General features: G+C 70.1%; 107 protein-coding genes, 2 tRNA genes, 2 pseudogenes and 1 riboswitch (1 of these 112 cut by a window edge). Of the genes and pseudogenes, 68 read left to right on the top strand and 43 right to left on the bottom strand.

The genetic code is table 11. The features are described 5' to 3' along the window. The 4 genes from ABZ642_RS27375 to ABZ642_RS27390 form a co-directional block, all read left to right on the top strand. Window positions 1-325, top strand: partial view of a hypothetical protein gene (locus tag ABZ642_RS27375; protein WP_360489096.1) — the 3' end only. 1082 nt of this gene lie to the left of the window's left edge; the window shows 325 of its 1407 coding nt (coding positions 1083-1407); the start codon falls outside the window, past its left edge; the stop codon is at window positions 323-325. 46 nt (window positions 326-371) lie between these two features. After that, window positions 372-1181 carry a hypothetical protein gene (locus ABZ642_RS27380; RefSeq protein WP_360489097.1) on the top strand — a complete coding sequence of 270 codons (810 nt, stop codon included), beginning with the start codon at window positions 372-374 and terminating at the stop codon, window positions 1179-1181. 101 nt (window positions 1182-1282) lie between these two features. Then, entirely contained in the window at window positions 1283-1876 is a 594-nt protein-coding gene (locus tag ABZ642_RS27385) for a hypothetical protein (RefSeq protein ID WP_360489098.1), read from the top strand. Next, complete coding sequence (locus ABZ642_RS27390; RefSeq protein ID WP_360489099.1) at window positions 1876-2475, top strand: hypothetical protein; 600 nt, start codon at window positions 1876-1878, stop codon at window positions 2473-2475. Before ABZ642_RS27385 ends, ABZ642_RS27390 begins: the two co-directional genes overlap by 1 nt. On the opposite strand, the gene ABZ642_RS27395 is transcribed toward ABZ642_RS27390, so the two are convergent. From ABZ642_RS27395 to ABZ642_RS27405, 3 genes are all read right to left on the bottom strand, one after another. Then, window positions 2465-2962 (bottom strand): hypothetical protein, encoded by a 498-nt coding sequence (locus tag ABZ642_RS27395; RefSeq protein ID WP_360489100.1) that lies wholly within the window; start codon window positions 2960-2962, stop codon window positions 2465-2467. The two genes, ABZ642_RS27390 and ABZ642_RS27395, sit on opposite strands and share 11 nt — an antisense overlap. Window positions 2963-3049: 87 nt before the next feature. Beyond that, window positions 3050-3706: a hypothetical protein gene (locus tag ABZ642_RS27400; RefSeq protein WP_360489101.1), complete on the bottom strand. Its 657-nt coding sequence runs from the start codon at window positions 3704-3706 to the stop codon at window positions 3050-3052. Between the two features lie 38 nt (window positions 3707-3744). Beyond that, window positions 3745-3936: a hypothetical protein gene (locus ABZ642_RS27405; protein ID WP_360489102.1), complete on the bottom strand. Its 192-nt coding sequence runs from the start codon at window positions 3934-3936 to the stop codon at window positions 3745-3747. A 395-nt stretch (window positions 3937-4331) separates the two neighbouring features. Here ABZ642_RS27405 and ABZ642_RS27410 point away from each other — a divergent pair, with 395 nt between their 5' ends. The 10 genes from ABZ642_RS27410 (at window position 4332) to ABZ642_RS27455 (ending at window position 11535) form a co-directional block, all read left to right on the top strand. Beyond that, window positions 4332-5048, top strand: a complete 717-nt coding sequence (locus tag ABZ642_RS27410) for a hypothetical protein (RefSeq protein ID WP_360489103.1) — start codon at window positions 4332-4334, stop codon at window positions 5046-5048. Window positions 5049-5063: 15 nt separating this feature from the next. Continuing rightward, window positions 5064-5903 carry a hypothetical protein gene (locus ABZ642_RS27415; RefSeq protein WP_360489104.1) on the top strand — a complete coding sequence of 280 codons (840 nt, stop codon included), beginning with the start codon at window positions 5064-5066 and terminating at the stop codon, window positions 5901-5903. Continuing rightward, window positions 5900-7207 carry an ATPase, T2SS/T4P/T4SS family gene (locus ABZ642_RS27420; protein ID WP_360489105.1) on the top strand — a complete coding sequence of 436 codons (1308 nt, stop codon included), beginning with the start codon at window positions 5900-5902 and terminating at the stop codon, window positions 7205-7207. The genes ABZ642_RS27415 and ABZ642_RS27420 overlap by 4 nt, the downstream gene beginning before the upstream one ends. 6 nt (window positions 7208-7213) lie before the next feature. Beyond that, window positions 7214-8194 (top strand): type II secretion system F family protein, encoded by a 981-nt coding sequence (locus ABZ642_RS27425; protein ID WP_360489106.1) that lies wholly within the window; start codon window positions 7214-7216, stop codon window positions 8192-8194. After that, window positions 8191-9111, top strand: coding sequence for a type II secretion system F family protein (locus tag ABZ642_RS27430; protein ID WP_360489107.1), 921 nt, complete (start codon window positions 8191-8193; stop codon window positions 9109-9111). The genes ABZ642_RS27425 and ABZ642_RS27430 overlap by 4 nt, the downstream gene beginning before the upstream one ends. A 73-nt stretch (window positions 9112-9184) precedes the next feature. Further along, complete coding sequence (locus ABZ642_RS27435) at window positions 9185-9436, top strand: hypothetical protein (protein ID WP_351694538.1); 252 nt, start codon at window positions 9185-9187, stop codon at window positions 9434-9436. A 100-nt stretch (window positions 9437-9536) separates the two neighbouring features. Beyond that, entirely contained in the window at window positions 9537-9914 is a 378-nt protein-coding gene (locus ABZ642_RS27440) for a TadE family protein (RefSeq protein ID WP_360489198.1), read from the top strand. After that, a complete protein-coding gene (locus tag ABZ642_RS27445; protein ID WP_360489108.1) occupies window positions 9915-10331 on the top strand; it encodes a TadE/TadG family type IV pilus assembly protein in 417 nt (138 codons plus the stop codon). A gap of 2 nt (window positions 10332-10333) precedes the next feature. Then, the gene (locus ABZ642_RS27450) at window positions 10334-10795 is read left to right on the top strand and encodes a pilus assembly protein TadG-related protein (RefSeq protein ID WP_360489199.1); all 462 of its coding nucleotides are present in this window, start codon (window positions 10334-10336) and stop codon (window positions 10793-10795) included. Between the two features lie 389 nt (window positions 10796-11184). After that, a complete protein-coding gene (locus tag ABZ642_RS27455) occupies window positions 11185-11535 on the top strand; it encodes an SsgA family sporulation/cell division regulator (protein WP_360489109.1) in 351 nt (116 codons plus the stop codon). Here ABZ642_RS27455 and ABZ642_RS27460 read toward each other — a convergent pair. Together ABZ642_RS27460 and ABZ642_RS27465 are read right to left on the bottom strand one after the other, a co-directional pair. Further along, window positions 11525-12583 (bottom strand): hypothetical protein, encoded by a 1059-nt coding sequence (locus tag ABZ642_RS27460; protein WP_360489110.1) that lies wholly within the window; start codon window positions 12581-12583, stop codon window positions 11525-11527. The two genes, ABZ642_RS27455 and ABZ642_RS27460, sit on opposite strands and share 11 nt — an antisense overlap. After that, a complete protein-coding gene (locus tag ABZ642_RS27465) occupies window positions 12580-13230 on the bottom strand; it encodes a hypothetical protein (protein ID WP_360489111.1) in 651 nt (216 codons plus the stop codon). The genes ABZ642_RS27460 and ABZ642_RS27465 overlap by 4 nt, the downstream gene beginning before the upstream one ends. Window positions 13231-13531: 301 nt before the next feature. Here ABZ642_RS27465 and ABZ642_RS27470 point away from each other — a divergent pair, with 301 nt between their 5' ends. From ABZ642_RS27470 to ABZ642_RS27485, 4 genes are all read left to right on the top strand, one after another. Beyond that, window positions 13532-16519, top strand: coding sequence for a BTAD domain-containing putative transcriptional regulator (locus ABZ642_RS27470; protein ID WP_360489112.1), 2988 nt, complete (start codon window positions 13532-13534; stop codon window positions 16517-16519). A gap of 5 nt (window positions 16520-16524) precedes the next feature. After that, the gene (locus tag ABZ642_RS27475) at window positions 16525-17553 is read left to right on the top strand and encodes a prepilin peptidase (protein ID WP_360489200.1); all 1029 of its coding nucleotides are present in this window, start codon (window positions 16525-16527) and stop codon (window positions 17551-17553) included. A 72-nt stretch (window positions 17554-17625) separates the two neighbouring features. Continuing rightward, window positions 17626-18825 (top strand): cyclic dehypoxanthinyl futalosine synthase, encoded by a 1200-nt coding sequence (gene mqnC, locus ABZ642_RS27480; RefSeq protein WP_360489113.1) that lies wholly within the window; start codon window positions 17626-17628, stop codon window positions 18823-18825. A gap of 7 nt (window positions 18826-18832) precedes the next feature. Continuing rightward, window positions 18833-19285: a hypothetical protein gene (locus ABZ642_RS27485; RefSeq protein ID WP_360489114.1), complete on the top strand. Its 453-nt coding sequence runs from the start codon at window positions 18833-18835 to the stop codon at window positions 19283-19285. Window positions 19286-19372: 87 nt separating this feature from the next. Here the strand turns inward: ABZ642_RS27485 and ABZ642_RS27490 are convergent, their stop codons facing one another. Then, the gene (locus ABZ642_RS27490; protein ID WP_360489115.1) at window positions 19373-20440 is read right to left on the bottom strand and encodes a chitinase; all 1068 of its coding nucleotides are present in this window, start codon (window positions 20438-20440) and stop codon (window positions 19373-19375) included. A 306-nt stretch (window positions 20441-20746) separates the two neighbouring features. On the opposite strand from ABZ642_RS27490, the gene ABZ642_RS27495 reads away from it, so the two are divergent. The 4 genes from ABZ642_RS27495 to ABZ642_RS27510 are packed head-to-tail and all read left to right on the top strand — an operon-like array spanning window position 20747 to window position 25635. Continuing rightward, window positions 20747-21142: a hypothetical protein gene (locus ABZ642_RS27495; RefSeq protein ID WP_360489116.1), complete on the top strand. Its 396-nt coding sequence runs from the start codon at window positions 20747-20749 to the stop codon at window positions 21140-21142. A 22-nt stretch (window positions 21143-21164) separates the two neighbouring features. Further along, window positions 21165-23594: a glycosyltransferase gene (locus ABZ642_RS27500; protein WP_360489117.1), complete on the top strand. Its 2430-nt coding sequence runs from the start codon at window positions 21165-21167 to the stop codon at window positions 23592-23594. Further along, a complete protein-coding gene (locus ABZ642_RS27505; protein ID WP_360489118.1) occupies window positions 23594-24916 on the top strand; it encodes an acyltransferase in 1323 nt (440 codons plus the stop codon). The genes ABZ642_RS27500 and ABZ642_RS27505 overlap by 1 nt, the downstream gene beginning before the upstream one ends. A gap of 23 nt (window positions 24917-24939) precedes the next feature. Continuing rightward, a complete protein-coding gene (locus tag ABZ642_RS27510) occupies window positions 24940-25635 on the top strand; it encodes a demethylmenaquinone methyltransferase (RefSeq protein ID WP_360489119.1) in 696 nt (231 codons plus the stop codon). A gap of 36 nt (window positions 25636-25671) precedes the next feature. Here the strand turns inward: ABZ642_RS27510 and ABZ642_RS27515 are convergent, their stop codons facing one another. After that, window positions 25672-25980: a PASTA domain-containing protein gene (locus tag ABZ642_RS27515; protein WP_360489120.1), complete on the bottom strand. Its 309-nt coding sequence runs from the start codon at window positions 25978-25980 to the stop codon at window positions 25672-25674. A gap of 110 nt (window positions 25981-26090) precedes the next feature. Beyond that, window positions 26091-26615, bottom strand: a complete 525-nt coding sequence (locus ABZ642_RS27520) for a GNAT family N-acetyltransferase (RefSeq protein WP_360489121.1) — start codon at window positions 26613-26615, stop codon at window positions 26091-26093. Between the two features lie 98 nt (window positions 26616-26713). Between ABZ642_RS27520 and ABZ642_RS27525 the strand changes: the two genes are divergently transcribed. Next, window positions 26714-27997 (top strand): geranylgeranyl reductase family protein, encoded by a 1284-nt coding sequence (locus tag ABZ642_RS27525; protein WP_360489122.1) that lies wholly within the window; start codon window positions 26714-26716, stop codon window positions 27995-27997. Between the two features lie 40 nt (window positions 27998-28037). Here the strand turns inward: ABZ642_RS27525 and def are convergent, their stop codons facing one another. Then, on the bottom strand, window positions 28038-28664 hold the full coding sequence (def, locus tag ABZ642_RS27530) for a peptide deformylase (RefSeq protein ID WP_360489123.1): 627 nt from the start codon (window positions 28662-28664) through the stop codon (window positions 28038-28040). Between the two features lie 440 nt (window positions 28665-29104). Next, a complete protein-coding gene (locus tag ABZ642_RS27535; RefSeq protein WP_360489124.1) occupies window positions 29105-29911 on the bottom strand; it encodes a C40 family peptidase in 807 nt (268 codons plus the stop codon). A 754-nt stretch (window positions 29912-30665) separates the two neighbouring features. On the opposite strand from ABZ642_RS27535, the gene ABZ642_RS27540 reads away from it, so the two are divergent. The 14 genes from ABZ642_RS27540 to nuoN are packed head-to-tail and all read left to right on the top strand — an operon-like array spanning window position 30666 to window position 46608. Beyond that, a complete protein-coding gene (locus ABZ642_RS27540) occupies window positions 30666-31025 on the top strand; it encodes an NADH-quinone oxidoreductase subunit A (protein ID WP_086791863.1) in 360 nt (119 codons plus the stop codon). A gap of 14 nt (window positions 31026-31039) precedes the next feature. Continuing rightward, window positions 31040-31594 (top strand): NADH-quinone oxidoreductase subunit B family protein, encoded by a 555-nt coding sequence (locus ABZ642_RS27545; RefSeq protein WP_360489125.1) that lies wholly within the window; start codon window positions 31040-31042, stop codon window positions 31592-31594. Then, window positions 31591-32334: an NADH-quinone oxidoreductase subunit C gene (locus ABZ642_RS27550; protein WP_360489126.1), complete on the top strand. Its 744-nt coding sequence runs from the start codon at window positions 31591-31593 to the stop codon at window positions 32332-32334. Before ABZ642_RS27545 ends, ABZ642_RS27550 begins: the two co-directional genes overlap by 4 nt. Further along, a complete protein-coding gene (locus ABZ642_RS27555; RefSeq protein ID WP_360489127.1) occupies window positions 32331-33671 on the top strand; it encodes an NADH-quinone oxidoreductase subunit D in 1341 nt (446 codons plus the stop codon). The genes ABZ642_RS27550 and ABZ642_RS27555 overlap by 4 nt, the downstream gene beginning before the upstream one ends. Further along, complete coding sequence (gene nuoE, locus ABZ642_RS27560; RefSeq protein ID WP_360489128.1) at window positions 33668-34525, top strand: NADH-quinone oxidoreductase subunit NuoE; 858 nt, start codon at window positions 33668-33670, stop codon at window positions 34523-34525. Before ABZ642_RS27555 ends, nuoE begins: the two co-directional genes overlap by 4 nt. After that, window positions 34522-35871 carry an NADH-quinone oxidoreductase subunit NuoF gene (nuoF, locus tag ABZ642_RS27565; RefSeq protein WP_360489129.1) on the top strand — a complete coding sequence of 450 codons (1350 nt, stop codon included), beginning with the start codon at window positions 34522-34524 and terminating at the stop codon, window positions 35869-35871. The genes nuoE and nuoF overlap by 4 nt, the downstream gene beginning before the upstream one ends. After that, window positions 35868-38372: an NADH-quinone oxidoreductase subunit G gene (locus ABZ642_RS27570; protein ID WP_360489130.1), complete on the top strand. Its 2505-nt coding sequence runs from the start codon at window positions 35868-35870 to the stop codon at window positions 38370-38372. The genes nuoF and ABZ642_RS27570 overlap by 4 nt, the downstream gene beginning before the upstream one ends. After that, on the top strand, window positions 38369-39736 hold the full coding sequence (gene nuoH, locus ABZ642_RS27575) for an NADH-quinone oxidoreductase subunit NuoH (RefSeq protein WP_360489131.1): 1368 nt from the start codon (window positions 38369-38371) through the stop codon (window positions 39734-39736). Before ABZ642_RS27570 ends, nuoH begins: the two co-directional genes overlap by 4 nt. Further along, complete coding sequence (nuoI, locus tag ABZ642_RS27580; protein WP_360489132.1) at window positions 39729-40337, top strand: NADH-quinone oxidoreductase subunit NuoI; 609 nt, start codon at window positions 39729-39731, stop codon at window positions 40335-40337. The genes nuoH and nuoI overlap by 8 nt, the downstream gene beginning before the upstream one ends. Beyond that, the gene (locus ABZ642_RS27585; protein WP_360489201.1) at window positions 40337-41179 is read left to right on the top strand and encodes an NADH-quinone oxidoreductase subunit J; all 843 of its coding nucleotides are present in this window, start codon (window positions 40337-40339) and stop codon (window positions 41177-41179) included. The genes nuoI and ABZ642_RS27585 overlap by 1 nt, the downstream gene beginning before the upstream one ends. Then, window positions 41176-41475, top strand: a complete 300-nt coding sequence (gene nuoK, locus ABZ642_RS27590) for an NADH-quinone oxidoreductase subunit NuoK (protein WP_351318021.1) — start codon at window positions 41176-41178, stop codon at window positions 41473-41475. Before ABZ642_RS27585 ends, nuoK (ABZ642_RS27590) begins: the two co-directional genes overlap by 4 nt. Before the next feature lie 14 nt (window positions 41476-41489). Beyond that, window positions 41490-43385, top strand: a complete 1896-nt coding sequence (gene nuoL, locus ABZ642_RS27595) for an NADH-quinone oxidoreductase subunit L (protein ID WP_360489133.1) — start codon at window positions 41490-41492, stop codon at window positions 43383-43385. Window positions 43386-43390: 5 nt separating this feature from the next. Further along, window positions 43391-44962 carry an NADH-quinone oxidoreductase subunit M gene (locus ABZ642_RS27600; RefSeq protein ID WP_360489134.1) on the top strand — a complete coding sequence of 524 codons (1572 nt, stop codon included), beginning with the start codon at window positions 43391-43393 and terminating at the stop codon, window positions 44960-44962. Continuing rightward, the gene (gene nuoN, locus ABZ642_RS27605; protein WP_360489135.1) at window positions 44959-46608 is read left to right on the top strand and encodes an NADH-quinone oxidoreductase subunit NuoN; all 1650 of its coding nucleotides are present in this window, start codon (window positions 44959-44961) and stop codon (window positions 46606-46608) included. The genes ABZ642_RS27600 and nuoN overlap by 4 nt, the downstream gene beginning before the upstream one ends. A 123-nt stretch (window positions 46609-46731) precedes the next feature. On the opposite strand, the gene ABZ642_RS27610 is transcribed toward nuoN, so the two are convergent. Beyond that, window positions 46732-47253: a hypothetical protein gene (locus ABZ642_RS27610; RefSeq protein WP_360489136.1), complete on the bottom strand. Its 522-nt coding sequence runs from the start codon at window positions 47251-47253 to the stop codon at window positions 46732-46734. Between the two features lie 377 nt (window positions 47254-47630). Here ABZ642_RS27610 and recQ point away from each other — a divergent pair, with 377 nt between their 5' ends. Continuing rightward, window positions 47631-49637, top strand: coding sequence for a DNA helicase RecQ (recQ, locus tag ABZ642_RS27615; protein ID WP_360489137.1), 2007 nt, complete (start codon window positions 47631-47633; stop codon window positions 49635-49637). 30 nt (window positions 49638-49667) lie between these two features. Here the strand turns inward: recQ and ABZ642_RS27620 are convergent. The 4 genes and pseudogenes from ABZ642_RS27620 to fahA form a co-directional block, all read right to left on the bottom strand. Continuing rightward, window positions 49668-49847: pseudogene (locus ABZ642_RS27620) on the bottom strand (hypothetical protein); the annotation flags it as partial. Window positions 49848-49882: 35 nt separating this feature from the next. Further along, window positions 49883-50542, bottom strand: a complete 660-nt coding sequence (locus tag ABZ642_RS27625; protein ID WP_360489138.1) for a tetratricopeptide repeat protein — start codon at window positions 50540-50542, stop codon at window positions 49883-49885. A gap of 165 nt (window positions 50543-50707) precedes the next feature. After that, complete coding sequence (locus tag ABZ642_RS27630; protein WP_360489139.1) at window positions 50708-51646, bottom strand: M56 family metallopeptidase; 939 nt, start codon at window positions 51644-51646, stop codon at window positions 50708-50710. Between the two features lie 300 nt (window positions 51647-51946). Next, window positions 51947-53164, bottom strand: a complete 1218-nt coding sequence (gene fahA, locus ABZ642_RS27635; protein WP_360489202.1) for a fumarylacetoacetase — start codon at window positions 53162-53164, stop codon at window positions 51947-51949. A 275-nt stretch (window positions 53165-53439) separates the two neighbouring features. On the opposite strand from fahA, the gene ABZ642_RS27640 reads away from it, so the two are divergent. Further along, entirely contained in the window at window positions 53440-54684 is a 1245-nt protein-coding gene (locus tag ABZ642_RS27640) for an ATP-grasp domain-containing protein (RefSeq protein ID WP_360489140.1), read from the top strand. A gap of 26 nt (window positions 54685-54710) precedes the next feature. After that, window positions 54711-55907, top strand: a complete 1197-nt coding sequence (locus ABZ642_RS27645) for an FAD-dependent oxidoreductase (RefSeq protein ID WP_360489141.1) — start codon at window positions 54711-54713, stop codon at window positions 55905-55907. 157 nt (window positions 55908-56064) lie between these two features. Here the strand turns inward: ABZ642_RS27645 and ABZ642_RS27650 are convergent, their stop codons facing one another. Next, the gene (locus tag ABZ642_RS27650) at window positions 56065-56655 is read right to left on the bottom strand and encodes a hypothetical protein (RefSeq protein ID WP_360489142.1); all 591 of its coding nucleotides are present in this window, start codon (window positions 56653-56655) and stop codon (window positions 56065-56067) included. 145 nt (window positions 56656-56800) lie between these two features. Between ABZ642_RS27650 and ABZ642_RS27655 the strand changes: the two genes are divergently transcribed. Continuing rightward, the gene (locus ABZ642_RS27655) at window positions 56801-57607 is read left to right on the top strand and encodes an HAD family hydrolase (RefSeq protein WP_360489143.1); all 807 of its coding nucleotides are present in this window, start codon (window positions 56801-56803) and stop codon (window positions 57605-57607) included. Between the two features lie 9 nt (window positions 57608-57616). Here the strand turns inward: ABZ642_RS27655 and ABZ642_RS27660 are convergent, their stop codons facing one another. Continuing rightward, on the bottom strand, window positions 57617-58105 hold the full coding sequence (locus ABZ642_RS27660) for a transglycosylase SLT domain-containing protein (protein ID WP_360489144.1): 489 nt from the start codon (window positions 58103-58105) through the stop codon (window positions 57617-57619). A gap of 5 nt (window positions 58106-58110) precedes the next feature. Then, window positions 58111-58301: riboswitch (cyclic di-AMP (ydaO/yuaA leader) on the bottom strand. Between the two features lie 1587 nt (window positions 58302-59888). On the opposite strand from ABZ642_RS27660, the gene ABZ642_RS27665 reads away from it, so the two are divergent. The 5 genes from ABZ642_RS27665 to ABZ642_RS27685 all read left to right on the top strand — a co-directional run bounded on the left by ABZ642_RS27665 (window position 59889) and on the right by ABZ642_RS27685 (window position 65446). After that, window positions 59889-60896: a polyprenyl synthetase family protein gene (locus ABZ642_RS27665; protein ID WP_360489145.1), complete on the top strand. Its 1008-nt coding sequence runs from the start codon at window positions 59889-59891 to the stop codon at window positions 60894-60896. 167 nt (window positions 60897-61063) lie between these two features. Beyond that, entirely contained in the window at window positions 61064-62020 is a 957-nt protein-coding gene (locus ABZ642_RS27670) for a CHRD domain-containing protein (protein WP_360489146.1), read from the top strand. A 259-nt stretch (window positions 62021-62279) separates the two neighbouring features. Further along, window positions 62280-63518 carry a DUF2092 domain-containing protein gene (locus ABZ642_RS27675; RefSeq protein WP_360489147.1) on the top strand — a complete coding sequence of 413 codons (1239 nt, stop codon included), beginning with the start codon at window positions 62280-62282 and terminating at the stop codon, window positions 63516-63518. Between the two features lie 55 nt (window positions 63519-63573). Further along, window positions 63574-64566, top strand: a complete 993-nt coding sequence (locus tag ABZ642_RS27680) for an ABC transporter ATP-binding protein (protein ID WP_360489148.1) — start codon at window positions 63574-63576, stop codon at window positions 64564-64566. After that, window positions 64553-65446, top strand: a complete 894-nt coding sequence (locus tag ABZ642_RS27685; RefSeq protein WP_360489149.1) for an ABC transporter permease — start codon at window positions 64553-64555, stop codon at window positions 65444-65446. The genes ABZ642_RS27680 and ABZ642_RS27685 overlap by 14 nt, the downstream gene beginning before the upstream one ends. Here the strand turns inward: ABZ642_RS27685 and ABZ642_RS27690 are convergent. Then, a complete protein-coding gene (locus ABZ642_RS27690) occupies window positions 65436-66041 on the bottom strand; it encodes an NAD(P)H-dependent oxidoreductase (RefSeq protein WP_360489150.1) in 606 nt (201 codons plus the stop codon). The genes ABZ642_RS27685 and ABZ642_RS27690 overlap by 11 nt on opposite strands. 221 nt (window positions 66042-66262) lie before the next feature. Between ABZ642_RS27690 and ABZ642_RS27695 the strand changes: the two genes are divergently transcribed. Further along, on the top strand, window positions 66263-67687 hold the full coding sequence (locus ABZ642_RS27695) for a tetratricopeptide repeat protein (protein ID WP_360489151.1): 1425 nt from the start codon (window positions 66263-66265) through the stop codon (window positions 67685-67687). Between the two features lie 40 nt (window positions 67688-67727). Here the strand turns inward: ABZ642_RS27695 and ABZ642_RS27700 are convergent, their stop codons facing one another. The 3 genes from ABZ642_RS27700 to ABZ642_RS27710 form a co-directional block, all read right to left on the bottom strand. Next, a complete protein-coding gene (locus ABZ642_RS27700) occupies window positions 67728-68192 on the bottom strand; it encodes a VOC family protein (RefSeq protein WP_360489152.1) in 465 nt (154 codons plus the stop codon). Between the two features lie 31 nt (window positions 68193-68223). Then, window positions 68224-69189, bottom strand: coding sequence for an EamA family transporter RarD (gene rarD / locus ABZ642_RS27705; RefSeq protein WP_360489153.1), 966 nt, complete (start codon window positions 69187-69189; stop codon window positions 68224-68226). 202 nt (window positions 69190-69391) lie between these two features. After that, window positions 69392-70243, bottom strand: coding sequence for an SDR family oxidoreductase (locus ABZ642_RS27710; protein WP_360489154.1), 852 nt, complete (start codon window positions 70241-70243; stop codon window positions 69392-69394). 92 nt (window positions 70244-70335) lie between these two features. Between ABZ642_RS27710 and ABZ642_RS27715 the strand changes: the two genes are divergently transcribed. Beyond that, complete coding sequence (locus tag ABZ642_RS27715) at window positions 70336-70755, top strand: helix-turn-helix domain-containing protein (RefSeq protein ID WP_360489155.1); 420 nt, start codon at window positions 70336-70338, stop codon at window positions 70753-70755. Window positions 70756-70815: 60 nt separating this feature from the next. Here the strand turns inward: ABZ642_RS27715 and ABZ642_RS27720 are convergent, their stop codons facing one another. The 5 genes from ABZ642_RS27720 to ABZ642_RS27740 form a co-directional block, all read right to left on the bottom strand. Then, window positions 70816-71877, bottom strand: coding sequence for a 2-oxoacid:ferredoxin oxidoreductase subunit beta (locus ABZ642_RS27720; RefSeq protein WP_360489156.1), 1062 nt, complete (start codon window positions 71875-71877; stop codon window positions 70816-70818). Continuing rightward, complete coding sequence (locus tag ABZ642_RS27725; RefSeq protein WP_360489157.1) at window positions 71870-73798, bottom strand: 2-oxoacid:acceptor oxidoreductase subunit alpha; 1929 nt, start codon at window positions 73796-73798, stop codon at window positions 71870-71872. The genes ABZ642_RS27720 and ABZ642_RS27725 overlap by 8 nt, the downstream gene beginning before the upstream one ends. Window positions 73799-73998: 200 nt before the next feature. Next, window positions 73999-74706, bottom strand: coding sequence for a response regulator transcription factor (locus tag ABZ642_RS27730; RefSeq protein WP_352224379.1), 708 nt, complete (start codon window positions 74704-74706; stop codon window positions 73999-74001). A gap of 260 nt (window positions 74707-74966) precedes the next feature. Next, a complete protein-coding gene (locus tag ABZ642_RS27735) occupies window positions 74967-76346 on the bottom strand; it encodes a sensor domain-containing protein (protein WP_360489158.1) in 1380 nt (459 codons plus the stop codon). Between the two features lie 219 nt (window positions 76347-76565). Further along, complete coding sequence (locus ABZ642_RS27740; protein WP_360489159.1) at window positions 76566-77756, bottom strand: sensor domain-containing protein; 1191 nt, start codon at window positions 77754-77756, stop codon at window positions 76566-76568. Between the two features lie 240 nt (window positions 77757-77996). Between ABZ642_RS27740 and ABZ642_RS27745 the strand changes: the two genes are divergently transcribed. The 13 genes and pseudogenes from ABZ642_RS27745 to ABZ642_RS27805 all read left to right on the top strand — a co-directional run bounded on the left by ABZ642_RS27745 (window position 77997) and on the right by ABZ642_RS27805 (window position 90519). Beyond that, window positions 77997-78407, top strand: coding sequence for an NADH-quinone oxidoreductase subunit A (locus ABZ642_RS27745; protein WP_360489160.1), 411 nt, complete (start codon window positions 77997-77999; stop codon window positions 78405-78407). Then, on the top strand, window positions 78398-78994 hold the full coding sequence (locus ABZ642_RS27750) for an NADH-quinone oxidoreductase subunit B family protein (protein ID WP_360489161.1): 597 nt from the start codon (window positions 78398-78400) through the stop codon (window positions 78992-78994). The genes ABZ642_RS27745 and ABZ642_RS27750 overlap by 10 nt, the downstream gene beginning before the upstream one ends. Then, entirely contained in the window at window positions 78994-80730 is a 1737-nt protein-coding gene (locus tag ABZ642_RS27755; RefSeq protein ID WP_360489162.1) for an NADH-quinone oxidoreductase subunit C, read from the top strand. Before ABZ642_RS27750 ends, ABZ642_RS27755 begins: the two co-directional genes overlap by 1 nt. Continuing rightward, window positions 80727-81695: a complex I subunit 1 family protein gene (locus ABZ642_RS27760; protein WP_360489163.1), complete on the top strand. Its 969-nt coding sequence runs from the start codon at window positions 80727-80729 to the stop codon at window positions 81693-81695. Before ABZ642_RS27755 ends, ABZ642_RS27760 begins: the two co-directional genes overlap by 4 nt. 2 nt (window positions 81696-81697) lie before the next feature. Further along, window positions 81698-82249 carry an NADH-quinone oxidoreductase subunit I gene (locus tag ABZ642_RS27765; protein ID WP_360489164.1) on the top strand — a complete coding sequence of 184 codons (552 nt, stop codon included), beginning with the start codon at window positions 81698-81700 and terminating at the stop codon, window positions 82247-82249. Next, a complete protein-coding gene (locus tag ABZ642_RS27770) occupies window positions 82246-82887 on the top strand; it encodes an NADH-quinone oxidoreductase subunit J (protein WP_360489165.1) in 642 nt (213 codons plus the stop codon). Before ABZ642_RS27765 ends, ABZ642_RS27770 begins: the two co-directional genes overlap by 4 nt. Then, entirely contained in the window at window positions 82887-83264 is a 378-nt protein-coding gene (nuoK, locus tag ABZ642_RS27775) for an NADH-quinone oxidoreductase subunit NuoK (RefSeq protein WP_360489166.1), read from the top strand. Before ABZ642_RS27770 ends, nuoK (ABZ642_RS27775) begins: the two co-directional genes overlap by 1 nt. Next, window positions 83261-85255, top strand: coding sequence for an NADH-quinone oxidoreductase subunit L (locus ABZ642_RS27780; RefSeq protein ID WP_360489167.1), 1995 nt, complete (start codon window positions 83261-83263; stop codon window positions 85253-85255). Before nuoK (ABZ642_RS27775) ends, ABZ642_RS27780 begins: the two co-directional genes overlap by 4 nt. Window positions 85256-85261: 6 nt before the next feature. Next, a complete protein-coding gene (locus ABZ642_RS27785) occupies window positions 85262-86836 on the top strand; it encodes an NADH-quinone oxidoreductase subunit M (protein WP_360489168.1) in 1575 nt (524 codons plus the stop codon). Beyond that, window positions 86833-88356: an NADH-quinone oxidoreductase subunit N gene (locus ABZ642_RS27790; RefSeq protein ID WP_360489169.1), complete on the top strand. Its 1524-nt coding sequence runs from the start codon at window positions 86833-86835 to the stop codon at window positions 88354-88356. Before ABZ642_RS27785 ends, ABZ642_RS27790 begins: the two co-directional genes overlap by 4 nt. Window positions 88357-88583: 227 nt before the next feature. Beyond that, entirely contained in the window at window positions 88584-89447 is an 864-nt protein-coding gene (htpX, locus tag ABZ642_RS27795) for a zinc metalloprotease HtpX (RefSeq protein WP_360489170.1), read from the top strand. After that, complete coding sequence (locus ABZ642_RS27800) at window positions 89444-89836, top strand: YccF domain-containing protein (RefSeq protein WP_360489171.1); 393 nt, start codon at window positions 89444-89446, stop codon at window positions 89834-89836. The genes htpX and ABZ642_RS27800 overlap by 4 nt, the downstream gene beginning before the upstream one ends. Window positions 89837-89947: 111 nt before the next feature. Then, a pseudogene (locus tag ABZ642_RS27805) lies at window positions 89948-90519 on the top strand (SMI1/KNR4 family protein). 30 nt (window positions 90520-90549) lie between these two features. On the opposite strand, the gene ABZ642_RS27810 reads toward ABZ642_RS27805, so the two are convergent. Then, complete coding sequence (locus ABZ642_RS27810; RefSeq protein ID WP_360489172.1) at window positions 90550-91794, bottom strand: amino acid permease; 1245 nt, start codon at window positions 91792-91794, stop codon at window positions 90550-90552. A 188-nt stretch (window positions 91795-91982) separates the two neighbouring features. Between ABZ642_RS27810 and ABZ642_RS27815 the strand changes: the two genes are divergently transcribed. Next, on the top strand, window positions 91983-92249 hold the full coding sequence (locus ABZ642_RS27815) for a GlsB/YeaQ/YmgE family stress response membrane protein (RefSeq protein ID WP_360489173.1): 267 nt from the start codon (window positions 91983-91985) through the stop codon (window positions 92247-92249). A gap of 88 nt (window positions 92250-92337) precedes the next feature. Here ABZ642_RS27815 and ABZ642_RS27820 read toward each other — a convergent pair whose 3' ends face one another. Then, window positions 92338-92826 carry a YajQ family cyclic di-GMP-binding protein gene (locus ABZ642_RS27820; protein WP_360489174.1) on the bottom strand — a complete coding sequence of 163 codons (489 nt, stop codon included), beginning with the start codon at window positions 92824-92826 and terminating at the stop codon, window positions 92338-92340. 223 nt (window positions 92827-93049) lie between these two features. Between ABZ642_RS27820 and ABZ642_RS27825 the strand changes: the two genes are divergently transcribed. After that, window positions 93050-93131: transfer RNA gene (locus ABZ642_RS27825), tRNA-Tyr, on the top strand. A gap of 174 nt (window positions 93132-93305) precedes the next feature. On the opposite strand, the gene ABZ642_RS27830 is transcribed toward ABZ642_RS27825, so the two are convergent. From ABZ642_RS27830 to ABZ642_RS27870, 9 genes are all read right to left on the bottom strand, one after another. After that, entirely contained in the window at window positions 93306-94685 is a 1380-nt protein-coding gene (locus ABZ642_RS27830) for a tyrosine-type recombinase/integrase (RefSeq protein ID WP_360489175.1), read from the bottom strand. Between the two features lie 61 nt (window positions 94686-94746). Next, window positions 94747-94935: a helix-turn-helix domain-containing protein gene (locus ABZ642_RS27835; protein WP_360489176.1), complete on the bottom strand. Its 189-nt coding sequence runs from the start codon at window positions 94933-94935 to the stop codon at window positions 94747-94749. Between the two features lie 450 nt (window positions 94936-95385). Next, complete coding sequence (locus ABZ642_RS27840; protein WP_360489203.1) at window positions 95386-96861, bottom strand: ATP-binding protein; 1476 nt, start codon at window positions 96859-96861, stop codon at window positions 95386-95388. A gap of 2 nt (window positions 96862-96863) precedes the next feature. Continuing rightward, window positions 96864-97703, bottom strand: coding sequence for a bifunctional DNA primase/polymerase (locus tag ABZ642_RS27845; protein ID WP_360489177.1), 840 nt, complete (start codon window positions 97701-97703; stop codon window positions 96864-96866). Continuing rightward, window positions 97700-98434 (bottom strand): SAM-dependent methyltransferase, encoded by a 735-nt coding sequence (locus ABZ642_RS27850; protein WP_360489178.1) that lies wholly within the window; start codon window positions 98432-98434, stop codon window positions 97700-97702. Before ABZ642_RS27850 ends, ABZ642_RS27845 begins: the two co-directional genes overlap by 4 nt. Before the next feature lie 89 nt (window positions 98435-98523). Continuing rightward, a complete protein-coding gene (locus tag ABZ642_RS27855; protein ID WP_360489179.1) occupies window positions 98524-98787 on the bottom strand; it encodes a hypothetical protein in 264 nt (87 codons plus the stop codon). 15 nt (window positions 98788-98802) lie between these two features. Then, on the bottom strand, window positions 98803-99306 hold the full coding sequence (locus tag ABZ642_RS27860; RefSeq protein ID WP_360489180.1) for a hypothetical protein: 504 nt from the start codon (window positions 99304-99306) through the stop codon (window positions 98803-98805). Window positions 99307-99508: 202 nt separating this feature from the next. Beyond that, window positions 99509-101626, bottom strand: a complete 2118-nt coding sequence (locus tag ABZ642_RS27865; RefSeq protein ID WP_360489181.1) for an ATP-binding protein — start codon at window positions 101624-101626, stop codon at window positions 99509-99511. A gap of 104 nt (window positions 101627-101730) precedes the next feature. Then, window positions 101731-102048, bottom strand: a complete 318-nt coding sequence (locus tag ABZ642_RS27870) for a hypothetical protein (RefSeq protein WP_360489182.1) — start codon at window positions 102046-102048, stop codon at window positions 101731-101733. A gap of 75 nt (window positions 102049-102123) precedes the next feature. On the opposite strand from ABZ642_RS27870, the gene ABZ642_RS27875 reads away from it, so the two are divergent. Further along, the gene (locus ABZ642_RS27875) at window positions 102124-102360 is read left to right on the top strand and encodes a hypothetical protein (RefSeq protein WP_360489183.1); all 237 of its coding nucleotides are present in this window, start codon (window positions 102124-102126) and stop codon (window positions 102358-102360) included. Between the two features lie 90 nt (window positions 102361-102450). Here the strand turns inward: ABZ642_RS27875 and ABZ642_RS27880 are convergent, their stop codons facing one another. Continuing rightward, complete coding sequence (locus ABZ642_RS27880) at window positions 102451-103326, bottom strand: protein spdB (RefSeq protein WP_360489184.1); 876 nt, start codon at window positions 103324-103326, stop codon at window positions 102451-102453. Further along, window positions 103323-103592, bottom strand: coding sequence for a DUF6284 family protein (locus ABZ642_RS27885; RefSeq protein WP_360489185.1), 270 nt, complete (start codon window positions 103590-103592; stop codon window positions 103323-103325). The genes ABZ642_RS27880 and ABZ642_RS27885 overlap by 4 nt, the downstream gene beginning before the upstream one ends. Before the next feature lie 583 nt (window positions 103593-104175). Here ABZ642_RS27885 and ABZ642_RS27890 point away from each other — a divergent pair. Both ABZ642_RS27890 and ABZ642_RS27895 read left to right on the top strand, forming a co-directional pair. Continuing rightward, window positions 104176-104943 carry a GntR family transcriptional regulator gene (locus ABZ642_RS27890; RefSeq protein WP_360489186.1) on the top strand — a complete coding sequence of 256 codons (768 nt, stop codon included), beginning with the start codon at window positions 104176-104178 and terminating at the stop codon, window positions 104941-104943. Then, a complete protein-coding gene (locus ABZ642_RS27895; protein ID WP_360489187.1) occupies window positions 104940-105509 on the top strand; it encodes a GNAT family N-acetyltransferase in 570 nt (189 codons plus the stop codon). The genes ABZ642_RS27890 and ABZ642_RS27895 overlap by 4 nt, the downstream gene beginning before the upstream one ends. Window positions 105510-105612: 103 nt before the next feature. On the opposite strand, the gene ABZ642_RS27900 is transcribed toward ABZ642_RS27895, so the two are convergent. Next, window positions 105613-106908 carry a Shedu anti-phage system protein SduA domain-containing protein gene (locus tag ABZ642_RS27900; protein ID WP_360489188.1) on the bottom strand — a complete coding sequence of 432 codons (1296 nt, stop codon included), beginning with the start codon at window positions 106906-106908 and terminating at the stop codon, window positions 105613-105615. 114 nt (window positions 106909-107022) lie between these two features. Continuing rightward, entirely contained in the window at window positions 107023-108249 is a 1227-nt protein-coding gene (locus ABZ642_RS27905; RefSeq protein ID WP_360489189.1) for a DNA cytosine methyltransferase, read from the bottom strand. 887 nt (window positions 108250-109136) lie between these two features. Between ABZ642_RS27905 and ABZ642_RS27910 the strand changes: the two genes are divergently transcribed. After that, window positions 109137-109349, top strand: a complete 213-nt coding sequence (locus ABZ642_RS27910; protein ID WP_360489190.1) for a hypothetical protein — start codon at window positions 109137-109139, stop codon at window positions 109347-109349. Between the two features lie 54 nt (window positions 109350-109403). On the opposite strand, the gene ABZ642_RS27915 is transcribed toward ABZ642_RS27910, so the two are convergent. Together ABZ642_RS27915 and ABZ642_RS27920 are read right to left on the bottom strand one after the other, a co-directional pair. Further along, the gene (locus tag ABZ642_RS27915) at window positions 109404-110060 is read right to left on the bottom strand and encodes an SDR family oxidoreductase (protein WP_360489191.1); all 657 of its coding nucleotides are present in this window, start codon (window positions 110058-110060) and stop codon (window positions 109404-109406) included. A 379-nt stretch (window positions 110061-110439) separates the two neighbouring features. Beyond that, window positions 110440-111708, bottom strand: coding sequence for an amidohydrolase family protein (locus tag ABZ642_RS27920; protein ID WP_360489192.1), 1269 nt, complete (start codon window positions 111706-111708; stop codon window positions 110440-110442). Between the two features lie 310 nt (window positions 111709-112018). Here ABZ642_RS27920 and ABZ642_RS27925 point away from each other — a divergent pair. Then, window positions 112019-112091: transfer RNA gene (locus tag ABZ642_RS27925), tRNA-Thr, on the top strand. The last annotated feature ends 18 nt before the right edge of the window (window positions 112092-112109 follow it).

The raw sequence follows: 112109 nt of genomic DNA on the forward strand, positions 1-112109 counted from the left end.
GGAGTCCCTGAACCTCAAGGGGTTCGCGACCGACATCCGCGATGCCCCAGCCGTGCACCGGGCGGCCAAGGCCTTCGCGGAATCGGCGCCGAAGCTGTCGGAGGTCGCGGACTCCTCGTTCAAGAGCATGGCGGGTCAGGCCAAGGCCCTCTACTACGGCAGCCAGGTGCTGCCGCTGCTGGCCGGCTGGTCGAACCTGGCACACACGAACCCCGGCGAACCGTGGGGCACCGGACCGAACTTCCTCCAGGGGGCGAAGGAGATTCCGGGCATCGGGGCCGGCGGAACACCGTTCTACAACTGGCACTGGAGCACCAGCGGCTGACCCGGTCGGCCGTCCGGTACCCCAGAGCGGAGAGAGCAAGGATCACGTGGCGAGCGAGGACGAGCGGTCCGTCGACGAACTGTTCGCGGAACTGCCGGAGAAATGGCAGCGGGCGCTGGAAGAGGTGGGCATGGGGCTGCCGGAGCTGCGCCGTATCGCGGCCGGCCCGGACGGCATGCGGCGGGTACGCGCCATCCTCGCGGAGTTCTCCGAGCCCACCTCCGAGGGCCGGCCGGCACGGAACGGGTACGGCGGCGGGACGCCGGTGTGGCCGTGGGCCCGGCTGTTCCTGGTGGCGGCCGCCTCGGTCGCCGTCTGCCTGCTCTCCAGCCTGTTCATCGGCAAGGCGGCGGCGTTCGTCGGCCTGGTGCTGGGGCTGCCGGTGTTCTGGGTGGCCTTCAAGACCCGTGACTCCCGCGGGGCCCCCGTCGCCCGGTATGTCACCGCGGCCGCCTATCTCGTACTGGTCCTGGTCGGCTCCTACTTCGCCAACGCCTGGTATTTGCAGCTGCGCGGGGTGGAACAGACGGTCACCATCGCCGCCCCGACCCATCAGTGGACGCACGGGACCCGTGAGACGTACTGCCGGGTCCGGCTGCGGGACGGGTCCGTCCACGAGGTGATCGACAACAAGCAGAACTGTGCCGACCGGGTCGGGCGGACGACCACGGCCGTCGTCGACCCGGCAGGTCACTACAAGCCCTCCCTCGGCACCAAGTCCGACATCGGCGGCGTCCTTGAGGGCTACGTCTGCCTGGGCGCCGCCGCGGTGCTCGTGCTGGCGCCGGTGACGGTCGTCGTCATGGGGCGGCGCAACCGGTACGGCCAGGCGATCGGGGCAGGGGCAGCGGGATGAACGGCGAGACAGCCAATACGGCCGGTACAGCCGGTACGACCGGTATAGCCAGTACGACCGGTACAGCCAGTACGCCCGGTGCGGCCGGGGTGAACACGAACGTGTCCGCACCCCCCTCCGACTACCGCCTCGCCGTCCCCGAGGGGTGGGAGCGGATCGTGCTCGATCCCGAGCGGTGGACGCACCGTATCGACAAGCTCGTCAAGCGCGGTCTACGGCGTACGAAGGCCGGTCCGCAGCTGGAGGCCGCGCTCGCTGAGCGGATGCGCGAGCAGGCCGAGGCGGCGCACGCCAACGGCGGTGTCGAGATGTACGTCATGAACCAGGTCCTCGGCCAGGTCCCGGTCTCCGCCGGCCTGGTCGTCACCGTGCTGCGGCCGCCGCCCGGTACCGAGGCCGGCGACCTCGGGGACGTCGCCCGCTCCCTCGCCCTGCGCGCGACCGCGGAGACGGAGGACGTCACCCTCGTCGACCTCCCCGCCGGCCCCGCCGTACGCCACCGCTATCTGCGCCGCCCGGCCGCCGACGACCCCGACGGCAACAAGCTCGCCGTCACGCACCTGGACGTCCATCTCGCCGTCCCGCGCAGCGACCAGCGGCTGCTGCTCTCCTTCTCCACGCCGATGGAGCCGTTGGCCGACGCCCTGGTCGGCCTCTTCGACGCCGTCGCCCGCACCCTGCAATGGATGGCCTGATGCCCGAGTTCGCCACGTCCACGGTGCGTATGAGGGTGCCCGAGGACGCCGTGTCCCTGCCGGTGCGGGTGGCGGGGGTCGACCTGGACGCATGGGCCGCGGAGGCGGCCACCCGCCGTGTAGGTCCGGACGACGGCGAACCCCGGCTCCGCCGGGCCCTCGCCGCCGAACTGCGCGAGGCCGCCGCGGACTCCCGCGAGCGCGGTCCGATCACGGCGCTGTCGTACGTCCCCGAGCCGCGCCTCGGTGAACTCGCCCGGATCGAGCTGTCCGCGCTGGTCGGCGACGACACGTACCCGGCCGTGACCGTCGACCTGCTCCAGCGCTACCTCGCCGCCCCCACCCCGGTCTCCTACCGCCCGCCCGAGGCCGAGCTCTGTACCCTTCCCGCGGGTCCGGCGGTGCGGGTCCGGCACGCGTACGTCCAGGACGTCGGCCGGGACGGGCTGGGGACGGTCATGGAGACGTGCGCGTACGGCATCCGGGCCGACGAGACGTGGGGGCTCGTCCTGCTCACGTCCTGGCGGGCGTTGGCCCACACGGACACCCTGTGCGAGCTGACCGACGAACTGGCCAAGACCGTCCGGGTCACGTCCTAGCCGCGTCGGCACGCCGGGTCAGGATCACCAGCGTCCACACCAGCAGCACCGCCGAAGCGAGCGTCGAGGCGATACCCACCGCCCACAGCCACGGGTAATGGGTGAACACCCAACTCGGCGCCACGGAACGGTGTTTGCGCTTGCCGCTGTTCATCGCGTTGAAGGCCAGGGACAGGAAGGCCAACAGTGACGCCACTGCCAGGACGGCGAGCACCGTCCAGCCCAGGGCGCGGGCCGGGCGGGCCTTCCAGGCCGCGCGCCCCACGCCGTCCAGCGTCCGGAGGAAGAGGGCTGCCAGCAGCGGGGCGGCCGCACCGAGGCACACCGCGAAGGCGTACGCCCCGCCCGGCCAGTTCCGTGCCGCCCACCGCCAGGCGTCGTCACCCCAGAGCGTGGTGCCCAGCGCCATCAGGACGAGCCCGCCCCCGACGCCGGGGAACATCAGGCATCCGAAGAGAGCGTCCCGGTCCTTCTTCGCCTTCTTCACGCCGGGCCCCCGGACCCGCGACGCGGCCGGAGCGGCCCTCGGGCGCCCGGGCTTGGCCGATCCGCCCACGGTGCACCTCTCTTCCGGTCAGCCGGCGATCAGATGGCGAAGCAGGGCCTCGCCCTCCAAGGACGTCAGACGGCACCAGGAGCCGTCCGTGAAGGTGATCCTGAAGTCCCGCTTGCCGACACTGAACGGTCGCCGCTCGACTGCGGCGACCGTGCTGAGGTCCGTCTCCCAGAGGACTTCCTCCCAGGGTTCCCTGGGGTCCTTCAGCCCGCCGAGCACCAGCAACCGGCGGTCGGTCAGGGCCAGTTCCGTGACGTCCGTGTCGGGGCGGCGGGCCGGGTCGAGCTGCCAGGGGAGGGTGCGGGCGATCGTGCCGGGAGCCGCCCACAGCACCGGGAAGTCCTTCTCCTCGTTCTCCGGGTCCGCGCTCCTGCCGAGGCCGTCGGGCTGGGCCGAACTGCCGCCGACGAGTTCGAGGACGATGGCGAGCAGGAGGGCGAACACCGCCACCACGCCGTCCCACACCACTCGGTCGAACCACGAGCGTCGGCGATGCGTCGGACCCGCCGGCCATCCCGCCAACTCGGCCTGGATGTCCTGCCGTTCCGTGTCCCGGTACCAGCGTCGCCCTTCGACCCGTCCTGCGGCCCCGGTCGCGAAGGACACCCGGCCGCGCGTCACGAGCTCCTCGCCCTCGGGGGGCTTCCAGTGATGGCGGTACGACGGCTCGATCACGGCCTGGCACCCTCCCCGTCATTCAGGCCGGCGAACCTTCACCCGGCCGGCTGATCCCATTCGGACGACGCCACCGGCAACCGCCGTGGCATCCACGACAGTTCGGGCACCGCCGCCACGACCGTCAGGGCCGTGACCGGCACCGCGCGCACGGCCGTGCCGGCCACCACCCGCAGGGCCGTCCCCGTCCGGCGCCCGCACCGCACCCGCACCCGCCAGGCAAAAATCATGGCATGCGTCGGTCAAACCGACGTGAGTGATTCGTGCAGGCCTCATGGGTGCGTGGTGAGGGCTCCTGGCGTGGAGGGTGTGCGAGCAGGGCGTTCGGGATTCGCCGGCGCACAGTTCGGCTCGTGTCCGCGTCCCCCTACTCCCAACTGGCCCAATGTCCTCCCTCGTTGCGTATCGCAACGACGATTTCAGTGAGGTCAAGGAGTCCGTCCGCGCCTTGAGGGGCTTATGTGCGGCTGATACGGTGCGATCGCTTGACACTCACCCCGCGGCCGAGTAATCGGCCGAGTCGGGGTGATTCGTGTGGAGTGTCCGCTTTCGCGGTGCGGAAAGCGTTGACGGCATTTCAGAGTTCTTGACGGATAAAGTCTTGGCTGTAACGGGGAGCGGTTGCGTGAAGATCCAGGAGCGTACGGGGGCGGGCGCCGGTCGTTCCGCCGGTCCGGCTCAGCCTTCGGCCGGTGACCGGCTTCCCACCGCGCCGCGCGAGCGCAAGCCGGCGCTGGCCGCGCTCGCGGTGTTGCTGATCCTGCTGGGCGCGCTGGGCGCCACCATGCTGGTGCTGCAGGCCGGTGACCGGATCGAGGTCATCAAGGTGACCGACGACATCCAGGCCGGCGAGTCCGTCAACAGCAGCAACGCGACGTCCGTCCTGGTCGCGGCCGACGACAGCATCAACTACGTCAAGTGGGACCAGCTGGACTCCCTGAAGTCCTACAAGGCCAGGTCCACCATCTACAAGGGCACGGTCGTCATCGGCGACATGTTCACCAAGGGCAGCTCCCTGCCGGCCGGCAAGGCCGCCGTCGGTGTCGCCCTCAAGGAGGGCCAGTACCCGGCCGACATCAAGCCCGGTGACGTCGTCGCCGTCTACAACGTGGCCACGACCAGTTCCGGCTCCGGCAACACCGGCGCGACGTCCACCTCCTCCGGTACGCCGATCGTCGACAACGCCAAGGTCGCCACCAAGTCCGACAACAGCGACGCCACCATCAGCACCGGCAACCTCTCGCTCACGCTGCTCGTCAACCAGGACGACGCCGCCGCCGTCGCGCGGGCCGCGTCCGCCGGCGCGGTCGCCATCGTGCACGTACCCGGCAACGGCAACTAGAAGGCGGCCCACCCCATGGCGCTCATCGCAATCGCCGCCGACAAGGGTTCCCCCGGCGTCACCACCGCGGCCGTCGCGCTGGCCGCGGTCTGGCCGCGCCGGGTCCTGCTCGCCGAGGCCGACCCGGCCGGCGGCGACCTGGTCTACCGCAGTGCCGCCGCGCACGGCGGACCGCTCAATCCCAACACCGGCATGCTCTCCATAGCGGCCACCGCCCGGCGCGGGCTGGCGCCCGATCAACTCTGGGACCACGTGCAGCCGTTGAGCGGGGGGCTCGAGGTCCTCGTCGGGCTCGGTATCGCCGAGCACGCCGCCGGGCTCGCCGGGCTCTGGCCCACCCTCGGGCACGCCTTCGCCTCCCTCGCCGACTCCCCGAACGCCCCCGCCGACGTCATCGCCGACTGCGGACGCATCAGCGGCGACACCCCGGCCGTCGAACTCTTCCCGCACGCCGCGCTCGTGCTGCTGGTCTCGCGCACCGAGCCCGAGGCCCTGGCCCGCGTCCGGGACCGTGCCGCCGCGCTCGCCCAGAAGCTGCACGGCGGCCCGCGCGGTGCGGCCGCCCTCGCGACCCCGCTGATCGGGGTCGTCCTGATCGCCGACCCGGCCGGCTCCGGCAAGCTGGTCAACCAGGTCAACGACATGCTCGTACACGCCCAGACCGGTGCCCGGGTCGTCGGCACCATCGCCGACGACCCCGCCGGCGCCGACCAGTTGGCCGGTCGCAAGCGCGGGCGCCTCGACAAGTCGCTGCTCATCCGCTCGGCCCGCAAGGTCACCGCCGACCTCCACCAGCAGTACGGCGCCGCCTGGTCCGTACCGACGCAGGCGCCCCATGCGGGGGCCGGCCGATGACCGCTGTCGACCACCAGTTGGTCAAGCGGTTCCGGCAGGACGCCGGCGACCGGATCGCCGAGCAGCGCCGCCAGGACCAGGCGTCCGGCGTCACGCCGATGTCCACCGAGGACGAACGGCAGTACGCCCGCGCGGTCATAGCCCAGATCCTGGAGGAGAACGCCCGCTCGGAGATCAACGCCGGGCGCACCCCGCTGGACGCGGAGACCGAGGAGCAGTACGCGGCCGCCGTGCACGCGGCGCTCTTCGGCGTCGGACGCCTCCAGCCGCTGCTCGACGACCCCGAGGTCGAGAACATCGACATCAACGGGTGCGACCAGGTCTTCGTCGGGTACAGCGACGGGCGGGAGGCGAAGGGGGATCCCGTCGCCGAGACCGATGAGGAACTCGTCGAGCTCATCCAGGTGCTCGGCGCCTACTCGGGTCTCTCCTCCCGGCCCTTCGACTCCGCCAACCCGCAGCTCGACCTCCGGCTCCCCGACGGCTCCCGGCTCTCCGCCGTCATGGACGTCACCCGGCGGCCCGCGCTGTCCATCCGCCGCGCCCGCATGGGCAAGGTCTTCATCTCCGACCTGGTCGGCAACGGCACGCTGACGCCCGAGGTCGCGCACTTCATGGCCTGCGCCGTGCGCGCCCGCAAGAACATCATGATCGCGGGGGCCACGAACGCCGGTAAGACGACGCTGCTGCGCGCCCTCGCCAACGAGATCCCGCCGCACGAGCGACTCATCACCGTCGAGCGGGCGCTGGAGCTCGGCCTCGACACCTTCCACGACCTGCACCCGAACGTCGTCGCCTTCGAGGAGCGGCTGCCCAACTCCGAGGGGCAGGGCACCATTTCGATGGCCGAACTGGTCCGCCGTTCACTGCGTATGAACCCGTCCCGGGTCATCGTCGGTGAGGTCCTCGGCGACGAGATCGTCACCATGCTCAACGCGATGTCGCAGGGTAACGACGGATCCCTCTCCACGATCCACGCCAACAGCTCCAGCGAAGTGTTCAACCGTATCTCGACGTACGCGCTCCAGGCCTCCGAGCGACTGCCCATCGAGGCCAGCCAGATGCTGATCGCGGGCGCGGTGAACTTCGTCGTCTTCATCCAGCGGCGCAACAACTACCAGACCGGCGGCCGCCTCCAGCGCATGGTCACCTCGGTCCGTGAGGTCAACGGTGTGGACGGCCGGGTGCTGTCCAGCGAGGTGTTCGCGGAGGCCCATGACGGCCGGGTCGTACCGCATGCGCCCATAGCCTGCCTGGAGGACCTGATGGCCTACGGCTACCAGCCGCACGGGGCGTGGGGGTGACGTGACATGAACCTGGGTTCCCTGGGCTCCATGGGCGGGCTCTTCTCCGTCCCGGTCCTCTCCGCCATCGGCTGCGGTGTCGCCGTCGGCGGCGGGCTCGCGCTGCTGATCCTGGCGGTCCGCGGCCTGCCGGCCAAGCCCGACCACGAGAAGCAGAAGGCCAACGAACGGGCTGCCGAGCTGATCCGGTTCGCCGGTCAGCGCGGTTCCCTCGCGGCCATCATCGGCCTCGCCGTGCTGCTGCTGACCCGCTGGGCGGTGGCCGGTGTCGCCGCCGGTGTCCTGGTCTTCTTCTGGGACAAGCTGTTCGGCGGCGCCGCCGAGGAGCGGGCCGCGATGAAGCGCGTGGAGGCGCTCGCCTCCTGGACCGAGTCGCTGCGCGACACCATCGCCGGCGCGGTCGGCCTGGAACAGGCGATTCCGGCCTCCGCCCGCGCCGCCGCGCCGATCCTGCGGCCGCACCTCGACGCCCTCGTCGACCGGCTGCGCGCCCGCACGCCCCTCCCCGACGCCCTCCAGCACCTCGCCGACGAGATCAACGACGCCTCGGCCGACATCATCGTCGCGGCGCTCATCCTCAACGCCCGCCTCCGCGGCCCCGGTCTGCGTCAAGTGCTGGGCGCCCTGGCCAAGTCGTCGCGCGAGGAGGTCGACATGCGCCAGCGCGTGATGGCCCAGCGGGCGTCCACGCGGCGCTCGGTGCAGATCGTCGTCGCCGTGTCGGTGGCGTTCGTGCTCGGCCTCGCCGTCTTCAACCGCGACTTCGTCTCGCCGTACGGCACCGCTGTCGGCCAGCTCGTCCTCGCCCTGGTCTGCGCCCTGTTCGCGCTCGGCTTCTGGTGGCTGCGCAAGCTCTCCACCATCGAGACCCCGGAGCGGTTCCTGGTCCGCGACCAGTCCTCCGTGCAGTTCGTACGACCGCCCCGCACCGTGCCCGGGCAGCCCGGCCAGCAGCCGCTGCCCACCGAGGAAGGAGTACGCCGATGAGCCTCACGATGCCGATCGTCGTCGGCGTGATCCTGGGTCTGGGCGTCTACGTCCTGATCCGTGCCCTGATGCCCTCCAAGCGCAGCGCGATCTCACAGGTCGCCCGGATCGACGCGATGCGGGCGCGCGGCGCGGCCTACGAGTCGGCGCGGCAGACCCAGGACACCGGCCGGTTCGGCTCGCTGCGCGCCGACGTCGGCGAGCGGGTCGCCGAGTTCTACCGGCAGCAGGGCTGGGAACAGCGCTCGCTGCGGGCCGATCTCGCCGTCCTGGACCGCAGCTGGGAGAAGTTCCTGGCGACCAAGGTGCTGCTCGCGGCCGGCGGAATGCTCTTCGGGCCGTTCCTGTTCGCCGTCGTCTACACGATGGGCTTCGGCCACAGCCCGGTCATCCCGGTCTGGCTGGCCCTGGTCTGCTCGGCCCTGTTCTTCTTCCTGCCCGACCTGGAGGTACGACGGGACGCGGCCGAGAAGCGCCGGGACCTCAAGCGGGTCATCGGTGCGTATCTCGACCTGGTGTCGATGAGCCTCGCCGGCGGCCGGGGCCTTCCCGAGGCGCTGATGGCGGCCGCGGAGATCTCCGACGGCTGGGCCAACCAGCGCATCCGCAACGCCCTCTCCGACGCCCGGATCACCGGCGTCAGCCAGTGGCAGGCCCTCGGCGCGCTCGGTGAGGAACTGGGCGTCGAGGAGCTGAAGGACCTGTCGGCCTCGCTGGCCCTGGTCGCGGACGACGGCGCCAAGGTCCGTGAGTCCCTCGCCTCCCGCGCCGAGACCATGCGCCACCGCGAACTCGCCGAGATCGAGGGCAGCGCGGGCGAGAAGTCCCAGTCGATGCTCGTCGCCCAGCTGCTGCTGTGCGCCGGCTTCCTGGTTTTCCTGATCTTCCCGGCGGCGATGCGGGTGTTCCAGGTGTGAGCTGTTCCAGAGACCTTCGACAACTGCTGATTCGATCAAAGTAACGGGAGAACCCACCATGAGCGGACGGAACCTGACCGGGAGGAACTTCAGCACCGGGATCCCGGCGATGGACTTCCTCGTCACCTTTCTCCAGGGCCGCGTGCAGCGTGCCCGCTCCGGCGAACTCGACCGCGGTGCCTCCGCCGTCGAGTGGGTCATCATCTCCGCGGTCGTCGTGGCGATCGTCGGCGTGGTGGCCGCCATCATCAACGCCGCGCTGAGCGACGGCGCCAAGAAGGTCGGCGACTGCATCAAGGGCGCCAACGCGAGCGGGACCTGCTGACCAGGCGCGCGACGGGGGCGAAACGGGGATGACGGGGGTTTTTGTGGACGTGAACGGATGGCTGCGCCGCCGGGCTGCCGCCGCGCGCGGTGACTCGGGCATGACCGCGATCGAGTTCGTGTTCCTCACCCCCGTCCTCTTCTTCATGATCTTCGCGACCGTGCAGTTCGCGCTGTACTTCTTCGCCGACCACGTGGCCCAGGCGGCGGCCCAGGCCGGCGCCCGCAAGGCACGCGCCACCGCGGACGCGGAGCCCGGCGCCTGGCGCGGCGAGGCGCAGGACGTGGTCGACTCCTACATCAGCCAACTCGGGCCGCAGCTGGTCCTGTCGCCCGACGTGAAGATGCTCCAGCCGGAACAGAACACGGTCGGCGTCGAGATCACGGCCCGCATCCCTACGGTGTTCCCGGGCCTGGACCTGACGGTGCACGCGCAGTCCTCGGGGCCGGTCGAGCGGTTCGTGGAGGATAAGAACTAGATGTCCACCCGCCACGAAACCGCGCTGGACGACAGCGGGTTGTCGACCATCGAGGTCGTCATCCTCGCTCCGGTCATGATCCTGTTCATCCTCGTCCTGGTCGCCTTCGGCCAACTCGTCGACGGGCGGGGAGCGATCGACGGCGCCGCGCGCGACGCGGCCCGGGCCGGCTCCATCCAGAAGGACCACGCCACGGCCATGTCGGAGGCACGCAAGGCCGCCGAGGCGGACCTGTCGGACGTCTGTTCCGGCCCGGTCTCCGTCGTCCAGACCAGCGCGGGCTTCGCGCCCGACACCATCTTCACGGTCGAGGTGAGCTGTGAGGTGCGGGGCCTGGCCATGCTGGGCCTGGACATCCCGACCACCCTCTCCGCGAGCTTCTCCTCGCCGCTGGACCCGTTCCGGAGGTCGGCGTGAGCGTGAGCATCGCGCTGCTGCGCACCTGGTGGGCTGCGCGGCGGCTCCGCCTCGACGACCGGGGCTCGGGCGCCGGGGCGGTCATCATCTTCGCCCTGGTCTTCCTCTCCCTCTCCGCCTTCGTCATCGACGGCGGCCTGTCCATCTCCAAGCGCGAACGCGCCGCCGACATCGCGGAACAGGCGGCCCGGTACGCGGCGCAGGACATCGACAAGGACGCGCTGTACGAGAACCAGGGCGCCGCGCCGATCAACTTCCAGGACTGCGACGCCCGGGTGAAGACCTTCGCCCGCGAGATGGACATGTCCGGCGCCGACATCGCCGCCACGCACTGCGTCGCCGCCGACGCCCAACAGGTCCAGGTCGAGGTCCAGTTGACCTACGAACCGGTCTTCACGGGCATGTTCTACGGCGGCGCCATCGTGGTCCACGGCCAGGCGACGGCGGAGAACGAGGTCGGCTGACGGTTCCGGGCCCGGGTCCGTGGGCTTCGGGTCGACCGCCGGCCCAGCGGTGGCCGGAGCCCGCGAAGTAGGTGACGGCGCGGTCTACGGCGCCGTCGGCGTCACCGGCGTCCCGGCCACCGGTACCTTCCGGCCGGCACGTCGGCGACCGGCGTCCGTTGCGTCGGGACCGAGGCGGACCGCCCCGGTCCGATGACGAGGAGCAGCGCCGCGGCTCCCGCCACCACGGCCCCGGCCGCTGCCGCCGGCGGCACCTTCGTACCGCAAGCACGTCGGAAAGTGACACATGTCACTCAACTCGCTTGTGTTTCCCGCGTAATCAAACGGACGCCGGGCGCTCTCACAGTTACGACGACCCGCCCCGCACCGCATCGCACCCGGAGAAGCCCGTGCCCATCACGCTCGAACAGCCCACCGGCGCCCGCCTGCTCACCGCCGACGAGCAGGAGGTGGCGGTCCCCGCGACCCTCCGGTACACCTCGGCCGACCCGCAGGCCGTGCACTTCGTCTTCCCGCCGTGGATCTCCCTGGACGGCGAGGAGGTCACCTGGACCTTCGCCCGCGCCCTGCTGGAGGAGGGCCTGGCGGGGCCGGCCGCCTTGGGCAACGTGCACGTCCGTCCGCACGGCCCTGCCCGCACGGTCGTCGAACTCCGCGCGGAGGAGGGCGTGGCGGCGATCAGTTTCGCCACGTCCGCCCTCACCCGCTTCCTGCTGTCGTCCCTGAGGGTCAGCGGTTGACGGACTGGATCTCCTGGACGGTGATCTCCTGTGTGTTGTCGAAGATGCCGTCGGGGAGCTCGCCGCCGCTGCCGCCGGAGCCGCGCCAGCTGATCCGCCAGGTGACGGAGGCCTTCAGCCGGTACGGCGTGCCGTTGGTGGCGTGCAGGTAACGGACGCCGCAGGACGGGGTCCTGTCCGCGTCGCCCGGCCGGTACGCGGTGCCGATGGAGCCGTTGTCGTTGATCGCGCAGTTGCCGGAGGCGGGAAACGTCTCGGCGTCACCGGTGCCCGGGTCGAGATGCAGGGCGACCGGCTTGGCGGTGGTCTCCGCCCACAGGCCGGTGCCGGGCAGCTCCGCGCGGACCTTGACCTCCTGGAAGCGGCCCTTGTCCAGCCAGGCCCAGGTAGGCAGGTTGACGGTGGACCTGACGGCCGGTTTCAGCTCGACCGAGGTGGTCGGCACCCTGATCTTGTTGTAGGCGTAGTCGGCGAGGGTCTCGGGAGTGGGCGCGTCCGGGTCGTCGGGCACCTGCCCGGCCGGGACCCAGAACATCAGCTTGCTGCACAGCGAGCCGTCCTCGATGGCCTCGATGCCGTCGGGGGCCACTCCGCGCCAGAAGCGGCCGTCCTTGCCGAGGTTGTAGTTCTTGTACCCCGGGACCGTGGCCGGCTTGGTGAAGATGGCGGTGGTGTCCTTGCCGTCCTTGAAGTGGTCGGTCCACAGTTCCTTGCCGAACCACGCGGTGCGCATGCCGACGTCGCCGTCGCCGACGTGCTCGGAGAAGTCCTTCAGCTGCTGCGGGGTGAAGACGGGCTCGTACCAGCACTGCGGCGGCTTCCAGTTGACGTCCGAGGCGGTGACGGAGCCCAGTTTTCCACCGGTGGGGCCGCTGATCCGGGTGACCTTGATACGGGAGTGACTCGCGGAGGCGGAGAGCACGTTCCCGTCGGCGCCGCCGCGCGTGCCGGTGCCCCCGTCTCCGATGGCGACGGCGGGTGTGGCGCCGAGCAGGGCCACGACGAGCGACGCGGCGAGCACGGGTATGCCCCGCAGTCGCGGCCTCACCGGGAGCACCCGCCCCGCGTCGAGTGGACGGACGTGTTCTGCCAGACACCCCGGTCGCTCCGCGCCATCGAGACCGAGTAGACGACGTAGGGGTTGGTGCCCGCGGGATTGCCCGCTTCCTTGCCCGTCTTCCGGTTCTTCGTGTACGCCTTGCTCTCGTCCGTGCAGTAGCTGACGGACGCGCCCTTGCCGCCGCTCGCCACGGTGACCTTGGGATCAAAGACGGGCAACTTGCCCATGACGGTGAGGTTCTTGTCCGTGTACGTCTTGATCCACGCCTTGGTCTGCCCGACGACGCCCTCGCTGTCGTAGAAGCCGACGTCCGTGCTGGCAGGGTCGTTCGCGATGATCGCCGCGTACCCCGCCTTGAGCTCTTCCCTGGCGTCGTCGAGCACCGCCTGCTTCGCCGGATCGCCGCTCGTCCAGTTCTCGAACGAGAGCCGGAAGCTGCTCGGCAGCGTGATCACCGGGCGTCTGACGCCGGACGCCGCCGACGACGCCGAGGCGGACGCCGACGGGCTGCCGGACCGCGTGTCCGCGCCTTTGATGCCGTCCGTCCTGCCGTGGTCACCGCTTCCGCCGCAGGCGGTCAGCAGGAGGGCCGCGGCGGCCGTCAAAGTGGGCAGGGTCAGGGTGCGGCTGGCCACGGTTGAGTCTCCCCCGGAGTTCGGCATGTGCAGCTGGGAACGAAGCTATCAGGGGGTATGACAGTCCCTTGTGCGCTGGTGGGGGGTTGTGTGGGGCGTGTGGAGAGGTGGTGTGCGCACCGGGTGGCGATAACTCCGGCCAACTGCGCCCCGCTTGATGAAAGGGTGGAAAACGGGCGGTCGTTCGCCGTTCTTCCCTTCGACGCTGTCGGCGTCAGTCAATAGGATCGTCAAGGGGACCTCGGTAGGCTCGATGCGCCCCCGGCCCACTCCGTCCACACACGACCCCAGGACACCCGCCATGGCGCGACGCAGCACATCAAGCTCGACGGGAAGACCGACGGGGAACCCGTCGGGTCCGCGGAACCGGACCCCGCAGCCGGTGCGGGTGCGACGACGTACGTTCGGGGACTTCGTGAAGGCGTTCCTCGCCTTCGTGGCACTGCTCGGGCTGGTCGTCGGCGTCCCCGGCGCCCTCGCCATGACCGTCGGCTGGCCCCTGCCGCACAGCGCGCCGACGATGGACTGGCTGTCGCAGCCGATCGGCGTCGACACGTTCCTGAACACCCTGACGGTCATCGTGTGGCTGGCCTGGGCCCAGTTCACGGCCTGCGTGCTGGTGGAGGTCAAGGCCGCCGTCTCCGGCGTCGGCCTGCCCGGCCGGGTCCCCGGCGCCGGCCCCAGCCAGCTGCTCGCCCGGCAGTTGGTCGCCGCCCTGCTGCTGGTCGGCGCCACCGCCGCCAGCCTCACCCCGGGCCTGTCGCAGCTCGGCCACAGCATGGAGGGCAACCAGAAGGGCACCGTGGCCGCCGCCCAGGCGACCCCCGGCCTCTTCGCCCAGCAGCAGGAGCAGGCCAAGAGCACCGCCGCCGCCCTCGCCGAGCAGGCCGGCCACGCCGCCGCCCAGGCCCAGGCCGACCACGGCTCCACCGCCGCCGCACACGGGGCGACGAAGTACTACCGGATCCAGCCGCCCGAGGGACGCCACCACGACTCCCTCTGGGAGATAGCGCAGCGCCACCTCGGCGACGGCCGCCGGTACAAGGAGATCTACGAGCTCAACAAGGACCGCATCCAGCCCGACGGCTCCCGGCTCTCCGAGGCCAGCCTCATCCGGCCCGGCTGGATCATGGAGATGCCCGGCGACGCCCACGGCGGCGAACTCGTCGAGAACCCCGACGCGCATGTCTCGCCGGAGGTCCAGCAGCAGATCGGCGACTACGCCAGGACCGGCGACCACGCCCAGCAGCAGCAGCAGCACCAGCAGCAGGGCGGGCAGCACGCAGGCGAGGACGGGGCGACCGCGCAGATCTCGGTGCCCAGCCAGCGCCAGACCGGTGAAGCCGGTGCGCATGCCCAGGAGAACTCCGGCCACACCGCCTCGGGGCCTTCCGCCGGGTCCTCCTTCGGGCTGTCGGAGGCGCTGCTCGGCGCCCCGCTCCTCGCCGCCGGCCTGCTCGCCGCCCTCGGCCGCCGTCGCCGCCAGGCCCTGTGGCAGTCGGCGCTCGGCGCCCTCGGCGGCCGGCGCGGCATGGAGCCGCCGACCCCGACCGGCGACGCCCAGGACGTACAGGACGCACTCCTGGTCGGCGCGGACCCGGAGGGCGTACGACTGCTCGACCGCGCCCTGCGCGGACTCGCCGCCGCCCTCACCGCCGAATCCCGTTCGCTGCCGGTCGTCTACGCGGCCTGGCTCAGCCACGGCGATCTGCATCTGCAACTCGCCCAGCCGGCCGGCAAACCCCCGGCGCCCTGGCAGCTCGGCCAGGACCAGACGTTCTGGACGCTGTCCCGCGCGGACGCCGACCGCTACGAGGACACCGACACCGCGGCGCCGTACCCCGGCCTTGTCAGCCTCGGCACCATGGACGACTCACGGCTGCTGCTCAACCTGGAGGCCGTGCCCGGCATCGTCTCGCTGAGCGGCCGGGAAGCCGACCGGGCCGCGGTGTTCTCCTCGGTCGCCGCCGAACTCGCCACCAACGGCTGGTCGGACCGCATGACCATCACCCTCGTCGGCTTCGGCGCAGATCTCACCCCGCTCGCCCCCAACCGGCTGCGCCACCTCGACGACGTGGACGCGCTGTTCGAGGCGATGGAGGCGGAGACCCGGCAGCGGCGGGGCGCGCTGGGCGCCGCCGGCCACGACTCGGTCCTCACCGGCCGCACCGGCCCGGCCCAGCACACCCGCTGGGCGCCGAACCTGGTGCTGCTCGCCGCCCAGCCGTCCGCCGAGGACGCGCTGCGGCTCGCCGAACTCGCCGCCGACGCCGCCCGGCTGGGCATCGGCTATCTCGTCGGCACCGAGAGCGCCGACCTGCCCGGCGCCGCCTGGGCGATGGAGATCACCCCGGACGGCAAGCTCCTCGCCCCGCTGCTCGGTCTCGAACTGGAAGCCCAGTTGCTGCCCGCCGTGCAGCAGCGCGCGGTCGTCGAGCTGTTCGTCGAGGCCGACCCCGAGCGCGACCCGGACGGACCGACCAACGCCCCGCCGTTCCTCGTCGACATCAGCGAACAGGGCCGCCCCGCGGTGTACGCGCGCCTGGTCGGCCCGTACGAGATCATCGGTCTCGGCACCCCGGACGGAGACCGCAGCGCGCTCCTCCACGAGGCCCTGGCGCTGCTCCTGCTGCACCGCGAGGGCGTGCACCCGCGCGTGCTGTCGTCCGCGCTGTGGCCGCGCGGGGTGACGGAGGACGTCCGCGACGCGTTGCTGGAGCGGCTGCGCGCCTGGCTGGGCACCGACCCGGACGGCAGCCCGCGACTGCGTGCCGACGCCACCGGCCGCCTCGTGCTCGCCAAGTCGGTCGTCTCCGACCTGGACGTGCTGCGCTCCCTCTACTACGAGGCCACCCAGGGCAAGGGCGCCGACAGCCGGGCCGTCCGCGGCCGCCTCCTCACCGACGCGCTCGTACTCGTCCGCGGCCCGTTGCTCGCCGACCGCGCGGAGGGCCGCTACCGCTGGCTCACCCACGAGATCATCGACGCCCAGCTCCCCTTGCTGGTCGCCGACATCGGCCTCGCCCTGTCCGCGTTCCACCTCGAGAAGGACCGCGCGGAGAAGGCGATCGAGGCGCTCGGCGCGGCACTGAAGACCGCTCCGGCCGACGAGCGCCTCTGGAACGAGCTGCTGCGCGCCACCCACGCCACCGGCGACCCGGACCGCGTCCGCGCCCTCGCCACCGAACTCGTCACCCGCAGCGGGGCGCGCGGCCTGCCCCCGCGCACCGAGGCCCTCCTCGACGAACTCCTGCCGACCTGGCGCGAGGGCGCCGCCGCGACCGGATGACCGCCCTGGACCTCGCCCTTCCGGCCGCCGCCGCCCTCTGGGGCGCGGCGACCGGCACCCTGCTGCCCCGCGCCGCGTACCGCTTCTCGGCACCGACGGGGGAGCAGTGGCGTACCGCCTGCCCCGCGGACCACCCGCTCCGGGGCTGGCTCGGGCGGGCGCGCTGCGGGGAGTGCGCGACGGCCGAGGGGGCGCAGGCCTCACCCCTCGCACCGGCGCACAGAAGCAACCTCGCGCCGTCTTCCGCCGAGGCTCCCACGCCGGCGCCCGGCACGGGCCTCACGCCGGCGTCCGACGACGACCCCGCGCCCGGCGCCCAACCCACCAAGCTGGCGCCCGCCGACGGCTCCACGCCCGGCGCCCAACCCACCAAGCTGGCGCCCGCCGACGGCTCCACGCCCGCGCATCCCGACCTTCACGCGCCCGGCGTCCACCCCACCCCGCCCGCGCCCAGTGGTCAGCGTGCGCCCTCCTCGTGGGCGCGCGCTGCCTACGGTCCCCGTGTCATCCCCCTCGCCGTCGTCACCGCGCTGGTCTGCGCGGCCTTGGCGCTCGCCACCGGTACCCGGCCCGAGCTGGGTGTCTGGCTGGTCCTCGCGCCGGTGGCCGTGCTGCTCGCGACCGTCGACTTCCGGGTGCAGCGCCTCCCCGACCCCCTCACCCTCCCCCTGGCGGCCGCGGCCCTCGCCCTGCTCGCGGTGGCCGCCCTGCTTCCCGAGCACGCCGGTGACTGGCTCACCGCCCTCTACGCGGCTCTCGTCCTCGGCGCCGCCTACTTCGTCCTCTTCCTCGTCAACCCCGGCGGCATGGGCTTCGGCGACGTCAAGCTCGCGCTCGGCATGGGCGCCGTCCTCGGCTGGTACGGCTGGCCCACCGTGCTGCTCGGCACCTTCGCCGGCTTTCTGTTCGGCGCGCTCTACGGCGGCGCGCTCGTCGTCGTACGGCGGGCCGGGCGCAAGACGGCGATCGCGTTCGGCCCGTTCCTGATCGCGGGTGCGTTCGCGGGGCTGCTGGTCGGCGCGTACACAGCCTGAGGTCGGGCCGCTCGAAGGCCTGGCGTAGGCTGGCGGGGTCCGTCCACAACCCTTGACGAAAGGGACCTCCAGGTGACCGAGAAGGCCGACCTCCAGTCTGTCCTCGACCGCGCCGCAGCCGGTGGGCGGATCACCCCGGAAGAGGCGCTCGACCTCTACCGCGACGCGCCCCTGCACGCGCTGGGCGCCGCCGCCGACGCCGTACGCCGCCGCAGGTACGCGGGTACCGAGCACATCGCGACGTACATCATCGAGCGGAACATCAACTACACGAACGTGTGCGTCACGGCGTGCAAGTTCTGCGCCTTCTACGCGGCCCCCAAGGACACGGCCAAGGGCTGGACCCGCGACCTCGACGACATCCTGCGCCGCTGCGCGGAGACGATCGAGCTGGGCGGCACCCAGATCATGTTCCAGGGCGGCCACCACCCCGACTTCGGCGTCGAGTACTACGAGCAGAACTTCAAGGCGATCAAGGACGCGTTCCCGCAGCTGGTGATCCACAGCCTGGGGGCGTCCGAGGTCGAGCACATGGCCCGGATCTCCGGCGTCTCGGTCGAAGAGGCCATCACCCGCATCCACGAGGCCGGCCTCGACTCCTTCGCGGGCGCCGGCGCGGAACTCCTTCCCGCGCGCCCCCGCAAGGCCATCGCGCCCCTCAAGGAGAGCGGTGAGCGCTGGCTGGAGATCATGGAGGCGGCGCACAAGCTGGGCGTGGAGTCCACGTCCACGATGCTCATGGGCACCGGCGAGACCAACGCCGAACGCATCGAGCACCTGCGGATGATCCGGGACGTCCAGGACCGCACGGGCGGCTTCCGCGCCTTCATCCCGTACACCTACCAGCCCGAGAACAACCATCTGAAGGGCCGCACGCAGGCGACTCTCTTCGAGTACCTGCGGATGATCGCGATCGCCCGGGTCTTCCTCGACAACGTCGCCCACATCCAGGGCTCCTGGCTGACGACCGGCAAGGAGGTCGGCCAGCTCTCGCTCCACTACGGCGCCGACGACCTCGGGTCGATCATGCTGGAGGAGAACGTCGTCTCGTCGGCCGGCGCCAAGCACCGCTCCAACCGTCTGGAGATCATCGACCTGATCCGCAAGGCGGGCCGGGTCCCGGCGCAGCGCGCGACGACGTACGAGCACCTCGTGGTCCACGAGGACCCGGCGAACGACCCGGTGGACGAGCGGGTGATGTCCCACATCTCGTCGACGGCGATCGAGGGCGGGACCGCGCACCCGGAGTTGAAGCTCCTCACCTCCAACTGACCGGACCGTGGAGACGATTCACGCGGCGGACCGGGTCTTCGTCGCCTGGGACTGTGCGCAGCCGGTCGAGCACGGCGCCGTGGTGGTCGTACAGGACCGGATCGGTGCCGTGGGGCCGTACGAGGAGCTGCGTGAGCGGTTCCCACAGGCGCGGGTGCGCCGGTGGCCGGGGTCCCTCGGCCCCGCCCGGGTCCACGACGGCCCCCTTCCGGAGGCCCCCAGCGCGCGCGAGCGCGTGCACGCCGTGCTGAAGCTGGGAGCGACGGCGGTCCTGGAGGCGTACGCCGACTCCCCCGAACTCCGGGCCGCGGCGGCGCGCAACGACGTGGTCATCCTTCCGGGCACGCCCCGAAAGCCGACGATCAGCGAGACCGGACGGGCGGACCTGGCCGTGTTCGACGAGGCGGGGGCGTGCATCGCGACGGTGTGCGCGGGGCGCCTCGTCCACAGACGGAAGTAGCGGCGCCCCGGAAGGGGCGCGGGGCAGTGTCAGGACGCGGCTCCACCGCGTGGGCGCGAGCAACGCCCATCGGCCCGCGGACTCCATTCAGCCCCCGAACGCCTTCCCGAACGCCCCAGAACTCTGACTGACACCACTGCAGTTGGTCGCGGCGTCGTCAGCCCCCGAACTCCCGCTCTCACACTGCACGTCCCTGAACGTCGACCACATCGACACCCAGGCGATCCCCTTCTCCTCCGCGAAGCTCCGCACATCGGCCGCGTCCGACAACGTGAGCGTCTCCCCGTCCACGTCGTTCACCCCGATCATCGAGGTCAGCGCCATCCCGCCCCACGCCCCCGCGTCCGACAGCCCGAACACCTTCTTCAACTGCGTGTGCGTGGCCTTCGCCGAGGTGACCGCGTAGTCGCCCATGTCCCCGTCGTACGACTCGCCGTAGTTCATGGTCATGATGTTGACCGTCGAGACCTGCACGTCGTACTTGTTCGCGGACTCCAGCAGCGCGAGGCCGTCGGAGTCGAGCCCCGACGGCATCACGGGCAGGGTGAAGGAGACCTCCAGGTCCGGCCGTTCCTTCTGGAGCAGCGCGATCGCCTGCGACCGCAGGGCGACCGAGTCGGAGTCGGTCAGTGTGTCGCCCTCGATGTCGAAGTCGGCCTGGGTGGAGTCCGCGGCGTCCAGCGCGGCGCCGTAGGCCGCGGCGAGCTTCGACGCGCTGGAGCAGGTCGTCGCCAGCTCCTTGCCCGAGGCTCCGCCGAAGGACACCCGGACCGACCCGCCGTCCTGCTTCAGGCGGGAGACACGGGACTTCACGGCCGAACTGCCGATCGCGGTCGTCCCGTTCCACTTCGGCGTGCAGCTGCTGCCGTCGGAGATCACGAAGGCCAGGTTGTACGTCGAGGGCGAGCCCGCGTCGTCCGTGCCGGCGGCCTCCGTCGCGTTGACGTAAGGCGCGTAGGACGTACTCGACGTATCGGATGCGCCTGATGTGTCTGATGTGCCGGTCCCTTCGGTCGCGCTCGGCGAGGCGTCCGCGCCCCGCTTCGACGGTGCGGGCGCCGCGTCCGACGTGCCGCTGGAGCCCGAGGAACACCCCGTCACTGCCATGGCAAACAGGCAGGTAAGCCCGGCGGCCGGCCTCAGGAAACCCCGCATTAAGATGCACCCGCTCTCGTGATTTGTGTCTCAGGACCGAAACAAACCCTGATTCGAAAGGAAAACGTCTCACACGTACATGCTGTTCAACGGTTCGATCGATACATAGAAAACTCATGGAATGAAGGGGGTGGATCGGGTGAATGGGACGACGCAAAAGGGGTGTTGAGTCAGTTTCCCCTCCCAGGTGGTCCACGCAGGTCTTCATAGAATCTCTCAGCGAAAAGACAGGGTAAGGCGTTTCTCATGGGCGCCTCACAAGAACTCCGAAGGCGATCACATAAAGGCTCCCTAATATCTCGGGATATGCAATCCGAGCCTGCCATCGAAAGCCGCGCCGCCGGGCGCGGTCGCCGCCGCAAACAAGGCAACGGGTCTGCCGAGGGGCCCGTGTTCGTCGACTCCTCCGGACGCCGGTCCAAGCTGCTGCGCCGCGTCGGCCTTCTCCTCGGCGTCGTCTGCCTCGCCTACACGGGCGTGCTCGGTGCCGCCTTCATGGGCTGGGGCACCTCGCTCACCCCGGACTCGCTGATCCCCGACTTCGCACGCGCGGGCAACGCCCCCGGCGGTGAGCGCCCGCAGGGCGGCATCGGCCGTCAGGCCGGCCTGCCCAGCGGCCGCCCGTCGGCGCCGGCCTCGACGGCCGCCACCCCGTCGGCATCCGCATCCGCATCCGAATCCGCGTCCGCCGCTGCCAACTGATCGGAACGCAGGCCCTTTTCCCATGACTACACCGACGTCCTCACGCGGCCGCAGGCGCGCCCCCTCCCGCATCGAGCGGGCGGCCGGCCGGGCCGCGGCGCTGCAGAAACCACGAGTCATCCTCGCCCTGCTGCTCCTGCTGGCGCTGACCTGCGTGATGCTGCTCGACGGCTATCTGCGCGCAGAGGTCGGCGGCGACCAGCGGGTCCGCACCGGCGCCAGCTCCAGCAAGGTGCCGGACAAGGTCCTGGACGGTGGCCCGGTCCTCACGTTCCGGGGCGGGCAGGCGACCACCGTCTCGGTCCCCTCCAAGACCATCGCGCTCACCTTCGACGACGGCCCCAACCCGACCTACACCCCGCAGGTCCTCAAGATCCTTGATCAGTACGACGTCCCGGCCACGTTCTTCCTGGTCGGCTCGATGGTGTCGCGCTACCCGAGCATCGTGAAGACCATGGTCGAGCAGGGCAACGAGGTGGGCATCCACACCTTCACGCACGTCGACCTGTCGTACCAGAGCGACGCCCGGATCAACCGCGAGATGCAGCAGACCCAGCTCGCGCTCGCGGGCGCGGCCGGGATCACGACGACCCTCTTCCGCGCGCCGTACTCCTCCGAGACGGACGCCATCGACAACTACAGCTGGCCCGTGTACCAGAAGCTCGGCAAGGAGGGCTACACCAGCGTCTTCGTCGACACCGACAGCGACGACTGGAAGAAGCCGGGCGTCTCGAAGATCATCGACTGGGCCACGCCGAAGAAGAACAAGGGCGCCTCGGTGCTCTTCCACGACGCCGGTGGCGAGCGCTCGCAGACGATCAAGGCGCTGCCGCAGTACATCAAGAAGATGAAGGCGAAGGGCTACACCTTCACCACCATCAGCGGTGTCATCCAGAAGCAGGGCACGGGCAACGGGCAGTCCGCCACGAGGGCCGGCGGCACCGGCGGGAGCGGCGGCACGTCCGCCACGGGAGTCGCCGAGGCCGGCGCCCTCTCCGGCACGGGAACGGGATCCGGCAGCGGAAACGGCACCGGCACCCCGCCCGGTGGAACCGCCCCCAACGGCGAGAACGCCCCGAGCAGCGGCACAGGCACCGGCAGCACCAGCCGCAACACCAACCGCAACTCCCTCACCACCGGCCTCCAGGCTGCCCACCGCAGCGCCACCGGCATGACCCTCTACGAGGGCAAGGCGCTCCTCGTGGCGGTCGCGATCGCCGAGTGGGCCCTGCCGGTGCTGTCGGTCCTGCTTCTCGTCGTGGGTGTCGCGGTCATGGGCCGCTTCGGCATGATGCTGCTCATCGCGCGCCGCCACTACCGGCTGCGCAACAGACGCCGGTTCAGCTGGGGGCCGACGGTCACCGGACCGGTGAGCGTGATCGTCCCGGCGTACAACGAGAAGGAGTGCATCGCCAACACCCTGGAGTCGCTGGCGCGGAGCACCCACCCGATCGAGGTCATCGTCGTCGACGACGGCTCCACGGACGGCACCTCGGAGATCGCCCGCGCCGCCGCCGACAAGCTCGGCATGACCAACGTCCGGGTCGTCCGCCAGGAGAACGCCGGCAAACCGGCCGCCCTCAACAACGGCGTGCGCAGCGCCAGTTACGACATCGTCGTGATGATGGACGGCGACACGGTCTTCGAGCCGGAGACGGTACGGCACCTCGTGCAGCCCTTCGCCGACCCCGAGGTCGGCGCGGTCGCCGGCAACGCCAAGGTCGGCAACCGCAACACGATCATCGGCGCCTGGCAGCACATCGAGTACGTGATGGGCTTCAACCTGGACCGCCGGATGTACGACCTGCTGCGCTGCATGCCGACGATCCCCGGCGCGATCGGCGCGTTCCGCCGCGACGCGGTGCTCCAGGTCGGTGGCATGAGCGAGGACACCCTCGCCGAGGACACCGACATCACCATCGCCATGCACCGCGCGGGCTGGCGGGTCGTCTACCAGGAACACGCCAAGGCCTGGACCGAGGCGCCCGGTTCGCTCAAGCAGCTGTGGTCCCAGCGCTACCGCTGGTCGTACGGCACCATGCAGGCGCTGTGGAAGCACCGCAAGTCGCTGACGGACAAAGGCCCGTCGGGCCGCTTCGGCCGGGTGGGCATGCCGCTGGTGGTCCTCTTCCAGATCGTCACGCCCGTCTTCGCCCCGCTCATCGACGTCTTCACGGTCTACTCCATGATCTTCGTCGACTTCGAGGCGGCCCTGCTGGCCTGGCTGGCGGTCCTCGGCATCCAACTGGGATGTGCCGCTTACGCGTTCCGGCTGGACAAGGAGCGGTACCGCTACCTCCTGATGATGCCGCTCCAGCAGCTGGCCTACCGTCAGATGATGTACCTCGTCCTCATCCACTCCTGCATCACCGCCCTCACCGGCGGTCGCCTGCGCTGGCAGAAACTCAAGCGCACCGGCGAGGTAGGCACCCCGGCGGGGGTGAGCGGCTGATGACCTGGGACCAGCAGAACCCGTATCAGCAGGGGTACGGCTACGACCACGGCGGCTACGGCCAGCAACCGCAGTACGGTCAGCAGTCGCAGTACGGCCAGCAGCAGTACGCGCAACAGCCGTATCCGCAGCAACAGCAGTACGTCGAGTACGGGCCCGCCCCGGTGGCGGAGCAGACGGCCCCGCTCCTGGCGGTGGAACCGGAGTCCGAGTCCGAGTCCGCGGCGGCGCCGGCGCCGGAGTCTCCTGTCGAGGAACCGGCACCCGCTCCCGATCCGCAGCCCAAGCCCCCGGGCAGGGACCGCTACTTCGACACCCTCCGCGCGGTCGCCCTGATCCGTGTCGTCACCTATCACACCTTCGGCTGGGCCTGGTGCGGCATGGTGTTCCCCTCCATGGGCATCATGTTCGGCCTGGCCGGCACGCTGATGGCGAAGTCCCTGGAGCGTCCGGCGCTCAAGGTGGTCAAGAGCAGGCTGCGCCGCCTCCTCCCGCCGTTCTGGTTCTGGGGCCTCTTCGTCGTGCTGGCGATGCTGGTCCACGACTGGATGCCGGGCTGGCAGATCGTCTACTGGGTCGTGCCGCTCGGCGACCCGCCGGGCAACGCGTGGGGCGAGCAGGCCTGGGAGATCCTCTGGTACCTGCGGACGTACCTCTGGTTCGTCCTCCTCTCCCCGGCCCTGCTGTGGATCTTCCGCAAGGCGCCGGTACCGGTCCTCGTCCTGACGCTCGTCCCGATCCTGATCCTGAACTTCGTCTGGTCGGGCCCGGACAACCGGCTCGGCAGCGCCCTGTGGGACCTGTCGACGTACCTCTTCTGCTGGATCCTCGGCTTCGCCCACCGCGACGGCGTGCTCCAGCGGACGAAGCCGGCCCTGGTGGTCGTCGCCTCGCTCGCCGCGATGGGGTACGGCGGCTGGTACGCCTTCTCGCACCAGGCCGACTTCGGCACCTACGACCTGGACGAGAACCCCCTCGCGCAGGCCTTCTGGTCGGCCGGGTTCGTGCTGCTGCTGATGTGGGCGAAGGCGTACTTCAGGATCGACTTCGCCTGGCTCACCCGCTTCAGGCGGCTGGACCGGACGGTCACCGTCTTCAACGCCCGCGCGGTGACGATCTACCTCTGGCACGAGATCGCGCTGATCCTGGCGGTCCCGCTGATCGACCGGATGTGGAACGTGCCGGCGTTCGAGAAGTGGCTCCCGCTGGACAGCCAGTGGTTCATGTTCGGCGTCGGCTGGATCCTGATCGCGGTGTTCATCCTGTTGTGCGGCTGGGTGGAGGACGTGGCGGCGAAGAAGAAGCCCCGGCTTCTGCCGTGACCGCGGGCTGCAAGAATGGCGAGGTGACCCGCGCCTCCCTGAACAAGCAGCCGCACGAAGTCGCCTCTATGTTCGACGACGTGGCGGAACGGTACGACCTGACCAACGACGTGCTGTCGCTCGGCCAGGACCGGCACTGGCGGAAGGAGGTCGCCCGGGCGGTGGACGCGCGGCCCGCGCAGAAGGTCCTCGACCTGGCGGCCGGCACGGGCACCTCCTCCCAGCCGTTCGTCCGGGCCGGCGCCTACGTCGTGCCCTGCGACTTCTCCCTCGGGATGCTCCAGGTCGGCAAGCGGCGCACCGCCTGGATGCCCTTCACCGCCGGGGACGCCACCAGGCTGCCGTTCAAGGACGACACCTTCGACGCCGTGACGATCTCCTTCGGCCTGCGCAACGTCCAGGACACCGACGCAGCCCTGCGGGAGATGTACCGGGTGACGCGGCCCGGCGGCCGGGTGGTGATCTGCGAGTTCTCGCACCCCACCTGGGCGCCCTTCCGGACCGTCTACACCGAGTACCTGATGCGCGCGCTGCCGCCGGTCGCCCGCGCGGTCTCCTCCAACCCGGACGCCTACGTCTACCTCGCGGAGTCCATCCGTGCCTGGCCCGACCAGCCCGCGCTGGCCGGACGGCTGCGCGAGGCGGGCTGGTCCAAGGTGGCCTGGCGCAACCTCACCGGCGGGGTCGTCGCCCTGCACCGGGGCTTCAAGGAGGCCTGAGCCCGCTTCCGGGAGGCCTGCGCCTCGTCAGGGGCGTCACCCGCCGATCACCTCGAAGGTGTCACCGGGCTGGTCCAGCTCCCGTTGCAGCCCGCCCGTCGGTGGCCGTGGGAGGCGTGGCTCGCGCACGCCTCCGCCGCCCTCGCCCTCACCGAAGTCGAACCACACGTACACCAACGAGTCCCGCGGCACCTCGGCACCGGCCTGCGGGAACTGGCGTACGACGTAGTCGACGACCGTGTGGTGGAAGTCCGGCCGGTCCGGCGCGTTGAGGAACAGTCCCCGCGCCTGGGCGGTCTCGCGCGCGTCCACGGCCATCAGCCCTACCAGCCGTGGCACGCGCACTTCGGGTGTTTTGGGTGTTATATGCACAGATGTCACCCCCAGCGGTACTGGAAGGGTAACCCTCGGCATATGGCAGCCGGAAGCGCCAAGTGTCTTTCTGTAACAGATCGTTACTCTGTGTCACCACTCTGTAGGTCCAGTCGGAAGCAGAGTGCGTCCTCCTGGAGCCGCGGGTGCGGAAACCTCTCCGCGAGCTCCATCCCGAGACGGCGGGTCACCGCGACCGACCGCTCGTTCCCGGGCCGCACCATCGCCACCACCTTCGGCACGCCCGCCGCCCGCAGCCGCTCCAGCGTCGTCAGCGCCGCGGCCGTGGCGTACCCCTTGCCCCAGTACTCCCGGCCGAGCCGCCAGCCGATCTCGATCTCGCCCCTGGGTCCCCAGTCCTGCGGCCACGGCTGGGCGCCGGTGAAGCCGATGACCCGCCCGGACTCGTCCGCCATCGTCCACAGGCAGAAACCGAACTCCGCGTCGTGCCGGCGCTGCCGGGCGGTGAGCTCCTCGTAGGCGGACAGTTCCGCGGACCTGCCGCCGTGGAACTCCATGACGTCCGGGTCGTCGAAGACCCGGTACCAGGCGAACGCGTCCTCGTGCGTGGGCACACGCAGCCGTACCGCGGGGAGAGCTCGGTTCACAGGGACAGCCCTTCAGCCGGGTGATCAGTACCGCTGAATAGACTGCCCATGTCCAGTGCCGGTCGGCACGCAGATTTCGAGCCTTGGGAGACCCTGTCGTGACCGAGCCCCTCTCCGAAAACACCGCCGATGTCATCGTCGTCGGCGCGGGGCCAGCCGGCTCCACGACGGCGTACCACCTCGCCAAGTCCGGTCTCGACGTGCTCCTGCTGGAGAAGACCGAGTTCCCCCGCGAGAAGGTGTGCGGCGACGGCCTGACCCCGCGCGCGGTCAAGCAGCTGGTCGCCATGGGCATCGACATCTCCGAGGAGGCCGGCTGGCTGCGCAACAAGGGCCTGCGCATCGTCGGCGGCGGCACCCGCCTCCAGCTGGACTGGCCGGATCTCGCCTCCTTCCCCGACTACGGTCTGGTCCGCAAACGCGACGACTTCGACGAACAGCTCGCCCGTCAGGCGCAGAAGGCGGGCGCCCGCCTCTTCGAGCGCTGCAACGTCGGCGCCCCGATCATCGACGACCGCACCGGCCGGATCACCGGTGTGCACGCCAAGCTCGGCGAGGAGAAGCGCGAAGTCACCTTCCACGCGCCGCTCGTCGTGGCCGCCGACGGCAACTCCACCCGGCTCTCCCTCGCGATGGGCCTGCACCGCCGCGAGGACCGCCCGATGGGCGTGGCCGTACGGACCTACTTCACCTCCCCCCGTCACGAGGACGACTACCTGGAGTCCTGGCTGGAGCTCTGGGACCGCCGCGGCCCCCAGGACCGTCTGCTGCCGGGCTACGGCTGGATCTTCGGCATGGGCGACGGCACCTCCAACGTCGGCCTCGGTGTCCTGAACACCTCCGACTCCTTCAAGGAACTGGACTGGCGCGAGGTCCTCAAGGCCTGGTGCGCCTCCATGCCCGCCGACTGGGGCTACACCCCGGAGAACATGACCGGCCCGATCCGCGGCGCGGCCCTCCCCATGGCCTTCAACCGCCAGCCCCACTACACGCGCGGCCTGCTCCTCGTCGGCGACGCCGGCGGCCTGGTGAATCCCTTCAACGGCGAGGGCATCGCCTACGCCATGGAATCCGGTCAGATCGCCGCCGACGTCATCGTCCAGGCGCACGCGCGGGCCACGCCGGGCCAGCGGGAGATGGCCCTGCAGCGCTACCCGCGCGTCCTCAAGGACACCTACGGCGGCTACTACACGCTGGGCCGTGCCTTCGTGAAGCTCATCGGCAACCCGAAGGTCATGCAGATCGCGGCCCAGCGCGGCCTGACCCACCCGCTGCTGATGAAGTTCACCCTGAAGCTCCTGGCGAACCTCACCGACCCGACCGGCGGTGACGCGATGGACCGCATCATCAACGGCCTGAGCAAGGTGGCCCCGAAGGCGTGAGCGCCGCTACAAGGTGAGTGCCGGCAAGAGGTGAGCGCCGCTAGGCGGTGAGCGCCTCGATATTGGCGGCTCTGCGGGCGTAGACCTCCTCCCGCCGGGCCGCCACCTGCCGCAGTGCCTCCTTCCGCTCCCGCCCGGAGAGCCGGTCGAGATACACGCGTCCGTTCACATGGTCGGTCTCGTGCGCGAGGCAGCGGGCGAAATACCCCGTTCCCTCCAGGGTGAGCGGATCGCCGTCCTTGTCCAGTCCGTGCACGATCGCCCGGTCCGGGCGCGGTACGTCCATGACGGCACCCGGCACCGACAGGCAGCCCTCGCTGTCGTCGAGCAGCCGTCGCCCGGCCGGAGCCTGTGCCTCCAGGACGGGATTGACGATGTGACCGACATGTCGGACACCGTCGTCATCGGGGCAGTCGTACACGAACAACCGCAGATCGACCCCGACTTGGTTGGCGGCGAGACCGGCTCCCTCGGCGATGTACATGGTGAGGAACATGTCGTCGATGAGTGCGGCGAGATCGGGTCCGAACTCCGTGACGTCCCGGCACGGCTTGTGCAGGACCTCCTCGCCGGTCTCGGTGATCCGGCGCACCGAACCGCGCCGGGCCTCGGGGGCGTGACGGGGGTAGTAGTCCATGGGGTTTCCCTGGACGAAGACGCGTGGCATCGCGGTGTCCCCTTCTCGGGTCTCGGGCCGCTCCGTGCGAGCGGCATGCATCGAGGATCCCAGGAGCCACCGGATCACGGGCAGGCCTGTGGAAAACCCTGGCGGGGGGGCTGTGGAAAACCGGCGTCAAGGGTGACGACGCACGGCGGCAGGGCGCCCGCGGTGGTAGGGCGACCGCGGTGGTAGCGCGGCCCGCAGTGGCAGGACGGCCCGGGGTGGCAGGACGGCCGGCGGTGGGGGTGCGCCGCGGTGGCAGGCCCGCGGTGGGGGTTGGGCCGCCACGGGGGCGCCGCAGGGCCACCGCAGGCCACCACGGGCTGTCGCGGCCGGCCTGCCGCGGGACGGCACGCCGGAAGGGCCGCTGCCCCCGAGCGGCTGCGGCCCTACCGTGCTTGTGCGATGCCCGAGTTGTGTCGGGTTGTCTCAGGTCGCCCTTGTTGTCAGAGCACCCGCACCGCGCCGGTCGGCGGGTCGTACGACAGCGGGTGCTCCCCGACGCCGCTGGAGGGGTTCTGCGCGCCCACGAACATGCCGTCGCCGACGTACACGGCCACGTGGTACGCGCTGCCGGCGCTGCCCCAGTAGAGGATGTCGCCGGGCTGGAGGTTGCTCAGCGAGACCTGGGTGCCCTGCGTCGACTGGTCCTGGGAGACGCGCGGCAGGCTGACGCCGACCGACTTGAAGGCGGCCTGCACGAGACCCGAGCAGTCCCACGAGTTGGGGCCCGTGCCGCCGGAGACGTAGGCGTCGCCGATCTGAGCCTTCACGAAGGCGACCACAGCGGCGGCCGAACCCGTCGCCGTGGACGCGCTCGTGGAGGCGCTGGAGCTCGTGGAGGTGGCGCTGAGCGTGGTCCGCTCGGCGCTGCGCGAGGCGGCGCGCTCAGCGGCCTCCTTGCGGGCCTCCTCGGCCTTCTTCTTGGCCTCGGCCTTCTTCTTCGCGTCAGCGAGGTCCGACTTGGCCTGCTTCGCGGCCTTTGCGGCAGCCGCGTCGCGCTCGGCCTGCAGCGCGTAGTTCGCGGCGGCCTGCTGTGTGGCGTCGGCGGACTGAGCCACCTGGGTGGCCAGGTCGGCCGTCAGGGTGGGCAGTTCGAGCGTCTGCGTCACGGGTTCGGCGGCACTCGCCGAGGCCGCGCCCGCCGCTGCCATGCCGAGGACGCCACTGGCAACTCCGGCGCGCACGGCGATGCTTGTCGTCGCGCTGCGGCGGGGTTTCCGGTGGCTGCGTATGTGAGCGGTGTGGGACATGGGAACAACCGGTACCAGGGGCTCCTTCATATCTTCAAGAAACGTGTGGTGCGCCACAGTTGTTCAATCGGGGCCGGGAATCCCGCGCTTGTCATTCCTTATTGACGCCGTAACGGACATTGCGGGCGCCCGTGATCACGCCTGTGATCACGTTCTTTCGCCATAACGTCCGAATTGCCCCCCACCTACCATCGGTTGAGATGATTGGCCAAGCCCGGTTCTCAGGGGCCTCTCATCAATGTGGCGGAGGTCACGGAACGGTTACCGGGAGGGGTGCGTCTCGTGCGCGGGCCGAGCCCGCCCGAGTTCGTGAACGTGTGCACGCGTCCACATCGCGCCCCGCACCTCCCTCTGATGTGTGAACGCGGTCCTTTATCAAGACGGTCCGTCCATCGCGAATTTGCATGCAGGGGAACCCTCTTGATATGGAGACGCCTGCTCCAAACCCCCTCCCGCCTGCGTCGACGGTCGAAAATGTCACCTCTGGTGATCAGGTGAACGCTTCGAGTGCGAAGATCACCACTCATCCGACTTCATGATCGATCGTCAGGTGGTGGAGATCACAAAGCTTGTGTAATACCCCGTGTCGCAGATCACAGAGCGACGGGCATAAGATGCGAGGCAGCTGGGCTTGTGACCTGCTTCACATGTTCGCGATCTTCGCCCGGGACGCGCGGGGTTCGTGTGACGGATGAGGCAAGTGGGCCCGGTCGAACCGCCACCAGTCAGTGCCGACTGAGAGGAGCGAGGAGCGGTGAACGCGTATGCGCCCATCCTCGTACTGGGAGCCCTCGGGGCAGGCTTTGCGATCTTCTCCGTGGTCATGGCCACGCTGATCGGTCCGAAGCGGTACAACCGCGCCAGGCTCGAAGCCTACGAGTGCGGAATCGAGCCGACCCCCACGCCGGCCGGCGGCGGGCGTTTCCCGATCAAGTACTACCTGACGGCGATGCTCTTCATCGTCTTCGACATCGAGATCGTCTTCCTCTACCCCTGGGCCGTCACCTTCGACGCCCTGGGTGTTTTCGGGCTCGTGGAGATGCTGCTCTTCGTGCTCACCGTCTTCGTCGCGTACGCGTACGTATGGCGGCGCGGCGGCCTGGAATGGGACTGAGGGGCTTTTAAGTCATGGGACTCGAAGAAAAGCTGCCGAGCGGTTTCCTGCTGACCACCGTCGAGCAGGCCGCGGGCTGGGTGCGCAAGGCGTCCGTCTTCCCCGCCACCTTCGGCCTCGCCTGCTGCGCCTTCGAAATGATGACGGCGGGCGCGGGCCGGTACGACCTGGCACGGTTCGGCATGGAGGTCTTCCGCGGCTCACCGCGCCAGGCCGACCTGATGATCGTCGCCGGCCGGGTCAGCCAGAAGATGGCGCCGGTGCTGCGGCAGGTCTACGACCAGATGCCCAACCCGAAGTGGGTGATCTCCATGGGCGTCTGCGCCTCCTCGGGCGGCATGTTCAACAACTACGCCATCGTCCAGGGCGTCGACCACATCGTCCCGGTCGACATCTACCTGCCCGGCTGCCCGCCCCGCCCCGAGATGCTGCTGGACGCGATCCTCAAGCTCCACCAGAAGATCCAGAACGGCAAGCTCGGCGTCAACGCGCAGGAAGCGGCCCGCGAGGCGGAGGAGGCGGCGCTCAAGGCCCTGCCCACGATCGAGATGAAGGGGCTGCTGCGGTGAGCGACGCGAACGGCCACAACGGGGCCAATCCCGAGAAGGACCTCGCCGCCGACAACCTCCCCGGCCAGCGCGGCCAGGGCGGCGAGGAGATCCGCGTCCAGCGCGGCATGTTCGGCGCCAGCAACGGCGGCGACACCTCCGGCTACGGCGGCCTGGTCCGCTCCGTCCGGCTCCCCGGACCGGCGACCCGCCCGTACGGCGGTTGGTTCGACGAGGTCGCCGACGAGCTGGAGGGCGCCCTGGAGGAGCAGGGCCTGCTGCCCGCCAACGCCATCGAGAAGACGGTCGTCGACCGTGGCGAGGTCACCTTCCACATCGAACGCGAGCACCTGCTGCGCGTCGCCCGTTCCCTGCGCGACGACCCCGCGCTCCGCTTCGAGCTGTGCACCGGCGTCAGCGGTGTCCACTACCTCCACGACAAGGGCCGCGAGCTGCACGCCGTCTACCACCTGCGCTCGATCACCCACAACCGGCTGATCCGGCTGGAGGTCAGCGCCCCCGACGCCGACCCGCACATCCCGTCCCTGGTCTCCGTCTATCCGACCAACGACTGGCACGAGCGGGAGACCTACGACTTCTTCGGGATCGTCTTCGACGGTCACCCGGCGCTGACCCGCATCCTCATGCCGGACGACTGGCAGGGCCATCCGCAGCGCAAGGACTACCCCCTCGGCGGCATCCCCGTCGAGTACAAGGGCGCCCAGATCCCGGCTCCGGACCAGCGGAGGTCGTACTCGTGAGCACACAGTCAGCATCCGCCGCGTCGACCGCCTCGGCGCGCGAGACCACCGAGGGCACCGTATATACGGTCACCGGTGGCGACTGGGACGAGATCGTCCAGTCCGCGGCCCGCGCCGACGACGAACGCATCGTCGTCAACATGGGTCCCCAGCACCCCTCCACCCATGGGGTGCTCCGGCTGATCCTGGAGATCGACGGCGAGACCGTCACCGAGACCCGCTGCGGCGTCGGCTATCTGCACACCGGCATCGAGAAGAACCTCGAGTACCGCACGTGGACGCAGGGCTCCGCCTTCGTCACGCGCATGGACTACCTGACGTCCTTCTTCAACGAGACCGCCTACTGTCTCGCCGTCGAGAAACTCCTCGGCGTCGAGGACCAGGTCCCCGACCGCGCCACGATCATCCGGGTGCTCCTGATGGAGCTGAACCGGATGTCCTCGCACCTGGTCGCCATCGCCACCGGCGGCATGGAGCTGGGCGCCACCACGCTCATGATCTACGGTTTCCGTGATCGTGAAATGATTCTCGACCTCTTCGAGCTCATCACCGGCCTGCGGATGAACCACGCGTACATCCGCCCCGGCGGACTCGCCCAGGACCTGCCGCCCGGCGCGGTCGACCAGATCCGCGAGTTCATCAAGAAGATGCGGAAGAACCTCCCCGAGTACGACAAGCTCGCCACCGGGAACCCCGTCTTCAAGGGCCGTATGCAGGGCATCGGCTATCTCGACCTGGCCGGCTGCATGGCCCTCGGCGCCACCGGCCCGATCCTGCGGGCCACCGGCCTGCCGCACGACCTGCGCAAGTCCCAGCCCTACTGCGGCTACGAGAACTACGACTTCGACGTCGCCGTCGCCGAGACCTCGGACGCCTACGGCCGTTTCCTGATCCGCCTGGAGGAGATGCGCCAGTCGCTCAGGATCGTCGAACAGTGCCTGGACCGGCTCCAGCCCGGGCCGGTCATGGTCGCCGACAAGAAGATCGCCTGGCCCGCCCAGCTCGCCCTGGGACCCGACGGACTCGGCAACTCCCTCGACCACATCAAGAAGATCATGGGCACCTCCATGGAGGCCCTGATCCACCACTTCAAGCTGGTCACCGAGGGCTTCCGGGTCCCGCCCGGGCAGGTCTACACGGCCATCGAGTCACCCAAGGGCGAACTCGGGGCGCACGTCGTCTCCGACGGCGGCACCCGCCCCTACCGGGTCCACTTCCGCGACCCGTCCTTCGCCAACCTGCAGGCCATCGCGGCGATGTGTGAGGGCGGCCAGGTCGCCGACGTCATCGTCGTCATCGCGTCCATCGACCCGGTACTGGGAGGCGTCGACCGGTGAACACCTCTTCTTCGGAGCGGGGCGTCAGCCTGGGCATGCCCGAGCTGCCCGCGCCCGCCTATCCGGACGACGTCCGGGCCCGACTGGAGACGGACGCGCGCGACATCATCGCGCGCTACCCCGACTCCCGGTCCGCGCTGCTGCCGTTGCTGCATCTCGTGCAGTCGGAGGAGGGGCATGTCACCCGCACCGGCATGCAGTTCTGCGCCGACGTGCTGAAGCTGACCACGGCGGAGGTCACCGCGGTCGCCACCTTCTACACGATGTACCGGCGCAAGCCCTCCGGCGACTACCAGGTGGGTGTCTGCACCAACACGCTGTGCGCGGTGATGGGCGGCGACGCCATCTTCGAGACCCTCCAGGAGCACCTGGGCATCGGTAACGGCGAGACCACCGACGACGGCAGCGTCACCCTGGAGCACATCGAGTGCAACGCGGCCTGCGACTTCGCGCCGGTCGTGATGGTCAACTGGGAGTTCTTCGACAACCAGACCCCGGCGAGCGCCCGGCGCCTGGTCGACGACCTGCGCGCGGGCCGGGACGTCGAGCCCACGCGCGGGGCCCGGCTGTGCACCTTCAAGGAGACCGCGCGGATCCTGGCCGGCTTCCCCGACGAGCGGCCCGGGGCCGTCGAGGAGAGCGGAAGCGCCGGACCCGCCTCGCTGGTCGGCCTCCACCTGGCCAGGGGAGAGTCCGCACCCGCGCGCGTGGTCCATCCGCGCCCGGGAGCGCAGAGCCGGACGGTGCACGAGCCGTCGCCGGCCGAGCACCTCAGTTCCCATGACGCGCCGCAGGAGACCTCGGCCTCCGACCCGTCGCACCCGGCAGGGCCTGCCGCAGAGGAGGGGGAGTGATGACGGTGGTACCCGATCTCAAGGACACCAGTCCCGAGAAGCTGCTCGCGCCCGTGCTGTCGGCCTTCTGGGACGAGGACCGGTCCTGGACGCTGGACGTCTACCGGCGGCACGACGGATACGAGGGCCTGCGCAAGGCGCTCGCCATGTCACCGGACGACCTGATCGCCTACGTCAAGGAGTCCGGGCTGCGCGGCCGGGGCGGCGCGGGATTCCCCACCGGGATGAAGTGGCAGTTCATTCCGCAGGGAGACGGCAAACCGCACTATCTGGTTGTCAACGCCGACGAGTCGGAGCCCGGGACCTGCAAGGACATCCCGCTCCTCTTCGCGAACCCGCACAGCCTCGTAGAGGGCATCGTGATCGCGTGTTATGCCATCCGGTCGTCGCATGCCTTCATCTATCTGCGTGGTGAAGTCGTGCCCGTCCTGCGGCGGTTGCACGAGGCCGTGCGCGAGGCCTACGAGGCCGGCTACCTCGGCGAGAACATCCTGGGCAGCGGTCTCGACCTGGACCTCACCGTGCACGCCGGCGCCGGCGCGTACATCTGCGGTGAGGAGACCGCACTGCTCGACTCGCTCGAAGGCCGTCGTGGTCAACCGCGACTGCGTCCCCCCTTCCCGGCTGTCGAAGGGCTCTATGCCTGCCCGACTGTTGTGAACAACGTCGAGTCCATCGCCTCGGTTCCCGCCATCCTGCAAAAGGGCAAGGACTGGTTCAGGTCGATGGGGAGCGAGAAGTCACCCGGCTTCACGCTCTACTCGCTGAGCGGCCACGTCACCAGCCCCGGCCAGTACGAGGCACCGCTCGGCATCACCCTGCGCCAGCTCCTGGACATGAGCGGGGGGATGCGCACCGGCCACCGCCTGAAGTTCTGGACGCCGGGCGGCTCCTCGACGCCCATGTTCACCGACGAGCACCTCGACGTCCCGCTCGACTACGAAGGGGTGGGGGCGGCCGGTTCCATGCTCGGCACCAAGGCCCTCCAGTGCTTCGACGAGACCACCTGCGTCGTGCGCGCCGTCACCCGCTGGACCGAGTTCTACGCGCACGAGTCCTGCGGCAAGTGCACCCCGTGCCGCGAAGGCACCTACTGGCTGGTGCAGTTGCTGCGCGACATCGAGGCCGGCAAGGGCGTGATGTCCGACCTCGACAAGCTGAACGACATCGCCGACAACATCAACGGCAAGTCGTTCTGCGCCCTCGGCGACGGCGCCGCGTCCCCGATCTTCTCCTCGCTGAAGTACTTCCGCGAGGAGTACGAACAGCACATCACGGGCCGGGGCTGCCCCTTCGACCCGGCCAAGTCGACGGCCTGGGCGGACCGCCCGGAGGTGAACGCATGACCGTGACCACGAGTTCCCCCTCCTCGGGGGGGACGGCGGCGGTCCCGCCGCAGGACCTCGTCACGCTGACGATCGACGGCGTGGAGATCAGCGTGCCCAAGGGCACCCTGGTCATCCGCGCCGCCGAGCAGCTCGGCATCGAGATCCCGCGCTTCTGCGACCACCCCCTGCTGGACCCGGCCGGCGCCTGCCGGCAGTGCATCGTCGAGGTCGAGGGCCAGCGCAAGCCCATGGCGTCCTGCACGATCACCTGCACCGACGGCATGGTGGTGAAGACCCATCTCACCTCCCCGGCCGCCGAGAAGGCCCAGCACGGGGTGATGGAGCTGCTGCTCATCAACCACCCGCTGGACTGCCCGGTCTGCGACAAGGGCGGCGAGTGCCCGCTGCAGAACCAGGCGATGTCGCACGGCAACGCCGAGTCCCGTTTCGACGGCAAGAAGCGCACCTACGAGAAGCCCCTCCCCATCTCCACCCAGGTGCTCCTCGACCGCGAGCGGTGCGTGCTGTGCGCGCGCTGCACCCGGTTCTCCAACCAGGTCGCCGGCGACCCGATGATCGAGCTCCTGGAACGCGGCGCGCTGCAGCAGGTGGGCACCGGCGAGGGCGACCCGTTCGAGTCGTACTTCTCCGGGAACACCATCCAGATCTGCCCGGTGGGCGCGCTGACCTCGGCGGCGTATCGCTTCCGCTCCCGCCCCTTCGACCTGATCTCCTCACCGTCCGTGTGCGAGCACTGCTCGGGCGGCTGCGCCACCCGCACCGACCACCGGCGCGGCAAGGTCATGCGGCGGCTCGCCGCCAACGACCCCGAGGTCAACGAGGAGTGGATCTGCGACAAGGGACGCTTCGCGTTCCGGTACGCGCAGCAGAAGGGCCGCCTGGAGACCCCGCTGGTCCGCAACGCGCAGGGCGTGCTCGAACCCGCCTCCTGGCCGGAGGCGCTCGACGCGGCCGCCCAGGGACTGGCCGCGGCCCGGTCCCGGGCCGGCGTCCTCACCGGCGGCCGGCTCACCGTCGAGGACGCCTACGCGTACAGCAAGTTCGCGCGCGTGGCGCTCGACACCAACGACATCGACTTCCGCGCGCGCGTGCACAGCAGCGAGGAGGCCGACTTCCTGGCCGCCCGGATCGCAGGCCGCGGCCGCGACCTCGACGGTACGGGCGTCACCTACACCTCGCTGGAACAGGCGCCCGCCGTCCTGCTGGTCGGGTTCGAGTCGGAGGAGGAGGCGCCCGGCGTCTTCCTGCGGCTGCGCAAGGCCTGGCGCAAGCACAAGCAGAGGGTGTTCTCGCTCGCCACGCACGTCACCCGCGGTCTGGAGAAGACCGGCGGCACGCTGCTGCCGGCCGCGCCCGGCACCGAGACCGAATGGCTGGACGCGCTCGCGAGCGGTGTCGGCCTGGAGGAGCCCGGTACCCAGGCCGCCGAGGCGCTGCGCACCGAGGGCGCGGTGATCGTCGTCGGCGAGCGGCTGGCATCGGTCGTCGGCGGCCTGACCGCCGCCGTACGGGCCGCCACCGCCACCGGCGCACAGCTGGTGTGGATCCCGCGCCGAGCCGGTGAGCGCGGCGCGGTCGAGGCGGGCGCGCTGCCGTCGCTGCTGCCCGGCGGCCGCCCGGCCACCGATCCACGCGCGCGGGACGAGGTCGCCGCCGCCTGGGGCGTGTCCGAACTCCCGCTCCGCTACGGCCGTGACACCGGCCAGATCATCGAGGCCGCCGCCCGCGGCGAACTCTCCGCCCTGCTGGTCGCCGGCGTCGAGGTCACCGACCTGCCCGACCCCACGCGCGCGCGTGCGGCACTCGAAGCCGTCGGCTTCCTGGTCTCGCTGGAGCTGCGGCCCAGCGAGGTCACCGAGCGCGCCGATGTCGTCCTCCCGGTCGCCGCCGTCGCCGAGAAGGCCGGCACCTTCCTCAACTGGGAAGGCCGGGTGCGGTTCTTCGAGGCCGCGCTCAAGCCCGAGCAGATGACCCGGCGGCTCGCGCCCACCGACGCGCGCGTGCTGCAGATGCTCGCCGACGCCATGGACGTCCACCTCGGCCTGCCCGACCTGCGCACCACGCGCGCGGAGCTCGACCGGCTCGGCGCCTGGGACGGGCCGAAGGCCTCCGAGCCGCTGGAGACGGCGGGACCGCTGCCGCGGCCGGCGGCCGGGGAGGCCGTGCTGGCCGGACACCGGCTCCTGCTCGACCAGGGTGTTCTCCAGGAAGGCGACGAGGCCCTCGCCGGCACCCGGCACACCGCCCACGCCCGCCTGTCCGCCGCGACCGCCGCCGAGGCCGGCATCGGGAACGGCGACCTGGTCGCCGTCACCTCGAGTGCCGGCACCGTCGAACTTCCGCTCAGGATCACCGAGATGCCCGACCGCGTGGTCTGGCTCCCGCTGAACTCCGTGGGCGGCGGTGTCGCCTCCGACACCGGGGCGCAGCCCGGCTCCCTCGTCCGCATCGGCCCGGCGGCCACCGCCGGTGAGGCCCCCAAGGAGGTGGAGGCATGAACCCGTACCTCGCTGCTGAAGACCTCTCCATGTTCGGCCGCGACCCCTGGTGGCTGGTCGTCGTCAAGGCGGTCTTCTGCTTCGCCTTCCTGATGGTGACCGTGCTGGTCTCCATCGTCATGGAGCGCAAGGTCATCGCCTGGATGCAGCTGCGCATCGGCCCCAACCGGCATGGCCCCTGGGGCATGCTCCAGTCGCTCGCCGACGGCGTGAAGCTGATGCTCAAGGAAGACCTCATCGTCAAACGCGCCGACAAGGCCGTCTACATCCTCGCGCCGATCGTCGCGGCCATCCCGGCGTTCATGGCCATCGCGGTCATCCCGTTCGGACCGGCCGACAACGAGGTCTCGATCTTCGGCCACCGCACCACGATGCAGCTCACCGACCTGCCGATCGCGATGCTCTACATCCTCGCGGTCGCCTCCGTCGGCATCTACGGCATCGTTCTCGCCGGCTGGAGCTCCGGATCCACCTACCCGCTCCTCGGCGGCCTGCGCTCCTGCGCGCAGATGATCTCCTACGAGATCGCCATGGGCGCCGCGTTCGCGTCGGTGTTCCTGTACTCGGGCTCGATGTCGACGTCCACGATCGTCGACCAGCAGCAGGGCCGCTGGTACATCGTGCTGCTGCCGGTCTCGTTCATCATCTACGTCGTCACCATGGTCGGCGAGACCAACCGCGCCCCCTTCGACATGCCGGAGTCCGAGGGCGACCTGGTCGGCGGCTTCAACACCGAGTACTCGTCGATCAAGTTCGCGATGTTCATGCTCGCCGAGTACGTCAACATGGTGACGGTCGCGGCCGTGTCGACGACGCTGTTCCTCGGCGGCTGGCGCGCCCCCTGGCCGATCAGCACCGTCTGGGCGGGCGCCAACCACGGCTGGTGGCCGATGCTCTGGTTCGTCGCCAAGGTCGTCGTGCTGCTGTTCGTCTTCGTCTGGCTGCGCGCCAGCCTCCCGCGGGTGCGCTACGACCAGCTGATGAAGCTCGGCTGGAAGGTCCTCATCCCGGTCTCGGTCGTCTGGCTGATGCTCGTCGCCACCGTACGGACCCTCCGCAACGAGAACTACGGCTTCACCGACATCGCCCTCTACGTCGGCGGCGGAATCCTCGCTCTGCTGGTCCTGTCCTTCGTCGTCGACATGTTCCGCGACAAGGGCGGCAGGGAGGGCGCCCAGCCCGCCGCCGAGCCGGTCGCGTTCGACCCGATGGCAGGCGGGTTCCCCGTGCCGCCGCTGCCCGGACAGGAGCTGCCGCCGGTGCCCCGGCGTAGTCCGCGCCGGGAGCGGGAGCTGATTGTCAGTGGTGGACCGGACACTGTCAGTGACGGATCTACGGATGGAAAGGAGGCGTCCGATGGCTGAGGAGCCCAAGGAGACCGAGCCCGGTTTCCTGAACCCCGTGGCCGGCTTCGGCGTGACCTTCAAGGCCATGTTCAAGAAGCGGCTGACCGAGCAGTACCCGGAGCAGAAGAAGACCACGGCTCCGCGGTTCCACGGACGGCACCAGCTCAACCGCCATCCGGACGGCCTGGAGAAGTGCGTCGGCTGCGAACTGTGCGCCTGGGCCTGCCCCGCCGACGCCATCTACGTGGAGGGCGGCGACAACACCGACGAGGAGCGCTACTCGCCGGGCGAGCGCTACGGCCGCGTCTACCAGATCAACTACGCCCGCTGCATCCTGTGCGGTCTGTGCATCGAGGCGTGCCCCACGCGCGCGCTCACGATGACCAACGAGTTCGAGCTCGCCGACACCAGCCGCGCCAACCTCATCTACACCAAGGAGCAGCTGCTCGCCGGCCTCGAGGAGGGCATGGTCGACAGCCCGCACGCGATCTTCCCGGGCACCGACGAACAGGACTACTACCGGGGTCTGGTGACCGAGGCCGCGCCCGGGACCGTCCAGCAGGTGGCCGTCTCGAAGGGCGAGAAGCCGGAGGAAGAGGAAGAGGGGGTGGAGGCATGATGGGCCCGCAGCTCGCCGCCTACGCCACCTCCACCGGCGAGGCCTTCCAGTTCTGGGTGCTCGGCACCGTCGCTGTGCTCGGCGCCCTGGGTACCGTCCTCATGAAGAGGGCCGTGCACAGTGCCCTCTGTCTCGCCGGCACCATGATCATCCTGGCGGTGTTCTACCTCGCCAACGGCGCCTACTTCCTGGGCATCGTGCAGATCGTCGTCTACACCGGCGCGATCATGATGCTGTTCCTCTTCGTGGTGATGCTGGTCGGCGTGACCGCCGCCGACTCCCTGACCGAGACCATCAAGGGCCAGCGCTGGCTGGCCCTTCTGTGTGGGGTCGGCTTCGGCGTCCTGCTCTTCTCGGGCATCGCCAACGCCTCCCTCAAGAACTTCAACGGCACCGGCCAGGCCAACGCCAACGGCAATGTGGAGGGCCTCGCCGCCCTCATCTTCACCAAGTACGTGTTCGCCTTCGAAATCACCGGTGCCCTGCTCATCACCGCGGCCGTGGGCGCCATGGTGCTCACCCACCGCGAGCGCACCGAGCGCGCCAAGACCCAGCGCGAGCAGTCCGAACAGCGCGTCCGCGACGGCAAGCACCTGCCGCCGCTGCCCGCCCCCGGCGTCTACGCCCGGCACAACGCCGTCGACATCGCCGGCCTGCTGCCCGACGGCACCCCGTCCGAGCTCACGGTCAACAAGACGCTGCGCGACCGCGGCCAGATCCGTGACGTGTCCGCGGAGGCCCTCAACGACCTGCGGGCCCTGGAACAGCGTGCCGAGGAACGGCTGGAGCGGACCCCGATCGAGCCGGAGAACCTCAAGCGGCCCGAGGAGGCGTCGAAGTGAACCCGGTCTACTACCTCTACCTCGCCGCCTTGTTGTTCACGATCGGCGCCACCGGTGTGCTGATCAGACGAAATGCGATCGTCGTCTTCATGTGCGTCGAGCTGATGCTCAACGCCTGCAACCTCGCGTTCGTCGTCTTCTCCCGCATGCACGGCAATCTCGACGGCCAGATCATCGCCTTCTTCACGATGGTCGTCGCCGCCGCGGAGGTCGTGGTCGGGCTCGCGATCATCGTGTCGCTGTTCCGTACCCGCCACTCGGCCTCGGTCGACGACGCCAGCCTGATGAAGCTGTAAGGGGTCGCTGAATCGTGGAGAACCTCATTGCGCTGCTGATCGCGGCGCCCCTGCTCGGAGCGGCCGTCCTCCTGGTCGGCGGCCGCCGCCTGGACGGCGTGGGCCACTGGATCGGCACACTCCTGTCGACGACCTCCTTCGTGTTCGGCGTGATCCTCTTCGCCGACCTGCTGGGCAAGAACGCCGAACACCGCACCCTGATGCAGCACCTGTTCACCTGGGTCCCGGTGGCCGGCTTCCAGGCGGACGTCACCTTCCGCCTCGACCAGCTGTCGATGACGTTCGTCCTGCTGATCACCGGCGTCGGCTCGCTCATCCACCTGTACTCGATCGGGTACATGGAGCACGACGAGCGCCGCCGCCGCTTCTTCGGCTACCTCAACCTGTTCCTCGCGGCGATGCTGCTGCTCGTCCTCGCCGACAACTACCTGCTGCTGTACGTCGGCTGGGAGGGCGTCGGCCTCGCCTCGTACCTGCTGATCGGCTTCTGGCAGCACAAGCCCAGCGCGGCCACCGCCGCGAAGAAGGCCTTCCTGGTCAACCGGGTCGGCGACATGGGTCTGTCGATCGCGATCATGCTGATGTTCACGACGTTCGGCACCTTCGCCTTCGGCCCGGTCCTCAGCCACGCCACCGACGCCTCCGAGGGCAGGCTCACCGCGATCGGCCTGATGCTGCTGCTCGCCGCCTGCGGCAAGTCCGCCCAGGTCCCGCTGCAGTCCTGGCTCGGGGACGCCATGGAGGGCCCGACCCCGGTCTCGGCCCTCATCCACGCGGCGACCATGGTGACCGCCGGCGTCTACCTCATCGTCCGCTCCGGAGCGATCTTCAACGCGGCCCCCGACGCACAACTCGTCGTCACCGTCGTCGGCGCCGTCACCCTCCTCTTCGGTGCGATCGTCGGTTGCGCGAAGGACGACATCAAGAAGGCCCTCGCCGGTTCGACCATGTCGCAGATCGGCTACATGGTGCTCGCCGCCGGCCTCGGCCCGATCGGCTACGTCTTCGCGATCATGCACCTGGTGACGCACGGCTTCTTCAAGGCCGGACTGTTCCTGGGCGCCGGTTCCGTCATGCACGGCATGAACGACGAGGTCGACATGCGCAAGTACGGCGGCCTGCGCAAGTACATGCCGGTCACCTTCATCACCTTCGGCCTCGGCTACCTCGCCATCATCGGCTTCCCGGGCCTGTCCGGCTTCTTCTCCAAGGACAAGATCATCGAGGCGGCGTTCGCCAAGGGCGGCACCGAGGGCTGGATCCTCGGCGCCTGCGCCCTGCTCGGCGCGGCCATCACCGCCTTCTACATGACGCGCGTGATGCTGATGACGTTCTTCGGCGAGAAGCGCTGGCAGCCCGACGAGCACGGCCACGAGCCGCACCCGCACGAGTCCCCGAAGGTCATGACGATCCCGATGATCGTGCTGGCGATCGGCTCGGTCTTCGGCGGCGCGTTCTTCAGCATCGGCGACCGCTTCCTGCACTGGCTGGAGCCGATCACCGGCCACAGCGAGGGAGACTCCCCGCTGAGCGCGACCACCGTCACCGGCGCCACCATGGTCTGCCTGGTCATCGGCGTCGGCATCGCCTACCTCCAGTACGGCCGTCGTCCCGTCCCGGCCGTCGCCCCGCGCGGTTCGCTGCTCACCCGCGCGGCTCGCCGCGACCTCCTCCAGGACGACTTCAACCACGTCGTCCTGGTCCGCGGCGGCGAACACCTCACCCGCTCCCTGGTCTACGTCGACCACACCCTGGTCGACGGGGTCGTCAACGGCACGGCGGCGGGCTTCGGCGGGCTGTCCGGCCGACTGCGCAAGCTCCAGAACGGCTACGCGCGCTCGTACGCGGTCTCGATGTTCGGCGGCGCTGCCCTCCTGGTCGCCGCGACCCTGCTGATGAGGGCGGTCTGATACCGATGTCCTTTCCTCTGCTGACAGCGACGGCGGCGCTCCCCGCCGTCGGGGCGATCGCGACGGCCGCCGTACCGGCCGCACAGCGCACCGCCGCCAAATGGCTCGCGCTGCTGGTCTCGCTCGGCACGCTCGTGCTGGCGATCGTCGTCCTGGTCCGCTTCGACCCGGGCGGCGCCCGCTACCAGCTCACCGAGTCCCACGCCTGGATCTCGGACTTCGGTGTCCGCTACGAACTGGGCGTCGACGGCATCGCGGTCGCCCTGCTCGCGCTGACCGCCCTGCTGATCCCGTTCGTCATCCTCGCGGGCTGGCACGACGCCGACCCGCTGGAGACCGGCAGCAAGCGGTGGCGGCCCACCCAGGGCTTCTTCGCCCTGATCCTGGCCGTCGAGGCGATGGTGATCATCTCCTTCGAGGCCACCGACGTCTTCCTCTTCTACATCTTCTTCGAAGCCATGCTGATCCCGATGTACTTCCTCATCGGCGGCTTCGGGGACCGCGCCCACGCGGGCTCCGACGAGAACGCGGCGGCCCAACGGACGTACGCGGCCGTGAAGTTCCTCCTCTACAACCTGGTCGGCGGCCTGATCATGCTGGCCGCGGTGATCGGCCTCTACGTGGTCGCCGGGAACTTCTCCCTCGCGGAGATCGCGCAGGCCCGCGCGAACGGCTCGCTGCACATGGCGACCAGCACCGAACGCTGGCTGTTCCTGGGCTTCTTCTTCGCCTTCGCGGTGAAGGCACCGCTGTGGCCGCTGCACACCTGGCTGCCCAACGCCATGCAGGAGTCCACCGCCCCGGTCGCCGTCCTCATCACGGCGGTCGTCGACAAGGTGGGCACGTTCGCGATGCTCCGCTTCTGCCTCCAGCTGTTCCCGGAGGCCTCGAAGTGGGCGACACCCGTCATCCTCGTCCTCGCCGTGATCAGCATCATCTACGGCGCCCTGCTCGCCGTCGGCCAGCGGGACATCAAGCGCCTGGTCGCCTACGCGTCCATCTCGCACTTCGGCTTCATCATCCTGGGCATCTTCGCGATGACCAGCCAGGGCCAGTCCGGCGCCACCCTCTACATGGTCAACCACGGCATCTCCACGGCTGCGCTGATGCTGGTCGCCGGCTTCCTGATCTCCCGGCGCGGCTCGCGGCTCATCGCCGACTACGGCGGTGTGCAGAAGGTCGCCCCGGTCCTCGCCGGCACCTTCCTGATCGGCGGCCTCGCCACCCTGTCGCTGCCGGGTCTCGCCCCCTTCGTGAGCGAATTCCTGGTCCTGGTCGGCACGTTCACGCGCTACCCGGCCATCGGCATCATCGCCACCCTCGGCATCGTCCTCGCCGCGCTCTACACCCTCGTCCTCTACCAGCGGACGATGACGGGCCCGGTGAAACCGGAGGTCTCCGCGATGCCCGACCTGCGCGCGCGTGAACTCGTGGTCGTCACCCCGCTGATCATTCTGCTGATCTTCCTGGGCGTCTACCCGAAGCCCGTCACGGACATCGTCAACCCGGCGGTCAAACAGACCATGTCGGACGTACACAAGACCGACCCCAAGCCCGCAGTGGAGGCGGCCAAGTGAGCGCAGCAGCCGTCCACAGCCTGTGGACAACCGCGGCCGATCCGATCTCGAAGATCGACGCGCCGAAGATCGAATACGGACAATTGTCCCCCACCCTCATCGTGCTTGGCGCGGCGATCGTCGGGGTGCTCGTCGAGGCGTTCGTCCCACGCAAGTCCCGCTACTACGCGCAGGTCTTCGTCTCCGCCGTGGCGCTGTGCGCGGCCTTCGCGGCGGTCGTCGCGCTGGCCGCGGACGGTTACGGCACCACCAAGGCGCACATCGCCGCCATGGGTGCGATCGCCGTCGACGGACCGTCCCTGTTCCTGCAGGGCACGATCCTGCTGGCCGGCCTGCTCGGCCTGTTCACCTTCGCCGAACGCCGCCTCGACCCGGCCGCCCACGGCAACCGCGTCGACTCCTTCGCCGCACAGGCCGCCTCCGTGCCCGGCAGCGACAGCGAGAAGGCCGCGGTGAAGGCGGGATTCACCACCACCGAGGTCTTCCCGCTGCTCCTCTTCGCGGTCGCCGGCATGCTGGTGTTCCCCTCGGCCAACGACCTGCTGACGCTCTTCGTGGCCCTGGAGGTCTTCTCCCTCCCGCTCTACCTGATGTGCGCCCTGGCCCGCCGCAAGCGGCTGATGTCCCAGGAAGCCGCGGTCAAGTACTTCCTGCTCGGCGCCTTCGCCTCCGCGTTCACCCTGTTCGGCATCGCCCTGCTCTACGGCTACGCCGGCTCGGTGTCCTACTCCACCATCTCCCAGGTCGTCGACGGCACCGTCACCAGCATCGACCCCGCCCTCGCCGACACCATGGGCAACGACGCGCTGCTCCTGATCGGCACCGCGATGGTCGTCATGGGCCTGCTCTTCAAGGTCGGCGCGGTCCCCTTCCACATGTGGACGCCCGACGTCTACCAGGGCGCGCCCACCCCGGTGACCGGCTTCATGGCAGCGGCGACCAAGGTGGCCGCGTTCGGCGCGCTGCTGCGCCTGCTGTACGTCGTCCTGCCCGGCCTGCGCTGGGACTGGCGGCCGGTCATGTGGGGCGTCGCGATCATCACCATGCTGGGCGGCGCGATCGTCGCGATCACCCAGACCGACATCAAGCGACTGCTCGCGTACTCGTCGATCGCGCACGCCGGATTCATCCTCGCGGGTGTCATCGCGACCTCGAAGGACGGCGTGTCGTCCGTCCTGTTCTACCTGGCCGGGTACTCCTTCGTGACCATCGGCGCCTTCGCCGTGGTCACCCTGGTGCGCGACGCAGGCGGCGAGGCCACGCACCTGTCCAAGTGGGCCGGCCTCGGCCGCCGCTCGCCGCTGGTCGCGGCCGTCTTCGCGGTGTTCCTGCTGGCCTTCGCGGGTATCCCGCTGACCTCCGGCTTCGCCGGGAAGTTCGCCGTGTTCAAGGCGGCGGCGGAGGGCGGGGCGGCCCCGCTGGTCGTCGTCGGTGTGATCTCGTCGGCGATCGCCGCGTTCTTCTACATCCGCGTGATCGTGCTGATGTTCTTCAGCGAGCCCAGGCCCGACGGCCCCACGGTCGCCGTCCCGTCACCGCTGACCATGGCGGTGATCGGCGTCGGCGTAGCGGTCACCCTGGTGCTCGGCGTGGCACCGCAGTACTTCCTGGACCTGGCGAGCCAGGCGGGAGTCTTCGTGCGCTGACCGCTCCGGTACGGCCGTGGGCCCCGGTTCCCTCCGAGGAACCGGGGCCCACGCGCGCGTGGGCGGTCCTGGGGCCGCGGGGCCTTGGCTGCCGGCACCTCACCGCGCCGGCCGCGGCCGCGGCTACGGGCACGTCACCGTCGGGTTCCACGGCGCGAACAGGCCGCTCGGATTGTCCTTCCAGATCCAGGCGTGCAGCGTGTACACGGAACCCACACCGTCCAGATTCGCCGGCCCCTGGAACGACTGCCCGAACAGCGTCGGCGCGCCGGCAGCGTTGTCGGCGCGCACGATCCACTCCACGCCCACCAGGGCACGGCCGCCGTTGCTGTCGGTCTCGTAGAGGAGACCCGCGGGCTCGGCCGGGTCGAGGCTGCCGACATGGGCGGGGTTCACGTAGTGGTAGCCCGCGCCTCCCTCGCCGGTCCCGGTGCCCTGGGCGCACCTGCCGATGGGCCGGTACCCGTCCGTGACCGCGAACGGCTCGTACTGGTAGTCCGCGGTCGCCGTGTACGTCGGGGTCAGATCCGTCCACACGAACGGGTCGGCCTCGGGCACGGGAGCCGCGTCGGCGGGAACCGCGGCCAGAGCGAACGGCACGGCCAGCGCCAGAACGGCGCCGGCGGTGCGGGACCTGAGAGACATCCTGATGCTCCTTGGGGTGGAAGAGGCACGCGAGTGCGGTGCCTCCGTACAGCGCGGGCCTCCCCGGTCCCGCCCGTGCAGCATGGCCCGCGCCGCTTTTGGGCCGCCACGCGAGGACGGCCAAAGGACTGAACGGCCAGAGGACCGAGGACACCGCCGGACGGGGGACCCCGCGCCGCGTGCCCCTCCCCGTGCTCCGCCCCGCGCCCGTGCCCCTCCCCGCGTCCCTCCCGGCTTCCGTCCCCGTGTCCCTCCTCCGGACGGCGGACCTGTGGATAACTCCGGCGCTGTCGGTCCGTGCCCCTATCGTGGAGGCAGTGGTCGAGGGACGACGTACGGGGGACACGACGATGGGTGGGACGGGCGGAACCGACGAGATGCCAGGGACGACCGAGCCGCCGGGGACGCGGCAGACGCCCGGACCGGCGGACAGCGAGGCACTGGCCACGCTGCACAGGGTTTTCGGGTACGACGCCTTCCGGGGCGAACAGGAAGCGATCATCGAGCATGTGGTGGCCGGCGGAGACGCCGTCGTCCTCATGCCCACCGGTGGCGGAAAGTCGCTGTGCTACCAGATCCCCGCCCTGGTCAGACCCGGTACGGGCATCGTGATCTCACCGCTCATCGCCCTCATGCAGGACCAGGTGGACGCCCTGCGCGCCCTCGGCGTGAACGCCGGGTTCGTCAACTCCACCCAGGACTTCGACGAGCGGCGCGTGGTCGAGGCCCAGTTCCTAGCCGGCGAGCTCGACCTGCTCTACCTGGCACCGGAGCGGCTGCGCCTGGACTCCACGCTGGACCTGCTGGCCCGCGGCAAGATCGCCGTCTTCGCGATCGACGAGGCGCACTGCGTCTCCCAGTGGGGCCACGACTTCCGCCCCGACTACCTCGCCCTCTCCCTCCTCGGCGAGCGCTGGCCGGACGTCCCGCGCATCGCGCTCACGGCGACCGCCACCCACGCGACCCACGAGGAGATCACCCAGCGGCTGCACATGCCGGCCGCCCGGCACTTCGTGGCCAGCTTCGACCGGCCCAACATCCAGTACCGGATCGTCCCCAAGGCCGACCCCAAGAAGCAGCTGCTCACCTTCCTCCGGCAGGAACACGAAGGCGACGCGGGCATCATCTACTGCCTCTCCCGCAAGTCGGTCGAATCCACGGCGGAATTCCTGTCCCGCAACGGCATCGAGGCCGTCCCCTACCACGCCGGCCTGGACGCGGGCACCCGCGCGGCCCACCAGTCCCGCTTCCTGCGCGAGGACGGCCTGGTCGTGGTCGCCACCATCGCCTTCGGCATGGGCATCGACAAACCCGACGTCCGGTTCGTCGCCCACCTCGACCTGCCCAAGTCCGTCGAGGGCTACTACCAGGAGACCGGCCGCGGGGGCCGTGACGGCCTGCCCTCCACCGCCTGGATGGCCTACGGCCTCAACGACGTCATACAGCAGCGCAAACTCATCCAGTCCGGCGAGGGCGACGAGGCGTTCCGCCGCCGCGCCCAGGCCCACCTCGACTCGATGCTCGCCCTGTGCGAGACCGCCCAGTGCCGCCGCGGGCAACTCCTCAACTACTTCGGCCAGGACCCCGCCGCGGCCGGCTGCGGCAACTGCGACACCTGCCTCACGCCGCCGGAGACCTGGGACGGCACCGTCGCTGCCCAGAAGGTCCTCTCCACGGTGGTACGGCTGCAGCGCGAACGCGGGCAGAAGTTCGGCGCCGTCCAGATCGTCGACATCCTGCTCGGCAAGCGCACGGCCAAGGTCATCCAGTTCGACCACGACCAGCTGTCCGTCTTCGGTATCGGCGCCGACCTCGACGAGGGCGAGTGGCGGGGCGTCGTCCGGCAGCTGCTCGCCCAGGGGCTGCTGGCCGTCGAGGGCGAGTACGGCACGCTGGTGCTCACCGAGGCCAGCGGGACGGTACTGCGGCGCGAACGGGAGGTTCCGCTCCGCAAGGAGCCGAAGAAACCGGTGGTCTCCCGGTCCTCGGGGACGTCCGGGTCCTCCGGGGCTTCCGGCAAGGGCAAGGCGAAGGCGGCCGTGGCAGAGCTGTCCGAGGATCTGCTCCCGGCGTTCGAGGCACTGCGAGCCTGGCGTGCCGACCAGGCCCGTGAACAGGGCGTACCGGCGTACGTGGTCTTCCACGACGCCACGCTGAGGGAGATCGTCGGCCGATGGCCCGAGTCGGTCGCCGAACTGGGCACCGTCGGCGGCGTCGGAGAGAAGAAGCTCGTGACCTACGGGGAGGGCGTGCTCGGGGTGCTGGCGTCCCTGAAAACACCGTCCTCCCCGGCCCCGGCCCCGGCCCCTGCGGCGGCGGGAGCCGGGGACGAGGACCACTGGCCCGAGATGGATGCCGAGCCGGAGCCGGAGGACTGGATGTAGCCGGATCCGGCCGCGGGGCGGGGGCCCTGCTCAGAGCCCCCGCGCCGCATACGCCCTGACGTCCGCGTCCGAGTCCGCCGTCCCCGTCGCCGTGGCCGTGGCCGACGCCGCGCGGGCGTCCTCGACACCGGCGTGCCGGGTCAGGGCGGGGACGGCCGCCTTGCGGACGTCGGCGCTCGGATCGGCGAGCGACTTGGCGAGGGCCGGAACACCCGGGCGACGAGGACCACCCCGCCGTCGGACGATTAAGCCTGGACCATCGTGCGGGCCTGCTCGATCCATCCCGTCACGGCTTTGGCGCCGCAGCTTTCGGCGACCGCCTGCGCCTCGTCGAGGTGGTGGAGCGCGGCCGATCTGTTCCCCGTCTCGGCCGCGAGGTAGGCAAGTGCCACCAGGCCGGCCGCTTCCCCGGGCCTGAATCCGATCGCCCGGCGCAGCGACACCGACTCGGTCAACCGTTCACGGGCCTGGTCGAGGTCGCCCGCGTCCTTGTCGGCGAAGCCGAGGTGGCGTATCGCGTAGGACATCGTCATTCGATCGTCGACGGATTTCGCCAGTGCGTACGACTGCTCGAAGTAAGGTGTGCCGGTCGCGCCGTCGCCCTTCACCACCTGGTGCCAGCAGCCGATCCAGAACAACGCGTCCGCCTCACCCGACGCGTTCCCCAGCCGCCGGTACAGCTCGGCCGCCCGCTCGAACAGCGCCAATTCCTGGGTGTTCTCCCCACGGTCGTTCAGGAAGCGCACATGCAGCACCTTGCCCCGCGCCATGGACAGTGGCGCCTCGACAGCGTCCAGCACGTCGTCGGACCGGTCCAGTGCGGATGTGTCGCCGCCGAACATCGCCGCTTCGAAAAGTTCTCCCGCATGCGCGACCCAGTCCTGCCCTTGTATGTCCCCCTGCATGTCCTGCCCCTCCCCGTCGGACAATGGCGGTGCTGAGGCTATCCGCGCTCGCCGGCAGCAGCCGAGGATTTCGCGGGTCGGGCGCTCGAGCCCACCCACGACCCGCGCGCGGGTCGTCCGTTGCGCCGCGCGCCCGTCGCCGGACTTCCAGCCGTGAGGAAAGCCCTACCCGAGCGCCGTCAGACCCGGTGCGAACGTGATCAGCAGCGGCAGCAGGGGTACCAGTGCGGCCACCGTCGTCGTCAGGGCCCGCTGACGGCGCAGCAGCCGTGGCGGTGGTTCCAGGAGCCGGTCGACCCGCTCGCCGAGCAGCCGGCGGCTGGACGCGCAGGAGAGGACCCCGCGGTGCTGGTTCAGTTCGATCAGGGCCAGTGCGGTCGTGAGGTGGCCACAGCGCCGGGACGCCGCGTCGTCGGCGGCGAGTTCGACGAGGCGGTGGGTCTGGTCGCAGAAGTGGGAGAACAGCGGCACGCGCGGGAAGCCCGTGGCCAGCGCACTGGACAGGTAGAGCAGCCAGTCGTGGTGGGCGCGCGCGTGGCCCCGCTCGTGGGTGAGTACGGCGTCGAGCTGGTGGTCGGTCAGGCGGTGCAGCGCCCCGGTCGTCACGACCAGCTGGGGCGGATGCCCTGGCATCCACCAGGCGTCCGGGTACTCGTCCTCCAGCACCAGCATCGGCCCGCGTGCCGCAGGCAGCCCCGCCGGCAGTTCCGGTGCCCGTTCGCGCAGGTGCGCGCGGGTCTGGCCGCGGCGCCGCCGGGCCTCGACCAGCTCGCGGGCGAGCATCGCCGTCGTCCACGCGGCCCCGCACGCGAGCAGCACCGTGAGGGCGACCGCCCACAGCGGCGCGACGGAGAGGTCGTACGCCGCGGTGACCGCCGGTGGCGCCGGCGCGAACACCCGGTCGCGCACGGTGTGGAAGACGGCCGCCGCGCCCAGGACGAGCGCGGCCAGGCAGCACATCAGCACGGTGGCGACCAGGCACTGCCACACCCACAGCGCGACCACCGGCTCCCGCTCGGGCCACAGGGCCTCTACCAGCGCGCGGGGCGCGGGCACCGTGGCCGTCAGAGCGACGACGCTCAGCAGGAGCAGGCAGACGGTCATGCCAAGGCTCCGTTTCCCGATCGGAGGGGTGTGCGGGTGGTGCGGGGGTGATGCGCCGTTGCGCGACAGAGTGCGTACGCCGGCGCATCACGTGACACGTGCGCCGTCGCCTCGCATGGTGCGCGTGCGGGCGCATCGCATGGTGCGTGTCCCGTCAGTATGCCGGGACGGGGCGCCCCGAGTCAGGTACCGGCGAGGATCCGGGTGCCCTCCTCACCAAACCCCGGCGGATTGCACACCCCCGTCTCCATGAGCGACCCTCCGGTACCTCCATGAACGCCCCTCCGGCCCGACCGTCCCTCACCCCGCCACGATCCGCCCGCTGACCTCCCCGAGTCCCACCCGGCTCCCGCCCGGACCCGGCGCCCACGCGGACAGCGTCACCACGTCGCCGTCCTCCAGGTACGTCCGCTTGCCGTCCGGGAGTTCGAGCGGGTCCTGCCCGTTCCAGGTGAGTTCCAGCAGCGACCCGCGCTCCCCGGGTTCCGTACCGCTCACCGTGCCGGAGCCGTACAGGTCGCCGGTACGCAGTGAGGCGCCGTTGACGGTCAGATGGGCGAGTTGCTGGGCGGCGGTCCAGTACATGGTGGAGAACGGCGGCTCGGACACCACGTGACCGTTGATCGCGATCGACATTCGCAGGTCGTAACCCGCGGGCTCCTCGGCGGAGTCGTCGAGGTACGGCAGCAGCGGGTGCGTCCGCCGGGGCGGGGCGACCCGTGCGTCCTCCAGGGCGTCCAGCGGGGTGATCCACGCCGAGACCGAGGTGGCGAAGGACTTGCCGAGGAACGGGCCGAGCGGGACGTACTCCCAGGCCTGGATGTCGCGCGCCGACCAGTCGTTCAGGAGGGTGAGCCCGAAGACGTGCTCCCGGTAGTCGCCCAGCGCCACCGGCCGTCCCTGCCGCGACGGTGCGCCGACGACGAAGCCGACCTCGGCTTCGATGTCCAGCCGGACCGACGGGCCGAACACCGGCGCCTCCGAGGGGTCCGGTGACGCCTTGCGCTGGCCCGACGGCCGTACGACGTCCGTTCCCGACACCACGACCGTGCCCGCGCGGCCGTGGTAACCGATCGGCAGGTGCTTCCAGTTGGGGGTGAGCGGTTCGGCGGCGTCGGGGCGGAAGATGCGGCCGGCGTTCCGGGCGTGGTTCTCCGAGGCGTAGAAGTCGACGTAGTCGGCGACCTCGAAGGGCAGGTGCAGGGCCACCGCGGACAGGGGGTGGAAGAGGGGTTCGAGCACCTCCCGGTGCGCGGGCACGGTCACCCAGGCGGTCAGGGCGCGCCGTACGTCCGACCAGGTGGTGCGGCCCGCGGCCAGCAACGGGTTGAGGGTCGGGCGGGCCAGCAGCGAGGCGTAGGGGGAGCCGAGCGCGAGAGCCGCGGCACCGGCGTCGAGGACGTGGTCGCCGAGGCGGACGCCAACCCTCCGTTCCGTGCTCTCGCGGGTCGAGAACACGCCATACGGAAGATTGTGCGGGCCGAAGGGGTCACCCTCGGGGACCTCGAAGGGGGGCAAGGGGGGCATGGGGTGGCTGCCTCGCTCTCATCCGTGCCGCGCCGGGCCGACTATGTGGTGACGTCGCTCTGGCGTCGCGCGGCATTCCATGTGGTCGCGCCACACGTTACGGGTGAGTTGGCTGTCGTGGCAGTGTCTAAAGAGTTCGCAATGTCCGAATAAGCCTTGTCGGAGGTGGCAATTCCGGCTTAGCGTCCTTTGGGGGACACGGACGGGGTGGGTCCGGTCCGTAGGGGGGACACGTGGGGGGACCCGTGGCCAGGAACGTCGTCAGCATGCCGTTCGATGCGGATCGCGACGTGCCGGGCCTGATCGTCAAGTTCGGCGACTATCCGCTGCATCACGGCGGGGTCGGTGCGATTCGCAGTCTGGGCCGCTGGGGCGTTCCCATGTACGCGATCACGGAGGACGCCTACACGCCGGCGGCCTCCTCCCGTTATCTCAAACGGGCTTTCGTGTGGCCGACGACAGGCGCCGAGGAACCGGATCATCTCGTCGAGGGACTGCTGCGCATCGGTCGCCGCATCGGCCGTCCCACCGTGCTGATCCCCACCGACGAGGAGGCCGCCGTCCTGATCGCCGAGCACCAGGACGCGCTCGGCGACCGTTTCCTCTTCCCACGCGTGGAGGCCGCGCTGCCGCGCCGGCTCGCCAGCAAGCAGGGGCTGCACGAACTGTGCGTGGAACACGGCATCCCCAGTCCGGCGGCCGCCTTCCCGGAGTCGTACGACGACATCGTCGACTTCGCCGAGAAGGCCCGCTTCCCGATCGTCGCCAAGAACCGCGAGGCGTTCGTCCGGCGCAGTCGACCCGCCGTCAACGGCACGACGAAGATCTCCACTCGCGAGGGACTGCTCACCCTCGCGCGTGACTGGGGCACCCATCCGGGTGTCATCCTCCAGGAGTACCTCCCCAGGGAGGACGCCGAGGACTGGATCGTGCACGCCTACTTCGACGCCGACTCGAACCCGTGTGCCCTGTTCACCGGCGTCAAGGTGCGCTCGTGGCCGCCGCACGCGGGCATGACGGCGAACGCGTACGTCGTCGACAACCCGGAACTCGCCGACCTCGCCGCGCGTTTCATCAAACAGATCGGGTTCAGCGGCATCATCGACCTCGACCTGCGCTTCGACCGCCGCGACGGGCAGTACAAGCTGCTCGACTTCAACCCGCGCATGGGCGCCCAGTTCCGGCTCTTCGAGAGCGAGTCGGGGGTGGACGTGGTCCGCGCCATGCACCTGGATCTGACCGGGCGCCGCGTTCCGGAGGGGGAACAGCGCGCCGGCCACCGGTACGTCGTGGAGAACATCGACCTGCCCGCCCTCCTCGCCTACCGCCGCAGCGGCTATACGACGCCGCACGCGCCCGAGCGGCCGAGCGGGACCGAGCTGGCCTGGCTCGCGGGTGACGACCCAATGCCGTTCGTCACGATGCTCGCCCGCTTCGTGCGTCCGGGCGCGAAGCACCTCTATCAGCTGTGGCGCACCAACCGCCGCGGCTCCAGCACCTCCACGAAGTAGGCGTCACGTTCCTGGGGAGGGACTTCGTGATCCAACCGGTAGCAGTCATAGGCGCCGGGCCCTTCGGCCTGTCCACCGCCGCCCATCTGCGGGCACGCGGCATCCCCGTGCGGGTCTTCGGCGACCCCATGGTCAGCTGGCGCGACCACATGCCCGAGGGCATGCTCCTGAAGTCGACACCCGCCGCCTCCAACTTCGACTGCCCGCAGCGCGGGCACACCCTCGCCGACTACTGCGACGCGGCGGGCCTGCCCAGGCTGGTGACCGACGAGGACATCATCCCGGTGGAGACCTTCGTCGGCTACGGCGAGTGGTTCCAGCAGAAGCTGGTGCCCGAGCTGGAGCGGGTGCGGGTGGTCTCCGTGGACCGCGACAAGGCGGCCGGGTTCGAACTGAAGCTGGACTCGGGGGAGTTGTTCACGGCCCGCGCGGTCGTCGTCGCCACCGGCCTGTCGGGGCTCGCCCACCTCCCCGCGGAGCTCGTGGGAGCGGCGGCGGACGGGCCCGCGGGACCCGTCTCGCACAGCTCCCAGCACCACGACCTGACCCGCTTCTCCGGCAAGGAACTGATCGTCGTCGGCGCCGGGCAGTCCGCGCTGGAGACGGCGGCTCTCGCGGCCGAGGCGGGCGCCCAGGTGCGGGTGGTCTCCCGCGGGCGTGGCAGGGTCGCCTTCGGCGCCCCGCCCTGGGACCAGCCCCGGCTGCGCCCGGAGTCCCCGTTCGGCCGGGCCTGGTCGCTATGGGCACTCAGCTACTACCCGCACCCCTACCGCTACCTCCCCGCGCGCACCCGCCACCACCTGGTCCGCCGGGTACTCGGCCCGCTCGGCGCCTGGTGGCTGCGCGACCGCTTCGAGGGCAAGGTCCAGGTCCACGAGGTCGCCGGCGTGACCGGCGCCGACACCTCCGAGGGCGCCCCCGTCCTCACCGTCCGCACCCACGACGGCCGCACCGACCGGCTCACCGCCGACCACGTCGTCGCCGCCACCGGCTATCGCGTGGACACCGCGGCGATGGACTTCCTCGGCCCCGAGCTGCGCACCCGCGTCGCGGTCAGCCGCGGCGCCCCGAAACTCGGCGCCGGATACGTCTCCTCCGTGCCCGGCCTGTACTTCACCGGCCTGCCCGCGGCGTCCTCGTACGGCCCGGTGATGCGGTTCGTGTGCGGTACGGAGTTCGCCTCACCGCGTCTGACCAAGCATCTGGCGGCCGCCCACGCCTGACACCCGCCCCGGGGCCGGTTCACCACGTGCCCCCGGACGGCCGTCACCCGCCCCCGCGGCCGGCCCGTCACCCGCCCCCGCGGCCGGCCCGCCACCCGCCCCCGAGGCCGGGCCGTCACCCGCCCCCAGGGGGCGTGCCGTCACCCTGCCCCCGGGGCTACGCCTGCTCGGCCGCCCGCTGCCAGGCCAGGAACTCCTCGATCAGCTCGGGAGGATTGGCCGCCTCCGTGGCCTCGACCTCCCAGCCCGGGCAGTACATGTCGAAGACCACCACCGGCAGCGGCCGGCCGAGGACCTTCTCGATGCGGCCGCCGGCGTGCAGATCCCGCGCCAGCCGTATGCACGCGTCGGCGAAGTGCGACCCCAACAGGTCGCGCTTCGCGTCCAGTTCGGGGTCGTCGCCGTCCCCGTCGAACCAGAGTCCGAGCCGCCGGACCTCCTCGGTGTACAACGCGCCGCCGACCGGGTCCTCGGGACAGTTGCCGAGCATCTCGAAGCCGTCGAGGAGCCAGCACGCGTAGTTCCAGCGCGCCTCGCCCGGGTCCGCCGGGTTCCGTTCGGCCTCGTACTGGCTCTCGGTGTTGTAGCCGATCGCCACGTACGGTCTGCGGTCGTCCTCCTCGACGCGCCAGATGCGGAACGACAGCGCGTAGATCTCCGGCCGCGGCTCCCGCGGGAACCGCTCCAGCACCCCGGTCGCCGCCTCCAGCAGATGCGCCCGGAAGTCCCCCGGTCCGTCCGTCACCACGCCCGCCCCCGTCCGATCGGTGCCGTCAACCCGCCGCCAACGTAACGCGCCCCACTGACAACGCCCCATCACCGGGACGGCGGGCGCCACTTGAGGCCGAAACGCACAGTGAGTCTCAGGGGCGTGCTGTCCGTATTCTCTGATCATGGTCGCACCCACCCCGTACGCACTGATCGCCACCGACCTGGACGGCACGCTGCTGCGCGCCGACGACACCCTCTCGGAACGGTCGCTCGCCGCGCTCGCGCGGGCCGGCCGGGCCGGCGCCCGGCATCTCGTGGTGACCGGCCGCCCGGCGCCGAGAGTGCGCCCCCTCCTGGACGACCTCGGCTGCACGGGACTCGCGGTCTGCGGCCAGGGCGCCCAGGTGTACGACGCCGGCGCGGAGCGGCTGCTGTGGTCGGTCACCCTGGACCGGGAGCTGGCGGAGACCGCCCTCGGCAAGATCGAGGCCGAGGTCGGGCAGGTGTACGCGGCGGTCGACCAGGACGGCGTGGACGGGCTCACGCTCATCGAGCCGGGCTATCTGATGCCCCACCCCACGCTGCCCGCGCTGCGCGTCGACCGGCGCGACGACCTGTGGTGCGCGCCCATCAGTAAGGTGCTGTTGCGCCACCACACCCTGTCCGACGACGAGTTGGCGGCGACCGCGCGCGCGGTGGTGGGGTCGCTGGCGACGGTCACCATGTCGGGGCCGGGGACCGTCGAGCTCCAGCCGTGCGGGGTGACCAAGGCGACCGGGCTGGCGCTGGCCGCCGGCCACCTGGGGCTGGGCCCCGAACAGGCCGTCGCCTTCGGGGACATGCCCAACGACATCCCCATGTTCGACTGGGCGTCCTACGGGGTGGCCATGGCCAACGCCCATCCCGAACTCAAGGCGGTGGCCGACGAGATCACCTTGTCGAACGAGGACGACGGCCTTGCAGTCGTCCTCGAAAGACTCTTCGGCTGACGGCGCCGGTCAGTACGCGCCGTGCACGTTGTCCATCGAGCCGTACCGCGCGGCGGCGTAGTTGCAGGCGGCGGTGATGTTCGCGACCGGGTCGTAGATGTCGAACGACGTGCCGTCCACGTGGTAGGTCTTGAACGTCGGGTCGATCACCTGGAGCAGACCCTTGGACGGGATGCCGGCGGCCGCGTTCGAGTCCCAGAGGTTGATGGCCTGCGGGTTGCCGGACGACTCACGCATCACGTTGCGGTAGATGCCGTTGTAGCTGCCGGGGATGTGCTTCTCGGCCATGATCGCGAGCGACTCGCGGATCCAGCCGTCGAGGTTGTTCGGGTACCCGGCGAGCGTCGTGGAGGCCGTCGAGGTGGTGGAAGTGGCGGCGGAGGCGGCGGTCGCCCCGATGAGCGGCAGGGCGAGAACGGCGGCGCCGGTACCGACGACGGCGAGCGTGCGGACGATGCGGTTACGGCGGGGACGGCGGTGCTGAACGGCAGCAGACATGTCGTGGTTCCTCTCCGTCGCCTGCGGGGTGAGCTGTCGGGTTCGGGCCCGGGGAGTGCCCGGCCGCACCGCCCTGAGGCGAGGCGACTTCACCCCTAGCCGTTCCGGTACGACGTCGGTCGGTGACGTCGGTCGCCCGGTCCGGCGACTTACCTGGTTCCCCCGCTCCTGCCGTGCGAATGGACTCGTAGATGGGTCACGACGGGCGGTGGCAGGATTCGGCGTTCCGCCCGGCGAGCCGGAACGTATGCGAGAGCACATGTCCGGAACAAGTACCTGATTCACACAACACACCGATTGACCTTGATCTGGGTCGTATGGGGTACTTGATCCTTTGCGACTGCCAAGCCTCAACTCGCCTGCGGGGAAAGGGTAGAAAGGGTCGCCTTACCCCCTATGTGGCACTCAGGGCCACGTGACCTACTTCACGAAACGGCAATTACGGCGAATCGGACAAGAGGGATTCTCGGAATCCGTTTTTCCGGGCATCAGTGGAAAAGGCCCATGCGGCCATTCGTGCGGATTGGCCCGATTGGGGCGAGTGAAGTGGCGCGCGTCACAGGCAATTCCGGAGAATGTCCGAATTGCCTTATTAGGCGGAATTCCGGCTCGGCGTGGGTGCACGGGGGGCGACCGGGTGAGGATCGGCGGCGGGTCCGTCCATCCGGTTCATCTGGTTCATCCGGTCGTGTGAGCCTCCGGTCTCCGGTCTCGACCTCCTGCCCGGTCTCGCCCTCCCGTGAACTCCGTACGGTCCGGGTGCGCGCGGGCGCGTGCGGACCGGAGTACGCGCGCGTGCCGCTGATCGGGTGTTCCGGGGAGGCCGACACTCGGCGGCTCTGTCCGCCCGGGTGCCTCGAAGGCAGCCGGTCGGCCCAATACCCCGGATCGCGCCAGGAGTTCGAACGCGACGGCCGTACGTGATTCCGGTCGCGTCGGGGGCGGGGCCGACGGCTCGCCGACCCGGCTGCGGCGGGGCGGCCGTCCACGCGCGCGTGTCCTCCGTGAGGGCGGAACCTCCGCCGTACCGCGCGTCGTTGTCATGGCGGCTGGGGTACGAGGGTTGCCGTCCGGAGGGAGACGCGGCTGTCCCGGGGGCATCCGTCGCGGGAGACGCCGGCTGTGCCCACGCCCCCGTCGCGCCGGGGCCACGCCGCCGCCCGACCGGCGGTCGCGGGTGCGCCCGGACCGGCGGTCGAGACATGTCCGTGGTTCATGAAGGACGGGTGGTGCCGGTGGGGAAGGTGTTCGAGGGACGTCCGTGGGCGGACTCGTCCTTCCGTGTGTGCCACGCGCGCGTGGCGCGATGTGAGGTGGCGAAGGGGATACGGAGGTACTCGTGCGTGATCTCGTGAGGGGCGGACGTACGGGTGCGGATCGGAACGGAGTGCTCCCGTTGGCTTTGGCGGACGGCGGAGGGGGTACCTCCGGGCAGGTGACGTCGGCCGGCGAAGGCGCGACCGTCCGCGGTCGGGGACCTGCCGGGCGGTCCGGCATCGGACCCGGTGGCGTCGCTGGTCCGGGACGAGGTTCGGGCTCCGGTTCGGGACACGGCATGCACCCCGGTTCGGGACAACCGTCGGTACTTCCTGTTAAGTCATTGGATGTCAGGTCGTATCGGCTGATCAAAAACATACCGGTCGTGATCCGATAGCGCCCGGGGTGTAACGGTGGGCGCCCTCGGTGATCGAAACCTGACCGGATACGCTGACTTGAGTGATGGCAGCGACCTATCGACAAACCGTGTAATCGCCAGTGGACACCAGCAGACAGGAGACCCCTCGTGACCGTCGGGCCGTTCGGGCTGAGCGTGCGGGACCAGGCTCTGGAAGCCGATGTCCAGGCCGGATTGACGGCTGTCGAGGAGGGCTTGCTAGAAGCCACCAAAAGTGAGGTCCCGTTCATCACGGAAGCCGCGCAGCACCTCGTGCGGGCCGGCGGGAAGCGGTTCCGGCCGCTGCTGGTGATGCTGGCCGCGCAGTTCGGTGACCCGTACGCGCCGGGCGTCGTGCCGTCGGCGGTGGTCGTCGAGCTGACCCACCTCGCCACGCTGTACCACGACGACGTCATGGACGAGGCGGCCGTGCGGCGCGGGGTCGACAGCGCCAACACCCGCTGGGGCAACTCGGTCGCCGTGCTCACCGGTGATTTCCTCTTCGCCCGTGCCTCGCAGATCCTCGCCGATCTCGGACCCGAGGCGGTGCGGGTCCAGGCCCTCGCGTTCGAACGGTTGGTGACGGGTCAGATCCTGGAGACGGCGGGGCCGTCGGACGGGCGTGACCCGGTCGACCACTACCTCGACGTGCTCGGCGGCAAGACCGGCTCGCTGGTGGCGGTCTCCTGCCGCTTCGGCGCGATGATGTCCGGCGCCGACGAGACGGTCGTGGACGTCCTCACCCAGTACGGCGAACGTCTCGGTGTCGCCTTCCAGCTCGCCGACGACGTGCTGGACATCGCCTCCGACTCCCACGAGTCCGGCAAGACCCCGGGGACCGACCTCCGCGAGGGCGTCCCCACGCTTCCGGTGCTGCGGCTGCGGGAGCGGGCGGCGCGGCTGGGCCTGGCCGAGGACATCGCGCTGTGCGAGCTGCTGGACTCCGACCTCACGGACGACGCGCGGCACGCGGAGGCCCTGACGGCCCTGCGGGCGCACCCGGCGCTGGAGCAGGCGCGCCGGGACACGGTCCGGTACGCGGAGGAGGCCCGGGCCGCCCTGGCCCCGCTGGTGGAATGTGACTCGAAGGTGGCGCTCCTGGAGCTGTGCGACGCGGTGGTGCACCGGGCGGGATAGCCCCTGGTCGCTCCGCCGACCCGGTTCCTCGAGGGGTGGACCCAAGGGCTCACCCCTGTGTCGTACATCACATTGTTGGACTGAGTCCAATCTAGGATCCGTTCCGTACCTCTTCCCAGAAGCCGACGCAGGGGGCGTCAGCTGACATACGGGGAGAAAACGGAATCATGACCATCAACGCCACGCGTCGCAAGACCCTCGCCGTCGCCGCCGCCGTCACCGTGACCGCTCTCGGCGGTGCCGCCGTCCCGGCGTCCGCCGCCACCGGTCAGACCTCTTCCAGTCACAGCGCTGCCAACCACAGCTCCACCGGATCCGTCGTTCTCGTCGCCGGCCTGCGCGGTGCCAACGAGGTGCCCGTCGCCGGTGGGCCCGCCGTCGGGGACAAGGACGGCGCGGCGCTGGAGTTCATCCAGGTCAAGGGGGACAAGGTGACCGTCGCCGTGACCTGGCGCGGCACTGGCAGGCCGACCGACCTGCACATCCACCAGGGCGCCAAGGGCGTCAACGGCGGGGTGAAGATCGACTTCGGGAAGCTGCTGAAGAAGGCCAGGGGCCACAGCGTCACCGGCAGCGTCAAGGTCACCGACAAGGCCCTGCTCAAGCAGCTCACCACCGACCCCGGCGGCTTCTACGCCAACCTGCACACCGCCCAGTTCCCGGGCGGGGCGGTCCGCGGCCAGCTGCACGCCGTCACCACCGTCACCGACCTCAGGGGCGGCGGCCTCCAGGCCTCCGTCGTCACCGGCAAGCAGATCTACGAGTGCAAGGCGGCCGACGGCGGCGGCTACGCCTTCGCCCAGCGTGACGTCAGCGCCAAGCTCGGTGGCGGCATCCGGCATTCCTTCGTCGCCCCCGGCTCCGGCACCCCGCAGTGGGTCGCACCCGACGGCAGCGCGGTCACCGGAGCGGTCCTGGCCAAGACGCCGAACGGCGACGGCAACATCCCCGAGCTGGACCTCAAGGCCACGCAGTCGGGCAAGAAGCACGGCCTGCTCGCGCGCACGGGGGAGGTCCTGCGCCTGAACACCGTCGGCGGCGTCGCCCCGGCCGGCTCCTGCACCCCGGGTGCCGTCGTCGGCGTCCCCTACCGGGCCGACTACGTGTTCGTGCAGCAGCACTGAGCGAACGGGGTACGTGACAGAAAGTGACAGGAGGCGTCTTCGCCGCACGACCCCTACGGGTCGGGGGAGGCGCCTCCACCCTTGTGTCATACCGCAGGAGTACGCGGAGTTGGCTCCCGGGTCTGACGCTTGAGAGGCCCGGATTTGGTGAGATGGAAACCACGGAAATCACCACCACTCACCGATTCGGGTGAGAATGGCGGCTCAGGGTGGGACACGTGCGAGCACAGCCGCCGCCGACGACGGAGGTAAGGCACACATGGCACCGTACGAAACCGAGGACAGCACGGGGGCCGCGCAGGCCGACGACGAGCTGCGCGCCGAGCGGCGGCGCAAGGCCGCGCGATACGTCGTCCCGGTCGCGGTCATGGGAGTGGCCGCGGCCACGATCGGCCTGGTTCCGGCGCTCGCCAACTCCGGCGACCCCGACCTGCCGAAGATCACCGCTCAGGAACTCATCAACAAGATCGCCAAGTCGGACGTACAGCAGCTGTCCGGCACGGTGAAGATCAGCACCGACCTCGGCCTGCCCGACCTCGGCGGTCTGGAGGGCGGTCTGCTGTCCGGCGCGGCCCAGGGTGGCGACGGCTCGTCCGCCGACCCGTCGACCAAGCTCACCGAGCTGGCCTCCGGCACCCACACGCTGCGCGTGGCCGCCGACGGCCCCGAGAAGCAGAAGGTGTCGCTGCTGGAGAGCGGCGCCGAGTACAGCCTCATCCACAACGGCACCGACGTGTGGGGCTACGACAGCAAGTCCAACGAGGTCTACCACTCAACCGCCGCCGACTCCGGCAAGGCCGAGCAGCACGAAACCCCGGCCACGCCCAAGAACTTCGCCGACGAGGTCCTCAAGTCGGTCGACGACACCACGTCGGTGAAGGTCGACGGCACCGCCCAGGTGGCCGGCCGCGACGCCTACCGGCTGGTCGTCAAGCCCAAGCAGTCCGGTACGACGGTCGGCGCGATCAGCATCGCGGTGGACGCCAAGACCGGTACCCCGCTGAAGTTCACGCTGACCCCGTCGAGCGGCGGCGCGGCCGTGATCGACGCCGGCTACACCCAGGTCAGCTTCGCCAAGCCGGCCGCCTCGACCTTCGATTTCACCCCGCCCAAGGGGGCCAAGGTCACCGAGGGCGACCGCCTCGACAAGGCGAACAAGGCGGCGAAGGGCGACAAGGGCGACAAGATCACCAAGGCGCCCGGCCAGAGCACTCCCGAGGAGCTCGGCAAGAACGGCTTCGACGTCCTCGGCAAGGGCTGGAACTCCATAGCCGTCATCGACACCGGCAACAAGGGCGGGCTGCCCAGCGGCTCCGCTTCCGGCGGCGGTGACCTGGGCGGCTTCCTCGGCTCACTCGGCGACCCGGTCTCCGGCAAGTTCGGCAAGGGCACGGTCTTCTCCACCCGGCTGGTCAACGCCCTGATCACGGACGACGGCAAGGTGTACGTCGGCGCGGTGGACAAGGCGGCGCTGGTGAAGGCGGCGAACGCGGGGTAACAAGGGCGGGACGGGTGCCCCGTACCCCCTGCCGCACGACGAATCGAGGGAGCCGATGGACCGACCGTCCGCCACGGAGCAGGGGTCGGAGGACCAGGGCCAGGACGACCCGGCACGCGCGGGTGTCATCGACACCCGCGGCCTCACCAAGCGCTACCCCGGCGGACAGCTCGCCGTGGACGGTCTCGACCTGACCGTCCCGGCGGGCAGTGTCTTCGGCTTCCTCGGTCCGAACGGCTCCGGCAAGACCACCACCATCCGCATGCTGATGGGCCTGATCACGCCCACCTCGGGCACGGCCCGTGTCCTGGGCCGCCCGATGCCGCGCGCCTCCCGTGTCGTACTGCCCCAGGTCGGGGCCCTCATCGAGGGCCCGGCGCTGTACGGCTTCCTCTCCGGCCGCGACAACCTGCTGCGGTACGACGCCGCCGATCCGACCGCCGACCCGCGCACCCGGCGTACCCGCGTCGAGGCCGCGCTGGACCGGGTGGGCCTGACGGCGGCCGCCGCGAAGAAGGCGAAGGCCTACTCCCTGGGCATGAAGCAGCGCCTGGGGCTGGCCGCCGCACTTCTCCAGCCCCGCAAGCTGCTGGTCCTGGACGAGCCGACCAACGGCCTCGACCCGCAGGGCATGCGGGAGATCCGTTCCCTGGTGCGCGAGCTGGCCGGAGACGGCACGACCGTCTTCCTCTCCTCGCACCTCCTCGACGAGATCGAGCAGGTCTGCACCCACGCGGCCGTGATGGCGCAGGGCCGGCTGATCACCCAGGGCACGGTGGCCGACCTGGCGGCCGGGGCGCGCGGCCGGCTCGTGGTGACCACCCCGGACACCGGCGAGGCGGCCCGGGTGCTCAAGGAACAGGGCGTCGCGGACGTCGTCATCACCGAGGACCGGGTCACCGGCGAGCCGCCCGAGCGCGACCTCGCCGAGGTCAACGCGGCGCTCGTCGCGGCGGGTGTGCGGGTACGCGGCTTCACACTCGAACGGGCCTCGCTGGAGGACACGTTCGTGGCGCTGACCGGGGAGGGCTTCGATGTCGCGGGCTGACGTGGCGGTCGTGGAAGGACCGGCCGTACGGCCGAACCCGCTGTGGACCCTCGGCCTGCTCCGCAGCGAGCTGGTCATCACCCTGCGGCGCTGGCGCACCCTCGCGCTGCTCGGCGTACTGGCGGCGGTGCCGGTCCTCGTCGGGGTCGCCGTCAAGCTCGAGACACAGGGCGACGGCCAGGTCGGAGGAGGCGGGGGCGGGGGCGGCGGCCCGGCGTTCATCGCGCAGATCACCAACAACGGACTGTTCCTGGTGTTCACGGCACTGGCCGCGACCCTCCCGTTCTTCCTGCCGATGGCCGTCGGGGTGGTGGCTGGGGACGCGATCGCCGGCGAGGCCAGCGCGGGCACCCTGCGCTATCTGCTGGTCGCCCCGGCCGGCCGCACCCGCCTGCTGCTCACCAAGTACGCGACGACGATGGCCTTCTGCCTGCTGGCCACCCTGGTGGTGGCCGCCTCCGCCCTCGCCGTCGGCGCGATCCTCTTCCCGCTCGGCGACCTGACCACCATCTCCGGCACCCAGATCTCGTTCACCGAGGGTCTCGGCCGGGCCCTGCTGATCGCCCTGGTGGTGGCGGCCTCCCTGACCGGCATAGCGGCGCTGGGCCTGTTCGTCTCCACGCTGACCAGCAGCGGCATCGCGGCGATGGCGACCACCGTCGGCCTGCTGATCACCGTCCAGATCCTCGACCAGATCCCCCAGTTGCACGCGCTCCAGCCGTACTTCTTCTCCCACTACTGGCTGTCCTTCGCCGACCTGGTGCGCGACCCCGTCTACTGGGACGACCTGGTCAGAAACCTGGAGCTGCAGGGTCTGTACTTGGCGGTGTTCGGGTCGGCGGCCTGGGCGCGGTTCACGGCCAAGGACATCACGGCGTAGCGGGGGCGGACGTCCCGTCCACCGCGAAGCGGGCCAGGGGCGCCTCCCCGGCGAAGAACTCCTTGGCCCGCGCCAGCGCCTCGGTGTCCTTGAGGACATCCCCTCGCGCGCTGCCGTTGCCGAGCAGCACCCCGCCGAAGCGCATGCCCATGTAGGCGGCCGAGTTGTGGAGCAGTCCGGCGTACGGGTCCGCGACGGACGGCTCGTCGTCCGCCAGCGCGGCCACCCCCCACAGGGTGCGCCCCGCCAGGGTCGCCTTGAAGTCGAGGCCGGGGGTGCGCAGCCAGCCCGACCAGTAGTCCAGGTAGCGCTTGGTGAGACCGGACACCGAGTACCAGTACACCGGCGAGGCGATCACGATGTCGGTCGCGGCGAGCGTGGCGTCGAGCAGCAGACCGGTGTTGGTGTCCGAGGGCGCCCGCACGTGGTCGGCGTCGCGTCGCAGATCCACGAAGTCGGGCAGCGGATGGTCGGCCAGGCTGATCCACCGCTGTTCGACGTCCTCGGGCAGCTGTTCGGCGGCTCGGCGGGCCAGGAGTTCGGTGTTGCCGTCGGGACGGGAACTGCCCAGCACGAACAGGAAGCGGCGAGTCACGAGATCCCCCAGGTGAGCGGCGTGCAGTGGATAAACGTGTCTGCATCTTATGCGTATGCATTCACTTTGGCCAGGGGTGCCGCCGCCGGGCCGGACACCGGATGGGTCCCTTCCTGATGCGAGGCTGTGACGTCGCGGTGACGCGTGGGCCGAGGGGAGCGGCCAGACTTGACCGTACGCACGGGTACGACCGGACGGTGACGCCGGGGGAATGAGGGCCGATGTCCCGACTCAGCCGCGAGACGAAGCGGGAAGCTCAGCAGACCGACCGGTCGGCGCAGCCGGTCGAGGTCCGCGTGACGGGCGGCGCCGCGACCGTGGACGGCGTACCGCTGTTCCCGGCGCCCGGTGAAGAACCCCAGCAGGCGGTCCTCAACCATCTCCAGCGCCTCGCCCACACCACCGGCCGTCCCGTCCTCGCCACCGTCCACGACAGCCGCATCGGCTACGTCGTCCGCCTCCAGGTGAACCTGGACGGCTCCAGCAGCTTCACCGGCGATCCGGTACGGATGGCCGTACCCGGTACGCCGAACGCGCCCGTCCCCCCGGAGCAGGCGCAGCAGCCCCGCCGGGACAGGCCGACGCCCCTCCTGCACGCCGTCGACGAACCGCCGGCCGCAGAGCAGCCGGCCGCAGAACCGTCGGTCGCAGAGCCGTCGGTCGCAGAGCCGTCGGTCGCAGAGCCGTCGGTCGCAGAACCGTCGGTCGCAGAGCCGCCGGTCGTGGACGGGGCGGTCGCGGAGGCGGCGGGCGTGCGGGGCGCGGAGTCGGCGGTCACGACCGCGGCAGCGACGGAAACGGCTCCCGCGCACCCGCTGCGGGCGGTCCCCGCACCGCCGGTCGCGGCGCCTTTGGTGACAGCACCGCCGGTGCCGGGCACGGTCCAGGCGCCGACCGGGGTGTTCGGCCCGCCGCCCGTCATGGACGGAACCCCGGCCCCCGCTGCCGTAACCCCTCCCGCCCCCGCCGTCGTACCCGCACGGGCTGTCATCGGGCCTCAGTGGGCGCCCCGGACCGACTCTCGCGTCGAACCCCTCGTGGAGCCCCTCATAGGGCCCCTCGTGGAGCCCGAGGCCGCCCGTGTCTTCGACCCCGATCCCAGGCACACCCCGGCGCGCGGTTTCGACGCCGTCGCCGAGGAGGTGCTCGGGGACGAGCCGGTGACCGTGACGGCGGAGGGGGCCGCGCTGCTCGCCGAGCCGGTGTCGCGGATCAACGAGGCCGTCCGGGCGGGCCGTATCGAAGCGGCGGCCGAACTCGCGGAGCGCACCGTCGCCGAGGCGTCCGCGACCTTCGGCGACGGTCACACCGAGGTGCTGCACCTGCGCGAGCTGACCGCGTACATCGCCTACCTGGCGGGCGACCCGCTGCGCGCCTTCCACCTCTCCCTCGACCTGGCGCGGCAGCACCGGCAGGCCCGGGACGGCGAGGGGGCGTACGGGAACGTGCGGAGCGCGGCCACCGCCTGGCGCGCGGTGCGCGACCCGGAACACGGGCTGCGCCTCGGCCGCGACCTGATCGACCTGTGGGTGCAGCTCACCACCGAGGACGGCCCGGCCGCCGACGACCCGGAGGAACTGGATTCCGCCCGGGCCCGGATGGCCCGCCTCACCGAACGAGCCCGCCGCGCGGCCGAGAACGCCTGAGCGTCAGTCAGGTCGACCGGCAGCCGTCGGCGTCGACCGGTCACTGCACGCAGAACTCGTTGCCCTCAGGGTCGGCCAGCACCGTCCACGCCCCGGCCGGCTCGGAGACATGGCGCACCACCGTCGCGCCCAGCCCTTCGAGCCGCGCCACCTCCTCCGACCGCTTGCCCGTCTCGGCGTGCAGGTCGATGTGGAGCCTGTTCTTGCCGGACTTCCCTTCCGGTACCCGCTGGAACAGCAGCCGCCGTCCCAGCCCGGTCCCGCGCTCCTGGTCGAACGGATCGTCCGGATGCCGTACGGCGATCAGGTCACGGAAGGCGGTACGGCCGTGGTACTCCACGGTCGCCGCGCCGGGCAGTGCGCCCAGCTCCAGCAGGCGTTCGACGAACGCGCTGTTGTCCTCGGGCACATAGTGCAGCGCGGCGGCCCAGAAGTCGGCCTGTGCGTGCGGGTCGCGGGCGTCGACGACGAGCTTCCAGTGCAGGGGTGCGGGCGTCTGCGTCATGGCGCCCACTTATAGCCGACGGCCGTGGGCCTCACACCTGACTTTTGGGACTCTCCGCGGTCGTCGTCATCGGCCGTGGTATGGCCGCCGCCGCGAGCGCACGCGCGGACCGGTGGGCGGTGCGCAGCGCGTCCCAGGTGAGCAGGGCGAGGGCGACCCAGACCAGGGCGAAGCCGGCCCAGCGCTCGGCGGGCATCGCCTCGTGGAAGTAGAGGATGCCGAGCAGGAACTGGAAGACCGGTGCCAGGTACTGCAGCAGACCGAGCGTGGAGAGCGGGACGCGGATCGCGGCTGCGCCGAAGCAGACCAGCGGGAGCGCGGTGACGATGCCGGTGGAGGCCAGCAGGGCGGCATGCCCGGGACCGTCGTTGACGAAGCTGGACTCGCCGTGGCCGGCCAGCCACAGCAGATAGCCGAGCGCGGGCAGGAACTGGATCGCCGTCTCCGCCGCGAGTGACTCGATGCCGCCGAGGTTGACCTTCTTCTTGACGAGTCCGTAGGTCGCGAAGGAGAAGGCGAGGACGAGCGAGATCCACGGCGGCTGCCCGTAGCCCACGGCCAGTACGACCACGGCGGCGAAACCGACGCCCACCGCCGTCCACTGCGCGGGCCGCAGCCGCTCCTTCAGCAGCAGCACACCCATGGCGATGGTCACCAGGGGGTTGATGAAGTAGCCGAGTGAGGCCTCGACGACGTGCCCGGCGTTCACGGCCCAGATGTAGACGCCCCAGTTGACGGTGATCACGGAGGCGGCGACCGCCACCAGCGCCAGTCGGCGTGGCTGCCGCAGCAGCTCGCCGGCCCACGCCCAGCGCCGTACGAAGGCCAGTGCGACGGCGACGAAGACCAGGGACCACGCCATCCGGTGGGCCAGGATCTCCAGCGACCCGGCGGGTTTGAGCAGCGGCCAGAAGAGCGGGACCAGGCCCCACATCCCGTAGGCGGCGAAGCCGTTCACCAGCCCTGCCCGCCGCTCACCCCTCGATATATCGGCCACCGGCCCTCCTTACGCCTTCACGCCCAGCTGCAGCACACCGGGACGAAGGTAGCGCCGAGCACCTCCGTCTGTCATGGCCGTATCGGCATACGGTCATGACAGTCCGGAGGTCCAGCCCACTCGGGCCCATAGGCGTCTCAGGCCTCGCAGATTCTGTCCGGGCACGGAGTCTGTCCGGCGCATGACCTGCCCGGCTCAGGGCCTACTTCAGCGCGTCCGCGACGGCCTCGGAGATCGGGGAGGTCGGGCGTCCGGTCAGGCGGGAGAGGTCGCCGGAGTCGACCACCAGCTCGCCCTTGGCGATCGACGCGTCGACGTCGACCAGGATGGCGGCGAACATCTCCGGCACCCCGGCGCCGGTCAGGATGGACTGCAGCGCCTCGCCGGGCACCGAGTTGTAGGCGATCTCCTTGCCGGTCTGCCGCGCGATCTCCGCCGCGTACTCCGCGAAGCTCCAGGCGACGTCGCCGCCCAGCTCGTACGTCCGGTTCTCGTGGCCCTCGCCGGTCAGTACGGCGACGGCCGCGGCCGCGTAGTCCGCGCGGGAGGCCGAGGAGACCCGGCCGTCACCGGCGGCCGCGACGACGGCGTTGTGCTCCAGCACCGGGGCGAGGTTCTCGGTGTAGTTCTCGTGGTACCAGCCGTTGCGCAGCAGCGCGTAGGGCAGGCTGGAGGCGAGCAGCAGCTCCTCGGTGGCACGGTGGTCGTCCACCAGCGAGGCCGTCAGGCTGCCCGGGGCACTGGTGTAGGCGAGCAGGGCCACGCCGGCCGCCTTGGCCGCGTCGATGACGACCTCGTGCTGCTGCCGGCGGCCCTTGTCGAACTCGTTGCCCGAGATCAGCAGCACCTTGTCGCCGGCGGCGAAGAGGCCGTCGAAGGTCTCGGGGGAGTTGTAGTCGGCGACGGCGATGTTGACGCCGCGGGCGGCGAAGTCGGCGGCCTTGGCCTCGTCGCGCACGACGGCGGTGATCTGCTCGGCCGGGACCTTCTCCAGCAGCTGCGTCACGACGTGACGGCCGAGGTGCCCGGTGGCTCCGGTGACAACGATGCTCATGGTCTGCGATCTCCTTGTGGGGTTCCGATGTCACTAACCCTAGGAGGTGCGCTAACCAGAAGAAAGTACCCACTTTGAAGTAAGGTACTGGCATGGCCGTAAGTACACCTGAAGTCGAGAAACGCCCCGACACACCCGCGGCGCGGGCCGACAAGTACGTCGTCGGCGAGGCGATGTGCCCGTACCGTCTGGTCCTGGAGCACGTCACCAGCCGCTGGGGCGTCCTGGTCCTGATCGAGCTCCTCGACCGCCCCCACCGCTTCAGCGAACTGCGCCGCGCCATTGGCCGGGTCAGCGAGAAGATGCTCACCCAGACCCTCCAGACCCTGGAACGGGACGGCCTCGTCCACCGGGACGCCAAGCCCGTCATCCCGCCCCGGGTCGACTACTCCCTCACCGACCTCGGCCGCGAGGCCGCCCGGCAGGTACGGGACCTGGCACTGTGGACCGAGCGGCGGATGGCGGACGTGACCCGGGCCCGGGAGGCGTACGACGAGGCGAAGCGCGCCTGAACGCGAAGCGGGCCCGGACGCAGTGTCCGGGCCCGCTTCGCGCCTACTGCTCGATGACGGTCAGCCGACGACCGTCCAGGTGTCCCCGCCGGCCAGCAGTGCCCCCAGGTCGCCCTTGCCGTGCTGCTCCACCGCCGTGTCCAGCTGCTCGGACATCTGGACGTCGTAGACGGGCCGTTCCACCGAGCGGAGCACGCCGATGGGCGTGTGGTGCAGGGTGTCCGGGTCGGCCAGCCGGGAGAGCGCGAAGGCCGTGGTGGAGGAGGGGGAGTGGGCGTCGTGGACGAGGATCTCGGACTCGTTGTCCGGGGTCACGTCGACGACCGCCAGATCGCCGGTCAGCCGGTCGCGCACGACTCCGCGCGTGCCGTCGGCGCCGAAGCGGATGGGCTGTCCGTGCTCCAGACGGATCACCGCCTCCTCGGCGGAAGCCTTGTCCTTGAGGGTGTCGAAGGCGCCGTCGTTGAAGATGTTGCAGTTCTGGTAGATCTCGATCAGGGCCGTGCCGGGGTGGGCGGCGGCCTGGCGCAGCACGTCGGTGAGGTGCTTGCGGTCGGAGTCAATGGTGCGGGCCACGAAGGAGGCCTCGGCGCCGATCGCGAGGGACACCGGGTTGAAGGGGGCGTCCAGGGAGCCCATCGGTGTCGACTTGGTGATTTTTCCGACTTCGGAAGTCGGCGAGTACTGGCCCTTCGTCAACCCGTAGATCCGGTTGTTGAAGAGGAGGATCTTCAGGTTGACGTTGCGGCGCAGGGCGTGGATGAGGTGGTTGCCGCCGATGGAGAGGGCGTCGCCGTCCCCGGTGACGACCCAGACGCTCAGGTCCCGGCGGGAGGTGGCCAGTCCGGTGGCGATGGCGGGGGCGCGGCCGTGGATGGAGTGCATCCCGTAGGTGTTCATGTAGTACGGGAAGCGGGAGGAGCAGCCGATGCCGGAGACGAAGACGATGTTCTCCTTCGCCAGCCCGAGCTCCGGCATGAACCCCTGCACGGCGGCCAGGATCGCGTAGTCACCGCAGCCCGGGCACCAGCGCACCTCCTGGTCGGATTTGAAGTCCTTCATGGACTGCTTGGCCGCGGCCTTGGGCACGAGCTGGAGCAGTCCGTCGGCGGTGTCAGTCATGGATGGCCTCCTTGAGCGCCTCGGCGAGCTGCTCGGCCTTGAACGGCATGCCGTTGACCTGGTTGTACGAATGCGCGTCCACGAGGTACTTCGCCCGGACGAGGGTGGCGAGCTGGCCGAGGTTCATCTCGGGGATCACCACCTTGTCGTACCGCCCCAGGACCGCACCCAGGTTGCGCGGGAAGGGGTTGAGGTGGCGCAGGTGCGCCTGCGCGATCGCCTCGCCGGCCCGGCGCAGCCGCCGTACCGCGGCCGTGATCGGTCCGTAGGTCGAGCCCCAGCCCAGGACCAGGGTGCGCGCGCCGTCCGGGTCGTCCACCTCGATGTCCGGGACGTCGATACCGTCGATCTTGGCCTGCCGGGTGCGGACCATGAAGTCGTGGTTGGCGGGGTCGTAGGAGATGTTGCCCGTGCCGTCCTGCTTCTCGATGCCGCCGATGCGGTGTTCGAGGCCGGGCGTGCCCGGGATCGCCCACGGGCGGGCGAGTGTCTGCGGGTCGCGTTTGTACGGCCAGAAGACCTCGGTGCCGTCGTCCAGAGTGTGGTTCGGCCCCTGGGCGAACTGGACGCGCAGGTCGGGGAGTTCCGTCAGTTCCGGGATGCGCCAGGGCTCGCTGCCGTTGGCCAGGTAGCCGTCGGAGAGAAGCATCACCGGGGTTCTGTACGTCAGCGCGATCCGGGCGGCCTCCAGCGCCGCGTCGAAGCAGTCGGCCGGGGTCCGCGGAGCGATCACCGGGACGGGGGCCTCGCCGTTGCGGCCGTACATCGCCTGGAGCAGGTCGGCCTGCTCGGTCTTGGTCGGCAGGCCGGTGGACGGCCCGCCACGCTGGATGTCCACCACCAGCAGCGGCAGCTCCAGCGACACCGCGAGTCCGACCGTCTCCGCCTTCAGCGCCACGCCCGGGCCGGAGGTGGTGGTCACGGCGAGCGAGCCGCCGAAGGCCGCGCCGAGTGCCGCGCCGATCCCGGCGATCTCGTCTTCCGCCTGGAAGGTCCGCACGCCGAAGTTCTTGTGCTTGGACAGTTCGTGCAGGATGTCGGAGGCCGGGGTGATCGGGTACGAGCCGAGGAAGAGCGGCAGGTCGGCCTGGCGCGAGGCGGTGACCAGGCCGTAGGCCAGGGCCAGGTTCCCGGAGATGTTGCGGTAGGTGCCCACCGGGAACGCGGTGGTCGCCGGGGCGATCTCGTAGGAGACCGCGAAGTCCTCGGTCGTCTCCCCGAAGTTCCAGCCCGCGCGGAAGGCCGCCAGGTTGGCGTTCATGACCTCGGGCTTGCGGGCGAACTTCTGCTTGAGGAACCGTTCCGTGCCCTCGGTGGGCCGGTGGTACATCCATGACAAGAGGCCGAGCGCGAACATGTTCTTGCTGCGCTCGGCCTCTTTACGGGTGAGGTCGAATTCTTTGAGGGCTTCCACCGTCAGAGTGGTCAGCGGCACCGGATGGAGGCTGTACCCGTCCAGCGAGCCGTCCTCCAGCGGGGAGGCGTCGTAGCCGATCTTCTGCATCGCCCGTTTGGTGAACTCGTCCGTGTTGACGATGATCTCCGCGCCGCGTGGCAGGTCCGCGATGTTGGCTTTCAGGGCGGCCGGGTTCATCGCGACCAGCACGTTCGGCGCGTCCCCGGGGGTGAGGATGTCGTGGTCGGCGAAGTGCAACTGGAATGAGGAGACCCCGGGCAGGGTGCCTGCCGGGGCACGGATCTCGGCGGGGAAGTTCGGGAGGGTCGAGAGATCGTTGCCGAAGGACGCGGTCTCCGATGTGAACCGGTCACCGGTGAGCTGCATACCGTCACCCGAGTCCCCCGCGAACCGGATGATCACCCGATCGAGGCGCCGGACGGCCTTCACGCCGCCCGGCCTGCGCTGTTCTCCCACGACGGTTCCGTCGGCCTGTTCCGTTGTCCTGCTGACCTGGCTGGTCACTGAACTGGACCTCCTTCGAGGCGGCTGTCCGGGCGTGGTCGTCCCACGGACCATCCCGCGTTCAACCCTACGTCGGTTAGGGTCGCCTTCCCGCGTCCGCTCACATGATGGACGGCGTTTTGGGACGACCTGTCGCCCTGACTTGTCATGATTTTCCCTCCGGCTGGCCGCCTTCCGGCTCCGACACGGTGTCGGCCCCGTCAGGAGTTCAGATAGGTCAGAACGGCCAGAACGCGCCGGTGGTCCCCGTCGCTCTGGGACAGTCCCAGCTTGAGGAAGATGTTGCTGACGTGCTTCTCGACGGCTCCGTCGCTCACGACCAGCTGCCGGGCGATCGCCGAGTTCGTCCGCCCCTCGGCCATCAGACCCAGCACCTCCCGCTCGCGCGGGGTCAGCCCGGCCAGTACGTCCTGCTTGCGGCTGCGTCCGAGCAGCTGCGCGACCACCTCGGGGTCGAGCGCGGTACCGCCCTCGGCGACCCGCACGACCGCGTCCACGAATTCCCGGACCTCGGCGACCCGGTCCTTCAGCAGATAGCCCACGCCCCGGCTGGAACCGGCCAGCAGTTCGGTGGCGTAGCGCTCCTCCACGTACTGCGACAACACCAGCACCCCGAGCTCCGGATGCGCCTTCCGCAGGCGTACGGCGGCTCGCACGCCCTCGTCGGTGTGTGTCGGCGGCATCCGTACGTCCGCCACCACCACGTCCGGCATCGCGCCCTGCGCGTGGAGATCGGCGATGGTCTTGACCAGCGCCTCCGCGTCGCCGACGCCCGCGACAACATCATGTCCGCGGTCGGTCAACAGCCGGGTCAGCCCCTCTCTGAGCAGCACGGAATCCTCGGCGATGACCACCCGCACCCTGTCCTCCACGATCTCCCGGCCCCCCACACCCCGTCCGGCGTACATGCCTGCCCTGTCCGAAAGACCAGCATTCCAGCATTCGCGGCACAGCGCGGCGCGGTCATGAGAGGAGCGGAGCCAATTCAGCCCGACCGGCGCCCGAGGTCACCCCCTGATTCCGCCCTTCCGGGTTCGGCGACGAGACCGGTCGGGCCGGAGCGGGGAGCCGGGGACGGCCCCCGGAGTGCGGCGTTCAGGAATTGGGGCCGAAAGGGGCCGAGCCCCCCAGTGGGGGGCGAGTGCGGTGGGGGCGGAAAACCGCGGCCTCAGCCCCGCCAGGGCAGCTCCGCCGTCACCCGCGTGGGCCCACCCACCGGCGAGTCCACCAGCAGGATCCCGTCGACCGCGTCCAGCCGCTCGGCCAGCCCCGCCAGCCCGGATCCGTCCGCCGTGTCCGCGCCCCCCACCCCGTCGTCCATGACCTGCAACATCAGCCGGTCCTCGCTCCGCCACACGTCGACCGAGGCGCCGCGCGCCCGGCTGTGCTTGCTGACGTTCTGCAGCAACTCGGACACCGTGAAGTACGCGATCCCCTCGATCGCCGCCAACGGCCGCTCCGCCAGGTCGACCTCCACCCGCACCGGCACCGTGCACCGCGAGGCCACCGCCGACAGCGCCGCGTCCAGTCCCCGGTCGGTGAGCACCGCGGGATGGATCCCCCGGGCCAGGTCCCGCAACTCCTGCAGCGCGGTCTTCACCTCACCGTGCGCCTCGTCCACCATCCGCGCGGCGACCTGCGGGTCCTCCTGCAACTTCTCCTTCGCCAGCCCCAGATCCATGGCCAGCGCCACCAGCCGGGCCTGCGCCCCGTCGTGCAGGTCCCGCTCGATGCGCCGCAGGTCGGCCGCAGCCGTGTCGACGACCACCCCCCGGTCGGACTCCAGCTCCACCACCCGCGACGCCAGCTTCGAGGGCCCGAGCAGCCCGTGCACCATCAACCGGTCCACCAGCGTCAGCGCCCGTACGATCCACGGCGTGGCCAGCGTGAAGAGCAGCCCCACCAGCGCGGTCACGGTGATCTCGAACGGGTTGTCGAGGTAGACGCTGTGGTGCGCGTCGCCGTACAGCTGAAGACCGCCCTGCCCGGCGTACATCGGGAAGACCCAGAACCACAGCGGGTACGTCAGCAGGGCCCAGCCGTACGCCCAGAAGTTGAGGGCGACGACGAAGGAGAACATCGACCAGGGGAACTGGATGACCGCGTACAGCAGATGGCGCCAGGACGTGCCGCTCTTCAGCACCGCGCCGATCCACGCCATCACCCCGGGCTTGCGCATCCGCAACGGTTCCGGGTCGGCCACCTCCAGGCGCAGCAGCCCGCGCGCCCGCGCCCGCTCCAGCGCCCCGAAACCCCGGCAGCCGGCCAGGGCCGCGGCCAGCAGGGGGATCCCGATGAAGGTCACCAGCAGACCGACGCCGAGGGACAGCATCGTCACGGTCCACACGAACAGCGCGACGCCGATCGGAAGGCTCAGCAGCACATAGGCGAACTCACGCCAGCTGCGCGCCTCGAACGGCGCCCGCAGCACGGCCGGCATCCGATGCCGACGCTCACCGTAGGGATCGGGACCGTATCCGTACTCGCGGTCCTGCTCGTACCCGTGCCCGTATCCGTGCCCCTGCCCGTGCCGGTACTCCGTGGCCATCGGTGCCGTCCCGTCCGTCCTGTGCTGTCTGTTCCAGCTGTTCCAGCTCGTCCCGTCAGGCCTGTCCCTGCCGTACCTCCACCCTGCTGTGCCGCAGGTCCACGAACCATGGAGGCCGTCGGCATCTTGAACGGGGGGTTTTCCCTACCCCCCTTCTCGGCACGACCTTCTCCGCCACGTCCTTCTTCGCTACGCCCTTCTTCGCTACGCCCGTCTTCGCTACGACCGGTCGCGCCAGGGCAGCTCGGCGGTGACCGTGGTGGGGCCGCCGGCCGGTGAGTCGACGACGAACAGGCCGTCCACCGCGCCCAGCCGGTCGGCGAGCCCGCGCATACCCGTGCCGCCGTCCAGGCTCGCGCCGCCCCGCCCGTCGTCCGTCACCTGGATCAGCAGCCGGTCGTCGGTGCGCCACACGTCGACCGAGGCGCTGCGCGCCCCGCTGTGCTTGCTGATGTTCTGCAGCAGCTCGGAGACGGTGAAATAGGCGATGCCCTCGATCGCCGGCGCCGGTCTGGACGGCAGGTCGGCGGTTACCTGGACCGGTACCGTGCACCGCGAGGCGACCGAGGACAGCGCCGCGTCCAGCCCCCGGTCGGTCAGCACCGCCGGGTGGATGCCCCGGGCGAGGTCCCTGAGCTCCTGCAGGGCCAGTTTCACCTCGCCGTGCGCCTCCTCGACCATCGCCGCGGCCCCGTCGGGATCCTCCAGGAGCTTCTCCTTGGCCAGACCGAGCCCCATGGCGAGGTTGACGAGGCGGGCCTGGGCGCCGTCGTGCAGATCCCGTTCGATGCGCCGCAGGTCGGCGGCGGCCGTGTCCACCACGACCCCCCGGTCCGACTCCAGTTCGGCGATCCGGCGCTCCAACTCGTCGGAGGGCGACAGCAGACCGCGGACCATCGCCCGGTCCGCGTTCGCCAGCCCGCGCGCGATGAACGGCAGCACCGGCCACAGCACGAACAACGACGCCAGCACGGTGCAGAAGGTGAGGATGCCCCAGGGCAGCCGGATGAAGTCGTACAGCAGTGTCCGCCAGCCCACCGGATCCTTCAGCGCCATCCACAGCCGCTGAGTGCCTCCACCCCGCTTGCCCAACGGCAGCGGAGTCGGCTCCTCCACCCGCACCCCGAGCAGCGCACGCGCGCGTGCCCGCTCCAGCTTCCCCAGCTGCCGGGCGCCCAGCAGCGTGCCGGCGAGCAGCGGGATGCCGACCACCGTGATCGTCAGCACCCCGCTAACCCACACCGTCGTGAACACGTAGATGAAGCCGAACACCGATACCGGCAGGTTCAGCAGGAGATGCGCGATCTCCTTCCAGGTGTGACCGTCGTAGGCGAAGCGGACGGGTGGCAGCCGGTCGCGGTCTTCGCCGCCGTCGGCCAGGCTGCGGGAACGGGGTGCTGGTGCGGTCATATGCGCCAGCGTGCCGTGTGCCGTGACGCAAAGCCATGGAGTTCGCCGCCCGGGCCACCCTGGGGAAAACCCCACCAGTCGCCCCCGGTGCCACCTCCCACCGCGTGACGGGCTGCTTACCGTGTCTTTATCAGGGCCTAGACTCCCGTGCGTACAGATCGTCGAATCAAGAGTTGACTGAGGTCACGACGCGGGGCCTGGACCGGCCCTTTGTCTGTCGAGGGAGCGAGGGGACGGACGATGTGGGAGACGGTGAACGGTGAGCCGACCGTGGTCGTCGCCGCGGACTACTTCGCGTCCTACTCGGTCGTAGGACTACTGACCCTGCTCGGCGTGCTCTTCGTCGCCGTCGCCTTCGGTGCCGGCCGGCTGCTGCGCCCCGTGGTCCCCACCCCCGAGAAACTCCTGACCTACGAGTGCGGTGTCGACCCCGTCGGCGAGGGCTGGGCTCACACCCAGGTCCGCTACTACGTCTACGCCTTCCTCTACGTCATCTTCGCGGTCGACTCGATCTTCCTGTTCCCCTGGGCGACGGTCTTCGCCGCCCCCGGCTACGGTGCCACCACGCTCGTGGAGATGTTCGTCTTCCTCGGCTTCCTGGCCGTCGGCCTGCTGTACGCATACAAGAAGGGCGTCCTGACATGGACGTGACGCCGTCGGAGCCCGTGCTGCTCCCGGAACCGCAACGGTTGGGCGCGCTCGCCCGTCTCGCCCCCGAGCCGATGAAGGTCGTCCTCAACTGGGGCCGCCGGTACTCGCTCTGGGTCTTCAACTTCGGCCTCGCCTGCTGTGCGATCGAGTTCATCGCCGCGTCGATGGCCCGCCACGACTTCATCCGCCTCGGGGTGATCCCCTTCGCACCGGGCCCCCGCCAGGCCGACCTGATGGTGGTCTCGGGCACGGTCACCGACAAGATGGCCCCGGCCATCAAGCGCCTGTACGAGCAGATGCCCGAGCCCAAGTACGTCATCTCCTTCGGCGCGTGCAGCAACTGCGGCGGCCCGTACTGGGACTCCTACTCCGTCACCAAGGGCGTCGACCAGATCATCCCGGTCGACGTCTACGTCCCCGGGTGCCCGCCGCGCCCCGAGGCGCTCCTCCAGGGCATCCTCAAACTCCAGGAGAAGATCGCGGCGGAGTCCCTGGGCGAGCGCTACGCCACCCCCCGCCCGTCCGCCGCCGCCCTCCAGAGCGGACTGGTGCGGCCACCGGCCCCCACCGCCGACGGAGGCGCGTGATGACGGCCCCCACCGGCTGGCTCCCCGCCCCCGTGGACGAACTCTTCGGCCCGGACGCCACGGCCGAGGAGTCCTACGAGGTCCTCACGGTCGACGTCCCTGCCGCCTCCTGGCTCACCGCCCTGGAGACTGCCCGCACGACCCTGAGCTGCACCTTCTTCGACTGGATGAGCGCGGTCGACGAACCCGGCACCGGCTTCCGCGTCTCCGCCCACGTCGTCGCCCTCGCCCCGGTCCGCCGCCTGCTCCTGCGGACGACCGTGCCGCACTCCGCCGCCGAACTCCCCTCCGCCGTCGGCGTCTACGCGGGCGCCCGCTGGCACGAACGCGAGACCCACGAGATGTTCGGCGTCCGCTTCTCCGGCCACCCCGGCCTGGACCATCTCCTCCTCCCGGAAACCTTCGAGGGCCACCCCCTCCGCAAGGACTTCGTCCTGGCGGCCCGCGTCGCCAAGGCCTGGCCCGGCGCCAAGGAACCCGGAGAGTCCGACCACGGCGGCCCCAGGCGCCGCCAGATGCTCCCCCCGGGCGTCCCCGACCCCAACGAATGGGGCCCCCTGAAGGGCCGGCTCCCCGCTGCCCCCGCCCGCCCGGCCCGAGCCGCCGCGGGCCGCCCCACCGGCGAACGCCCGACCGGCGCACCCGGTGAACGCCCGGTACGCCGTTCTCGCACGGCAGCGGAGGGCTCGGCCGGCCGGACGACCGACGCGGCGGACCCGACCGCGCCGACGCCCACGGCGGAGGCGTCGCCCACCGAGCCACATCCGACGGCCACTCCGCGCCGGGCACGCAGTGCGACCGAAGGATCCGCTTCACAGCGGCCCGCGTCTGGGGAGCAGCCATCGACGGCCACCCCGCGCCGGGCGCGGAGCGCGACCGAAGGCTCCGCCTCGCAGCGGCCCGCCTCTGGGGAGCAGTCTCCGGTGGCTCCGGACCGAGGGCGGAGTGAGGGGGAGGGGTCTGCTTCCCAGCGGGACGTGTCCGAGCAGTTGCCGACGGCTCCGCGCCGGGGGCGCAGTGTGAGCGAGGGGTCTGCCTCGCAGCGGGCGGCATCCGCAGCGGGCGAGACCGCTCCGACGCAGGAGCCGACGGCGGCCGCTCCCCGGGGGCCACGCCGGGCACGTAGCGCCTCTGGCGGCTCCGCGTCGCAGCGCGCGCAGCAGCCGGCACCGGCGACAGAACCGGCCACCCCGGGCCGCTCCTCGACCCCGCGCAGCCCCGATGCCCCGTGGCACCACGCCCGCCCGGCTTACGGCGAACCCGGAGGCGGGGAACCACGGCACACGCCGACCGAACCTGTCTCGTCGACCGAACCTGTCTCATCGACCGAACCTGTCTCATCGACCGAGCCGACTGAGTCGGTCACGCCAGCCGAGCCTGTCTCGCCGACCGAGCCGGTCACGCCAGTCGAGTCGGTCTCGTCGACCGAGCAGACCGAGCCGGTGTCGCCGACCGAACAGACCGAGCAGACCGAGCAGACCGAGCCGACCGAGCCGGTCTCGCCCACCGAGCGGACAGAGCCGAAGCCTGCCGCGTCCGAGGGCGCCGAGGACTCAGAGGGCGCCGTACCTGAGACCTCGTCCACCGACTCCGCCGACGCCTCGGCCGCCGACGCTCCCGACCCTCAGGACCCGGCCTCCGACGCTCCTCCCAACCCTGGAACCTCGACCCCGGACGACGTCACCTCCGAACAGCAACCCGCCCCCCGCGAAGACCGCCCTGGAGGCCCGCAGTGAACGACGCTCTGGACGTCGGCCTGCGACTCCTCGTCGTGTTCGTCGTCTTCCTCACCTTCCCCTTGATCGTCGGTCAGACCGAGCACAAGGTGATGGCCCATATGCAGGGCCGCCTCGGCCCGATGTACGCCGGTGGTTTCCACGGCTGGGCCCAGCTGATCGCCGACGGCGTGAAGTTCGCGCAGAAGGAGGACGTGGTCCCGGCCGGCGCGGACCGCCGTATCTTCCAGCTGGCGCCCGCGGTGGCACTCCTCCCGTATCTGCTCGTGCTCCTCGCCATCCCGATCGGCCCCGGCGAGGGTGCCGTCGGCCAGGTCCTGGACGCGGGTGTGTTCTTCGTGCTGGCCGTGATGGGCATCGGCGTCCTCGGCTCGCTCATGGCCGGCTGGGCCAGCGCCAACAAGTTCTCCCTCCTCGGCGGTCTGCGTACCGCCGCCCAACTCCTCGCCTACGAACTCCCCATGCTGCTCGCCGCCGCCTCCGTGGCGATGGCGGCCGGCACGGTCTCCCTGCCGGGCATCGTCGGCGCCTTCCACTGGTGGTGGCTGCCCTGGCAGATCACCGGAGGCCTGGTCTTCTTCGTCGCCGGCCTCGCGGAACTCCAGCGACCCCCCTTCGACATGCCCGTCGCCGACACGGAGATCATCTTCGGCGCGTACACCGAGTACACCGGGCTGCGCTTCGCCCTGTTCCTGCTCGCCGAGTACGCCGGGATCGTCGTCCTGTGCGGTCTGACCACCGTCCTCTTCCTCGGCGGCTGGCACGGCCCGTGGGGAGCCGACGGCCTCGGCTGGCTGTGGACCCTCCTGAAGGCGGCGCTCCTCGCCTTCGTCGTGATCTGGCTCCGCGTGACCTACCCCCGGCTGCGCGAGGACCAGCTGCAGAAGTTCTCCTGGACCCTCCTCGTCCCCCTTTCCCTCGCTCAGATCGCCCTCACCGGCATCGTCAAGGTGGTGATCTCCTAACCGTGGCCCCCATTCCCGGCAGCGGCCTCGCCAAGGGCCTGGCCGTCACCCTGCGCACGATGACCCGGAAGACGGTCACCGAGCAGTACCCGGACGCCCTGCCCGAGCTCCCGCCCCGCACCCGCGGCGTGATCGGCCTGTTCGAGGAGAACTGCACGGTCTGCATGCTCTGCGCCCGTGAGTGCCCCGACTGGTGCATCTACATCGACTCCCACAAGGAGACCGTCCCGGCGGCGGCCCCGGGCGGCCGCGAACGCAGCCGCAACGTCCTGGACCGCTTCGCCATCGACTTCTCCCTGTGCATGTACTGCGGTATCTGCATCGAGGTCTGTCCTTTCGACGCCCTGTTCTGGTCTCCGGAGTTCGAGTACGCCGAGACCGACATCCACGAACTCACCCACGAGCGCGACAAGCTCCGCGAGTGGATGTGGACGGTCCCGGCCCCGCCCGCTCTCGACCCCGGCGCGGAGGAACCGAAGGAGATCGCCGCCGCTCGGAAGACCGCCGAGAAGCTCGCGGCCGCGCAGGCCGAGCCGCGGGAGGGGGAGTCGTGAGCCCCCTCGCCCAGGCGCCGCACGGCTTCCTGTCCCCGACGGGTGTGGAGATCGCCTTTCTCCTCGTCGGCCTGGTCACCTTCGGCGCCGCCCTCGTCACGGTCACCACCCGCCAGCTGGTGCACGCCGCCCTGTGGCTGGTGGTCGCGCTCGGCGGTCTCGCCGTCGAATACCTGCTGCTCACCGCCGAGTTCATCGCCTGGGTGCAGGTCCTCATCTATGTGGGCTCCGTAGTCGTCCTCCTTCTCTTCGGTCTGATGCTCACCAAGGCCCCGATCGGCCGCTCCCCGGACGCCGACTCCGGGAACCGGTGGGCCGCGCTGGCCGTCGCCGTGGTCGCCGCGGCCGCCCTGGTCTGGGTGGTCGTGGACGCCTTCCGTACCACCTGGATCGACCTGGACGGACCCGCCGCCGGTTCGACGAAGGTCACCGGCGAGAGCCTCTTCCAGAACTGGGTCCTGCCCTTCGAGGCCCTCTCCGTCCTCCTCCTCGCGGCCCTGGTCGGTGCGATCGTCCTGTCCCGGAAGGCGAAGGCGGTCTCGGCCCCGCCCCCTGTGAACGGCCGGGCCGTCACACAGAGTTCCCCCTCCGTCACGGATTCCGGTATTCACCCGATCGAGCAGGAAGGCGCCCGCTGATGCATCTCGCCTATCCCGCCGTCCTCTCCGTGCTCCTCTTCTGCACCGGCCTGTACGGCGTCCTCGGCCGCCGCAACGCGATCCTGGTCCTGATGTCGGTCGAGCTGATGCTCAACGCCGTCAACCTCAACCTCGTCGCCTTCGACGTGTGGCTGAGCAAGGCCGCCCGGGACACCCTGCACTCCGGCCAGGCGCTGACCCTGTTCACCATCGCCATCGCCGCCGCCGAGATCGGCATCGGCCTGGCGATCGTCCTCGCCGTCTACCGCAACCGCGGCACCTCCGACATCGACCGGCTCCGCGACACCGCCGAGGGCCACGAGCACGGCACGCCCACGGACGGGACGGCCGACGAGAAGGCTGAGGCCACCGCGTGACCACGACCAACCTCGCCGTCCTCGTCCCTCTCCTGCCCTTCCTCGCCGCCGCGGCCGGCCTGCTCGTGGGACGCACGGCTCCCGGTTTCCTACGCCCGCTCGCGGTCCTGCCGACCCTCGCCGCGCTCGCGCTGGCCATCACGGTCGCCGTGGACCAGGGCGGTGGCCGGGCCGTCACCGCCCACACCGAGCTCACCCCGACCGGCTCCGTCCCGATCGAACTCGCCCTGTACATCGACGGCTTCGCCGCCCTCGTCGCCGTCCTGGTCGCCTTCGTCGCCACCTGCGTGCAGATCTACTCGACCGGCTACCTGCGCGACGACCCGCGCTACTCCTCGTACGCCGCCCTCGTCTCCCTCTTCACCTCCGCGATGCTGCTGGTCGTCTACTCCGGCGACCTGATCGTGCTGCTGGTCGGCTGGGAAGTCATGGGTATCTGCTCCTACTTCCTGGTCGGCCACTACTGGGAGACCCCCGAGGCCCGTGCCGCCTCCATCAAGGCCTTCCTGGTCACCAAGCTCGGCGACGTGCCGTTCCTGATCGGCCTGTTCGCGCTCGCCACCGACGCCGGCTCCTTCCGCATCACGACGATCCTCAGCACTGTCGCGAACGGCGGACTGCACCACCCGGCCCTGGTCGCCCTGCTGCTCCTGTGCGGCGTGGCGGGCAAGTCGGCGCAGTTCCCGCTGCACACCTGGCTCCCCGACGCCATGGCGGGCCCGACCCCCGTCTCCGCGCTGATCCACGCCGCCACGATGGTCGCCGCCGGTATCTACTTCGTCGCCCGTCTCCTTCCGGTCTTCGAGGCCAGTGCGGCCGTGATGATCGTGCTCGCCGCCATGGGCGCCGTCACGATGGTCGGTTCGGCCCTCGCCGCCCTCGCCCAGGACGACATCAAGCGCGTCCTCGCCTACTCGACGATCGGCCAGCTCGGCTACATGACCGGTGCCCTCGCCGTCGGCGACCGCGGTGCCGCCGTCTTCCACCTCCTGTCCCACGGTGCCTTCAAGGCGCTGCTGTTCCTCGCGGCCGGCGTGGTCATCCACGCCGCCGGTACCAACTCGCTGGCCGTCATGTCCCGCACCTCCGGACTGCGCCAACGCGTCCCGGACGCCTACTGGACGATGACCGTGGCGCTCCTCGCGCTGGCGGCGATCCCACCCTTCAGCGGCTTCTTCTCCAAGGAGTCCGTCCTGGGCGCCGCCGAGCACGCGGCCACCGGCCACACCGCGCACGCCCCCGGCAGCGCCGGCTGGATCGTCCTCGTCGCCGGCCTGCTCACCGCCCTGCTCACCGCCGCGTACGCGACGCGGTTGTGGCTGCTCGCCTTCCGGGGCCGGGGCACCGAGGCCCCGGACCACGGCCGGCAACCGCTGTCCATGACGGTGGTGCTGTGGGTCCTGGCCGTTCCGTCCCTCGCCTTCGGCGGGTTCGCCTACCGGTCACTGCCCGACTGGTTCGACGGCCGCGACCTCACCCCGACCCTCACCACCTCGATCCTCGGCACCGGCCTCGCGCTCGTCGGCGGACTCCTCACCTACGGCGTATGGCAGCGCACCAGCGCGCTGGCCGCCCGCGCCCCGATCGGTGCCGTCGCCGCGCACCCCGAGGGCGACGCCGGACTGGTCGAGGCCGAGGCCATCGCCACCCACGAACCCGCCTTCGGCGACGTGGCCTACGCACCCGACCCCGCGGACCCCGCCCGGCTGTTGCTCGGCCCGCTGCGCCGGCACGCCGCCGAAGGATTCCACCTCGACGCCGTGTACGACGTGCTGTTCGTCCGCCCGGTCCTGGCCGCGGCGAGCCTCGTGCAGTTCCTGGACCGCGAGGTCGTCGACACCTACGTCCGCGGCGCGGCCGCCGCACCCCGCCTGCTCGGCGCCGCCGTGCGCCGCGCCCAGACCGGCAACGTCCAGACCTATGTGAGCGCGCTGCTCGCCGGCACCGTCGTCCTGGCGGTCGCCGTCCTCCTCGTCGCCACGGGAGCGTGAGCAGGCGTGATCGATATCAACGAGTCCGTGATGCAGTTCCTTCTGGCACTGATCGTGGTCGGCCCGCTCCTCGGCGCCGTCACCGCCCTGCTCCCCGCCCCGCCCGGGCTGAAGGGGAAGTCGCCCGAGCAGGCCGTGCTCCGCCACGGCGTGACCGTGACCGGCGCGATCCTCATCGCCGCGATCGTCCTCGCGCTCGGCTTCGACCACGACCATCCGTCGAGGATGCAGGCCACGACCGACATCAGTTGGATCCCCGCACTCGACGTGCGCATCCACCTCGGCATCGACGGCATCTCTCTCCCCCTTGTGCTCCTGACCGCGCTGTTGACCTTCCTCTGCGCGCTCTACACGTACTTCAACATGCCCGCGGGTCCGTCCCCGAAGGCCTTCGTCGCCCTGTTGCTCGTCCTGGAGTCCGGCACCCTCGCCAGCTTCGCCGTCCTCGACCTGCTGCTGTTCTTCGTCGCGTTCGAGACGGTCCTCATCCCGATGTACTTCCTCATCGCCCGCTGGGGCGGCGCGGGGCGCACCCGGGCCGCCTGGAAGTTCATCCTCTTCACCCTGCTCGGATCCGTCGTCATGCTGCTCGGCCTGCTCCTGATCGGAATCAAGGCGGGCACGTTCGACATGGTGGCACTCGCCACTGACAACGGCCGGTCGCTTAGCACATCCGTGCAGGTCATCGCCGTTCTGGCAGTCGGGATCGGCCTTGCGGTCAAGACCCCGATGTGGCCCCTGCACAGCTGGCTGCCGGACGCCCACACCGCCGCGCCGACCGTCGGCTCGGTCCTGCTGGCCGGTGTCATGCTCAAAATGGGTACGTACGGGTTCGTCCGGATCCTGCTGCCGGTCGCGCCGGACGGATTCCGCACCTTCGCGCCGTACCTCGCCGCCTTCGCCGTCGTCGGGATCATCTACGGGTCCCTGGCCTGCCTGAACCTGGCCAAACGGGGCGCGAAGGGCGACCTCAAGCGCCTGATCGCCTACTCCTCCGTCGGCCACATGGGCTTCGTCCTGCTCGGCATCGCCACCATGACCCCGACCGGCGTCAACGGCGCCCTGTTCGCCAACATCGCCCACGGCCTCATCACCGGCCTGCTGTTCTTCCTGGTCGGCGGCCTGAAGGACCGTACCGGCACGACCGACCTGGACACCCTCGCCGAGGAGACGGGCGCCGCGCTGTACGGCAAGGCACCGCGCCTCGGCGGACTGCTCGCGTTCGCCGCCGTCGCCTCGCTCGGGCTGCCCGGACTGGCCGGGTTCTGGGGCGAGATGCTGGCCCTCTTCGGCGCGTTCAAGCCCGCCGCGGGCCTCAGCCGCCCGGCCTTCCTGACCTTCATGGCGATCGCCGCGTTCGGCACCCTGCTCACCGCCGCCTACATGCTGGCCGTGGTCCGCCGCGTCTGTATGGGCGCCGTACCGCAGGACATGCCGGAACTCGCCGACGTCCGCACCTACGAGTTCGCGGCCTGGACTCCGCTCGTCGCCCTCACCGTCATCGCCGGACTGTGGCCGAAGGCCCTGCTCGGGCTGACCGACCCGGCCGTGCAGCAGCTCCTCGCAGGAGGCCCCCGATGAGCGCCCTGGCCCAGCCGCTGGCCGCGAACCTCGTCCAGTCCGTCGACTGGCTCGCCGTCGCCCCGCCCACCCTCACCGCGGTCGTCGCACTCGCCGTCCTGGTCGCCGACCTGTTCGTGCCCGAGGCCAGGAAGCCGATCCTCGGCTGGGTCTCGGTCGCCGGACTCGCCGCGTCCGCCGTCCTGCTGCTGCCGCTCCTGGACCACGACCGCAGCACCTTCTGCCTGACGGGCGCCACGCGTGCGTGCAGCTACACGGCCGACCGGTTCACCCTGGTCGTGCAGTTCCTGGTGCTCGGCGGCGCCCTGCTCACGGCCCTGCTGTCCGTCACCACCCTCAAGGACGGCAACCGCCGTTACCCCCAGGGCGAGTTCTGGTTCCTGCTGCTCTCCTCGGCAGCCGGCGCCGCCCTGCTGCCCGCCTCCCGCGACCTCGCCACCCTGATCGTCGCTCTGGAGGTCGCATCCCTGCCCGCCTTCGCCCTCGTCGGCATCAGGCACGGCGACGCGAAGTCCTCCGAAGCCGCCCTGAAGTTCTTCCTGTCCTCGGTGACCGCGACCGCCGTCAGCCTCCTGGGCGTCAGCTTCGTGTACGCCACCACCGGCAGCCTCTACCTCACCCAGGTCGCCGACCGCATCCAGCACGTCGACGGCCAGCTGCACACCCTCGCCCAGACGGGCGTCGTCCTCACCCTTGTGGGTTTCGCGTTCAAGACGGCCGCCGTCCCCTTCCACTTCTGGGTCCCCGACACCTACGTCGGCGCCCCGCTCCCCATCGCCGCCTACCTGTCGGTCGTCGGCAAGGCCGTCGGCTTCTCCGGCCTGATCCTGGTCACCGTCGTCGCCTTCCCGTCGTACGCCGACGTCTGGGGCCCCGCACTCGCCGCCCTGGCCGCCCTCACCATGACCGTCGGCAACGTCGCAGCCCTGCGCCAGCAGGCCACGCGCGCGTACAGCGCGGTACGACTGCTCGCCTGGTCGTCGGTGGGCCAGGCCGGCTATCTGCTCGTGCCGATCGCCGCCGCCGGATACGCCAAGGACCCCCAGAAGGCCATCGGCTCCACCGTCGCCTACGCCCTCATGTACGGGGCCGTGAACCTCGGCGCCTTCGCGGTGGCCGCCCTGGTCGGCCGCACGAAGGAACTCAACCGGCTTTCCGACTACCGAGGCCTGTACGGCAAGAACCCGCTGACCGCGCTGCTCCTGGCGTTCTTCCTGCTGTGCCTGGCCGGACTCCCGCCCGGCCTCGTCGGACTCTTCGCCAAGGTCACCGTCTTCTCGGCGGCCGTCGACGCCGGTCTCGGCTGGCTGGCCGTCGTCATGGCCGTCAACGTCGTGATCGCCCTCTACTACTACCTCCAATGGACGGCCCTGCTGTTCCGCGCCCCCGAAGGCGAGACCACCAAGCACCGCCTCCCGGCCCCCCTCACCGCCGCGCTCGCCCTCACCGGCGCCCTCGGCGTCGCCCTCTCCGGCGCGCCCCAGCTGGTGCTCCGCTTCGCCGCCACCGGCCTGTTCTGACGCCCTGCACGCACGCGCGTGCAGACCACCGCACACGAGGGCCCCGCTCTCACCCGGACGGCTCACGCGGCGCACAGCGGACACAAGGGAACTAGTGGCCGTCGCCTGGCGTTGACCAGTGCGGAAGGGTCCACTGGACGTGACACCACGACACCGGTGGCATCGCAGATCGGAAGGCAGCACCGCAGGCAAAGGGTTCCCCTGCCGCACGACTTGGAGGGCGTACCGTGCACCGCCGGCACAACGGACTCAGGACGGCAGTTCTCCTCGGGGGACTGTCGGCACTCATCATCGTCATCGGCAGCTTCTTCGGCCGGACGGGTCTGATCGTCGCGGTCCTCGTCGCCCTCGGCACGAACGCGTACGCGTACTGGAACAGCGACAAACTGGCGCTACGCGCGATGCGCGCCCGCCCGGTGAGCGAATTCGAGGCGCCGGCCCTGTACCGGATGGTCCGCGACCTCTCCACCCAGGCCCGCCAGCCCATGCCCCGCCTGTACATCTCCCCGACGGAGGCCCCGAACGCCTTCGCGACCGGCCGCAACCCGCGCAACGCCGCCGTGTGCTGCACGGAAGGCATCCTGCGCATCCTGGACGAGCGCGAACTGCGGGGTGTGATCGGCCACGAGCTCAGCCACGTCTACAACCGCGACATCCTCATCTCGTCGGTCGCCGGCGCCCTCGCCTCGGTGATCATGTTCCTGGTCAACTTCGCCTGGCTGATCCCGGTCGGCCGTTCGGACGACGACGACGGCCCCGGCTTCCTCGGCCTGCTGCTGATCATGATCCTGGGCCCGCTCGCCGCCACCCTCATCCAGCTCGCCATCAGCCGCTCCCGGGAGTACGAGGCGGACGCCTCGGGCGCCCAGCTCACCGGCGACCCGCTCGCCCTCGCCAGCGCCCTGCGCAAGCTGGAGGCCGGTACCAAGCAGCTCCCGCTGCCCCCCGAGCCCCGGATCGAGACCGCGAGCCACATGATGATCGCGAACCCCTTCCGCCCGGGCCAGGGACTGTCCAAGATGTTCTCGACGCATCCGCCCATGGCGGAGCGGATCGCCCGGCTAGAGAAGATGGCAGGTCGCCCGCAGTGAAGACCATCCTGAACGTCATTTGGCTCGTCCTGAGCGGCTTCTGGCTGTTCCTCGGCTACCTGCTGGCGGGCGTGATCCTCTGCATCACGATCATCGGCATCCCGTTCGGGATAGCGGCCTTCCGTATCGGCGTCTACGCCCTGTGGCCCTTCGGATACACGACCGTCGAGCGGCGGGACGCCGGCGCCCCCTCCTGCGTCGGCAACGTCCTGTGGCTGGTCCTCGCGGGCTGGTGGCTGGCCCTCGCTCACATCGTCACCGGTGTCGTGATGTGCCTGACGATCATCGGGATCCCCTTCGGCATCGCCAACTTCAAGCTGATTCCGGTCTCCCTGCTTCCGCTGGGACGCGAGATCGTGCCCACGGACCAGCCGTTCGGGAATCGCTGACCACACCTCATCCGGGGCTTGCCCCACACGAGTTGTCCACAGGCCCGCACCCGGGTCAAGGGTTGTCCACAGGCCGCCGCGATTGTCCGTGGCGGCCTGCATCATGAAGCCATGACCGAGATCGAGCAGTTGCTGACACGGGTGGCCGTACAGGCCCGCGACTCCCGTCCGTGGGGCTGGCCTTCACTCCCCGCACCCGTCGACGCAGCCACCCTCGACCGCGCCCGGGAAGCCCTGGGCTTCCCCCTGCCGCGCCTCCTCACCGCGCTCTACGAGCAGGTCGGTGACGGAGGCTTCGGCCCGTCGTACGGCCTGCTGCCCCTGCTCGACGCCGCTCCCTCCGGCGAACCCGCCGCCGTCGCCCAGTACCTCACCAACCGCGAGTACGGCCGCAAGAACCCGGAGTGGCCCTGGCCGGAGGGCGTCCTGCCGATCTCCCACTGGGGCTGCGGTATGTACGCGTGCGTGGACTGCCGTACCCCGCAGGCCACGGTCCTGCTCTACGAGCCGAACGCCGACGGCGCCGACGGAGCCTGGTTCGTGGACGCGCCCACCCTCACCGACTGGCTGTGCGTCTGGCTGAACGGCACGGGCTGGTACGAGGAGACCGCGAGGGCACGGATCTGGCGCCGTGGGACGACTTCCGGATACGCACGGCTCCGGCGCCGGAACAGGCCTCCTGAGGGACCGGGCCTCCTGAGCGCGGCTGCCGGCTACCGAGCCGTCACCCGCCGCCGTACGGCGTACGCCACCGCGCCCGCGGCCAGCACGGCGGCCCCCGTGGCCACCGAAATGACCGGCAGCGCGAAGGCGAGCACCGTACAGCCCAGCAGGCCCACCACCGGAACCACGCGGGCACGCGGGGCCGGATCGAGTGTCCAGGCCGAGGCGTTGGCCACCGCGTAGTACGCCAGCACACCGAAGGAGGAGAAACCGATGGCACCCCGGAGGTCCACCGTCGCCGCCGCCACGGCGACCACCGCGCCGACGGCCAGCTCCGCGCGGTGCGGGACCTCGAAACGCGGATGCACGGCGGCCAGCGCCGGGGGCAGATGGCCGTCACGAGCCATGGCGAGCGTGGTCCGTGACACGCCAAGGATCAGCGCCAGCAGCGAGCCGAGCGCGGCCACCGCCGCACCCACCCGTACCACGGGCACCAGCCCCGGCACCCCGGCCGCCCGTACCGCGTCGGCCAGCGGCGCCCCCGTCCGTCCCAGCGCGTCGGCGCCGAGCACGGAGAGCACGGCCACCGCCACGCACGCGTACACGACCAGCGCGATACCCAGGGCCAGCGGGATCGCGCGCGGGATGGTGCGCGCCGGGTCCCGCACCTCCTCACCGAGGGTCGCGATCCGCGCGTACCCGGCGAACGCGAAGAACAGCAGGCCGGCCGCCTGAAGCACGCCGACCACACCCGATGACAGGCCGATGTCCAGCCGCCCGGCGTCCGCTCGCCCGGACGTCAGGCACACGGCCACCACGGAAGCGAGGACCGCCAGCACCAGGGCGACGATGAGCCGCGTCAGCCAGGCCGACTTCTGGATACCGCCGTAGTTCACGGCGGTCAGTGCCACCACTGCCGCGACCGCAACCGCGTGCGCCTGCCCCGGCCATGCGTAGGAGCCCACGGTGAGCGCCATCGCGGCGCAGGACGCCGTCTTGCCGACGACGAACGCCCAGCCCGCGAGATACCCCCAGAAGGCGCCGAGCCGCTCCCGTCCGTACACGTAGGTGCCGCCGGACTGCGGGTAGCGGGCGGCGAGGCGGGCCGAGGACATGGCGTTGCAGTAGGCGACCAGGGCTGCGACGGCCAGCCCCGGCAGCAGCCCCGACCCGGCGGCGCGGGCCGCCGGGCCCAGCGCCGAGAACACGCCTGCTCCGATCATCGCGCCGAGGCCGACGACCACGGCGTCGTGCACGCCCAGCGTGCGCCGCAGGCCAGGAGGGGAGGAAGCCATGCGCCGCACCCTACTGATCGCCGCAACCGCGAGGTGTCGCCATGGCGTCCTCGTCATCGACAGGGCACGAACACACGTGTGACGGCCATCTGCGGATGACTCGGACGGCCTGTCCGACACAGCCGGCCGAGAAGGAGATCACAGGGCCGGAACAGTGCGAACCCAGCGCGGAAGGGCAGGTTCAGGGCATGGGCATCATCAGTTGGATCATCCTGGGACTGTTGGCCGGCGCCATCGCCAAAATCCTGCTGCCGGGACGCGACCCGGGCGGCTTCATCGGCACGACCCTCATCGGCATCGTGGGTGCGTTCCTCGGCGGCTGGATATCGGCACGCTGGCTGGACCACCCCATCGCCAAGGACTTCTACGACGGCGCGACCTGGGTGGCGGCGATCGGCGGTTCGTTGGTCCTGCTGATCCTCTACCGCCTCCTCTTCGGCAATTCGCGCGACTGAGCGCCCAGCCGCGGCCGGCCCCGGCCTGCAGAGGAGAAGGGTGGGCACCGAGGGCGCCCACCCTTCGTCATACCTCGGCCCGCGGTGACTACCGGTAGTTCACGAACTGGAGTGCGAAGTCGAGGTCCTGGCCCTTCAGGAGCGCGATCACGGCCTGGAGGTCGTCGCGGTTCTTGGAGCTGACGCGCAGTTCGTCGCCCTGGACCTGGGCCTTCACGCCCTTGGGACCCTCGTCCCGGATGATCTTCGCGACCTTCTTCGCGTTCTCCTGGGAGATGCCCTCCTCGATCGACGCGAAGATCTTGTACTCCTTGCCGGAGAGCTGCGGCTCACCCGCGTCGAGCGCCTTCAGCGAGATGCCGCGCTTGATCAGCTTCGACTGGAAGACGTCGAGGATGGCCTTGACCCGCTCCTCGGAGTTCGCCTGCATCAGGATCTTCTCGCCGGACCAGGCGATCGAGGCGTCCACGCCCTTGAAGTCATAACGCTGCGAGACCTCCTTGGCGGCCTGGTTGAGGGCGTTGTCGACCTCCTGCCGCTCGACCTTCGAGACGATGTCGAAACTGGAGTCGGCCATGTCCTGTGGCTCCTTGTATCGGGGGGCGTAACGGGATGCGTTCCGGTGCGTGACGGCGACCGCGCCTGGTGTGGGGACCGGGCCGCATCCGCACCAGCCTAGCCACCCCACGTCTCGCGAGCGCAGATCAATCGGGTGGCGGAGCACCCCTTGGGATCGGGTATTGTTTACGTCGTTGCCAGGGAGCACCGCCGAAAAACGGTTCGACTTGGTGGCAAACCCCGGCGGTGTGCCCGAGCGGCCAAAGGGAGCAGACTGTAAATCTGCCGGCTCAGCCTTCCCAGGTTCGAATCCTGGCGCCGCCACTTTGGGGAAGACCCCCTCTGAACAGGTTCTTAGCCTGGTCAGAGGGGGTTTCTTGTTGATCGGCTCCGTTCGATTCGGTATGGACGGGACGTGGACGTGTCTCACCCCGTTCCGCCCAAATCCCACTACCGGTCAGCCCGTGTCCCCCAGGTGTCCCCCGAGGGTGAGCATGATCACCCGGGTTCGTTCCACTCCCGAAGTGCGACATCGATCCGGCTGTTGGCCTGCTCCCGGGTCTGGTCCAGCACCTTGGCGTACACCTTGTGCAAGACCGCGATGCTGTGGCCGGCCCGCCGGGCGCACTCCATGGCGTCTACGCCGGAGCTGAGCCAGAACGACACCCCGGCATGCCGAAGGTCGTAGGGACGGCGGGCGAGCAATGAGGACGTCTCCGCCTCGCTCAGCACATTTTGTCGAGCCTTCGCCCATACCTCCCCGTAGCCGGTCTCCTGAAGTAGGCCGTTGCGGCTGGTCCGGAAGAGTCGGCCGTCCGGCGCCGTGCCGTGCGTGGCGATGTGCTCCCTCAGCATGCGGACGAAGTGCGGCGGGATCGGCACTGGGCGGGAGTCCTTCTTGGCGCGCGCCTTCAGGTGGCGGGTCTCGTGTGCCGCTCCGTCGTTCGTCCAGCTCCGTCCTGCCCGGACGACGCCCTGACGGAGGGTGAGCATCCCCCATCCCGTCTTCGGTAGGTCGCACTGATCCGCACGCAGTCCGGCAGCCTCAGCCGGACGCATGGCCGCGTAGTACAGGCACCCGAAGAACGCTTCCAGGTGCCGCCCGCGCGACCCCTGCTCGCGGACCCCCGCCAACAGTGCCCGCACCTGGCGAGGGTTGGCGACGCTCTCGGGGTCGACTGCCTCGACTGACTTCGGGGCCGTCCACTTCACGGCTGAGAGCGGGTTGACCGGCATGGTGAAGTACTGCTTTTCGACCGCCAGTCCGAGAACGTCGCTCAGGCACGCCCGCTTTCGCTTCGCGGTGCGCGGTGAAGCCTCCTTCCCGTCCAGCCTCAGAGCGAGAGCGTCCAGGGCCAGCCGGACCGTCGCCGGGTCTTCCAGTGAGGAGACCGGCATGGAGTGCTTGGCGATCCATGCCAGGGCGCCGGTCACGTCGTCCGGCGCGGTCTCGGTCCAGCGGTTCCGGTTGTACGCCCACCCGTAGAGAGCACGTCGCAGTAGCGCCGGATCGGGCATGCCGCTCTTCGTCTTCACGAGGGCGGGGGTGATCGTGGCGAGCGCGTCGGCGTAGTTCTTCCGTGACTTGGCCGGCGCCAACGTCCACTTGCGGTCGACGTACGTACGGGTGTGCTCGTACCAGGTAATGGAACCTTGCTTCGCGCGCAGCTCGGAGACCGGCAGGCCGGTCTCCTCGTCGAACTGGTCGCCGCGCCGTACAGCGGACATGAGTTCCGAACGGCGGCCTTCCGCCTGCACTTTGAGCGTGTAGCTCTTGGAGTGCTTGCGCTCCCCGACGAGCCAACGGAGACGGTACGGCTTCGGACGATCCTTACGGATCTCGATGGAGTAGAGACGGACGTCATAGGTGAGTGACATGCAAACTCCAGAGGGGCCCACAGGAAGCGGGCCCCTCGTGTCTCAGGCGTGAAGGTGAAGGTCAGGCGGCGGTTTCTTCCATGGACGACCACCATGCGTCCAGGTCGCTGCGACGGCAGCGGAGTTGACCGTTGGGAAGCTTGATGAGCTTGGGTGCCTTGCCTCGGGCGCGCATGCGGTAGAACGCGGCGCGGCTCATGTCGATCTCGTCAAGGACTTCGGGGAGCTTGAGCATCTTGGGGCGGGCCACAGTGCTACTCCTCGCTTGGGCTGGTCTTGGGGCGGGGTGGTCTGTGCTGTCCGAAGCTGGGATTTCTGCGTCATCGCGTCACCTGCGTCAATCAGGCTTCTGACCTGCGGGTTCTGGTGACGCAGCGCGGCGGGTGGTGCGTCATCGATGACACGAGCGCTCGTCCTGGGGTGACGCTGATGACGCGGGATGACGCAGGATTCGTCGTCTGCGTCACCGTTTTCGCCGCAGGTCAGCGGCCGTCTGTCAGGCCCTCGGTGACGCAGTGACGCAGATCTTCCCTACTTAGGAAAAGAAAGGGGGGTGTCTGTGGTCAGTACGTCCGCTCAGGGCTTGAAGAACGGGCCGCTTCGCGGCGCGACCTGTGCAGGGCGGCCGCCGCCGCCGAACAGCAAGAGGAGCACCCGCGGCGTGGCGTGCTCCTCTTGCTTGTCTGCCTGTGCGGCAGGGTCAGAACGCGGTCTGCTGCTCGGGCGGCGGGGGCGGGGCCTGGCGGCTGAGTTCGATGTAGCGGGCGGAGCTGGTGCGGCCCCAGTCAACGAGGACGCCCCGCGCGGCCAGGGTGGGTTGGATGCGCCTCAGCCGGTCGGAGAGCACCTTGCCGGTGGTGGGCCAGCCCTTGGGCAGGGGGCGGCATTCCTCGCCGCTGTAGAGGGCGGTCAGGGTATGCAGCCAATCTGCAGACGTCATCCGGACCTCTTCGCCCGGAGTGAGTTCGGCGGCGTGCTTGAGGACTGTCTGGGCCAGTAGATCGCCCTCGATCACGTCGTCGTTGAGGTCATCCAGGCTGGCCCGGTATGCCTCCAGCGTTCCGAAGCCGGTGGCGGTGTCGAGCTGGGCGCACAGGTGGGCGAAGTCGGCCATGCGCAGATCGGTCGGGGTCTCGGCCTGTACCGCGCGGACCTTGACGGTCAGGTCCAGCAGGGAGCCGAGGACGACGGGCAGGATCTCGGCGTACTCCGTCCACAGCTCCGCTTCGGTTCGCCTGACTCGGGGGCGTTCCAGGCGCAGGGTGAGGAGTCGTTCGGCGAGGTCGGGGCGGATGACGCCGACGTCGATGCCGGTCAGCAGCATGGGCCGGCGGTAGCGGGAGCGGACGACGTCGCCGTCGGTGAACAGCGCGCGCTTGATGCTCTCGGCTCCGGTGATGATGCAGCACATGAGGTCGGACAGGTCCGGGGGCAGGTGGGAGAGGTTGTCCAGGGCGGTGATCCATCCGGCCGCGACCGCTGTGATCATGTTCTCTTCGTCCTTGGGCGCCCTGCGCAGGTCGCCGCTCATACCCTCGATGATCCGCACGAGCATCCGCCCGCCGGTCGACTTGCCGGCGCCCTGCGGGCCGGTGAGGAACGGGGCGGGGACGGGTGCGGACGGCTCCAGGCAGCCGATGAGCCACGCGATGGCGAGGGCCTCGGTCCTGGCGTCGGCGAAGTTGCACAGCCGCATCAGCAGGTCGATGCCCTTGCCGTTGGTGTCCTTGGCGGGCATCGGGAGTTCCCCGGTGAGCTGGGTGCGCCGCCAGCACACCTCTTCGGGGTCGGGGACCCGGACGTCCCATCCGGTGGGGTGGATACGGACGGACCGCCCGTCGTCGCGACCGAGGTCGAGCCAGGTGGCCCCGTCGAATCCGGGGGCCACGCGGATATGGGTGGGCTGTACCTGCTCGGTGAGGGCGAGTGCCTCGATCAAGTCCAACGCCTCCTTGAGGGCGGTTCCGTTGAAGACGCCGACCCCGTCGCGGAAGAGGCCGACCATGAGTTCCTGGCGGTGGCTGCCGGTCGTGCCCTGGGAGCGGATCGGGCGGGCCACGGGGTGGCCGGTGCGCTGCGCGTATACGGTCCCGTCCACGGTGCGGAAGTACCGGAAGTGGGCCTGCGCGTAGTCGGTGATGACCTGCCGGGCGGGGTTCTTCTCGTCGTCGGACACGGTCACAGTCCCAAGGTGGTCAGGGCGTTGGTCCACGCCTCGGTGCAGTGCCGGGGGGTCTCGCCCTTGGCCTGTGCGGCGGTGAACAGCCGGTTGACGTGGGTGTCGGTGAGGCACCCGCACCGGCCGTGCGTCGACAGCACCGCGAGGAACGTCCGGTACACCGTCGCGTGGACCGCGCTGCGCGCCTCACTGATCCGCTGCACGGCCATGGACACGCCACGTTCCAAGTAGGTGGGTGTGCGGTGCGGGCACTCGCCCCCATGGCCCCTCAGGGGCACTGTGAGGCTCTGTGGCGCACTACTGGGCACAGCGGGTCCCTTTAGTGTCAGGGCGCGCACAGGGTCCGTCAGAGAGACTGTGGCGCCCGTGCCGTTTCCGAGCCAACGCACGTACCCGGCAAGGGACTTGATGTCGACGCCGGGCCGGACCGCGTTGGCGGACGGCATGGTGCCCCGGTAGATCCAGTGCTCTCCCCGCGTCGTGGGCACGGTCCGGGTGGCGGGCAGGGCCTTGCGGGCCCACGCGATGGCTGCCGTGTCGTCCAGGTCGACCACGGTGAGGCCGGCGCCGCCGGGGTGGTAGGCCACGGCCGCCGCTTGCCGCCACGCCGACGCCCACGCGAGCGAGCCGATGACGTGCGGGTCGGTGGTGGCGGCGGCCCATGCGTGGCACGGCGCCCCGCACTCACAGGGGCCCGCCGCCTTCATCGTCGGCCGCCCGCCGCACGCGTTCCGGGTGCATGCGGGGCAGTTCCCGAACGGCAGCTTCCCCCGGCGCAGCGGCAGCACCGGCAGGCCCGCAGCGGCGATACGCAGCGCCGTGTGCAGGTGCTCGCTCATGCCGCCACCGCCAGACCGCTCGCGGTCAGGTGGGCGAGTGCGGCGGTACCGATGTGGTGGGCGTAGGCGGGCGGGATGCATTCGCGGATGCCGTCGCGGTTCATCCACGGCACCCCAAGTACCTGGCGGGCGAGCGGGACCCCGGAGAAGTTGCCGACGAACTGCCCGTAGTGACCGGGCGGGACGGGGCGGCCCATCTTGGCCTGGGGGACCAGGTGCGCGGGGTGGTCCGGCTGGTCCAGGGTGAAGCCGCCGCCCGGCTCGAAGTACCGGTGGCGGTAGTTCTCCAGGCCGAGCATCTGCCCGCACAGCATCACCGGAGTGCGCAGCTTGGGCAGGGCGCCGCCGACGTTCTCCATCACCCAGGGCCGCCCGGTCAGCTCCAGGGCGGTGCGGGTGGGGGCGATCAGGTCGGGGTGGGTGTTGCCCTGGATCCGCTGGCAGTCGCTGTCGTGCTGGCACGGCGGCGAGCCGTGGATGAGGTCGAACGCGGCCCCGTGCTCCATTGCATACGCGATCGCGTCCGCCCGCACGAACCGGAACGGGTAGCGCGGCTGGGGGTCCTTGTCCACGCCGGTCACGTCGAACCCGGCGTCGGTGTAGCCCTTGGCGGCGCCGCCCTGGCAGCAGTACAGGTCCAGCAGCCGGGGCGGGCGCCCGAACAGGCGCAGGAAGAGAGCGGCGAACGAGGCGGGTTCGTCCGCTCGCCGGATGACCGTGAGTTGGGTCATTCTGGATGTCTCCAGTTCGTTGTGAGCGTGCTGGATGACAAGGGCGGCCCCGGTTCTTTGGCGAGATGCGGGGGCCGCCCTTGGCGTAGCTAGAACGGGGCGTTGGCGCTGTAGCCGCCGGGCGGGGTGCGGCGCATCCAGCGCGGCAGGGGCAGCAGGGTCAGCCGGCGGGCGGTCCAGCAGGCGCAGATCTCCCAGCCGCTTCCCCAGTGCTCACCGGTGTCCGGGTAGCTGTAGTCCTCCACGGTGCCGCCGCGTCCCTGGCAGTTCGGGCAGTTGGGGCGGGGGGTGTCGGTCAGGACCAGGGCCCGGCGGGGGCATGTGTCGATGACCTTGAGTCGGATGCGGAGCATGGTGGTGGTCTCCTGTCAGCTGGTGTGCTGGTTGTGGGTGCGGGCGGACAGTCCGTAGGTCTTGCTGGTGGTGTGGTGCTGGCTGACCGGGGCCCGGTAGTGGTGGTGGGTTTCGGTGTGGACGCCCTTGAGGGACCGCAGTGCCGTGCCGATCGCGGCGAACACGCCGGCCACAGCCGCGATGGGCAGGGTGACGAACAGGACCGAGGTGAGGGAGACGGCGGCGAAGCCCTGGCAGGCGAGCCAGACACCACAGCCGACACCCACGAACGCGGCCCCCACCCCGATGCCGGCGACGGCGGTCCCGGCGGCCCACGCGGGCACGATCCGCCGGTCTGGCTGGAGCACCGGGGGCGTGTCCCCGTAGGCGGGAAGCGGGCTGTCGTCGCGGTAGGCGGTCGGCATGTCGGGGGTGGGCTTGTAGGCGTCGGCGATGATCCGGGCCGCTTCGGTGGCGGCCACGTCGTCGCTCATCCGGACGCCCGACAGGGACGTGTCGGGGGTGGTCTTGGGGTACATGCGGAATCCCTTCCGGTCACGGTGCAGGGAGGAGAGGACACCCCCTTGGGGGGTGCTGAGAGGGGGGTTTCGGGGGTCTGACCTGCGGTGCCTCCCTGCCTCCCTGACGATCAATTACGCAGGTCAGGGGGAGGGAGGCGGGTCAGGGAGGGGGTTAGGGAGTTCTCCCTGCCTCCCTGACCCGCGGCGGGTCGGCTCCCTGTCATTCGGAAGCGGAAGCGGAACCCTGGTTGTCGCGGTCGGCGAGCGCGCCGGTGATCCGGTCGCGGGCGATGTTCATGACGCCGTCGGACTTGTAGGGCTCGGCTCCCGTGCCGTCCAGGACGCGGGTGAGGTCCAGGAACGACCACTTCCCGTAGGTGCCGGCGTCCAGGGCCGCGAGCCGAGCCAGGACGTCCTTGGTGCGCACGCGGGTGGCGTCGCCCATCACCTGCGCGATGTCGGCGAGCGGGTCACGCGGCGCGTCCCGCTTGAGCACGCTGAGGGTGGTGACGCCGTCGCGCAGGGCCTTGGCCCGCTCGCAGATCGCGTGCGCGGTGTCGGTGTCGATGTAGTGCGTGCGGACCGTGATGGACGACTGGCCGGCCGGGATGTCGATGCCGTCCGACGCGACCACGACCGTGCCCTTGTCCAGCCCCGGACGCAGCAGGTTCGGCGCCGCGCCGCCGTCAACGGCCTTGTCCCCGAGTGCCATACGGGCCTGCGATTCCGTGCCCAGGGCGAGTGAGGCGCGGGTGTGGGCACCCTCGCGGACCAGCTTGGGAAGGTTCTCGTTCGTCGGGTCCTGGGTGCCCTGCCACATCAGCACGTTGACCGCACGGCCCTGGTTGTGGATCTTCCGTACGGCCGTGAAGTACCGGGACGTTGCCTTGGACCCGCCGTAGGGGCGCTTCTCTTCGTCCTTGGCCGGGCACATGAACGCCACCTGCGCCTCATCGACCAGCACGATCAGCGGCGGGAACTCGGTGCCGGGCGGGGCTTGGAGACGGCGGTTCATCTCGTCCACCGCGCTCTCTGCCATCTCGGTCACCTCGATCACGTGCTCATCGGTCGGTCCCTGGATCAGCACCCGGGCACGGCCGATGAACATGGCCCAGTCGCCGGCGCCCTTGAGGTCGCCGATCAGGAACTCCACCGACCGGTCCAGCGCCAGCCACAGCGCCAGCGACCGCAGGGCGGCGGTCTTGCCCTGGTTCGACAGACCCGTGATCAGGAGGTGGCGCTGGTAGAGGCTCATGCCGGCCGAGTCGCCGCGCAGGTCCTGGCCCCAGGGTGCGCGGCCCTTCTTGTAGTCGGCGGTCATGGTCTCGTCGGTGGCTAGGGGAGACGGACCGATCGGCTCGTCCAGGGCGCCGGAGTCGGCGATCCACAGCCGGACCGTCCGCGCGGCCACGGGGATCATGATGAACACCTCGTGCTCGTGTCGGGTGAGGTTCTCGGCGAGCTTGCGGCGCCGGTTCTGCACCTCGATCGTGGACACCCCCGACGGGAGCGTGACGTCGACTTCGACGCCGCATCCGGCGATCCGGATCGGTCCGAGCATCGACGCGCCGGCGTCGCCCATCTCCTTGATGGCGTTGCGCAGGGCAGGCACTCCGAGGTCGCGCAGGGCCTTGACCACGATGGACGGGGTGATGGGCTCACCCTCGCTCGATCGCTGCTGCTCAGGCATCGACCATGACGGGGCGGCTTTCTGGTGCGCGCCGACCGACCACAGGGCGAGCAGTGCGAGGAACGGGCTGATCGTGAGCGCCGGGCCCCAGACGACCTGAACGATGGTGATCATCAGGTTGATGAACTTGATGACCGCCATGAGCGGGGTGACCACCTCGGTGGCGTCCTTGGTGGCGATGGCCATGCAGACTCCGAGGGCGACCAGTAACCCGACTCCGGTGCCGGCGGACACGGCGGCGCCCTTGGCGGCTTCGATCGGGGAGTGGAGGAGGTCCATGCGGCGGCGGTGGCGTGCCTCGCGGAAGTGCTGCCCGCGCTCCTCCCACTCGCGGGCCTCTTCCAGGTTCCCCGCCGCCTCAGCAGCGCGCATGAGCCGCTCGTAACGGGCGGGGGTGCGGGCCTCCCACGCGCGGCGGGTGACGATGCGGGTGCCGCCATAGACGTACAGGGCGTGCCGGGCCGCCGCGCGGGCCGACGTCTTCGTGACGTCGTGCGTCACGGCCGTACGGATGGCCCGCCCGGAGCGCACCCACAGCGGGGCCGCGGGGGCGGGTGCCGGGTCGGGGACGACCGTGAGCACGGTCGGCGAGTTGGCGCCGGTGGGCGGGTCGGTGGGCTTGTGGAGGTTGATGACGTTCTCGGTCATGCTGGCAGTTCTCCTGACTGCCCCGGATGCGGGGCGGGATGAGTGGGAGAGCACGGGGCCGCCGTGTCCGGCCAAAGAGGCGGCGGCCCCGGTGTTGTGGCTGGTCACCACCAGCCGGACGACTTGTTCTTGGCCTTGGCCTGCGCGTACTCGGTGACGATGCGCTGCCGCTCGCTGTACAGGGCGGTCAGTTCGGCGTTCAGCCGCCTCTCGGCGGCGGATCCGAGGGAGTCCATGCGGGTCTCGGCGCGGCCGGTGCTGCGTCCCTGGTGGATGCTGCGGGCGCCGCCGGCCATGGCGCGGCTCATGGCGAGTCGTTCGCGGGTGGTCAGCGGCCACCACTCGCCCCGGCGGACCGCTTCCAACTTCTTCTCCGTCTTGTGGATCTCGCGGTCCACACGGCGGGTGTCGGGCTTTGCCATGCTTGTTTCCCTTCGCGGGAGAGGAGTTGGGGCAGGCGGGCGCTGCCGCTTCTGTGGGAGCGATAAGGTCCGCGCATGGGTGGGGAGACCGAGGCGCACAGCGCCATCGCAGGTGAAAGCAGCACGTCCGCGAGAGACGTGGAACCGGCGCAGCCCGACCGGCGCGTGTTCTCCTGGCGCAATGTCGCCGGGAAAGTCGCGGGCGCAGCGGTTCTCTTGGCCGTGGCAGCGGACCGGTTGGGCCTGCACTTCTTTCTGCTCTGCGCGCGTATCGCCGTGCGCGCATATTCATGGTTCGGCCAAGGACACTGACCGGACCCGCCCCGCCGGACCGGGCGTTCTAGGTCATGCATCAGCCGACGTCGCAGCCGCAGTCCCCTTCGCCGAACAGCAGCGTGGCCTTCACACGACGCGCTTCCAGGCGGCCCGAAGGCGGACCTCGGATGCGGAGTGGCCGGCGGCGCGGAAGCGAGTGGCCATCTCCCGGTACGACAACGGCGGCTGCTCACTCAGCCGGATCCCGTCGACCACGACGTCCAGCGCGTCATCGGTGAGCGCGGGCCCCTGCTCCAGCGCCGCAACCGCCTCGGAGGGGCCCCAGACGGGGAGTTCCCAGGAGGGTGTGACGTCGGGTGTGACGCGGCCGGTCACGCTGGTCAGGGCGCGTCCGGTGCTCTCGCCCTTGCGGGCCGTCTCCAGCTTCGACCACGCGTCGGCGAGAGTGTCGGCGGTCCTGGCCTGGACGCGTGCGACGCGTGCCCCCGCCTGTGTCACGGCCGTCAGCCGGGTCTCTTCCGTGGACGCTTCGGCGCGCAGGCGGGCACGGGCCACGGCCGCATCGTCGCGGGCGTCCTGCTGAATGCCCCGGATCATGTCCAGCGCCGCCGGGGTGAGGGCGGTGCGCTCCCACAGCCCGTGGACCAGCCACAGAGCCTTGGCAGCGATCGGCAGCCACGCCACCGCCAGCCACGCACCCCGCGACGTCTCGTCGGCGAGCAAGGCGTGAGTGACCAGGACACCGGAAGCGACGGCGCCGAACGACCAGCCGACGCCGGTTACGGCGTTGCTGTGGTCGCCCTGTGCCGCCAGTCGGCGTTCGTAGGCGAGGGTGGCGAGCCATCCGCCGTCGATGCCCAACCCGACGACCATGGCGACGCCCTTGGGCATCGACTCCCCGAGCCACATCACGACCACGGCCAGGGTGAGGACCATGGACACGGCGGTCATCGCGACCGCCGGCAGCACGGTCAGCAGCCGTTTGGCGTTGAGGTCCCTCATGCCGCACCCCCCGGCAGGCTCGCGCCAGCCGTGTGGTTGGCGAGCGCGAGACGTTCGGAGAGCACTCGGCGGCGGGCCCGGCGGATCCGGCGGGCGTCTAGGTCGTTCGGGGTGCGGTCCAGGGTGATGATCTGCGCGTCCAACAGGTCGACGTCCGCCAGGATCGCGGGCATCTCCAGCTCGATCGCGTCCAACTCCCGGTCCGTCGGCTCCATGAAGTCGGCGAACGCGGTAACAGCGTCCTGAACAGTCACGATGGGGTTCATAGGGTTTGGTTCCTTCCAGAGAGGAACGGCCCGAACAGCGGCCCCGGTGTTCCCGCACCGGGGCCGCACGCCGTTGAAGTCGGAAGATCCGGCTCCCCTCAGCGCTGCGCGTACGAGACGCGCAGCGGAGGCAACCGGCCGCAAGCCTTGACCTGCGGAAGGTCGGACAAGCGCGCGACCCTGAGCCGCGCCGGACACCTTTTTCGGGAGGCGACGACCCGCACTGCGCGATATGGATCTGTGCCTCAGTCCCGCTCTCCCGAGGAATCGCCTCTCGGTCTCTTCGCGCGGCGTTCGTGCCCTTGGGCAGATCCGTTCTTTTGAGTCGGCACGTGTCCCTGACGGGAGATGACCGACTGGTCCCCACTCGCCTCAGCCGGAGTTGTCACGGCCGTCCCATCTGCGGTGGGTCACGCTGTGGAGTTGTCAGAGCGCGAGGGCAGCACACTCAATGGTGTTGCACCTCTTGCTCAGCTTGTTGGTACAAGCTGATGTGGTGATGCTGCACCCACGGAGAGTGAGTCGTCAAGTGGTTAGGGGCTGCATGTACCAACAAGTTGCGCGAGTGAGTCATGATGGGGGTATGACGAAGCAGCCGAAGTACCGCCAGGTCGCTGATGTCCTGCGGCGCGAGATCGCCAACGGCACCTACGCGCCGGGGGCGCGGCTGCCTTCCGAGAACGACCTGCAGGAGCGCTTCGACGCTTCCAGGAACACCATCCGCAACGGGCTTAGCTTGCTGGTCAGCGAAGGGTTGATCTCGTCCAGCCAGGGGCTTGGTTACGAGGTCAGGTCGCACGAGGTGTTCGAGTTGAACGCGTCTCGGTTCGAGAACCTGACCTTCCCGCAGAACGGGGACGCCTACAGCACCGACGTCTCGAACGCTGGGCGGCGCCCTCACCAGACGTTCCGGGTGGAGATGCTGCCGGCTCCGGATGACATCGCTGAGAGGCTCGGGGTTCCGGCGGGTGCGAAGACGGTATTGCGGTTTTGTCATCGCTATGTGGACGACGTTCCGTGGTCCACGCAGGCGACCTACTATCCGTCGTGGCTGGTCGAAGAGTCGCCGCGTCTGGCTGAGCCGGGAGATGTCGAGGAGGGCACGACGCGGTATCTCGCGTCTCGGGGTATCGAACAGGTCGGGTACTTCGATGAGATTGCTGCTCGGATGCCCACGCCGGAGGAGGCACGACTTCTGGAGGTTGGTGCCGGTGTTCCAGTGATGCTCTGGACGCGTACCGGCTACTCGGCCGACCGGCCGATCCGGTGCACGGTGACAACGTTCCGAGGGGACCTCAACCGCATGAACTACGAGATCGGCGAGTTGTCCGCCCGAAGTGAGAACGCGTGATCATCGCTCCAGCAGAACCGTATGACGTGACCAAGCTGCTCGCGTTCCGCCAGGAGGCGGCGGCTTGGTTGCGGGACCTCGGCTCCGATCAGTGGAGCCGTCCGTATCCCGCCGACAAGCTGTTGGCCACGATCGAAGCGGGCACCGTGTTCATGCTTCGCGACGGGCACACAACAGCCGGGACGATCACGCTGACCCCGGACGCCGAAGACGGCTTGTGGACTGACGGTGAACTGGCCGAACCGTCCATGTTCGTCAACAAGCTGACCATTAGCCGCGAATATGCCGGCCAGAACCTCGGTGGGCGACTCCTTGACTGGGCCGGCGATCGTGCCTTTCACGCCGGCGCGAAGTGGGTCCGGTTGGACGCCTGGACGACGAATGAGAGCCTTCAGCGGTACTACCTTGAGCAGGGGTTCACGCACATCCGTACCGTCCGTGAGGGTGTCGCGGTGAACGGTGGACCGAGGGTCTCCGGATGGCTAGCTCAGCGCGCGGCACAGTCGACGGATCACGGGTTCACGGATCGCACGCCGAGCCCGGAGCGGCTTCGCTCCGCGGCTTAGGTCGTGCTTCCCTGGCGTAGTGCCGCCTGTCAACGAGAGTCGATCTGCAGACGGTTGGGTGCGCCTCATGCGGAGAAAGAAGCATGGTGCTCCGCCCTGCGCCCTAGAAAAGGCCAGGGTTATCTTCGCCGTCGGAATCGCCCGTGACTACCTCTGTTTCGGTGTCTCCTGATTCTCCAGAGGCGCGTGATTGATTTTCCACAATCTCGCTTTCGAAGCGAAGGGATCGATCGGCAGCGTCTAGCAAATCAGCCCACGTCAAGATCTCAACACGGTTGATCAGCGAGTTGTACGTGCGGATGGTCTGGTCGACCATTGCCCGTGTGGCGGCTCCAAGCTGCCTTGCCGAATCTTCTGGGATATTCACGAAGTCTTGATTCCCGATGACGACTGTCGCCCGGCCGCGTCGGAGATCGTAATTTAGGCCACTGTTCCGGTACAAAGTTTCCATGGCGGCGCCGCCTTCGTCGAGTTGGCGGATGTAGTTGGCCGCCTGCATGGCGGCTTCGTGAACCTCTTTACCGGGGATCAGATGCTGCCTATGGCGGACCACGAGGTCAGTGATATGTGAGCCCTTGAGCTCAACGATATGCAATGATCCGTCTGCACAGAACAGTGGAATGTCGTACCTGTCCATCGGCACGATAGAACCGCGCGCAACCCCGGTGTACCTACCGCCAAAAATCCAATACTGACCCTTGATTTTTCTGTGCAGGTCAGTCTCTGTTGTGGCGGGATCCGCGATCATATCTTTAAGTTCAGCGACCAGTGATCGTCGTTGAGCGATGACAGCAGCTTCGGCGGCAGAAAGCCCGGCGGCACTCGACGCGGCGGCGAATGCAACAATGCTGGAGATGTCTTGGCGATTAGAAAGTGCCGCACCAAGTCCCTCGCCGCTGAGTCCGAGGCTCTCGAAGTAGTCAATTGCGGTGGCGGCCGCCTCGCCAGGATCGATATTGATGCCTTCGAGAGGGAGGGAAGTGGTAGAGAATGCGCTTCCGATCCGTTCGGCAATTCTTCGTGATTGGTCAGCAGCAGCCACGAAGTAGCCGCCCATCACTTGCCACTCGCGGCTTTCGTCGCTGGGGCGTTGCAGCATGAGGATCGTCTTTCCTGTCCTCATGGCAAGCTTATGCGCGGCTCTATGGGTCGCAGCGTCCTCAGTCCTGAGCTTGATTAGTGCGACTACCACGGCTGCTTGCATGGCGGCTGTCGACTGAACAGCGCGCACGCCGAAGTTGCTCACCTTTCCGATATATGTGAAATAGACCCGAGAAGGTGGCAAATCAAGGAGTTCGGCCGTGAAGTTACGTGCTTCCACGTACTTATTGTTGGCAGGTCTCTCGTGATCTGTGTCGAGCAGCTCCGACAGGCGTTGCAGGTTCCCCTCAGGTGTCATGCGCGGGAGTCTACAGCTGCGGTCGTACTGTCGGTTGCTTAAGCCTGCTGAGGTGGGAGAATGCGGCCTCTGCGGTACCGGCAGAGGTCGCATTCACCGGTTGTTGGGTGTTGATCAGCTAGCCATGACTGAATCCGTCATGAACTCAGCGTGCTCCTTTAGAGCTTGTGAGAATTCCTCACGATAGCGAAGGCGGCTTTTCAGGAGGCGATTATGGAATCCTGTGGTGGCGCGCAAACTTAGGGGTGCAGCCTTGTCTGCGTCCATGACATCTAGGAGATGCTTGTAAGTGTGGCGTTCTGGCCACAAACCAGCCGGGACAGACCACCGCTCTCCGGAGTTACCCCAGGCCGCAGTCGGCCACTTTAGCCCCTTAGGCAGTATTAGCTGCCCGGTTTCATCGAAGTCGCCGGGTTTCGTGAGCCGTCGACCAACCCATGCTGAAACTCCCACCGTCACGGCGTTGCCTACGAGCTTCCACCTAGTTCCGGGACGGGCAACTTCCAACGCCGCCTTGGTCCAGTCGCGAGGAAATCCTTGCATTTCCTCGGCATCCTCGATTCGCGGAGTGAGGATAGCGCGTCCAGGGCTGGCACCACACACCCAAACGGCAGGCGATGAAGGAATTCCGAGGCCAGATCCTCCCTTTAGTGTGGGAAGAGCGTCCTGTGCCCAACCGAGCCCCGTATTTCCCTCAGTCCAGTAGAAACCGTAGGCGTCTTCTTTGTAGTCAGCCTCAGGACGTTCTGAAGCCTCATCAGCGAACAGGACGGTCCGGGGGTCCTCGGTGCGCGATGCGACGAAAATCACCCGTTGACGGCGCTGAGGGACTCCGGTGAATCGAGAGTCCACAAGGCGATAGGCCCACGTGTAGCCGAGCCGTTCAAATTCACTGACCAGATACTCCATTGCCGTGCCGCGATCGAGAGCCAGCATGTTGCGGACGTTCTCGATGACGACCCACTTGGGGGAGGAACCCTCAAGCAACTCGAATAGATGCTTGATCATTCCGGATGCTTTTCCGTGAATGCCTTGAGTCCGGCCGGCTTGCGACAGATCGGTGCACGGGAATCCCGCCGTCACCACGTCAACGTCGGGCAGCGCCTGCAACGTTTGGATGTCGTCGTGAAGTGCGGTGTCTGGGAAGCGGTGTTTCAGAACAGCCTGCGCAGGCTCCCACCACTCGCAGAGCAGCTTGGTCTGCATGCCTGCTGCCTGAAGCCCGAGCTCGACACCGCCGATGCCGGCAAAGAGCCCTGCAACAGTCAGCGGCTGGGTGGCGGTGTCAAGGTTCGGCATGGGGTCGATGATCCCACGTCCCTTCTGGTAGGTACGACGCACGAGGGTGCTCCCTGTGCGTCTTCTTGTTGGAAGGACTTACGGCGCAGGTGACTGGGTTAGTGGCAAGCCCCATCACGGCTTGTGCCTGATGAGCCCAAGGACGCGCGACGAAGTCCTTGCTGCGCGGTTGATGGCTTGGGTCTCAGCGCCATGCCGACGTGCTTCGCTCGGCGAGACCCGGTCATCTGAGATCGGGGGGCAGGAGAACCCGACGGCCTTGAAGCACGAGGCAGCGGATTGTCTGGGTGGAGGAGTTAGAGAGGTTCGACTACGTTCGGCAGTCGGTGTCGCGCTCTGTGTCGACCCGTAGCGGGCCAGTCCATGGACTGGGCCAGGCTCCTAGGTCGCGGGGATACGACAGAGGGGGCCTGGGGCACGCCCCTGCCTGAAGGCGAGGAGGAATCTGACTTCCCCCACCCGTCCCCCCGAGGAGGAGTGGTGGGTAAATTTACCTGGTCAGGGCAGTCGGAACCGGCCCGCTGTAAATCTGCCGGCTTCGCCTTCCCAGGTTCGAATCCTGGCGCCGCCACTTTGGGGAAGACCCCCTCTGAACTGTGGAAACACAGATCGGAGGGGGTCTCTTCGTTGTGCCGTGAGTGCGTCGAGCGGGGGTGAGACGTGCCCCACATCGGCGTCGACGCAGCCCCTTCTGAAGGTGTGCGGGGAACGCGGAGGCGGGCGCCGGGCGAGCGCGTGACGACACTGGTACCCCGGCGCCGTCACCGGTTCCGTGGGGTCGGCGCGGAGGGGCTGGCCCTCGCAACCGGTGCGCCCTTACGACCGCGCTGTCGGCGTGAGCGTCGATGGCACCGCAGTCGCTCGGATCAGCCGCCCAGGACGCCCGTGGCCCCCGGTAGGTGTGCCACGCCCCGGGGCACACTGGGCTCATGTCCTCCCGACGTAGAACCTGCCCGGTGTGTCACCGTGAAATCGCCGTCGTCGCGGGACGCTTCGCGCGGCACGACCCGCCCGGGGCACGGGACACCAGCGACCTGGTCTCCTGCTCCGGCTCGCGGCGACAGGCCCAAATCGGCGCGGCCCAGCCGTCGTTGGATGGTTACGTCGTGCCGGACTTTCCCGGGCAGCTACCGCTGTTCTGAGGACCGCGCCCGGCCGTCGCCACCGTCACAAGTCCCAACGGCCGGGCGGTGAGTTCAGTTCCCGGCGACCGACTTCACGGCCACCGTGACCGGCGTCGAACCGCCGATCAGTTCCAGGGTCAGACCGGCCGTCGCCGACGTGTCCACCAACTCGGCGAGTACGGCGGCCACGTCGTCACGCGTCACCGGCCCGCGGCCCGTGTGCGCCTCCAGGCGCACCAGGCCCTTGCCCGGCTCGTCCGTCAGTTGACCGGGGCGCAGGATCGTCCAGTCCAGGGTGCTCTGCCGGGTGACGTACGCGTCGGCCTCGCCCTTGGCCCGCAGATACACGTCGAAGACGTCGTCGCCCTGGTGTGCAGGGTCCGCGCCCATCGCCGAGACGATCACGAAACGGCGCACGCCCGCGCGTACCGCCGCTTCCACGAACAACACCGCCGCGTCCTTGTCCACCGTCTCCTTGCGGGCCTTGCCGCTGCCCGGGCCCGCGCCCGCCGCGAACACCGCCGCATCCGCTCCCCGCAGACGCGCCGCGACCTCCTCGACCGACGCCGACTCCAGGTCGAGCAGCACCGGTTCGGCACCGGCCGTCCGCAGATCGTCGCTCTGCTCGGCCTTCCGGATGATTCCCGCTACCTCGTCCCCACGCGCGGAGAGCAGCCGCTCCAACCGCAGCGCGATCTGACCATGACCACCAGCGATGACAATGCGCATGTTTCCGACCGTACGCCCGAAGCCCCGCATCCGCCGCACGACTTCACGCGCCCCACGCGCTCGAGTGGGCCTCGAAAGCGACCCGCCGGGTTGACGTTGTCTCTGCGGGCGCGCTCATGCGCGCCGTGCGCTCCCGGGCACTCACCCGCACGCCGGCGCCCGCGCTCCCGAACGCGCCTCCCAACGCCCACGAGCCCGGCGCCCGCCCGCCTGCTCACACCCTCCGGCGCGCGCTCGCCCATTGGTAGCGCCCGCCTCCACGCCACGCGCCCCGCGCACTGCCATCACCACGCGCCGGTCCCTCCGCTCCAGCGCCCGCTCGCACCCCGCGACACGCACCCCGCGACACGCGCCCCGGTGCTTCCGCCCCCTCACCCCCTCAGGACACCTCGCCCCGCCCCTGTCGAGGCAGCCCCAGCTCCGCTGTCGCCGCCGAGTTGCAGTACTCGCGGACCGCGCTCGTGCGTGCCACCACGCGCCCCCGGTGCACCACGATCCGGCTGTAGGCGAGGGAGAGGGCGCCGGCCAGGTGGTCGCCGCGTACGGCGAGGAGTTCGGCGGGGAAGCCGGCCTCGACGCGGACCTCGGGAAGGCCGAGGGCGGCGCGGGAGGAGGCGCTCACGGTGTCGTAGGCGTCCTCGGGGCGCAGGCCGTGGCGGGAGGCCAGCAGGTAGGCGGCCTCCAGGGGGTCGCCGCGGCCGACAGGGTTCGACAGGTCGCGCAGGGCGCCGCTGCCGGCGGCGACCCGCACCCCGGCCGCGCGCAGCAGCCGTACCGGGGCCGTGCCCCGGCGGTCGACGGAGCCGCAGCCGCCCTGGGGCAGGCACACCACCGTGACGCCGGCCGCGGCGAGCTGGTCCGCGACCCGGGTGACCGCCTCGGCGGGCAGGCGCGCGAGCCCGGCGCATGGGCCGAGCGTCACGCCGGGGCGCATGCCGCCCGCCATCGCGGCGAGTCTCGCCAGCCGGGCCGGATCGACGGCGTCCGTGTGCAGATCGACCGGGCAGCCGTGCTCGGAGGCCACCTCCAGGACGGCCTCCGCGTAGCCCGTGGGATCGGGGTCCAGGTCCGGGCAGCCGCCCAGCACCGACGCGCCCATCTTCGCCGCGTCCCGCAGTATCGCCAGCCCCTCCGCGCCGGCCACCCCGGTCAGCACGCGGGGCATCGCGACCGCCGTCAGCTCCGCGAGTCCGCGCAACGAACGGCGCGCCTGGAGAACGGCGGCAAGGGCGGCCAGCCCCTGGACGTCGCCGACGCGCACGTGCGCGCGTACCGCCGTCGCGCCGTGGCCGAGTTGCAGCAGGGCGGCCTCGGTGGCGCGGCGCTGGACGTCGTCGGGGTCGTACGAGACGGGGCCGCCGCGATCGGCGGAGAGCGCGGTGTCGCCGTGAGCGTGCGGTTCGGCCGGGGCCGGCAGGAGGAGGTAGCCACTGAGGTCCACGCGCGCGCCGCCCGCGCGAGCCGGACCCGGTGCCAGGCTGCCGGCCGTACCGACCGCCTCGATGCGCCCGCCACTCAGCCGCACGTCCACGGTTCGGCCGTCGGTGAGCCGTGCCCCGCAGAGCAGGAGCCCGGTCGGCTCGGACTGTCCCGAGGAGCCCGGGGAGTTGGACGACGACGAGGGCGGCTGCGGCTGGCTGTCGGGCATCGCGCTCCAGGAAGGTCGGTCCGGGCGGGGACTCAAGATCACGCAGAGTGAGTCGAGCCTAGGGTGACGAACCGTGCGGGGCGGGGAGGAGCGCAATAGTCGTACCGGCCTCGTCGGACCGGATCGGAGACCCCGTCGGACCGGCCGGGAACGGTTCGCCACGCGCGCGTGAGGAGCGTCGCCACGCGCGCGTGAGGAGCGTCGGAAGGGGCCCGAGAGGCTGCCGTGAGCCGGGCGGAAGGGGCCCGGTGGAGCGGCGGGAAACGGATTTGGGTGAACGGCGGCCGAGCGTGTAATGTCTTCATCGCTCGCCCCAATAGCTCAGTCGGCAGAGCGTCTCCATGGTAAGGAGAAGGTCTACGGTTCGATTCCGTATTGGGGCTCTGGTGTGAGAGGTCCCG

Origin of the sequence: Streptomyces sp. NPDC007157, from assembly GCF_040634235.1 — a bacterium.
Lineage (GTDB): Bacteria > Actinomycetota > Actinomycetes > Streptomycetales > Streptomycetaceae > Streptomyces.

What these genes read in the sequence shown, in the direction of transcription:
- ABZ642_RS27390 (WP_360489099.1), top strand. Translation starts at nt 1,876, where the DNA reads ATGCCCGAGTTCGCCACGTCCACGGTGCGTATGAGGGTGCCCGAGGAC.
- ABZ642_RS27405 (WP_360489102.1), bottom strand. Translation starts at nt 3,936, where the DNA reads ATGATTTTTGCCTGGCGGGTGCGGGTGCGGTGCGGGCGCCGGACGGGG.
- ABZ642_RS27415 (WP_360489104.1), top strand. Translation starts at nt 5,064, where the DNA reads ATGGCGCTCATCGCAATCGCCGCCGACAAGGGTTCCCCCGGCGTCACC.
- ABZ642_RS27420 (WP_360489105.1), top strand. Translation starts at nt 5,900, where the DNA reads ATGACCGCTGTCGACCACCAGTTGGTCAAGCGGTTCCGGCAGGACGCC.
- ABZ642_RS27425 (WP_360489106.1), top strand. Translation starts at nt 7,214, where the DNA reads ATGAACCTGGGTTCCCTGGGCTCCATGGGCGGGCTCTTCTCCGTCCCG.
- ABZ642_RS27430 (WP_360489107.1), top strand. Translation starts at nt 8,191, where the DNA reads ATGAGCCTCACGATGCCGATCGTCGTCGGCGTGATCCTGGGTCTGGGC.
- ABZ642_RS27440 (WP_360489198.1), top strand. Translation starts at nt 9,537, where the DNA reads ATGACCGCGATCGAGTTCGTGTTCCTCACCCCCGTCCTCTTCTTCATG.
- ABZ642_RS27445 (WP_360489108.1), top strand. Translation starts at nt 9,915, where the DNA reads ATGTCCACCCGCCACGAAACCGCGCTGGACGACAGCGGGTTGTCGACC.
- ABZ642_RS27470 (WP_360489112.1), top strand. Translation starts at nt 13,532, where the DNA reads ATGGCGCGACGCAGCACATCAAGCTCGACGGGAAGACCGACGGGGAAC.
- ABZ642_RS27490 (WP_360489115.1), bottom strand. Translation starts at nt 20,440, where the DNA reads ATGCGGGGTTTCCTGAGGCCGGCCGCCGGGCTTACCTGCCTGTTTGCC.
- ABZ642_RS27495 (WP_360489116.1), top strand. Translation starts at nt 20,747, where the DNA reads ATGCAATCCGAGCCTGCCATCGAAAGCCGCGCCGCCGGGCGCGGTCGC.
- ABZ642_RS27500 (WP_360489117.1), top strand. Translation starts at nt 21,165, where the DNA reads ATGACTACACCGACGTCCTCACGCGGCCGCAGGCGCGCCCCCTCCCGC.
- ABZ642_RS27505 (WP_360489118.1), top strand. Translation starts at nt 23,594, where the DNA reads ATGACCTGGGACCAGCAGAACCCGTATCAGCAGGGGTACGGCTACGAC.
- def (WP_360489123.1), bottom strand. Translation starts at nt 28,664, where the DNA reads ATGCCACGCGTCTTCGTCCAGGGAAACCCCATGGACTACTACCCCCGT.
- ABZ642_RS27535 (WP_360489124.1), bottom strand. Translation starts at nt 29,911, where the DNA reads ATGTCCCACACCGCTCACATACGCAGCCACCGGAAACCCCGCCGCAGC.
- ABZ642_RS27545 (WP_360489125.1), top strand. Translation starts at nt 31,040, where the DNA reads ATGGGACTCGAAGAAAAGCTGCCGAGCGGTTTCCTGCTGACCACCGTC.
- ABZ642_RS27570 (WP_360489130.1), top strand. Translation starts at nt 35,868, where the DNA reads ATGACCGTGACCACGAGTTCCCCCTCCTCGGGGGGGACGGCGGCGGTC.
- nuoH (WP_360489131.1), top strand. Translation starts at nt 38,369, where the DNA reads ATGAACCCGTACCTCGCTGCTGAAGACCTCTCCATGTTCGGCCGCGAC.
- nuoI (WP_360489132.1), top strand. Translation starts at nt 39,729, where the DNA reads ATGGCTGAGGAGCCCAAGGAGACCGAGCCCGGTTTCCTGAACCCCGTG.
- ABZ642_RS27585 (WP_360489201.1), top strand. Translation starts at nt 40,337, where the DNA reads ATGGGCCCGCAGCTCGCCGCCTACGCCACCTCCACCGGCGAGGCCTTC.
- ABZ642_RS27600 (WP_360489134.1), top strand. Translation starts at nt 43,391, where the DNA reads ATGTCCTTTCCTCTGCTGACAGCGACGGCGGCGCTCCCCGCCGTCGGG.
- ABZ642_RS27610 (WP_360489136.1), bottom strand. Translation starts at nt 47,253, where the DNA reads ATGTCTCTCAGGTCCCGCACCGCCGGCGCCGTTCTGGCGCTGGCCGTG.
- recQ (WP_360489137.1), top strand. Translation starts at nt 47,631, where the DNA reads ATGCCAGGGACGACCGAGCCGCCGGGGACGCGGCAGACGCCCGGACCG.
- ABZ642_RS27625 (WP_360489138.1), bottom strand. Translation starts at nt 50,542, where the DNA reads ATGCAGGGGGACATACAAGGGCAGGACTGGGTCGCGCATGCGGGAGAA.
- ABZ642_RS27630 (WP_360489139.1), bottom strand. Translation starts at nt 51,646, where the DNA reads ATGACCGTCTGCCTGCTCCTGCTGAGCGTCGTCGCTCTGACGGCCACG.
- ABZ642_RS27640 (WP_360489140.1), top strand. Translation starts at nt 53,440, where the DNA reads ATGCCGTTCGATGCGGATCGCGACGTGCCGGGCCTGATCGTCAAGTTC.
- ABZ642_RS27655 (WP_360489143.1), top strand. Translation starts at nt 56,801, where the DNA reads ATGGTCGCACCCACCCCGTACGCACTGATCGCCACCGACCTGGACGGC.
- ABZ642_RS27660 (WP_360489144.1), bottom strand. Translation starts at nt 58,105, where the DNA reads ATGTCTGCTGCCGTTCAGCACCGCCGTCCCCGCCGTAACCGCATCGTC.
- ABZ642_RS27670 (WP_360489146.1), top strand. Translation starts at nt 61,064, where the DNA reads ATGACCATCAACGCCACGCGTCGCAAGACCCTCGCCGTCGCCGCCGCC.
- ABZ642_RS27675 (WP_360489147.1), top strand. Translation starts at nt 62,280, where the DNA reads ATGGCACCGTACGAAACCGAGGACAGCACGGGGGCCGCGCAGGCCGAC.
- ABZ642_RS27680 (WP_360489148.1), top strand. Translation starts at nt 63,574, where the DNA reads ATGGACCGACCGTCCGCCACGGAGCAGGGGTCGGAGGACCAGGGCCAG.
- ABZ642_RS27685 (WP_360489149.1), top strand. Translation starts at nt 64,553, where the DNA reads ATGTCGCGGGCTGACGTGGCGGTCGTGGAAGGACCGGCCGTACGGCCG.
- ABZ642_RS27695 (WP_360489151.1), top strand. Translation starts at nt 66,263, where the DNA reads ATGTCCCGACTCAGCCGCGAGACGAAGCGGGAAGCTCAGCAGACCGAC.
- ABZ642_RS27700 (WP_360489152.1), bottom strand. Translation starts at nt 68,192, where the DNA reads ATGACGCAGACGCCCGCACCCCTGCACTGGAAGCTCGTCGTCGACGCC.
- ABZ642_RS27710 (WP_360489154.1), bottom strand. Translation starts at nt 70,243, where the DNA reads ATGAGCATCGTTGTCACCGGAGCCACCGGGCACCTCGGCCGTCACGTC.
- ABZ642_RS27715 (WP_360489155.1), top strand. Translation starts at nt 70,336, where the DNA reads ATGGCCGTAAGTACACCTGAAGTCGAGAAACGCCCCGACACACCCGCG.
- ABZ642_RS27720 (WP_360489156.1), bottom strand. Translation starts at nt 71,877, where the DNA reads ATGACTGACACCGCCGACGGACTGCTCCAGCTCGTGCCCAAGGCCGCG.
- ABZ642_RS27730 (WP_352224379.1), bottom strand. Translation starts at nt 74,706, where the DNA reads ATGTACGCCGGACGGGGTGTGGGGGGCCGGGAGATCGTGGAGGACAGG.
- ABZ642_RS27735 (WP_360489158.1), bottom strand. Translation starts at nt 76,346, where the DNA reads ATGGCCACGGAGTACCGGCACGGGCAGGGGCACGGATACGGGCACGGG.
- ABZ642_RS27740 (WP_360489159.1), bottom strand. Translation starts at nt 77,756, where the DNA reads ATGACCGCACCAGCACCCCGTTCCCGCAGCCTGGCCGACGGCGGCGAA.
- ABZ642_RS27745 (WP_360489160.1), top strand. Translation starts at nt 77,997, where the DNA reads ATGTGGGAGACGGTGAACGGTGAGCCGACCGTGGTCGTCGCCGCGGAC.
- ABZ642_RS27750 (WP_360489161.1), top strand. Translation starts at nt 78,398, where the DNA reads ATGGACGTGACGCCGTCGGAGCCCGTGCTGCTCCCGGAACCGCAACGG.
- ABZ642_RS27755 (WP_360489162.1), top strand. Translation starts at nt 78,994, where the DNA reads ATGACGGCCCCCACCGGCTGGCTCCCCGCCCCCGTGGACGAACTCTTC.
- nuoK (WP_360489166.1), top strand. Translation starts at nt 82,887, where the DNA reads ATGCATCTCGCCTATCCCGCCGTCCTCTCCGTGCTCCTCTTCTGCACC.
- ABZ642_RS27790 (WP_360489169.1), top strand. Translation starts at nt 86,833, where the DNA reads ATGAGCGCCCTGGCCCAGCCGCTGGCCGCGAACCTCGTCCAGTCCGTC.
- ABZ642_RS27810 (WP_360489172.1), bottom strand. Translation starts at nt 91,794, where the DNA reads ATGGCTTCCTCCCCTCCTGGCCTGCGGCGCACGCTGGGCGTGCACGAC.
- ABZ642_RS27815 (WP_360489173.1), top strand. Translation starts at nt 91,983, where the DNA reads ATGGGCATCATCAGTTGGATCATCCTGGGACTGTTGGCCGGCGCCATC.
- ABZ642_RS27820 (WP_360489174.1), bottom strand. Translation starts at nt 92,826, where the DNA reads ATGGCCGACTCCAGTTTCGACATCGTCTCGAAGGTCGAGCGGCAGGAG.
- ABZ642_RS27830 (WP_360489175.1), bottom strand. Translation starts at nt 94,685, where the DNA reads ATGTCACTCACCTATGACGTCCGTCTCTACTCCATCGAGATCCGTAAG.
- ABZ642_RS27845 (WP_360489177.1), bottom strand. Translation starts at nt 97,703, where the DNA reads ATGAGCGAGCACCTGCACACGGCGCTGCGTATCGCCGCTGCGGGCCTG.
- ABZ642_RS27850 (WP_360489178.1), bottom strand. Translation starts at nt 98,434, where the DNA reads ATGACCCAACTCACGGTCATCCGGCGAGCGGACGAACCCGCCTCGTTC.
- ABZ642_RS27855 (WP_360489179.1), bottom strand. Translation starts at nt 98,787, where the DNA reads ATGCTCCGCATCCGACTCAAGGTCATCGACACATGCCCCCGCCGGGCC.
- ABZ642_RS27860 (WP_360489180.1), bottom strand. Translation starts at nt 99,306, where the DNA reads ATGTACCCCAAGACCACCCCCGACACGTCCCTGTCGGGCGTCCGGATG.
- ABZ642_RS27865 (WP_360489181.1), bottom strand. Translation starts at nt 101,626, where the DNA reads ATGACCGAGAACGTCATCAACCTCCACAAGCCCACCGACCCGCCCACC.
- ABZ642_RS27870 (WP_360489182.1), bottom strand. Translation starts at nt 102,048, where the DNA reads ATGGCAAAGCCCGACACCCGCCGTGTGGACCGCGAGATCCACAAGACG.
- ABZ642_RS27875 (WP_360489183.1), top strand. Translation starts at nt 102,124, where the DNA reads ATGGGTGGGGAGACCGAGGCGCACAGCGCCATCGCAGGTGAAAGCAGC.
- ABZ642_RS27880 (WP_360489184.1), bottom strand. Translation starts at nt 103,326, where the DNA reads ATGAGGGACCTCAACGCCAAACGGCTGCTGACCGTGCTGCCGGCGGTC.
- ABZ642_RS27885 (WP_360489185.1), bottom strand. Translation starts at nt 103,592, where the DNA reads ATGAACCCCATCGTGACTGTTCAGGACGCTGTTACCGCGTTCGCCGAC.
- ABZ642_RS27890 (WP_360489186.1), top strand. Translation starts at nt 104,176, where the DNA reads ATGACGAAGCAGCCGAAGTACCGCCAGGTCGCTGATGTCCTGCGGCGC.
- ABZ642_RS27900 (WP_360489188.1), bottom strand. Translation starts at nt 106,908, where the DNA reads ATGACACCTGAGGGGAACCTGCAACGCCTGTCGGAGCTGCTCGACACA.
- ABZ642_RS27910 (WP_360489190.1), top strand. Translation starts at nt 109,137, where the DNA reads ATGTCCTCCCGACGTAGAACCTGCCCGGTGTGTCACCGTGAAATCGCC.
- ABZ642_RS27915 (WP_360489191.1), bottom strand. Translation starts at nt 110,060, where the DNA reads ATGCGCATTGTCATCGCTGGTGGTCATGGTCAGATCGCGCTGCGGTTG.
- ABZ642_RS27920 (WP_360489192.1), bottom strand. Translation starts at nt 111,708, where the DNA reads ATGCCCGACAGCCAGCCGCAGCCGCCCTCGTCGTCGTCCAACTCCCCG.